Genomic DNA, 115,343 nt, shown 5'->3' with positions numbered 1-115,343 from the left:
TGTAGCTTCGGTAGGTCCATATTCGTTGTGTATAGAAACTCGCCCGCCCCATGCCCGATCGATTGCTGCTGCCGTGGCCACTTTGAAATCTTCCCCACCGACAATTAAAGATTTAATGGTACAGTTACGTAAGTCCATGTCTTTAAGCAAGGATAGGTGAGATGGCGTAAGCTTGAGAACCGTTACTTTATTTTCTCTTACAATTTGATATAACGGATGCTCGATTCCGTCGTCTGGATAAATCACGATGCTTCCACCACATATGAGTGGAGTGAAAATGGAAGTGACCGTCAGATCAAATGCGAGAGAGGAATAAAGAGCAAAAGCATCTTGCTTCCCGTCCGTGTACATTCTAGCTGCCCACCCAATATAGTTTACTAGTGAACGGTGCCCTACTAGCGTTCCTTTAGGTTGTCCTGTAGAACCTGAAGTGTAGATAATATAGGCCAGATCATCGGCTGTGGAGCTGCTTCGAACCGCTTCTTGATATACATTTTCATTACCTTCATACCATAAGGTCTGAGATTCAATCCACTCGCCTTCATACGGAAAACGCTCGGTCCGATCCGTTACAATGATGCTTACACTCGCATCCACAGCCATGAAGGAAAGCCGATCAAAAGGTGCCGATTGATCCATTGGGAGATAAGCAGCTCCGGATTTGAGTACCCCAAGAATAAATGCAACCGTTTCAATGGAGTGATTCATATAAATTCCAATGACATGTCCTCTACCCATTCCCTTAGATCGTAGGCGATCCCTTACTTTGTTCGCCAGATTGTCCAGCTCTGCATAGGTTAGACTGACTTTTCCAAAGCTCACTGCCGTTTTTTCAGGAGTAAGGCAAACCTGATTTTCTATAAGCTGCGTTATTATCGTTTCACGATTATAGTTGTGTGCGGTATCGTTATATTCGTACAGCTGCCAATTCACTTCCTGTGAAGAAAGTAAACTTAGCTGACAAACAGGAATATTGGGTTCGTTCATTCCCTGTCTCAGCAAACGACTAGCGATAATGTACATCTGCTCAATTTCCTCATCGGAATACACATCAACTTGGTAATCCATATCCAGAGTTAGTGCTGGATCAGACGACCAGTCACGGATAATCCATTGTAAGGCGTACCATTGTTCTCCACTGTAAAACTCAGTATTTTGAATAGATAAATCCATGACTTCAATCGTATGCCGAGTATTATAGTAATTAATAGACGTATCGAAAAGAGCAGCTTGTTCAAATCCCCTATTTCGTAAGTCCTGCAGCAATAGATCATAAGGGTAACGGTGGTGTTTATAGCATTGTTTCATCTCATCTTGAATATGTTGGATCAATTCTAAAAAAGTCCAGTTTCCTTGTATCTCCATGCGTAAAGGCATGGTGCTCGTAAACATACCAAATGTTTTTTTCTGAACAGCACCGTTTCGATTCAATAAAGGCATGGCTATCGTAATTTTTTGCTTACCTTCAACACGATGAAGGTAAGCAAAATATACGGCTACAAACAAAAGATTGACTGACAAGGATGTTTGTTTCGAGAAATCTCGGATTGCTTCAGATAACTCGTTGTCCATCACAAAGGATTTTCGTTTTCCACGTAATTCTGAAACGGACAAGGGAGCAATGTCCGACGTATCTTCGAATTTGTCCAGCCAGTACTCCCGATCTTGCTTAAATCTAGGAGAACGTTTATAACGATCTTCCTGTTCAATAGCATCCTGAAGTCGGGATCCTAACAGAACAGGAGGTTCTGACTCGGTCCCCTTGTTTATGGACTTCTCTATTCGCTCATATAACATCCATAGCTGGTCTGTAAGGAGTGCTGTCGACCAACCATCCGCAACCACGTGGTGCAATTTAATCAGGAGTGCACTGACCCCCTCTCGAATGATACACAGTGAAAAGGTATAAAGTGGAGCATTCAGGAGCTGGAACGGTGTGCTTGCCTGCTCTTCAACCCATTCCTTGAAGCGGTCTTCTGGGTTAGGCTGATTCGAGAAGTTTACTAATGCCGCAATGCACTGATCAGCAGAAGGTTCTTTAGCAACAAATTGCTGCAGCTCACCGTCTTGTTGTACAAGCTGCACTCTTATGCCTTCATGATGACGTATAAACAATCGAATGACTTCTTCCATTAATTCCGGTTTAAAGGCGCCCTGAATGCGGATTACTCCTCCGATGTTATGCATGGGGGAGCCGGGGAACAATGATTCCATGGAGCTAACGCGTTTCTGGGGATGCACCAATTGGAAAATTTCATCTGTTTTGGAAGCCTGCTTATTGTTCATGAAAGGTCTCCTTCTTTATAAAATCAAGTGCAAGGTATGCTTAATACAGATTTATACGATTTGACCGTGTTTTTCGCCAGATAATATCTGGGATACTCGATTGGACGAATCTACAAGTACAACATGAGGTACATGGCCAGCGGCCTCTTCTGCATTCATTAGCCCATAAGAAATAATAATGACGATGTCTCCCACTTGTACGAGCCGAGCTGCAGCCCCATTTAGGCAGATGACGCCAGATCCACGTTCACCTGCAATGATATATGTCTCCAGTCGGGCCCCGTTGTTATTGTTAACGACTTGAACTTTCTCGTTCTCTAGGAGGTTCGCTCTATCCATCAAATCACGATCGATCGTAATGCTGCCAACATAGTTGAGATTGGCTTCCGTCACGGTTGCTTTATGAATTTTGGATTTCATCATTGTTAGAAACAGTTAGATAACCCCCTTAAGATAGTGAACAACGGTTTCTATTACGTGTTCCTGGTCTTCATAAACGAAATAGTGCCCGCCAGGAAACATCTCATGCATACAAGATATATCCACTAATTCATGCCATTCTTTTTCTTCTGCCACGACAGACGAATCTTTCGCACCGTTCATAACAACGAGCTGGCTTCCGTATTTCTTTCGACCCTTTATATGGTGGTAGGTGTCACATAAACGCAGATCAGCTTTGAGTATAGGGAGATACATCTCTCGAATCTGCTGTCCATGCTCATGCTCATCCCAAGGCGTTTGACTTCCTTCTAGCAGGAAAGACCAGAGCTCATCATCAGACATGGCGGAATAGCGTGAAACGCCACGAAAATGATGAGGAGGATTTTGTCCTGCTAGAAAAAGCACATGTGGCGGGTGTCCATTCTCTTGAGCTCGCATAGCCAACTCGTATCCGAGTAGACTGCCCATGCTGTGTCCAAATATGGCATAAGGTTGACCAGACTGCATCTGAATGAGCTCATTATATAAATCAGCCGCAGCTTCTTCGAAGTCGTTATATAACGGTTGATTAAATTTACGACCTCTTCCAGCAAGCTCTAGCGGAACAAGCTCTACGCTTTTTGGCAGTCGATTCTTCCATTCCACGTACATGCTGGCAGAGCCAGCAGCGTGAGGAATGCAAAACAGCTGTACGTTATGGCTGCTCACCGTTGGTATCAAGTTTTGTTTCCCCCTCCATGAAATGTGCTAGTTCTTCAATGGTCTGATACTGATACAGGTGTCTTAAAGAAATTGTTAGTCCCCAATCGCGAGTGATTTCGGTAAGTATTCTGGTTGCAATTAAAGACTGTCCACCCATCTCAAAGAAATTATCGCGAATACCGATCCTTTCAGCATTCAAGTATTTTTTCCAAAGATCAGCAAGCCCTTGCTCCATTTCCGTTCTTGGCTGAATATAATTGGTTTCGTCCACTAATGAGATGTCGATACTTTCAAGTTGTTTTCTATCCAGCTTGCCATTTAAAGTCACAGGCAGATGCGATAGCTTTACAATTTTTGCTGGCAGCATATAGTGAGGTATGCGGTCGGATAAAAATCTTCTTAACACATTGGAATCAACAGGCTCGCTTTCTACGATAAAAGCACATAAATAAGGCTCCTGATCGGTCATGGTTTTTACAATGACAACAGCTTCATGGACGAATGAGTGCTGTAAAAGAGCAAGCTCAATTTCCCCGGTTTCGATTCGGTAACCTCGTATTTTGACTTGATGATCGGCTCGCCCCTTAAACTCAATGTTACCGTCCATAAGCCAGCGGCCCTTGTCGCCTGTTTTGTACATTTTTTGGCCAGGTGAGAAAGGATCGGCTATGAAGTGTTTCTTATTTACTTCCTCTAGTCCAACATAACCTGCCGCGATGCCCTCGCCACCGATGTATAATTCTCCTTCAACACCAATCGGCTGTAATTCGAGTGATTCATTAAGAATGTAAATCTTTCTCCCTGCGACCGGTTTGCCAATTGGAACCTGCATTCCGTTGAGACCTCCCGGCTCAGGCCTCCATGCCGTCGCAAGAATTGTTGCTTCCGTAGGTCCGTAAAGATTAGCATATTCAAATTTCTGCCAGCGTTCATATTCATGTTTAGAAATAGCTTCTCCTCCAGTGGCTGCGAGGCGTACGGAATGGAGATGAGCTGGATTTAAATAAGCCAGATGTGAAGGCGTCATAAACATGACGGAAATGCCGCTTTCGTTTAGTAATTCTGTCAATTTCTCTGGATTCGCTGCAACCTTTCTTGGTACAAGGTGTAACTGGGCACCGGTAGACAAAGCGGCAATTATTTCGAATGCAGCCATATCAAAAGCAATGCTCGCTATCTGCGATACCTTATCTGATGGTCTAATTTCAAGGTTGTCAGTACACAACTCAGATAAGCTGCACAGTCCTCGGTGAGGAATTTTCACTCCCTTCGGTTTTCCTGTTGAACCCGAAGTATAGATGACATAAGCGAGATGGCTTGGCTCAAGCAGAACGTTTGGATTGTTGATTCTCATTTCCCATAGATCCACATTCGCTGCAAAATCGTAAATCATGGCAGGTACGTTTCCTGTCATTTTGGCATGATCAGCATCAGTAATGACCATTTTCGCCTCGCTGTCCTCAAGAATAAAGTGCACTCTGTCTAGAGGATACTCTGGATCCACAGGGAGATAGGCCGCTCCCGCTTTTAAAATGGCGATAATGGATACAACAGTATTAATAGAAGAGTCCATATATACAGCAACGACTTGATTGTGCCCAATACCTTGCTCCATTAAGGTATAAGCTAATTGATTCGCATGCGAATTTAATTCGCCATAACTTAAATGCATTTCTCCCATAACAATAGCTGTAGCGGATGGCTGACAATCAGCCAGGCGTTCAAAGGTGACATGTATCCATTCATCGGAGTAGATTTCCTTACTGCTTTGATTGAAATTATCCAAAATCAACTCTCTTTCGTTCAGCGGCATGCTTCCCAATTTCCCAATCAGAGTATCTTCCGAATGAATAATAGAAAGCAATATTTCACGGTAATGCGCCATCATCCGATCGACGGTTTCTCGACTAAAGAGAGAAGTTGCATACTCAACTAAGCATCGAACGCCATGTTCTTGTTCGGAAACAGACACAGATATATCAAACTTAGAACTAGTGTGGCTGCTATCCCAACTAGTAATTTTCATACCCTCCAGGTTCATTGCTGGCATATGCATGTTTTGAAAGTCGAAAGTAACAGAGAACAATGGATTTCGAGTTGGATCTGCAGCGAATTCCAATTTTTCCATCATACGCTCTAGCGGGTAATCCTGATGTTCGAATGCATCTAACAAAATCTGCTTCACTTCATGCAAATAGGCTGTGAATGTTTTATTGTGTTCTGGGCGGGTGCGGACAGGTAATGTATTGACCAACATGCCAACAACGCGGGCCGCGTCCGCATGTGATCTACCGGCTACAGGAACGCCGACAATAATGTCCTCATCACCCGAATATTTGTGCATCAGAATATAAAAGGCGGAAAGCATGATCATGTAAAGAGTCGAGTTTGTTTTTTGGGTAAGCTTGCGTAATTCTAGTAATAAGTCCTGATCCAATTCTAGATATGTTAACTCACCTTCGAATTTTTGGTGGATAGGTCTTGGAAAGTCTGTAGGTAATTGGAGTACCGGCAGCTCTCCTGATAGATGATTCGTCCAAAACGTTTCTTTTGAAATCGTTTGTTCTGACTTTAGCTGATCTTCTTGCCAAACTGCAAAATCTTTAAACGTAACCTGTACTGATGGAAGCTGTTCTCCACGATAAAGTGCAAGAAACTCTTCAATCAAAATGCCGATGGATGTGCCATCTGACACAATATGATGCATATCCATAAGAAGAATATGTTTTTCCTTATCCAGCCGAATAACTCCGAGTCTCATTAACGGGGCCGTATGAAGATCAAATGGACAAATGAAGGAGTTCACTAATTCATTTAATACGCCCTCCTCTACTCCTTCTGCATCTCGGTACCACAGAACGATGTCCTCGACATCATTCACGATTTGAATTGTTTCTTCGTCTTCCATATGGAAAGAAGTACGTAAACTTTCATGCCGCTTAAGGAGGGCCTGATAGACGAATTGGACTCGTTCTAGATCAAGCTTACCTTCTACAAGCAGCGAAGAAGACAAGTGGTACGTCGTGCTAATTCCTTCATATTGATCGAGAATGTAGAGTCTTTTTTGAGCAGAAGTTAGCGGGTATCCATGGAGACGATCTGTCTTAACAATAGACGCGGCTGCTTCAGCTCCATCCAATCCACTGACGTAATTTGCAAGTAATTGCACTGTCGGATATAGGAAAATATCCTTCAGGGTTATCTCTACGCTCAATTGTTTACGAATGTCTGCTACTAATTTCATTGCTTTCAATGAATGACCACCCTCGGCAAAGAAATCCGAATGTCTTCCGAGATGATTTTTGCCAAGAGCATGTTTAAACAATTCGCTTATTTTCAGTTCAATCTCCATCGTTGGTGCTTCATATGACTCGCTTATCAAAGTAGGAGCAGAAGCGGCTGACAATGCCTTATAGTCCACTTTTCCGTTTCGGGTAAGCGGAATGGTTTCAAGCCGGATCAAATGAGCAGGCATCATGTACGAAGGTAAACGCTTAGCAAGAAACAACGATACATCCGAATGCTCAATCTCCTTTTCTGCCACGTAGAAAGCAAGCAGTTCCTTACCTCCATGTGGATCGGTTTTTACGATTGCTGCTGCTTGACGAATTCCTTCTTGCTGAAGCAAAGATGCAGTAATCTCTCCTGGCTCTATCCGATAGCCTCTAATTTTAACCTGATGATCTGTCCTGCCAATCAGTTGAATCTCTCCAGTAGGTAATAATTTGGCAAGATCTCCTGTTCGATACATTACCACCCCATCTTGATAAAGATCTTGTGTGAACTGCTGCACAGTCAGCTCTGGCTGATTGACGTACCCTTGTCCGACAGATGCTCCCGAAATGTATAATTCTCCTGCGACACCAATTGGAACGAATTGCTTCTGTTGATCTAAAATGTAACAACGTACATTGTTAATCGGCTTTCCAATGGTCGGTCGTTCTTGCAACCCCTCATCTTTGCCGAGGGCAATAGTTGTTACTACATGAGTTTCAGATGGGCCATAGTGATTGTGTAATATAACTTTGCTTTGCTGATAGGCTGATCTGAACGGGGCTGATAATACCAGCGCTTCACCAGCGACTACAATGTGCTGAAGTGTTCCCCCCAGTAGGTCGTTAACCATATCTGCTTCCCCAGCGAGGAAGTTGAAATATGCTGTCGGTAAAAATAATGTTTTGACTTCATGCTTCCGGATAAATTTTAACAACAGGTCAGGTGTTGTTTTGACCTGTTCCGGTGCGATCACAAGTTCCCCGCCGCTAAGAAGTGTTACAAACATTTCCTGATAACAGACATCAAATCCAATAGACGATGCGTGAAGCACTCTGCCATCCATTTGAATTGTGGATTGCTGCTGGTGATGCAAGACAAGGTTCATCAGATTACTGTGAGCCAACTGAACACCTTTTGGTGCACCTGTCGTTCCTGAAGTGTAGACAATGTATAACGGATCTTCAGGTTTGACGGTGGGTTCTAAACCGATGTTATACTCTTCGTCATCGTTTATCTCTAAAGAAAGTAAAGGAACTTCGGAAATATCCGAGAGTGCACCTGAACAATCTATTACAAGCTTTGCGTCTGAATCTTGGAGCATGTACAACATCCGATCTGGTGGCAGTGTTGAATCGATAGGAACAAAAGCAGCTCCGGCTTTTATGATTGCAAGTACACCCGTAATGTATGAAATAGAACGCTCCCCACAGATCGCTACAGCAGATCCATGACCAACTCCCTTCTTGCGAATAACGCTAGCAAGTCGATTGACACGCTGGCTAAGTTCTTGGTAGCTAAGAAATACCTCTTCCTCTACGATCGCAATTCGGTCCGGAGTGCGCAGTACCTGTTCTCTAAAGGCACTGTAGATCGTGTTCACTTGTCCGCCTTTTCTGTCTTCGCCAGAAAGCTGCCTATCTATTACTTGTATCTCCTGTGCAGTTAGAACACTGATATCTCTAATCTTCAATTCCGGATGGGTGACGACTTCCTCAAGAACACGCACGAGGCTCGAACCAAAACGCTCCACGGTGGCCTTGTGAAACAAGGAAGTCGCGTACTCGAATGTCAGCACAAGTCTTTCCGCATCTTCTTCAGCTTGAAGGAGCAAGTCGAACTTGGATGAGGTCCATTCGTAATCACAAGCTGTAATCTCCAGGCTATCCATGCGAAAAGTAACCTTTTCCATATTTTGAAAAGCGAGCATTGTATCAAACAATGGATTCCGGCTGGAATCACGCTGAACTTTAAGATCCTGAACCAATTGTTCCAATGGATAATCTTCATGTTCAAAGGCTCCCAGGCAGACACTTTTGACTTCGTTCAAAAATGAATCAAAAGTCAAATCAGAACGCGGGAAACTTCGTATAGCCAGGGTATTAACAAACATGCCAATGATCGGTTCCAAATCCACATGTCCTCTACCTGCTGCCGGCGTACCCACAATGATGTCTTCTTGTCCCGTGTATTTATGCAGCATGATTTGGTAGGCTGCCATCAGCATCATGTACATTGTTACGCCTCTCTGAAGGCAAGTTTCATGCAATTTTTGAGTAAGATTGCTGCTGAGGTGTATCGTTAGTTGATCTCCTCTAAAATCTTGGATTGCCGGTCGTTCTTGGTCGTATGGGAGCTGAAGTACAGGTAACTCCCCGGCAAGCTGGCTATGCCAATAGTTCTTTTGCTTTTCGCGTAAATCCTCTCCCTGTTCTTGCTGCCAGATAGCATAATCGGTGAACTGGATATGGAGAGGATTAAGCTGTTCTCCGCGGTATAAAGCCATAAACTCGTTAATCCACAAGTACAGCGAAGTACCATCTGAAATCAGATGATGCATATCCAGCATGAACATGTATTTATCATGGTTCAGACGGATGATTTCAAGCCGCATTAATGGTGGCTTGCTCAAATTAAAAGGACGTACGAATTCGTGAATGTGTTCTTGCAAAGACATTTTGCTTACATCCTCCAGTTCAATGTAACGGATGTCTGGAGTCAGTTCATTTAACTCGAACACAATTTGAGCAGGAGAATCTTCGATCATGGTAAAGGCGGTACGTAAGCTAACATGTCGTTGTAGTAACTGCAAGCAGCATGCCCGTACGCGATCTACATCAAGCTTCCCCGCTGCCTCAAGGATGAGCGGCATATTATAACTCGTACCGATGTCACTAAACTGCTCCAAAATGTACAACCTTTTTTGCGCTGAGGTCAGCGGGTAATGTTCTCTGGGTTCAGCCGGATGAATGCCTTCAAATGCACGAATGGAACGCAGCCCAGCCAAATGCACTGCAAGTTCATGAATGGAAGGGAAACGGAAAATATCCCTGAGATTCAATTCATAAGCTAACTCCTTGTATACGCGAGATACTAAACGTGTTGCCTTGAGCGAATGACCACCTAACTCAAAAAAACTGTCATATTTCCCTATTCGTGATACGCCAAGGATGTCCTCAAAAATGCTAGCCAGACTTTCCTCAAGATCACCCATTGGCTGCTGGAATGTTTGTTCCCGGTGCAGGTCTAAACGGGGATCAGGAAGTTTTCTTCGATCTACTTTTCCGTTTGGAGTAAGAGGTATGCTGTCCACTTGAACGACAAAAGTAGGAATCATAAATTTAGGCAGCTTCTTTGAGAGCCATTCTTTGATCTCTTTAGGGCCCACTACACCGGAAACGGTATAGTACACACAAAGTTCTTTACTATCGTCCTTTGATTCGATCACTTGGACAATCGCCTGATCGACATTTGCATGCTGTAAAAGAGCAGCGGTAATTTCTCCTGATTCCAACCGATATCCCCTAATTTTGACCTGTTCGTCGATTCTGCCCATATACTCGAGCGTGCCGTCTGTATTCCAGCGTGCCAAATCACCCGTTCGATACACTTTTTTACCAGGCTGCATCGGAATGGAAGTGAATCGCTGCTCCGTTAAGTCCTTCAAATTTAAATATTGTCGTGCAACACCACTTCCACCTACATACATTTCACCTGGCACCCCAGCTGGGACGACCCGCTGTGATGGATCAAGAACGTACACCTGATAGGATGGTAGCGCCCTGCCAATATCGGATACATTACGATGAATATCCTCAGAAGTAATTTCTTTATAAGTAACGTGAACGGTTGTTTCTGTAATGCCATACATGTTGATTAACTGAACTTGCGGATAATGTACATTCCATTCACGAAGCATGGTCGGTTGTAGTGCTTCTCCGCCGAACACAATCGTTTGAAGTGATGGTAATTGAATATTGTTCTGCACGGCTTCACGGGCAAATTGATAAAACGCTGATGGCGTCTGGCTCAGCATCGTAACCTGATTCTCTTTCACAAATGGTACAAAACGACGAGTGTCCGCTGACAGTTCCCGAGGTACAATGACAAGTTCGCCTCCATAGAGCAGTGCACCAAACATTTCCCAAACCGAAAAGTCGAATGATATGGAATGGAACATAGACCAAACATCACGATGGTTGTATGAAAACAGCGAGGCCGCTGTCTTTAGTAAACGAACCACATTATGATGTTCGACTACGACTCCTTTAGGTGTTCCTGTTGACCCTGAAGTATAAAGAATATATGCAGCGCTGCTTGCCGAAAAATCGACTTGAGGAGCGGAATCAGGCAGTTCTTTGATCCATTTCAGATCATGCTGATGCTTCCACTTGCTAGGTCTGCTGGATAATGAAGGCCCATTTTTTTCAAGGATCACATCATACCTAAACAAGGTGAGTTCGTTAGGAATCGTATACACCTTATCTGAGAAACGAACGCTGGTGATCTCCTCATATGTCGCATGAATATCCTCGAAAAATTCCCTAGACAAAAATAACTCATTATCAAATTCCATTTTGGTGTTCGCTTCCGGATGTGTTAGAGCAAATTGCCGTAAGTCCTCTAAAAAAGCTTCTTTGCTATCAAGGTCCATAACGTCGCCGATAAATATTTTGCCTTCTGCTGAGAGCATATTCAGAGCGGAACGAAGTACCTTCCGCAAATAATGGTGCCCTTTAAAAATTTGAACGACGCTGTTCAGAACAATAATGTCAAAAGGCGCTTCGTCAAGTGTTTCTATCTGATCAGCAGGGAGACTTCGTAATCGAATGTGTTCAAAGCCTTCTCGTTCGACTCTCTTCTGACAAAAATCAATCATGCTTTGGGATAGATCCGTTCCATAATAAAATCCAACATGAGGAGCGAGCGTAAACATACTGATCCCAGATGCACAACCAATCTCGAGGACACGAGTGTCTTTGTTTATGAAAGGTAACAGCTTTTGCTTGATGTTGTTCGCGTACTCATCCATTTCTGTCCGCGACAAATCCTGACGCGTATAACTGTTTACCCATGCACCGCCAGCAATATCATCACCAGCCTGGTCTGCTACAAAGTTCCATACAGCCTGATCCATAAACTCACTTTCTAACTCTTCAGCATGATCTAGTTGATCTGTATCGAGGCAAAGATATGCCTTAAACAATGACACTTCCCATTGCAGGCGATTGAGCTGTTTGAGATAAGTTTTAAGGGACAAGACCGTATCAATACAGGCATCGGTCATCATCGTTTTTAGTCGTACAAGGGGCAGTTCAGGATCCAATGGAACATAAGCTCCACCTGCTTTGAGAACGCCAAGGATGCTGAGGACTGAATAGACGGAATTATGCATCATAATTCCAACATGCCCTCCAGGCTGTAAACCGCGTTCCTGTATTAGATAAACAGCAACGCGATTAGCCATGTCATCTAATTCCTTGTAGGTGTACTTCCCGGTATCCGATCGAATGGCGACTTTGTCCGGATGCTGTTCCACTTGTTTTACGAATAATGTTGGAATTGTTGAAACTAGATTGAGATCCTCTTCCTGACTTATTGCGGGTACGAGTAAACTCAACTCGTTTTCATCAAGTATTTCGTACGATTCCAACAGTTGGTCTGGATGAAAGAGCAGTTGGTCTAATATCCGTTCAAAATGAATGAACAACTGGCTGATAAACCAATCGGCATAAGACGACCTCGCATAACTTAACTGTAAAACTATCTCGTCATTAGAACGCTCGAACTCGAAACGGCAATCATAATGAATATCTTCCACAATCGATGGATCATACGTTCCTTTCATGGTTGCGATGATGCTGCAGTGAGGGCCTTCTTTTTGATCAACACCAAGCATATCGAGCAAAAGGGAAAAAGGAAAATTGGAATGACGATCCGCATCTACTATGCATTGTTTCATCTGTGCAATGAGTTGTCGCCCATTTTCTCCAGACTGGTGCTTGGCCCGAATGAGCATCAACGTATTTAGCGAAGCTCGCTCCTCATCCGGGTTAGCTATGATGGGAACTCCGAAAGTAACATCGGTCTTCCCTGTATATCTATGCAAAAGGCAGCTGATCCCTGAGAGCAGCAATATAAACATGGCATGTTCAGAGCCTCTACTCACCGTCTGGAGACGTTGTGTAAGTTTTGAATTTAAGGAAAAACGCTTTACTACAACTTCTTTCTGTGGAACGGATGACTGAAAGGAGAGCCGTGTCATTTCTGTAAAATCAGAAAATTGTTCAAGCCAGAATCGCTTTTCCTTTTCCAGCCTTGCATCAGATAAAAGTACGTGTTTTTCGAGCGTATTCATTCACTTGCCCCTCTCCTGTTTCCTATGGGTTAGAAATCAAAAGAAATACTCTCCAGCCAGTCCTGCTGTTCTCGAACGGTATAGCCATGTTCTAGTTCGATTTCGTCAAGCCTTAACGATGGATCATGAACAAACCCTTTTAATATGTGCAAGTAGTTGCTGCTGAACCTGCGAATGGTTTCTTCCTTGAACAAACTGGTGCAATAGTCCATCGTGCACTGCAGCCCATCGGCACTTTCCGTTACTTCAAAACGGATATCAAACATCGTACTGTTCCTTTCAAAATCCCTTGGTTTGAACACTAGGTCTGAAATGATTGATGAAGGTTCCTTCATGTTCTGCATAACCAAGACCGTATCAAACAATGGGTTACGGCTTAAATCCCGGCGGTAATCTAATTGATCTACGAGTTCATCGAACGGGTAGTCTTGATTGGAATAGGCCTCCAAAGTTCGCGTCCGAACATTTTTAAGCAGTTCATTAAACGATACGTCTCCCTCCAACTGTATGCGCAGCGGAAGTGTGTTAACGAACATACCAAGCATGTCCTCAAGCTGCTCGTGCTGCCTTCCGGCAATAGGGCAGCCTATTACGATGTCTCGCTGGCCAGAATAACGGTACAGTAAAACGTAATATGCTGCGAGCAAGACCATATACATGGTGGATTCCGTATTAAACGCAAGCTCTTTTAATTGCTCTGTCAGCTTGGAATCGACAGCAAATGATAGAGAACGGCCTTCAAAACTTTGCAGTTTCGGACGCGCGTAATCGTAGGGAAGCTGGAGTACTGGCACTCCAATGTCAAACTGGTTGATCCAGTATTCTTTTTGCCGATCTAACTGACTTCCGCTAAGCATTTTGTGCTGCCATGTCGCGAAGTCCTTGTACTGTAGTTGAACAGCTGGAAGTGAATTCCCTCTGTACAACTCCATGAATTCCTCTATGAAGATAGCAATGGATACACCATCAGAAATAATGTGATGGATATCAAAAAGTAAAATGGCACGGTCTGTCTCGATATGAAATAGACACAGCTTAAGCTGGGATGGTTCATCCAGTCTAAAAGGCTGAATTTGTTTCTGAATCTCTGGATCGATCATTTCTTCGGATATCCATAACTCATTCCAATGGACTGGAGTTTGATTATGGATTACTTGGACAGGAACGCCATCAGCAAAATGGAACGATGTCCGTAATATGTCATGCCTCCGAACCATGATTTCGAAAGCTTCACGGCATCGGTTGGCATCCAGCGGTCCTGACACATCCATTACCAAAGGCATGTTGTAACTTATGCTGCTGCCTTCCGCAGCACTTAGCAGAAGCATTCGCTTTTGCGCAGAAGAAATAGGGTAATGATCCGATAGAGGTGCAGTTGAGATATTTTCTAGTTGAGCAGTATCTAGATTCGTTTCAAGAAAAGAAGACATTTCAGCAATTGTTTGGTATTGGAATACATGCTGTATGTTAAAATCAAGCCCAAATGCATGCCGAATTTTGACTGCAAGACTTGTAGCCCGAAGAGAATGACCACCTTTTTCAAAGAAGTTGTCATAGATACTAAGCTCAGAGCTTTCAAGCACTTCTTGCCACATCTGCATAATCTGAAGTTCCGTCTCTGTAGCTGTTCTCGCTGGCTCTTCTATTAAGGCTTCATTTTCTAAGAGCGCGAACTCTTGCTCAAGTTTTCGGCGATCCACTTTGCCATTTTGCGTCAGTGGAACATGATCCAGTTGAGTGAATTGATGTGGAATCATATATTCAGGCAATGCTTGTAATAATTGTTCGCGGATATTTGATCCAGGTACTATTTGATCTGTTACTAAGAAAGCTTGTAACCGCTGAAAATGGCGCTCATCACTTCTTACCAACACCACTGCTTCTCGTACACCTGAAATCTGAAGCAAAGCAGTTTCAATTTCCTGTAATTCCACGCGATATCCACGGATTTTCACTTGTTGATCCACGCGTCCAATAAAATGTAATGTGCCCATTTCATCCCACTTCGCCAAATCTCCTGTGCGATACATCCACCCGCCTTCGAATGGGTCTGGAATGAATTTTTCTGCCGTTAGTGTTTCTTTACCCGCATACCCTAGTGAAACTCCCGCACCGGCAATGAATAACTCTCCTGGAATTCCCGGGGGTTGGAGCTGGCCAAACGGGTTCAAAATATATATTCGGTAACCTGGAATAGGCTTACCGATAGGTATGACTTCGTCATCCATCTCTTTACAATGGTGGTATGCAGCACATACTGTTGTTTCTGTTGGACCGTATGAATTGTAGACTTCAGCTTTTTGCATCAACCTACTAATGTGCTGTTTCTTAAGTACGTCTCCTCCAGAGATGAATAATCGAACTTGATGTTCCTTCAAGTGCCGATCCAATTCACTGAGCATGACGGGAGAAGCGGAAATGACGGTAATAGCCCGCTCAGCAACAAATGAAATTAAGCTTTCTACATGGCGAGCGACCGCCTTACCCGCGATATGCACAGATGCTCCTGTGACTAACGCAGGATAAATCTCTTCCATAGACGTATCAAAAGATACGGAAGAGTGGTGTAATACCCGATCACCAGGAACGATGCTAAAGCTTTCGCAAAATCTTCTTATATAATGAACAACATGGCTTTGTTTAAGCAAAACCCCTTTGGGCTGACCAGTTGTCCCTGAAGTATACAGTCTATATACGATATCATCTGGCTTGCTGCAGTCCGGAGGAATAGATCCGGCAGCTTGTACTCTTTTTGCTAAATTTGCATACCTTGCCCGTGAGTGGTTACTTTTCTTGTCCACTTCTGGTGCATGATTAAGAATGAGTGTTTGTCCTTCCCATAACGCTGGAATGTCACATTCTTCATTAGTAATTAATAGAGCAGCTTCGGCGTCTTCCAGCATGTATGCGATCCGCTTCTCCGGATAATCAGGATCAAGCGGCATGCAGACTGCACCTATGCGCTGAATGGCAAGTAAAGAAATAATCATCGCAGCACTGTTAGACATGAGAATGCCTACCGTGTCACCTTTCGCCACACGTAAATCTTTGAGATAACTGGAGAGCAGCCCAGATCTTTCTATTAACTCGCCATAGGTGAGCAGCTCGTTTTCGCTCTGAACAGCAGCCGATTCTGGTGAGATTTTAGCCTGAGCCTCCACAAGATGAGATAAGGTGAAAGAAAGATTTTCAATTTCGTATACTTGCGGATTAAACTCTTTGAGAATGGTTTGCTTTTTTTCGTTTGTCAGCATGTCTGCATTAGCGAGTTCTGCAGAAGGATGAAGAATGATCCACTCCAGAAGACTGGTGAAATGTTCTCCTAACAGCTGGATGGTGCTTTCTTTAAAAAGACGAGTACTGTATTCAACAAATACATCCAGATCCTCCTCTTGTTCATACAACTGGAACGACAGATCAAATCCCGACTGACCGGAGTCAAAATCATACGGTTTGCAATCCAGACCTGGAATCCTAATTGTGTTGGAGCTAATGTTCTGCAGTGAGAACATCGTATCAAATATAGGATTTCGGCTCGTATCCCGGGTGACGTTAAGGGCGTTAACGAGTTCCTCAAATGGATACGCAGCGTGTTCGTATGCCTGCAATGCTGTCTTTTCTATTTCTTCCAAATATTCAGATACAGTCAGTTTCCCGTGTAGACGAGACCTTATTGCCAGTGTATTAACGAACATCCCAATAACTTCAAGCATCTCCTCATGTGTTCTTCCTGCAACAGGTGTACCTATAATAAGGTCGTCCTGACCTGAATATCTATGCAGCAGTAGTCCATATGCAGCCAGGGTTAACATATATAAGGTAATACCGTGTTCTTTGCTGAACGCTCGCATTTTGTCAGTCAGTACGGGTCCTAGGGCAAAACGAAGCTGACTTCCGGCATAATCGCGCAGGATTGGGCGAGAATAATCCGTAGGTAAATCAAGGACAGGCAGCGTGCCTCCGAGCTGCTCAAGCCAGTACTTCTTATGAGAATCAAACGCACCTGAATGCAGCTGCTGCTGCTGCCAGACTGCGTAGTCCGTATACTGCAGTCGAATCATTTGAGTTTCGGTCAGATTGGTCCCATCGTATAGCCGCATGAACTCTCTGGCCCAAATGTTCATGGATACTCCGTCTGAAATCAGATGATGCATATCTAGAAGAAGTAGATGCAAGTCTGGAAGCAGTTGAACGATCCCTGCACGTACTAATGGTGGAGATTCTAGTACGAATGGCCGAATAAATCTTCCGATTATTTCTCTCAGCTTTTTTTCATCCGAGAGTGCACAGGTACAGCGTTCAATTTCAGTGTTAATATTTTCTATTGGAACGATATTTTGTACAGGTCTTCCGTCTGCTGTCATATGAAAAGATGCTCGGAGCATGGGGTGCCGAGTAAACATCGCTTTATAAACGTTCTGTACACGATCCTCATCCAGTTTACCTTCCAGCTGAAAAACAAATGGCATGTTATAACTCGTTCCAATATCCTGAAACTGTTCGAGAATGAACAATCTTTGTTGAGCAGATGAAAGTGGAAAATCTGCTGTCTGTTTAGAAAGAGGAATAATCTTGTCGAGTTTAACTTCCCCCTGCTCCTTATCGCTCAGAACTTTATCTTCGAGGATAGATGCCAGTTCAGCCATAACTGGATGTCGAAACACATCTTTTAGTGTCAGTTCAATGCCCCACTCTGACCGAATACGGCTTACGAGCTGCATGGCTTTGAGAGAATGACCTCCTAAGTCAAAAAAATTACTGTTCCTTCCGGCAGCATCTATTTCTAACACTTCCTCAAAAATGGGGGCTAAACGCCTTTCCATATCGCTTGATGGGCCAAGGAGATATGAATCACTTTCCAGCACATCTGACCATGGATCTGGTAAAGCCCGTTTGTTTAGCTTGCCATTTGGTGTTAGCGGTAATGAATCGAGCTGAGTGATGAACGTAGGAACCATATAACGCGGAAGTCTAGCACCAATAAATTTACGCACTTCTTCACGCTCAAGCCCTTTGATCTCAGATGTAAAATATGCGCTGATCTCCTTGCCGCGCTCTCCTTCTTTCTCAACGGGAATTACTGCTGCACCTGTAATATAAGGATGCTCTAGCAAGCAAGCGTGTATCTCTTCAAGCTCCACACGATAACCCCTGACTTTCACCTGATCGTCGATTCGTCCGATGAACTGCAGTGTTCCATCTGGCTGCCATTTTGCGTAGTCTCCTGTGCGGTACATGAGCTGGCCTGGAGCATATGGATTCAGAACAAATTTGAGATCTGTCAAATCTGGTCTATTTAAATAGCCTCGACCCATGCCTTCTCCAGCCACACATAACTCACCTTCGACACCAAGAGGCTGAAGCTGATCGATCTGTTTTGGGTCCACAACGTAGGCTTGGGATCTGAAAAACGGAACACCTATAGGTACAGTGCCAGTATGACCGGGTTCCACTTGATAATAAGTGGAGAATGTTGTGTTTTCAGTTGGGCCGTATCCGTTGATCAGTATCGTATTTGGACATGCCTGATACAACAAATCCGCATGATATGCTGACGCTGCTTCACCGCCAATAACGACAGTCTGTAGTGGAGCAAAAGCAGAAGGCTGCTGCTGCACTAAGTAGTTAAATAATGAGGTTGTCAGGAACAAATCGGATATTTGATATTTCAACACCGCTTCACCGAACAAATGAACATCCTGAATCACACGTTCATGTAATACGATTAGTGCTCCTCCGTTTGCCAGTGTACCCCATAACTCCAAGGTGAACGCATCGAACATGATAGAGGCAGTTTGGAGCACCCGTTCTCCTCTGATAAATAGACGGTAGTTCTCCTTCATAGCCATTCTGACAATATTGCGATTTTCAATCATTACCGCTTTAGGAGTACCCGTCGTACCAGACGTGTACATGACATAGGCCAGTCGGTCTGGTGAAGATTCAAACTGAAGATTATCCGTGCGCTGAGAGAGTGTCTCTGCTTGCAGCATAAGTTGTTCTGTATCTATCTCTACAAGACGATCTTCATGCTCAGGGACAGTTATGACCAGAACTGCGCCGCTATCCTTGATCATGTATGCAATCCGTTCTTGCGGTAAATCCGGCTCAATGAGCAGATAGGCTGCTCCAGCCTTTACGGTGCCTAATACGGATGGCACAAGCCAGCGGTTAGAACGTCCTAATAGGATGACGACTATAGATTCCTTGTTTTCTGGCAGTTTTGAAATAAGGGTGTGCGCCAAACGATTTGCCTGCTTGTTCAATGAATCATAAGACACACACTCTTCTCCGTTAAGCAATGCAAGTCTTTCTGGATATTGCTCGGCGATTGCCTCAAATCGAGACTCGATTAATTCTTTATCCACTGATTCACATTGGAGTGGGTGCGTAAATTCCAGTAAAAGCCGTTCTTCTTGCGGCTTCATTAACCGCATATGTTGTAGTTTCTTTTCAGGTTCCGTCAAACACTGATCGATGAGATGCATAAAGTGATTGCTCATTTGTTCCATATAAGCGGCAGAGAATCGTTGAGCTCGATAGTGGAACAAACAAATAATCTCACCGTTCAATTCTTTGGCTTCTAACATCAGGTCATATTTTGAAGTTGTATTCGGTACGTCAAGACCTGTAAAAGTTAACGAATTGGCTTTGACATGCAAATCAATGTTTTGATACACAAACATCGTTTCAATAAGAGGTTGTTTTTCTAGATCGCGTGTTAAATCTAGCTTTTGAACAAGTAATTCAAAAGGATATTCTTGATGATCAAATGATTGTAATACGTTAGATTTGATATCATTCAAGAAATCAAAAAATCGTTTATCCCCAGTTGGATAATTCCGTAATGGCAGTGTATTGACGAACATACCGACAATATCATCCGCGTGCTCATATTGTCTTCCAGCAGATGCAGTACCAATGACGATGTCTTCTTGATTGCAGTACTTAGACAAGAAAACATAATAAATGGCTAACAGTGTCATAAACGGTGTGCCTCGATATTGAAGGGACATAGCATTAAGTTTTTGTACGATATCCCGATCCAACATAAACTGGAATTTGCCCCCTTCATCATTCCGTATCCAACCCTGCTCTGGTTGTAACGGAAGATTCAGTGTAGGCAGCTCTCCTTGGTACTGATTTAGCCAGTACTGCTCCTTTTGTTTCATCTCCTCAGACGAAATAGATCTTACATAGTGCACATAATCGTTGTATTGGTGAGTGGGAAGAGGCAATATTTTGCCATCATAGAGTTGAATGAACTCTCTGATTAAAATCCCCGTGGAGACGCCGTCAGAAATAATATGGTGCATGTCCATGAATAACAGATGGCGGTCTGCATCAAATCGGATCAAAGATGCACGAAATTGTGATGGTAATTGTAAATCAAAAGGTTGAATAAATTCATGTAAATTAGCAGTCGATAGCTCAAACTCAGCTTCTCTGTAATCAAGAATAATGGAAACTTCGTCCACATGATGCACTTTCTGAACAGGCTCTGTTCCCTCCATATGGAAGCTAGACCGAAGCATAGGATGCCGCTCTACCAATCTGCGCAGAGCTAACTCTACCTGTGTTTTGTTTAAAGTTCCTTCAACGATAACTGCTGAAGGAATGTTGTAATTGGTATCTTTATCGTGAAACTGGCTCATGAAGTACATCCGAGTCTGCGCAGGTGACAGAGGATAAGTTGTCTCTTGTTTCCCATGAATTAACTCACCTTGCTTTGGTACAATTATATGGGTGAGTACCCGATCGAGACCTCGAATGGTAGAATTCTCGAAAAGCTCGCTTAAAGGAAGACGTATACCATGCTCTTTTTGCATGGCGGTAATTAAGGTTGCGCCTTTCAAAGAATCGCCGCCAAGTTCAAAGAAATCGTCGTCAATCCCGATAGGTTCAATACCAAAGAAATCTTCCCAGAGTGAGACGAGTTGACGTTGAAATTTATTTTCCGGCTCACAGTAAGAATCCGACAATAGGGGACGAGGAAGCTTCCGTATGGACCGTTTTGATGAGGCTCCATTTTTTACTGGCTTCAGTGCAGTCACCCAGCGTTTTCTTCGTTGAATTAAGTCTGCAGTCGCGACTATGAGATGACCCGTCTCAGTGCTTTGCAATATGCGTTCCAGCACCTCAATTCCTTCATGAGGTTCCATAAGGTAAGCATCATTTGATTGGTCCACATTAACTTCTGAACTTATATTCCAGCCATCCCAGCCAATGCTGATCCACCGACTGTCACCGTGATGAGAGACTGAATTGACGTATGCATCAAGAAAGCGATTACCTGCAGCATATGCTCCATAGCTGATGCCACCTAGAACAGCGGATAACGATGAAAACATCACGCAAAAATCAGGATTATGTTTTTCCAATACTCGCTTAAGCTCGATAGTTCCGTACACTTTAGCATGGAACTGTTCTTCTAGTTGTGTCTCGTTCAAGCTGGAAGTCAATTCAAATGTTGTGCCACCAGTCAATCCCGCGGCATGAATTACACCATGAATATCCCCCCATCTTAACTGGACCTGATGAAAAGCAGCTGTAAGATCGGTTTCTTTAGCAGCATCTGCAGTTACGAGCATGATCTGTCCACCACGTTCTTCCAAGCCGCGTGCCCACCGTATCAGGGAGGTTGTTCGCACACTCAACTCATCCTCCTCTGTCCTATCCCATGTTGATGGATCTGGTATGGCGGTTCTGCCTATTAGGACAATCCTAACCCCATGTCGAATGGAGAAATGTTCTGCCATTGCTCTACCGATACCGCCAAAACCACCTGTGATGCACCATACTTTATCTTTCCATGCACCATATGTTTCTTTATTTTTAACGGGTAATGAGGCTGGTACATACTGTGCGATCCAGCGATAACGATAACGGAAAGCAATAAACGGTTCAAAATGATGTTTAGAACGCACTGCTTCTTGCAGTACGGAACAGGCATATAACGCTGTATCTTCACTAGGCACTGTTTCTTCAAAATCAATTACAGTACATGTTACATTTGGATGTTCCTGTTGAACAACTAAAGAAAGTCCGTGAATTGGCGATTGGCCAGGATTTATAGACTCTGCACCTGTTACAAGTTGAACACCATTCGTAACTGAAATAATATCTAATTCAAGGTCTCCAGCGTATTCGATGAGTTTGCGAATATATCCCAAGAATCGGTATGAACCTTGCTTCTGTAATGACTTGAACTGCTTCTGCGTAAGATCGGCTTCCTGCTGATGAACAGCTTGCAAATAAATGACTTTTAGCGGTTTGTTATTATTCTCAATGATTTTCAAGTCTAGATCATGATCTACATACAGCACTTCAGCTTTATGTTCCTCAAGTAAAGCTGTAAGATGTTTCGCAATACCATAAGAATCAGGCATGACGATCCACAGGTTTTCCTTCAGATTCTCTTCGGTTTCTTTATCCAATACATCAGCAAGTTTAAATGTTCTCGACCAGCTCGGTATATATATCCAAGTGGACAAGTCGGATGATTTTTGTATTTCTTGCTTCACTACGGATGGAACTAATCCATCTGAATGGCTGCCAGACTTATCCACTAAACCTGTTCCATTCCTTGTTAGTTCCTTGTAGACCTCAAGCTGCCGATTGAATTGTGTTCGCTGGAAAGGATATGTTGGAATATGTAATGTTTTTCCAGTGAAAAGATAACCATAATCTCTTTTAATACTGGCTCCTGAAAGCCAGTTGTCTCTTACCTCACCCCATATATGGTTAGCAGCCTGATCCGTCGAAGCCTTTAACTCTCCAGATGCTAGTTCATGAAGCAGTTCTAAAGCTTCCAGCCGGGATGAGCAAATGATACCAGCCCGATGCATCCACGCTTCTCTTGCATGAACCAGCGTATAAGCAATATCTTTCAGATCAATGTATGGATGCTCTTGCAAAAAACGAGCTAGCCTGTATGACGTTTGGTGCAGTGCTTCCGGTGTTTTGGCTGAAAGAGGAAAAAAGAAAGAACTCTGTTCATAACCACTTATGGACAGTTGTGAAGCGTCTGTTGTATTTAAATCATCTTGTTCGAGATCTTTGGGTGCCTCTTCTAATATAAGGTGCGCGTTCGTACCGCCAATGCCGAATGAACTTATTCCCGCTCGCAGCGGCGACCCATTACTAGATTTCCATGGCCTGGTTTTTGTATTGACGTAGAATGGACTTCCTTTCCAATCAAATTGTGGATTCGGATTGGTAACATGCAGTGTTGGTGGTAGTGTCTTATACTTGAGAGCAAGTACAGTTTTGATTAACCCTGCCACGCCAGCAGCACAATCCAAATGTCCAATATTGGATTTAACGGAACCGATACCGCAAGAAGCAGGCATTGCTCCTTCGAAAGCTAGCCGAAGACCTTCTAGTTCAACCGGATCCCCGATGTAAGTACCTGTTCCATGAGCTTCTACATAACTGATGCTGCAGGCGTCAACCTCACCTGCGAGCATAGCGGTGCGGATCACTCGACTCTGTTCCTCAATGCTAGGAGCACTAAAAGCAGATTTAGCAGAACCGTCGTTGTTAATGGCAGATCCTTTTATCACAGCATGAATCGGATCTCCATCTTCCAGGGCATCTTCTAGCCTTTTCAGCAGTACGACTCCTGCACCACTTCCCCCTACTGTTCCAGAAGCGTCTTGGTCAAAAGCTCGGCAATAACCATCCGGAGAGAGAATCATCCCTTCCTGATACAAATATCCACCCTCTTGGGGAAGTGAAATCGTTACCCCACCAGCTAGAGCCATGCGACATTCCCCGCTTAGCAGTGCCTGGCAAGCCATATGAATGGTCACTAATGATGTAGAGCAGGCTGTATACACAGTTAAGCTTGGTCCTTTCAAATTAAGCGCATATGATACCCGAGTAGATATAAAATCTTTATCCGTCAGCTGGCTGTCTGCAAATAATTTGGATTCCGGAGCACTTTCTGCAAGGGAAGCTGTTGCCTCCCACAGTAAGTTGGAAGAAGCTCCCGCGTATACGCCTATAGATCGATCCGCATCTGAATGTGCGTACCCTCCCTCTTCTAATGCCTCCCAGGCACACTCATGGAAAAGACGAATTTGAGGATCAAGTAATTCAGCATCTGTAGGGACGTAATTGAAAAACGATGCATCAAAATGATCATAATCGGTAAGCAGTCCTTTAGCGTTGACGTAACTCGGATGCCTCAGCAGATCATCAGGCACACCGTCCCTTTTCAGCTGCTCATCCGTAAAACGGGTGAGCGATTCAACACCATTTTTTAAATTGTGCCAAAACTGCTTCAGATCTGAAGCTCCCGGAAATCTACCAGACATACCTATAATTGCAACTTCTAATCCGTTATATTGACTACTTTCCATGTTTTCAATCTCTCCTTTGTATGCTACGTCTTACCTATTGCAAAACGTTGAAAGACACACAAATCTCCGTCATATAACTCTTCAACTTCAGTATGATGTATGCTGTATTTTTCGTAGACCTTTCTCCAAAAAGAGATCGCACGTTGATTTTCGGCTAACTGAAACACAAGATACTTTCCAGGAAATTGTTCAAAGACAAGACGTACGGCCGCCTGCCCGATTCCTTTGTTTCTGAAGGGATTCAATATAAATAGTTCATTCACACAATAATTTACATCCTCTGATGTGTAAGGAGGTTCATTAAGCAGGACGAATCCAGCGATTCTGGAATCATGCATGATTAAAAAAGCGTGTAGGCGTTCGTCTTCTTCGTATAAATGAAGCCCTTCATATTCAAATAATCCTTGATCATTCGGTTCTAGTTCACGCGTGTATGCGGACAAATCATGAAGATATAGAGCAGCAAGATTGCTTAGAATTTCTCTCTGTGCAGAATCCTGCACAGAGATTAAACGTGTACCTGTAGGCACCATTTTCTCGTCCTCCACTTCTTTGCCCGTTATCGGTTTCGTCTTCGATTCAGCATTTCTTTTTTTCGTTCATTTGCATCCTTAATACGTATGGACTCCTCCTTTTTCTGTTCCATCGCGTTTATCTCAGTTTGAACCGAAGACGGTCCCGTATTTAACTGAGCGATGAAGGTGCGAATCGTTGGATATCTAAACAATGTGGCCACATTAAAATCAAGCGATAATTTCTTTCGGATTTTAGTATTCATCTCCAGGATGGACATTGAATTTCCTCCTAGATCGAAAAAGTTGTCATCCACTCCTACTTCACTGCAATCAAGCACAGTCATCCAAATGGAGGCTAGCTTTTTTTCGAGGTCCGTAGATGGCAGATTTGGACGGTTCCCTAAATAAGATGCTGGTACTTGAGGCAGCGGTAACGCTTTAATGTCAATTTTCCCGTTATGGCTAATTGGTAAGGTCTCAAGCCGCATCCATCTAGTTGGAATCATGAAATCCGGTAAGGAAGCCGCCAAAAGGAGCTGTAGTTCACGATAATCCAATTCTGTTTCGGACGTAAAATAAGCGTATAAAAGCGCGTCCCTACTTTCTTCTTTACGAACGACGACGACGACTTCTTCGATCAAAGGATGTCGGCGCAGCACGCTTTCAACCTCTCCGGTTTCAATGCGCAGCCCTCGTATTTTAACCTGTTCATCTTCGCGGCCTAAAAATTCAATGTTTCCGTCTTTTAGCCATCTGGCCATATCCCCCGTACGGTAAACCTTCTCTCCGCTATTAAATGGGTCAGGCAGGAAGCGTTCTTTCGTTAACTTGGGCTGGCCACAATACCCTAACCCTACGCCGACACCTCCGATGTAAAGCTCTCCGGCTACACCGGTTGGGACAAGCTTTCCAAGACGGTCTAAGACATAGAAATAGACATTAGGTAAAGGTTTTCCAATAGGTACAGTCGTTTCTGGGAATTGTGTACCCGGTGTCCATTCATAGTAACTTGAGTCTACCGCTGCTTCAGTCACACCATAGCTGTTCACGATTCGGAAATTGTTACCGAACCTGTCATGAAGCTGCTTGAAATCTTGGACTTTACATACGTCGGAGCCGATAATAAGCAGCTTTAGATGCGGAATGGCCATCTCTAGTTCGTATATAAATTTCATAAAGGGTACGATTAACGCTGCAGTGGATTCAAACAACGTGACCTTATGGTCAACCAATAGGCGATGCAAGCGATGAAAATCGTATTTTTCTTCTTCTGTGCTAATGACAAGTTTGCCTCCGTGTAGTAAGGTTCTTCCCATATCGCCAGTAAACACATCAAAGGATATACTTGCAAGCTGAAGAAGGCTAAAACCCGATTCGTGGAGTTGGTATTCTTCCTTCCATATGCTGCACATGTTAACGAATTGACGGTGTCCAATCATTACTCCTTTGGGCCTGCCGGTAGAACCTGAAGTATAGATGATGTACATTAGGCTGTTTCCGTCGATTCGCGGCTTTTCAAATGGTGTTGGGACGGTGGACCAATCCATTCTCTCAATAGCAATGGTACGTATTGAAGTCGGTAGATCCTGCTCGGGATGTCCATGACAGATGATCCATTTCGCATTACTATTCTCGAGCATGTACCGAATCCGCTCTGCAGGATAACTAGGGTCAATAGGAATGTACGCAGCCCCAGTCTTCAGAGCAGCCAGAATAGAAATGATACCTTCCATTGAACGTTCCAATAAAATACCGACCCTACTACCAACACGTACTCCTTTCCCATGTAATTCAGACGCGAGAATGGATACCCTTCGTTCCAGCTCGGCGTAAGAAAGCTGCTGACCTCCATAGAACAAGGCTGGCCGTTCACTATTTCGATAAACCGTTTGTTCAAACAACGTATAGAAATCCAATTCATCTATAGGAAGAAGTTGATGATTTTTATATAGGAGCTTTGCCTTTTCTACCTTAGATAAGATTTCGATTTCTCCCAGTTTCTGATCCAGATCACCAGTACATGCTTCCAATATGCGGACATAATAACCTAGATAACGTTGAATGGTTTCTGCTTCAAAAAGCTCTTTACTATATTCAAGTTCCAAAATCATTTCTTCAGAAGTATCTAGTATATTCAGTGAGAGATCGAACTTGGAGATTGGAAAAGAATACTAATAAGGCTCCAATTCCAACTCCGTCGCCACGGGTAACTGCTGCTGCTTATTTTGGTAGCTGAACATCGTATCAAATAGTGGATTACGGCTCATATCTCTAGGCAGATTTAAGCGCTCAATCAAATTCTCAAACGGAATCATTTGTTGTTCCTGTGCGGCTAGTAGAAGTTCGCTTACTTCACCTGCATATTCCCGTATCGTTTTTTCAGCAGATGGATAGGACCTTAAGGCGACGGTGTTAACGAACATGCCGATCATTTCCTGAACATCTGCTTGCTGTCGATTGGCAAATGGTGAGCCTACGATGACGTCTTCCTGGTTTGTAAGTCTATGGAGCAGCGTATAGTATGCGGTAAGCAGCAATGTATTTAAGGTAACGCCCTTATTAGCTGCGACCTGAATTAATTTTTCTCGTAGGGACGGAAGTAAGCTTGTTCTGATCGTGTCCCCGTCATATCCCTTGACTGCTGGCCTTGTCCGGTCAATTGGCAAATTCAGCAATGGTAACTCCCCATCCAAAAGCTTTAACCAGAATGATTCCGCATCTTGATAAGCGCCAGCTTCAATCTGGTGAATCTGCCATACACTATAGTCCTTATAATCAACCCTAGGTGCAGGCACCAACTGCTTTTCTTCGTAAAGAGCAAGAAAATCGCGAATGATGATGTCCGTACTGATTCCATCAGCAACAATATGATGCATATCCATCATGAATTGGCTATCATTCTGCCCGATACGAACGAGGCAAACTCTGGCGAGCGGTGCTTGTTCCAAAGTAAAAGGTTGAATGAACTGTGCCGCGACCTCAGGGAGCTCTTTGTCGGATTGAATCTCCCGATAACATACAGGAATTTCAGCAGTGGGTTGAATTTTTTGCACAGGCTTGCCGTCGAGAATCTCAAAGTAGGTGCGAAGTGAAGAGTGACGCGCGACCAGCTTTTCTAGAGCAAGCTTCATCCGGACTGGATCAAGTGATCCTCTAACTCTAACCATTAACGGCATGTTGTAGGAGACACCCTGCCCTTCTCCTTCAAGTTGATATAAAAAATACATGCGCCGCTGTGCAGGAGAAAGAGGATAGTACTCTGTTCCTTCGGTCACAGGTATCGTTAGCACTTTTGCAAGTCCCTTAGTTTCAACTAAAGCACTTAGCGCTCTCACTGTCGGCTCTATGAAAAACTCACGTAAGCTGATGTTAGTTCCTAGCCGGTCATTCATAATTAACAAAATCGAACTGGCTTGCAGAGAGTTTCCACCAATTTCGAAAAAAGATTGGCTTATAGATGGCGGTGCTGAAAGCCCCAGTACTTTCTCCCATATCGAAGCAATCTGCTGCTCTAGTTCAGTTGACGGCTTAACAAGTTGGTGAGCCTCTTCTTCTCTATACTCAATGGCATGTGTAGTGGACAGTCGCTTGCGATCCAGTTTGCCATTTGGCGTTAATGGAAATGAAGAAACGTGTATTAAACGCCCAGGCACCATGTATGGAGGAAGAAATTTGGAAAGATGTTTCCGCACCTCTCTAGGCGCACAGAAATCCCTAGCCGTGTAGTAACCGACCAATATTTCACCGTGTTCTTGGCTAGGTTCAGTTAGAACAGCAGCTTCTGCCACTCCTTCATAGGACATTATCGCTTCTTGAACTTCCTCTGTATCAATGCGGTACCCTCGAATTTTCACCTGATGATCGAGTCTGCCCATATACATGAGGTTTCCATTTTCTAGCCAGCGAACTAAATCACCGGTTTTATACATTCTTCCATCACCTGTGAATATATTAGGCACAAAACGCTCTTCTGTCAGCGCAGCATTACGATGATAGCCTCTGGATACTCCTCTGCCCCCGATATACAATTCTCCGGGAACACCCGTAGGAACTGGCTTGCCCAATGAATCCAACACATACACTTGGGTATTTGCAACGGGTTTCCCGATATCATTACGAGTCGAGAGGGTTAGTTCTTGCACCGTAGACCAGATCGTTGTTTCGGTTGGACCATACATGTTAAAGATTTTTGCCTGAGTAACCGCTTGAAGCTCAGCAAGTAAGACTAGGGACAAATGTTCACCGCCAACTAGGATCTGCTTGCTCTGGCTAAGAAGCTGTACCCCTGCTTCATGTTTGAGCAGCATCCCGAGACGGGATGGGGTGAGCTGCAGCGTATGGACAGGTGTATTTTGCACAAATTTGCCGAGCCATTCAGGATCTTGCTGCATCGCTTCGTCCGCTAACAATACGTTCATACCGTTAAACAAAGGTAAAAGCATCTCTACAAAGAAGATGTCAAACGATACCGTCGTTAGAGCCAGTACACCAGCACCTGCAGGACAATCCAGTCTCTCCCCCATTGCATGAATAAAATTGAACAGATTATCATGCGTGATAACTACGCCTTTGGGAGAACCAGTGGAACCTGACGTGTACAAAATATAAGCCATATCATCCGGATCATTGACAGATTGTGGGTTAGCAAATGAAGCAGGTTGTTTCGCCCACTCGTCCTGCAGTCGCAAAATTTCACCGTCATATTGCCATGCTGAGGTGATATGATCCTCTTTACTCAAGTCGGTCAATACCAGTTTTGCCCCACTGTTTTTGAGCATATGCTGGATACGCTCACCCGGAAAACTTGGATCAATAGGCAGATAGGCACCACCCGCCTTAAGTACTGCCATGATCGCAATTAAGAGATTCGGATTACGCCTTATGACAATTCCGACAAGTGTATTTCGATTCACACCATAACTTCTTAGTAGATGAGCCATATGATTAGACTTTTTATTTAACTCATCATAGGTCAATCTTTCTTCAGAGGTAACAAGTGCTGTGTGTTCCCCTAAGATGTTGGACCATTTTTCAAACCATTGATGAATGCCACCACTCGCATGATAAGCGGATTTGGTGTTATTCCACTTTCGAAGCAATTTGGTACGCTCAGCATCACTCATCCATGAAATCTCTTGAAGTGGTACTGAGGGATCATCTGTAATCAACCGAAGGAGTTGGATAAAATGTTCGGACAGTCTCTGAATCGTTTCTTCACGAAACAGGTTTGCTCGATACTCCCATACCAAGTCGAGCGAACGTTCGTTATGCATAACAGCGTAGAGACTAAGGTCAAACTTGGCTAAGTTTGGGGAGATCGCTTTTGCCTGTATGTGCAGCGGACCGATTTTAGGGATATCTGGCGAAATCTGAAGTGAGAACCAGGTGTCAAATAAAGGATTATGATTGATACCTCGTTCGGTCTTTGTTTCAGAAACCAGCTTCTCAAATGGGTAAGACTGATGCTCCAAGGCAGATATGAGAGTTTGATGGACCTCTTTTAAAAATTGATCAAATGTCATCTGTCCTGAAGGTTTGTTTCGCAATGCCAAGGTATTCACGAAAACACCAGCCACCTTTTTTACATCCGGATGCTCACGTCCTTCTACTGGTGTGCCGACGACGATATCATTCTGTCCACTATATTTGTGAAGCAGCACATTAAATGCAGCTAATAAAACGGTAAACAGGGTAGTTTGCTTGTTTTGAGCAAATGCAGTTATAGCGGGTACAATGTCAGGATCACAAGTCGATTTAAGAACGCTGCCCTGCCAGTCGTCTGTGTTTTTCTTTGGTGAATCCAAAGGTAAGGAGAGAATCGGAATATCTCCACCAAACTGTTCAAGCCAGTACGCCTCGTGGGTCAGCATCTCTTTGTTACCAAGCCCTCGCTTCTGCCAAGCCGCATAATCTTTGTAACCAACTGAAATTGGATCGAGCGTCTTCTCTTCGTAGAGGGAGAGCAGATCGCTAAGTAATATTTCCAGTGTGGTTCCATCCCCGATAATATGGTGCATATCAAACAGAAGATAGTAATGAAGCTCAGCGATACAAAGTAATTCAACTCTATATAGCGGCACGTTGTTTAGCTTAAAAGGTCTGACAAAAGACTTTATGAACCCGCCGAGAGACATTTCGTCAAGTGAAGTTATAGCAAAGTTTGTGTTTAACGTGAATTCATGGTCTGGAACGATCCGCATCACAGGGTGTCCTTCTCGTACCTCAAGGCAGGTGCGCAAGACCGCATGTCTAGATACAAGTTTCTTGAAAGCCGATTGCAGTTTCTCTTCCTCTAACGGTCCTTTAATCTCCAGCATTGCAGGCATATTATATAATGTGGATTCTTCACCTGCTGCCTGACTGAGAAAGTATATCCGCTCTTGTGCTGAAGAGCATTCATAGTGTTGTTTATTACCAATTTCAGGTATGTTGGTGAACGTATGATCCATACGTTCCTTTATTTCCTCACAGAGCGATGCGATAGTGGGATGTTCAAAAATAGATCGGATTGACAAAGTACATCCATAATATTGGTTTACTTCGTTGATAATCAAGGATGCAATAAGTGAGTGTCCTCCAATATAAAACAGTGAATCATCTACACCGAAATCAGCTTTTTGAGGCACATGCTTTTTCCAAATATCAAATATGACTTGTTCCATTTCATTCCGAGGCGAGATCTTTGTTGTTCGTGCAGCCAGTTTTTTTCGTTCGGATTGGAGCTTACGGTAATCAAGCTTGCCGTTAATGGTAAGTGGCATGGAATTCGTTTCATATATATGTGCTGGAACCATGTAAATAGGCAAACGTGCCTCTAAAAAACTACGTATTTCTTCATTTGTAATGACATTTCTAGCAATGATATAAGCAGCAAGCTCGGTACGTCCCATGTCATCTATTTCCGTTGTGATTGCCGCATCTATAACGGAATCATGGAGGAGCAGCTTCTCCATGATTTCACCGATTTCAATCCGATACCCACGTATTTTGACTTGCTGATCCATTCTACCCAAGTATTCGAGATCTCCGTTCTCCATTCGACGTACCAGATCTCCTGTTCGATAGAATCGAGTTGTTTCCATTAAAGGATGAAACATAAAACGTTCTTGGGTCAATTTTTCTTTCCTGTGATATCCTTGCGCAACACCCTGTCCCGCGATCCATAACTCACCTGGTACACCGGATGGCACCGGGTGGCCATCTCGATCCACAATCATTCCTTGTAAGTGAGGTAAAAGAACACCGATGTTGCTTAAAGAAGATCTGAAATCTTTTTCTTCTAATCTTTTAAATGTTGCATGGATTGTGGTCTCTGTAATTCCGTACATGTTAACCAATTGAACCGAAACATGCTGCTGAGCCCAATCTTTGATTTTACTTGGCATTAAAGCTTCGCCGCCAAAAATAATATAGCGGGGATCCCATGCTGAAATAGACTCTTCTCGAATAAGTTGATAGAAAGCCGAAGGTGTTTGATTGAGAACCGTTACGGCTTCTTCTATCAGCAAACGGGCAAAGCTAGTTGTATCCTTAGCTGTATGCTCTGCTACGATCACAAGAGTACCTCCCGTAACAAGTGCACCGAACATTTCCCACACCGAGAAGTCGAAACTAAACGAATGGAATAAAGTCCACCGATCATCTGAATTAAATTCGAACATAGGGAGTGTATGCCGCAATAGACAAGTAATTTGCTTATGCTGAATAACGGTTCCTTTTGGATTTCCCGTCGTGCCCGAGGTATAAATAATATAAGCCGGATTATTAAGAGTTTGTTTGATCGGACGAATGTCCGGTTCTCCATCATCTGCATCAACTTGCGAGTTTTCAGTTATATTTTCTACAAAGATCACGGTTTTGACTAATGGATGATTTATGTTTTCAAGATTTTGAGAGGTTAGGAGTATACTGGCGCTGGAGTCTTCTAAAATGTAATGATAACGCGCTTCGGGAAGACTAGGTTCAATTGGTAAGTAGGTGCCTCCTATGCTAAGTATGGCTAGTATACCTGCTACCATGTCGAAGGAACGTTCCAGCCGAATGGCTGCAATCGTACCTATACCGGCACCAGTCATTAGAAGTTCACGTCCAATACAATCTGCCCGTTTCTTTAGCTCCCCGTATGATAACTTGCACTCTCCATAGATAAGTGCAGTATGGTCAGGAATATCAATCGCTTTTCGAGCGAACATTTCATGGAGAAGCACATCCCCTTCATCGATTAACTCTGTGGTTAACTCCTGTTGAAGTTGTACAATTTCCTCGTCTCTCATTATTGAAATAGAGCCAATAGGTTGTTCTGGATCGGATAAAGATTTACCTAGGATCAATAAGAAATGTGTCAGTAACCGTTCAGCAGACGATTGATTGTAGCGTTCAGCATCATAGTACAAAGTCAACTGTACTAGATCCACTTCTATATCAAGTGAGAAGGTAAAAGCAGTTCCAATATCATTCATCCACAGCACGTCATGCGAAGATGCAACCATTACTGCGATGTCGAAAAAAGGGTTGTCCGTTCCTTCCCATGCCAGACTTAGTTCGTCAGCCAGCACCTCAAGCGGATACTGCAAATAAGCTTGTGCTTCGTTTAGACGCTTACGAGTAACAAGTAAAAGTTCTTTAAAGCTAAGATTAGAGGATATCTGAACAGGTATCACGCTAGCAGGCACACCGAGCAGAAAATAGTCCGCACCTACGTATTTATAGGTAAGTACGGAAGCACAAGCCAAAGCAAGTGCTTGAAGGTTTGTATCGGATCCGTTACTTATGCGAATCAACTCGCGCGCAATAGCGGCAGGTACTTCTTTTTTGACAGTATGAAGAAGAGTTGATGAGTGTTCACGATCTGACATTCGTTCTGGAATTCTATCGTAAGGTACTACTGGTTTAGGCAATTCCTCTGACACAAGTCCAATGAGCGTTTCTTTTTGACCGTGAAGGCCGGAAGCAAGTAGTACTTTTTCACTGTATAGTTGCTTGGTCACACCCATACGCTCCTTCGCTGTTTAGAATTGGAAGTCCGTTTCTTCTTTTGGTTCGAATTTTGCAGCATAGGTTTCAATGATGTGGATATCTTGGATCATCCTATCCGGCTGACTCGTCACTTGATCCAGTACATGCATATATCGTTCCACCCATTTTTTTGCACTTTCCGATTCAAATAAAGAGTGTGCATAATCAATCTTTATTTGAACAGGCATTCGATCTTCTTCCAATATTGTAACGGTTAAGTCGAATTTGCTTTGTGTATGATGAAGCGGGTTCAGGCTCATACTCATCTCAGGAAGTTCCCACGTTTTGTCCATCGGAAGAAATGTAAAAACAGTTTGAAACAGCTCCGACGATTTCCCACCAATATTTCTTATATTCTGTACTAGACGACTCAAAGGAAAGTATTGATTTTGCAGTGCTAGTAAAATCGATTTTTTCACCTCTCCAACTAAATTAGAGAATGAAGCATTCGAAGTTAACGTATGTCGAATCGGCATTGTATTAACAAACATCCCACTTATTTTTTCTAAATCTGGATGCCATCTCCCCGACAAAGGCACACCTACGGTGATGTCCTCTTGGCCCGTGTACTTGATCATCATAATAAAATGCGCAGCCAACAAGACGCTGAATGTAGATGTTTTATGTTTGTCTGCAAGTGTGATTACACCTTGGGCAAGCTTCGTTGAGAAAGAGCATTCAAGCCTGCTAACGCTGAATTCGTTAGAAGATCTTTTACCATCGGAAGGGAGTGCCCTAGGAATAGGGGCTTCGTTAATCACGGTCATCCAGTGCTTCTCTGCTTGAGCGTATGCTTCTGTTTTTTCAAATTCTTTTTCCCAAACTGCATAATCCTTATATTGTAAAGTGAATTTAGGAACATCGATTTGCTGATACAGCTTGTTAAAGTCCGACATAAGTAATTGCATGGAGAAATGATCCGCAATGCAATGATGAAGATCGCCTAGCAGTACATAATTATTCTCATCAAGGCCGAGTAATCTTGCTCTAAATAATGGTGCCTGACTTAGATCGAAGGGACGAATAAATTCATTCTTGTACTGGTTTAGCTCTGTAATGTTTATACAATTAAATTCGAGACGGAATGATACTTCTTCATGAACAATCTGTCTGATTTCAGTTCCTTCAACACGTATACTTGTGCGTAATGCCTCGTGTTTTTGAATTAATTGTCTTAACGCAGATTCGATTTTTTGAACACATGTATTGCCTTTAATCCTGATTTCGAATGGTAAATTATATGCTGTATTGTTTTCTTCCCATTTGCTGCTCAAATAAATGCCCAATTGAGCTGAAGACAACGGATAGTCTTTAGATTGTGGTGCAGGCATAAGAGAAGGAAGCGTCTCCTTACCTTGCCCACCGGTCAAAAACGCTGCTAACTGACCAAGTGTCGGATAGCGAAAAACATCCTGAACTGTCGCTGAGATCCCCAGCTCTTTTTGAATGCCAATTACCAAATACATTGCTTGCAGCGAGTGGCCGCCGAGATCTATAAAATGAACATTGGAATGAGGGGTTCCTTGCAATGAAAAAGTATCATTCCATACGTGCATGAGAACATGCTCCAATTCGCTTTGGGGCACAAAGACATCATCTGATATTTTATTTAATTCATCATTCCATGCAGGTATAGGTAACGATTTGATATCCAGCTTTCCATTATGGTTCTGAGGAAGCTGCTCCACTTGTATAAAAAAGCTAGGAACCATATAATCTGGCAGCCTGGATAATAGAAATGCTTTGATTCGTTGAGGAGAAAGTGTAACTTCTCCGACTAAGTAAGCGCATAAATACGGGATTTTTTCCTCCTCTTGCCTAACGATGACCGCGGCTGCAGCAACATCTGGAGCTAACAGTAAGTGGGATTCAACCTCTGCTAATTCAATCCGATATCCTCTAATTTTTACTTGACGATCCATACGTCCGAGGAACTCTAGGTGTCCATGTGCATCCCAGCGCCCAAGATCTCCAGTTCTGTACATTGTTTTGCCTGTTCCATCCGGATCAGAGACAAACCGATCGGCAGTCAAATGAGAACTGTTCCAATAGCCACGACCAACTCCATCTCCACTAATCCACAATTCTCCTGGAACCCCACGAGGTTTCAGACGGCCGGTATCGTCCATAATTTGAATTTTGACATTGTTGATTTCCTTGCCGATGCTAACTCCAGTAGTCTCGTTATATCGATATACAGTAGACCAGACGGTAGTCTCTGTTGGTCCGTAGAGGTTATACATTTCAGCACCGAGGCTGTTTTTTACCAAGAGGGCCAGTTGTTCGGGTAAAGCCTCTCCACCAACTAAAACATCCGTTACGCTCTGCAGGCGTTTCGTATTTGCAGGGGAACTGAGCAAAGTTTTCAGCCTCGTTGGCGTCATTTGTATAATGCTGATTTCATGTCGTTCTATCAACTTACTTAAAAGAATGGGGTCTTTTTGCTGCAGGGCATCTGCCATAACCACTTTCATACCAATAACCAGAGGAAGCAAGGTCTCGACAATAAAAATATCAAAGGAGAACGTGGATAATGACAGCATTATTTTGTCTCGAGTCCAACCAAGCTTACGGTCAAATGAGCGAATAAAGTGTACAAGATTCCGATTTTCGATCATGACACCTTTTGGTTTACCGGATGTCCCTGAGGTATACAAAATATAAGCTAGAGAATGTCCGATTTGTCTAATATTCACGTCTTCGCATTCCCGCTGCACTTGATCTAATTCTGAAAGATGAATGAATTTGCATTCCCACTCCTGTTCATTAAGCATAGCTTGCGTGTGGTGATCCACAATAACAAGCGGTGAGCGAGTATCCTCCCAGATGTCATTAATTCTTGTTAAAGGCAAGTCAGGGTCCATTGGTACGAAGGCTGCACCTGATTTTAGAATGGCAAGTACTGTGATGATTAGGTCAACCGATCTGTACAGGAATACACCAATCGGAACTTCGGGCCCGGCCTTGTTTTCAATTAGCAGCTGTGATAAGCGATTGGCACGATGATTGATGTCTTTATACGTCCACTCTTCTTCTCTGAACACAACCGCCAACTGATCAGGATTTTTTCTTACCTGCTCTTCAAACCACTGAGCATAGGTCAACTCCTGTCCAGTATCGTTTTCTACGAAAAATTTCTCTTGGCACTGAAGTGACATCGTTAAACTTTCCCGCTGTTTTAGTTCATTCTGATGTAAATTAAGCAGTTCATTAACCGTCCTCTTCTGTTTATCACCCATGTGATTTAAAAAGAATACGAAATCTTGTAGCAGCCCTGTAATAAAATCTTCGTTGTAATCACTGGTGCGGTAAGAAATCGTGATCTTAATGTTTTCAAATGTCTGGACTCCAACAGATATCGGATAATGCGCATGTTCGTGGACGGTATGAGAATCAATAGTGAAATCACTAGATGATTTTTCCTGCCCATCCATTTGAATAAGCGGATAATTTTGCACGACTAATAAAGTATCCAATCCATGATCCGGGTTATTCTCACCGATATCTTGCATTATTTGTCCGAGTGGATAGAAACTATGATTTTCACATTCTAGTAAAGATTGTTGGACCTGCTGAAGCAGATGCTGAACTGATTTACTCTCGTCCAGCTGTACGCGAAAAGGAAGCGTTCGGATAAAAAGCCCTACCATTTCAGTTATCCCTTCTATAGGGACATTTCGACCTGAAAATGTAGTGCCAAAAAGGATATCTCTCCGGCAGCTGTAGATATGCAGCACAGTTGACCAAGCAGCATAGATTAATCCAGCAATTGTCATCTCATATTTCTTAGCAGCATTACGCAGGGTTTCCGTTTGTAGTGAGGACAACTCGTGGATATGCTGCTTTGCGTCTACTGTGTTTAGAGTTCCAGTTGCGATAAAAGATTTGATCTGTGCATGTTCAAGGTTATTGAGCTTAGAAAGCCAATACCTCCTCTCCTGGTCTAGATTTAAGTTATGTACGTATTTGATATAATCTATCATCCTTGTTTTTTTATGGATAACAGCGGGTTCATCCGACTTCAATCTTTCATATATTTCGGTGAATTCCTTGAGAATAATACCTGTGCTCCACCCGTCTAGTAATATGTGATGGTTACTGATCATCATCTCAAAATGATTTTGACTTACTTGAGTAAGATATACCCTAAATGGTACTTTCTCCTGTAAGTGGAACCCCTTTTGGCGATCAGCACTCCGTATTCCTTCCAATAGCTCTTCTGTTCTCAATTGATTCTCTGATTCTAGAAGGTTAATGTGCAGTTCAAGTGGGTTTTCCTTTAAAATGATCTGAACGGGCTTTCTTAATCCTGACCAGCGAAAAAGCGAGCGTAGTGCTTCATTGGCTTCAATGACTTTGTGCCACGCTTGTTTGAATAAGTCAATATTCACCGTGCCCATAAGAGAGATGCAGATTTGTTCAAAGTATGTCATAGAATTTTTTTCGTTCATACTATGGTATAAAATTCCTTCTTGAACAGGAGACAATGCGACAATGTTTTCTATATTTTCCTTTTTAATATCGATCCACTCCTCGAATTACATAGGATGATTGAAATTATTGGATTTAATGTTTATGTTATTCAATTATATAATATTATTCCTGTCGAAAGCTCGAAAAACATGTCGATTCTTTTTTAACTTATTTTGTTATATTTACAAATTATTCATTTTATGTGCTGTCTAATGATATATTGATTCGCAAGAAGAATATTTGTAAAAAATCAGTCGAAAAACAACTGTTACTGTTACTGTTATGAAAATGGATACTTCGGTTACCGTAGTGGATTTCGTTCAACGTATCAATGACCGTGCTGCGGACCAGATGACCATACTTATGTTCTTCAGATTGAGTTGATTTCTGCAGAGTACCCTTGGATTGAAGCAGGCCCGTTTTGATATCATGCGAGATGTTCAAAATCCATTCCGCTTTCATCTGATCCAGCTTTTTCCGTTCCAGTTCACTTGCCTGAAGCTCCTCAATCAGCATGTTAACATTGTGAAACACGTCCTTATAGATGCTCTACGTTTGGAAGTGTGCCCGGCAGTTCTTATGGGAGATCTGTTTTATTCCGTCAATAGGCGCCGTAAGCAGAAGGGCTAACCTTCTGCTTAACAAATAAGCGATGCAGAGCAATGGAACCGTCTCGGATAAAAGTTAGTTCAAGTCACCTTCAAGCTTTTGCTTTGCTGTTTCGGGGAGCTCGTCCGCCTGCACTTCATGGTAAGATTTGACCGAGCTCCCTTTCACATAGATTCTGCTGAATATCATTGAAGCGAAATAAGAAAATAATTCATGAGATTATGTCGAATGTTCTTCCTTGCGATTTTAAACAGCGTCATGATGATCACCCCCGAGCGTCGCCAAAACTTCAATAATGACCGAAATGACCGAAAAATGCTTGTCTTCCCAGTTCCGTCTTGTGAAGCTCCTTAAACAGTCTGCCGTCATTGATGAAAATGACCCGTTAGTTTCCTTTTACTTGAAAATATTTAGATAACAATCTAATCGGTAATGACACAATGTTCTTGTCCTTCGCTTGGGACAAGAACTTGGTTCCTAAAAACAAAAAAGCCGCTATAGCAGCGACTTTGAATGGTACAATGTTCTTGTCCCTCGACAACAATCCAATACCAACTCCAGGGATAGCCATATATAACGCTAACCACATGATTGATAAAGCTAATGCGTTCAAAGGATTGTTTACTACCGATAGTGACAATCCAAGCAGTTCCATTACATATCTTCCTTTCCTATAAGTACACCTGTTGTTCTCTTGTATTAGACCTTTCTTCTTTTCTAATCCAAAATCTTTCCTTCAACTTTCTCCTCATGACTTATTTGTTAAACTATCCTGCCCTTATGATACGGTTTGGCGTATTATCTTTAGAGCGAAATCGAAGGCACATAGTAGAGTGCCCTCGAGGTTCTTACTGTCTCTCTTTGGCAAGTTGGATAAACGAACTCAAATCTATCAACCAACCTTGTTGGGACACTCGTTCATTGTAAAGAACGTGCAAGTGCATCAACAGAGCTGCGGAAATCGGGTCTGCCGTCAGCCGTCCACAAAAGCGCTGTCACAAATGTATGGCGATTCGGATCGTACAGCGGATCTCCTACAATGTTCTTGTACGTTCTTGCGTGAAACACAAATAGCGTCTCTTCTTCGTCCTCTGAGACCGTAAAGGAATTATGGCCGGGACCATACATTGATATGCTCTCATCGGTCGAGAGAACCGCTGTTTGCGACTTGCGCCATGAGGTGGCATCGAGCAAATCAGCATCCGCGTCGGCTTCAAGCAGCCCCATGCAATAATTGTAATCGGTGGCGCTAGCCGAGTAAGAGAGGAATACCCGATTACCCTTGCGAAGAAATGCCGCGCCTTCGTTCACTTTATAACCAATGATCTCCCAGTCATATTCCGGCAGCGAAATCATCGTTTGCGGCCCAGTCAGCGTCCATGGATTGCTCATTTTAGATATATACAGATTAGAGTTACCTTCAATATTTGGATCCTTTTGTGCCCATACGTAATAACGGCTGCCGTTATGCTCAAAGGTAGTGGCATCGAGGGCGAAGCTTTCCCATTCGGTACGAACCTGCCCTCTTTCCATCCAACTGCCTTGGAGCGGATTGGCATTTTCATTCTCCAGCACGTACATCCGGTGGTCGAACAAGCCTTCATTTGTTTCTGTCGTATGTGCTGCAGCGAAATACACGTACCATTTGTTATCAATAAAATGCAGTTCGGGTGCCCAAATATTGGCACTAAGGATACCCGTCTCGCGCTTTCTCCAGATCACTACAGGAGTAGACGTAACAAGCTCTTCAAGGTTCTGAGCTCTACGGATTTCAATCCGATCATACTCCGGAACGGATGCTGCGAAGTAATAATAACCATCAGAATGTCGGTAAATAAAAGGATCAGCTCTCTGTTCAATTAATGGTTGAATGTCGTGTAACGCTCGTTGTTGGATTTCCATCTTATCACCCGTTTCGTCTTAATTTTTACTACCCTTTAACAGCACCTGCAGTCATACCGTCTATGAAATATTTCTGGAAGGCAATAAACAGTATGAAAATTGGAACGATGGAGAAGAAGGAGCCCACGATCAATAGGTCATAGTTATTGCCATAAGGAGTTAACAACGTTTTCAAACCGATTGGAAGTGTATATTTACTCTGATCTCCGAGTACCATGAATGGCCACAACAGATTATTCCAGCTATTCATCCCATTCAAAATAGCCATTGCCGCAAAGGATGGCTTCATAATCGGCATAATTAGTCTGAAATAAATCGCATATTCGTTTGCGCCATCAACCCGCCCAGATTGAATAATCTCTTTGGGTATGCTTCTTAGATATTGCCTGAAGAAAAATATTGTCGCGGCATTAGCTATACCCGGCAGAATGATTGCTGAATAGCTATTCACCATTCCCAAATCATTAATTAGGCTGTACAAAGGAACCAGCAGTATTTCAAAAGGCACCATCATAATGAGCAAAACACATATAAAGAGGAAGTTCTTACCTTTAAAATGATATGCTGCAAAACCATATGCAACAAATGCGCTTACAAAAAGTGTTAAAACCACTTGAACAATTGTTAGAATCATACTATTCCAAAACCACACAAAATAATCATGTTCTCCAGTAAACAGAAAGATAAAGTTATCAAAACTCATGATTTCAAAATCCAAACTTAGGTTAAGACCATATCTAACTAATGATTCACCTGGTTTAAAGGAAGATAGGGCCACTGCGTAGAATGGGATCATAATTATAACGAATAGTATAATGAATAAACCAATAATTACTATTCTAGAGATGAAATCACTCCTCGTCTGACTTCTGCCCACTTTAATCCTCCTCCTTTTTGAACATTCCACTAAATTTCAACTGTGTTAAATTGATAACCATAGCAATGACTAATAGAACGATACCTACTGCAGCTGCGTAACCCAGCTTATTCTGCTCAATCCCTTGTCTATATAGGTATCCAACAATGGTTAAACCAATATTTTGGGGTGATTTGTTACCGTTAAACATCATCAGGCTCTCGGTAAACATGGCTAAACCTGCATAAACACTAATTGTGGTAACATATACCGTGGTCGGCTTCAATAATGGCATTGTGATCATTCTAAACTTCTGCCAAGCAGATGCACCGTCAATTGAGGCAGCCTCATAATATTCATTGTCAATGTTTTTCAAACCGGATAGATAGTAAAGCATATTAACGCCTGTCCATCTCCAACATGCGAGGATTAACAGTGCTGCCATACTCCAATTTCCGTCTTTCAAAAATTTAATAGGTTCTACACCAAATAGACCCAGGAAACTGTTCATTAATGAACCTTCCATTTCACCGAATGTCAGGCGGAAAATGGTACCCGCAACTGCGACAGATGTCAAGGCAGGGAGAAAGAACGAAGATTTAAAGAACTCTCTTCCCATCATTAACTTACTGTTAATCATAACGGCGAATAACATGGGAAAGGGAATTAACAGCACTAAGGTTCCTAACATGTACACAACGCTATTTTTAATAGATATCAAAAACACTTTATCTGTAAGCAATTTCGAATAATTCGCTTCACCAATCCATTTAGGATCCTGCCCCAACATCCTATCTTGAAAACTCATTACGAATGAATTTACAAGGGGGGAAAACCAGAATATCAAAAATATGATTATAAATGGCAATACAAAAACATAAGGCGCAACTTTTTGAGAGTATACAAATTTCTTTATCATATTCTCAATCTCCCTTGACTATGGTTAAACCTGCCGACCACTAAACCTGCCAACAGGTTTAATCAAATCATTTGCTTATTATATTTATTTCAATTCTTGTTCAATGGCTGCTTGTGCTTCATCCAACGCTTCCTTCACGTCTTGGCCATCTTCAAAGATCGCATTCAAAGTAACCGTATTGAATATATTGCCGATGGTTGGTGAAGCTTTAACGGACTTAATCACTCTAATTTCGTCCTTGATTTCATTCAAAGTATCAAATGCATTTGTTTTAAAGTATTGGACGTATTCATTTTCAGGGTTTTTCGTAACTGCGTCATCTGTCCATACTTCCATGTTGATTGGGTCAAATCCAAGTGTATTCCAGATTTCAGTAGTAGCTTCTTTCGAAAGCTTAGCAAAGGCTACAAATTCTTTTGCCAACTGAACGTCTTTACCATTCTTAGTAACAACTGTGCCAGTACCGCCTAAGCCAACGGAACGAGGATTACCTTCTTCAAATACAGGCAATGGAGCTATTGCATACTTCCCTTTAAGGTCTTTCATTTCGTTTACAAAGCGGGACATGTACCACTCAGGCATTAATGCACTTGCGTAGTTGCCTTTGTTATATTCGCCTTTTGCTTCTTCTGTGTCGGGTTGTCCGCCAGGGATCGTATGAATAACATTGTTCTTCTGCAGATCGACTAACATTTCAAATGCTTTAATCATTTCAGGCGAATTCACTTTTGGATTACCATTTTCATCTGTAAAATCAGCATTTTGCTGAGCTAGCAGCAGCGATGCTTGGAACGAAGCTGAAGTATCAGCAGTACCTAAGTACTTGCCAGTCTTTTCGTAAACCTGGATACCTGCTTGTTTGTAATCTTCCCACGTTTTGATTGTCTTGTAGTCAACACCTGCTTGTTCGAGAATTTCAGTGTTGTAGAAAGCAAGCGCAGCACCTACGTGATAATCAAAGCCATAAACCTGATCGGCTTTGGAGTAAATCTCGACACGTGAAGGAACAACCGCGTCTTTGTATGGTGCATATACATCATTCAAAGATTCCAGGGGAACGTTGTCACCTTCCAAAAATTTAGGGAATTTACCAAGCTCGATATCCGCGATATCAGGAGCACCTTTTCCGCTTGTAACTGCCAATAAGAGCTTGTTGTGCATATCATCGTAAGGCATAACCGTTACATTCAACTTAATCTGTTTGTCTGGGTTCTGTTGGTTCCATAACCCCAGCATTTTATCCAAATGCTTGCCGTGCAAATCTACGAATGTCCAAAATGATAATTCTGTTGCATTCTCACCGGCATTAGCGCCTAATTGCTGTGTTTCCGTTTTTGAACCAGAAGGATTACCACAAGCAGTAAAGACAATTGACATAATAAGGAGTGTAACGATGGAGATTAAAGCACTGCGTTTTTTCATTTGTTCGTCATCCTCTCTTTTTTGTTATGCATTTGAAAAGTCGGCTGACTAGTTAGTTTTGTTAATTTAAGCGGTTACAATCCATCTTGACAACACCGTCCTTAACTTAATTCTAACTTTTCAAAGAAAAGACCCCTTCGCAACAACTTCTTAGATTCCATATTGTAAGCGCTTCACATGCCGTATTAATATATATATGAAATAAGCTTTATATAACCAACTGATTATAAAATCATAAAGTTTATGCGGAGATGCTGCTCTTTGAAAAAGCTAGCGTTCTGCAAACAAATTCGAGAATGGGTCGCACGATCGGCTTCGAGCAGGCGTACACAGATCAAGGCATTTCGATTGACAAGAGTTTGTGGTGTCACATCCTTCTCGAAATTCTACGCAGCGAGCAAGCATTAGACTATGTAATTGACTTCTTGCAGGACTACAGTGGAATTTCGGCAGCCTTTTCCCTGACTGAAGAAACTGTACGCCTTACATCAGCCGCTATCAGTCGTCTGAACGATCATTCAAATATCGATTTGCTATCTTTCGATATTCCACATCTTTCAGATGCAGCTTATGTGCAGCAGGATGAACGGGAAATGGCACAAACAGCCGTAAAGCTGTTACGTGAACAAATGGAAGTATTCATTCTCCTAAGAGCCGTCATTCCCGTGCAACTCATTAACTTTTATCTCGCCACAGGATTCCATCATAATGCTATTTAGATAATTACCTAATCTGGAATGATACAATGTTCTTGTCCTTTTCGGCAAAGGGAGCAAGTTTTTGTCCTCAGCTTGGGACAAAAACTTGCTTCCTTAAAGCAAAAAAGCCGCTATATTAGCGACTTTGAATGGAACAATGTTCTTGTCTCGGGACAATCTAAGGCTCTCATAATGCGTGAGTGTTTAATTACCAAGCGTACATATCGATTAACTAACTCTAACAATATTCGGCTGCAACAGTTCCCGTTCTACCCTTGCTTCCAAACACAATGAAAGGCGACCTTCTTGCCGGCATTATATGCTCCAACAACCTCATGAATGGCTTGTTTGAAAAGCTCGGCTTCATATTCTTTCGTATCGTCATCAAGCGGAACCTTTACCCACTTCACATAATCTGCTGGATACGCGCACTCTGTTGCTTCTTCCCGAAGATCGACCACGACTTCAAAGCCTTCGTTAAGAACCATTGCCTCTACGTCGGCAGCTCCGCCCATAAAAACTTGTTCAGCATTAAGTGCATGGTATTTCTTTTCTGCGTGATCCATTTTACTTACCTTCTTTCAAAAATTGCTCGATACGAGCTTTAATTGAATCACGAACCTCAGCGAATGTAGCTGTGATTTCTTCCTCTGTACCTGTCGCCTTGGCCGGATCATCGAAGCCCCAGTGCCATCTTTCAGCTTTGTCATTACGTACAACGGGACAATTATCGTTGGCATGACCACAAAGCGTGATGATGTAGTCTGCTTGTTTTAAAATCTCAGGATCAATCACATCCGATGTATGATTCGAAATATCGATTCCAGCTTCTTTCATCGTTTGAACAGCACGAGGATTTAAGCCATGCGCCTCTAATCCAGCACTTCTCACCTCATATTTGTCACTACCAAGTGCCTTTAAAAATCCATCGGCGATTTGGCTTCTGCAAGAGTTTCCTGTACACAAAAAGTAAACAAGGGGTTTTTTGTTCATGATTATTGATCTCCTTTATCTTTGGTGTGGCTTACTTGTATTTTTTTGGCTTCACTCATTTTTGAGTTAGTCAACGTTTTTATGACCATAGCAATAACAACCAATGCTGCTGTGATTACGGCAATCATTAACCAAACGTTTATATTTGTTGAATGAATCAGGTATAGCCACAGATACAGTCCTGTTAACGTGATAAAGAGCGTTGGGATGGTGAGCACAATTCCAATTTTGAAATAACTTCCCCATGTGATTTTTACATCCTTACGGGATAGTACATGCAGCCACAAAAGTGTGGCGAGCGATCCAATCGGTGTAATCTTTGGACCCAAGTCACTGCCGGTAATATTGGCATAAATCAGCGATTCCCGGATGACACCTTGCGTGTTTGTTCCATCAATAGCAAGCGCATCAATCATCACTGTCGGCATATTGTTCATAACCGAAGACAATAGTGCAGCTAGAAAGCCCATACCAAGTGTGGAGATGTAGAGCCCCTGGTCGGCAATCGCTTGAATGACCTTCCCAAGTTCATCCGTCAATCCCACATTTCGCAGTCCATAAACGACGACGTACATACCAATGGAGAAAATCACGACTGCCCATGGAGCTCCTTTAATGAGCTTCCAGGTTTGAATAGCGCGACTCTGCCTTGCAGCTAAAATAAACAAGATGGCTATAACACCGGCGATTACAGACACCGGAACTTGAATGAACTCGCTCATCAAGTACGCCACCAGCAGCACGGCTAAAATCAGCCAAGATATGTTGAAAAGTTTCTTATCCTTGATCGCTTCGGCTGGCTTTTTGAGCTGACTGACTTCGTAGTTGCCTGGAATACTCTTTCTAAAGAATAAGAACAGGACCAGAAGACTTGCCAATATTGAAAAGAAATTCGGAATAATCATACGACTCGCATACTCCACAAAGCCAATACCGAAGTAATCCGCAGAAACGATATTGACGAGGTTACTCACGACGAGCGGAAGTGAAGTTGTATCTGCAATGAAACCACTAGCGATGATAAAAGGTAAAATCATCTTTGGATCAAATTTGAGCGCTCGGACCATAGCAAGCACAATGGGCGTTAAGATCAGTGCAGCGCCGTCATTTGCAAAGAACGCTGCAACCCCTGCTCCAAGCAGCACAACATAAACGAACATCAACTTACCATTACCTCTTGCGAGCCTTGCCATGTGTAGTGCAGCCCATTCAAAAAATCCAATTTCATCTAAAATCAGTGAAATTAAAATAATAGCTACGAAAGCAAGCGTGGCGTTCCATACGATTCCTGTAACCGTACCTACATCGGATAGACTGACGACACCAAAAAGAAGTGCAAGGACAGCTCCAGCTGACGCTGGCCATCCAATATTAAGTCCCATAGGTTGCCAAATCACAAAAGTAAGTGTAAGCAAAAAGATTAATATCGCGATAATGGTCATGCTTCCTCCTGAGGACCGCAGCAGTTATTCAATCCTGCTATTTTATCTTTCATGGATGGCAGATACGGATACACACACTGAACATATGCTTCTGCATCCGGATTAAGAGAGTAGTACACCCACTGCCCTTTTTTCTTTTCATTAAGGAGACCGGCTGCCTTTAGTTTTCGAAGATGCTGACTGGCGTTTGGTTGTGACATGCCGATAATGTCAGTGATATCACATACACAAAGTTCCTGTTCCTGAAGTAGCGCAATAATGGTCAAACGTGTTTTATCAGCTAATAACTTATATGCCTCAGCCATCTCCTGAATTCTTTGTTCCATATGTACACCCCCTGTGATTAGTCTTGTCGGCTTTATTTAATGATATAAGCATATAATGAATCACTTATATAAGCAATGGCGAATATAATGAGATTTAGGGCACCAAAAAAGTCGGCAATAAAGATTACCGACTTTACTCTCCAACTAAAAATTCATATCCCCTGGACGGATAGCCCAGACTAAAATTATTTCTTATTTTTGTTCAGTCGCAGCATCGGTTTCAACGATCCAACTGTGATCTTCATGAAAACGTATTTATCTCTGAGTTAACTTATATTTAGTTCGTGGCTAATGGTAGTTTGATGTCACCCCGATTCCTTGGCGATAACTTGAACCCCTCCATTTTATTAAATCTGCTAGATAAATCAAAGGAATACACAGGATCAAATTCTCACGTTCCGTTCCTCCAATGAGCTGCCACAAACAGAATTTACCATGAAGGAGTTAAGTTCAAATCACTGCTAGACACGAGTATCATTCTTTATGACAAAATAGTTAGCTAAAGTTTGACCTTTTTAATTTTTAAACATTTCTTTCGAATCAGGCCCATTTATGGGACTGAGATAAAACACCAAGGTTTAGTTTTCCTTATCCAATCGTTCCCACCGATTAATCCGCATCGTACGATATACATGCCTTCACCAGCAGCATCAACTGATACTGCCTCCCACTGCGAAGCAACTTGTTTCTCCCTCCAAAGTCTCAGAACAGGTTTCTCGTAATTTATTGAACCATGTACTCCAGTTTGGGCAGGAATAAATATTACATTCCGGCTAGCCGCAAAACGTCTTCTATTTTCAGTTTCCCAATAACCTTATACCCCCTTTGATCTCCCAGAGGTTGTATAATAACAGTCTCCATACTTGAGAGTTCTCCCAGCCCTAACCCTGGAGGAAAAGAATGAGCTACAATTACCCTGTTGAAATGACTTGGAGGTATTTGTTCAACTTCTTTGTTGAAATCTTGTAGTGTACTGTTCATGGTTTCAGTGCTCGGATTTTGACTGAGTTTATATATATTCAGCCAGAAATCATTAACTTTTACATTTTGTATACCAAAAGCAGTTTGAGCGGTTTGGACGGTTCTACATAAGGGGCTGCTTTCCACGGGCATATAAACTGGAATATTTAGTTTTCGAATAGCACTGCCATACTTCTTAGCCTGTTCCTTTCCGAGAGCGTTTAAATTTCTTTGTGTAGTGCAATCAGTCAAACTAAGATCATGTTGATCTTCCCCTACAGTTGCATCTCCATGTCGGATATAAAGTATGTACCCACCATTTTGAAGATCATGTACTAGAGAACTATCAGAGAGCTCTGACGCCCCAGCAGTATTGGTACTTCCAAGCAGCAGAAAAATACAAAGTACTACTATGAACAAACGGTACATTGTTGCTCCACCTCAGTTTCTTTTTATTCTATATCAACAGGATGTTTTAATTGATCTTTATAATAATCGATATATAATCTTCCATCACTTCCTTTGACTGCATAGAAGACATCACTGACGTTCTTATTGTTTGATTCAAGCTGTATGAGTAACTCTTTATCTGAAATACCATTTAACTTCAAATTCATCACTAATACCACTCCATCCATAACTAGCTCCACAGGCATACGTTCCTGTTTCTGTTCAGATTTTTTATGTACATCCTGAACTGTGGCTGCTCTGTAACCGGCTTTTTTCATCACCGAAACTTGTCCATTTACTTCCAATAATGCATATTCCACTTCTTCGATATTAAATATATCTTTTTGTCTTAACATCTGGTTCAAGGAATCTAATGTAAGTTTATTCTTTGCGAGGTTAATCTCCATAATTTTTCCTCCTTCAATTAATACAGTTGGAGAACCTTCAGCCAATAAACGTAATTTTCTGCTTTTTAGATTCATTTTAGACAACAGATAGGAGGTACAAGTAAAAACAATCAACGATATGATTAGATGCATGACTTCCATCTTCTCATTAAAAGCTAAATTAGCTGCAATCGCTCCCATGATTACTGCAGTGACAAATTCATGAAAATTCATGTTTGACAAGGTTTGTTTCCCCAGTATACGTGCGATAACTAATAAAAGTAAAAAGGCAGAGATACTTCTGATTAGAATCATGAAATGATCTAGCAAGTTAAGCACTCCTTCAATCGTAAAAACGCTATTGTTACAATTATTCTCCGACACCATTTTTTGATACATTGTAATGATTTCCAACATTAAATTGTATTGTTGAGAGCCTTATTCCCTCGTGGGCTTATCTGGTAGTATAGCCTGAATTGTATATCTCCCTTAATTGGTCTACATCTCTGGCTTCACGAGTAAATCGATTCCGACTAAAATCTATCCACTTAATGCAAATTCCACATTCTCGGTTAAGAGAATTAATAGATCAGAATGGTTGTCACTACTATGGCTTTTAGCAGTCCCCATTTTAAATATTTTTTATGGAATCTTAAACCGGGCAGGAGATCGAGTGTTTAGTCTTCAGACGAACTTGGACGTTCTAATCCCCTTCATTCCAGGTTTTATCGTCCCTTATTTAATTTGTATCCTTTTATTACCGGGGTATTGGTCGCCATAGCATTTCGGAACAGAATGGTCTACTTTCAAACGTTAATTGCATTATGTAGTGGACTAATCATGTCTATATTTTCTTTGCTTTATTTCAAACATCCATTCAACGCCCGGACATGCAATACGAAACGGGATTTATCGCTCGATTAGTTCAATTCGTATATTCGACAGATCAACCTTATAACTGTTTTCCAAGCATTCACGTATTAACAAGCTACCTTATGTTAAGAGGTGGACGTGTCTTTAACCCTACTATACGTGTGTTCATTGCAAGCATTTCCTTGCTTATCATTATTTCAACGGTACTTGTCAAACAGCATGTGGCTGCAGATATATTAGGTGGTATTTTAGTTGGGGAGTTATGTTTCCGGCTGGCCAAATTGGCTGTCCTGCGAAAAAAAGTAATTCTTCTTAATCCAGAATAATGTTAAATCATGTTCAAAAATGTTTAAGCTGTTTACTCGAAAATATTTAGATAACAATCTTATGAGTATTGACACAATGTTCTTGTCCTTTTCGGCAAAGGAACCAAGTTCTTGTCCTGCGACAGTTGAGCAATATGTTGTTTTTTTGGGGATCAAAAGTACTTCAGCTCGTAAACACTTCAGAATGTGTGTATTCCCCGCTTGTAGTATCAATTTGTATATGTAAAACCCCCAGGGCATATAATGTGCCCCTGGAGGCAAAATGATTGTGAACGATATCTGCAGCCTTTACTGTATTGAATTTTTCAGCTGTTTTTTCTTTGATCGTGTTCCAATCCATAGCATGCCTAATGAAGCAACTACCAGTAACACAATAATGGCTGCAATAACAGCAAAAAAGGACTGATCAAACGCAAATCGCGCGGCCTGTTTCAATGTTTCCGAGGCAGTTCCAGACATCCCTTCTGCTGCGATTAAAGCTTCATCCAAACTATCTTTCACCTTTAATGAAACATTCAATCCTGTTGGAATTTTCATGGTTAACGTGTACACAAGACCTGATAGACTTCCGATCATGGCTATTCCTGCAGCTCCACCAACTTCATATCCCACACTTTCCATAGATGCAGCCATACCTGCCTTTTCATACGGAGCGCTGCTCATTATAGAATGCGAAGCTGCAGTCATCCCGCCACCTAAGCCTACTCCAAAAATGGCTAGTCCAAATACTTTCCCAGCAATGTCCGAATCCAATTGTGCAAGATAGATTCCCAATCCTGCTGCTGTAATGAATAGAACAGCACTCTTGATATAAATAACATTGAAGCGATTCAAGAGCATTCCGGTCACTGGAGCTGCAATGACAGATGCAAAAGGGATCGTTAACGTATATACTCCGGCTAGTAGTGGGCTGAAACCTTCTATTAATTGAAGGCGCTGCGTCACAATATATTGGATTCCCGTCATACCAAATAAACCTACCAATGCCGTAATAAATCCCGTGGCAAACAGAGGTATCTTAAATAATGAAAGGTCAATAAGTGGGTCAGAACTTCTGTTCTGACGACGTATAAAGATAACAAGTGCTGCAATGCCGACAGCAGCTCCAATCACTGCAAAAGTTACCGAACCTTCGCGGCGAGTAAACTCCTTGATCGCATAAATTAGAGTCACCAAGGCAATCATGATTTGGATTGAACTGGTTAAGTCAAACTTTTTACTTGTATTACCTTCATGTTTTGGAACCAGCAATATGGTTAGTACAAATGCTAGTATTGCGATGGGTAAATTTATTAAGAATACAGATCCCCACGAGAAATACTCGAGAAGAAGTCCACCTACAATGGGCCCAAGTCCTGCACCTCCTGAGGCAACAGCACCCCAAATACCTATAGCCAAGCCTAACTCACGCGGATCTGTGAACGTAACTCTGACGATTGCCATGGTAGCAGGCATCATAATCGATGCACCAACAGCAAGAAGTACCCTTCCCGCTATCAAAACATAGGGGGTGGGAGCAAAAGCCGCAGTAAGCGAAGCAATTGAAAATATAATCAAACCTATCAAGAAAACCCGTTTATAACCAAGGCGGTCTCCTAATGTCCCCATTGCGGGAAGCAGACCCGCCATAACAAGTGAGTAACCATTTAAAATCCATAATTTTTGTGATGCAGTCGCTCCCAATTCATGTGTTAATGTTGGCATCGCCGTGTAAAGAATCGTCATATCCATGACGATGAGTAAGAGTGCACTGGATACAATGATTAGAATCATCCAGCGTTTGAATGTTGACATAAGTAATCTTCCTCCGTACGAATTATTTTAAACCTGTAACATCTTGAACTATAATGTATAGGGTAACCCTATAGTCAATAAACAATCTCAGTACAACCAATAAATAGCTATAGAGGCATGGAGGATAGAAAAATGTCGAATATATCAAATGAATATTTCACAACCAGTGAACTAGCTAAAACTTGCGGAGTGACTAAACACACCCTTTTTCATTACGATGATATTGGACTGTTAAAACCTGAATTTGTCAATTCCAAAGGTTACCGTTATTATTCCGTTCAACAATGTCTTGTACTTGATTTGATTATTGTGCTCAAAAAAGCCGGGAGTTCACTAGAGGAAATCAAGGTGTTTCTCCAGAAGCAAAATACGCCTCTATTAATAAATATGTTAAAAGAAAAACAGGTGGATTTGGAAAGAGAACAACGTAGGATAGCTCAAATGCAAAATATTCTGACTAGTGCCATCAAGATGACAGAGGAAGCAGCAGTAGAGTTACGAAACGCACCAAAGATTTTGAAATGCCAAGCAGAGTATTTTATAACTACCCAACTGGATGCAGGTGACGGTGATAAAGAGTTTGCCAAAAAATTAACCGAACATCGGGACTATTGTGAAAAACGCTATATCGATCATGAATTTCCGATTTGGACGATTATAAGTAAAGACCGATTTGAATCTAGGGACTATTATCCTGAATACATAGCTAACCAAATAAAGGCCCCCATTTCTGAAGAAAAGCTGTTTATTAAACCTGCAGGTTTATATGCAGTTATAGATCACAAAGGCTCATACGATAGCATGTCACAAACATATTCCGTTATTAAAAAGTACATTGCACGTAAAGGAATGAAAGTAAGCGGAGATGTGTATGCATTGGACCAGCTCACCTATTGGGCAGAAAAGAATCCAGACGACTATAAAATACGGATATTTGTTCAGGTATCACATTGATTTCTCTTTCATTTGAAAGCCAGATTAAAAAACAAAATCCCCCTTCGTTTCTAACGGGAGGATTTCGAGTTTAGGTTCCTGCATAAGGCTGCTTATCGGGGAATTATTTTGTATTGCATATCTTTCTTGATTGTTCATGGATCAATCTCAGTCCTTCAGCCCCTCCCTGTTTTGTTGTATTTACAACAAAAAAATTATGATTTATAATCATTCTAAAAGTATGTTTAATTTGTTTTTAATGACAAAATGAATTTCTGAAAGGATTATAAGAAATGAAATCCAAAAAAATAGACTCCATTGAGGAGCTCAACATCGCTTTTCAAATAAGAGAAGAAGTGTAATGCTTTCTCTGTACATTCAACAAGCTCATTTCCAATGCCTGTTCTCTGATATTATGTTCTGCTCATTCGTTTAGCAAAAACAGCCGATCCATTGATCGACAAATATTTTGCATGAGATGGGAGATCATAAAAGTGGAAGACAGCCATAAAGGGAGCGTTATCAGCAATAAGTAAAGAAATCAAAAATGGGGGGTATTTTGTTGAACAAACAAAGAGCAATTGAAATTTCGGAATCGACCATTATGAAAAATGTAACTTATCAGGATGCACCGATCTTTATCCAGCATGTTAATGAGGATGAAACTGCCCGAATCTATCCGATCGGAAACTCGGAGCAGGAAATGACAGTACCTTTGTCCAGTTTAACTGAGCATCCTTAGTTTGTAAGCTCACTTCATTACAGTCCTGGTTCATGTGTTAATAAATCAAACGCCGTATCTCGACACGAGATACGGCGTTTGATTTATAGTGGGAAGATTACCAGAATTTTGTGGCTGAACCTGTGCAGGAGCTTAACCATTTTGCACCGGATTCGTTGTTTCCTATGCTGCTGTTATTTTCATTAAAGACCCTTAAATTCGCTTAATTTAGCATATTGAGGGATATTGGTTGATCACATAATTCAGCTGCAGGGAATATAATCTTGTCCATTACGGCAATCGGTACAGGTTCTTGTCCTTGACTCGGAAAACGAACTTGCATCGATAACATAAAAGAGCCGCTAAAATAGCGATTCAATGGGATCATGTACCCCGACACTATAACTCGTATCATTAATCAAGTTTTACTCCTGATTGTGTGTATTCCCAATAATCACCCGCTAATCCTTCGATGATTGAGCTGCTTGCCCAAGGCATCAGACAGAACCAGGTACTGGCGGGAGTGCCATCTGCATATTTTTCGGTGACAAGTCCTTCAGAATGGCAGAAACGTTCTGACATCCATCCTTTTTTTCCAAAGCCGAATTCCTGATCATAGCGATTATAAGTCTGACATCCCCAGTTTATCGTGTCCATCATACGCTGAAAAATATAATGATCCTCCCGCTGCTGTAGATAGTAGAACAGTTCGTCTACGAGGTTACTAGACATAGGGTGAATATGTGGATTAGCTACTGAAGTAACACTTCCACCGGAACTTGACCAATTCAATGTACTGAGCGGTGGAACCTTTATCGGCGAATTGTAACAAAATTTAAAACTGAACTCATAAGAGATTGCGTCTCTCATATGATCGAGGAAAAGTTCCTCACCAGTCAATGCATGTAAATAACGAACCGCTTTTATATAAGCCAAAATACCCTCCGAATCAACCGATTTATCCGCATCCAGAGGAGCGCCGTAGCATTCCATATGTTTGACGTACGTATCATAATAATGGGCTTCACTTAGTCTAAGTTCCTTTATAGACGATGAATCCTTGGTTAACCATTTATAGTAAGCCATAGCAGCGAGACACCAGACACCGCTGAACGCATCATATTCGAGGCCAGCACCTGTTCTCTCTGACAAGATGATCGGATACTCTTTATCTGTATTTTTAGTACGTTCCATACGATCAAGTACCTGCTTGACGTATATAAGCCAATCATCGTGCTTATGATTGCGAATTCGAAGCTCATAATCATAGCACTTCAGGATATAGAACATGGCCTGAGCTGCTAGGTATGCAGAATGTCCTGGGGTCCGCATTCCATCGAACCACCAACCCTTTATATGCCATGTACCATCCTGATACGCATCATATGGTAGACCAGATTCAGGATTCATTGCATTTTCGATAATATTTGTAATACAAGACAGCGCCTGCTGCCGCATGGGTTCGTCATTTAACCGTAGAGCAGCCATAAGCATTGGTGCAGCTATGGCCATACCATTCGTCCAACTGATTGAGATAATTTTATTGTACCGGTAGCCTCCAGTTTCAGCATCCTCATATACAAAGGTGGAGTAATGTTGATCCTCTGGCAGCCAAGCGTATTCGTAAATGGCTTTGGATAAATCGAATACGGTTGTACGAATATCACTACCTTTTCTCGGATGCTCATGATACCGATCATAAATCGCTTCGAGTACTGAATTAATGCCAAGCTCTGATGTTGACTCGTAACTATACAGGTCTAATGTGAACTCAACTGTCTCTCCGGCAGCCAGTTCGAAGCAATTTTCTGCAAGGTCAGCACGTTCATGTACAAGTCTTGATTTGATAAATAATAATGGCGCATTCTCATACCCCAATGTGTATCCAACGGTACCTTTTTCAATGGAACAAGTAAATCCCCCGTATTGATAAAACTCTCCCTTAAGGCCGGGTTGCCACTGTTTCTTGTCTTTACCACTGCTGATCCAGTAAGGACTTGCACAAATGCCATACACATGACCCTCATCATAGACCAGTGCTGCCGGATGTGACAGCCGATCACTTCGAACCATCCACCATGGCGACGAAGGGCGAGACGGATTGCCTTCCCTTAATCTCGGAAACTCATTCGGAACATTTTGCGGTGCTTCTCCACGGTTGCGACCGTACATAAATGCAGGCAGAAAAAAACGTGGATTTTGCTTCTTAAACGGTAATTCTACATGAATGACCCCGGACCATGCGATTTCTCCGTAGTTGTGAATCCTTATCCCAGCACACCAAGGATCCTTTGCGTTACCTAACCCTTCTTTTAGATCCACTTCGGCTTCCAGACGATTGTCTGTCAAAGATGTATAGTCCGTACTTATCTGTGTTCTGCTTCGTGCAGTAAAAATTAGTTCCATAATCTCCTCCAATCAAGTGTCCACACATATCTGATAGCGCTTGCATTTTTTGATCCATCATGCTAGGATAATAACATTTTATAGGTTTAGATTTGCAATTTCATTGCACAAATCGCTATATTTATTGCGTGAAATAAAAGGAGATGTTTGATTGGTATGAATGAATCTTCCGAATACCTTTTTGATCCCATTCAAACTGAGATGATGTATCTTCATCGCGTAACTACTTACAACATGGGCACGTTCCTTCATCGTCATAATGCATATGAGCTGTATTTGTTTCTCCGCGGAAATGTAAATTTTTACATCGAAAACCGTTGTTACCATCTACAATCTGGTGACTTAATCCTTCTTACCCCGGAGGAGATGCACCGTTCCTTTGCAATGGACAAAAACGAATATGAGCGTATAACCATTAATCTAAAAAAATCATATTTGAACCGTTTGTCTACCTCGACGACCAACTTGTCAGCATGCTTTGATTTTCGTCCTAAGGGCAAGGGAAATATAATACATCTTGATTCTGATCAACTGCAACAGGTATTACAATTAACTGGAGAGCTTGAGCAGATTCTGAAGTCAAATGAATACGGAGCAGATATTCAAGCCAATGTACGGATTACTCAATTGCTGCTGGTGGTAAATCTCGCGTTTCAGAATACAAGCTTTGTTCCTACAGATATAATGCCCAAACTAGTCCGAAATACGATGGATTATATTGAAGCCAACCTTGCGGGGGAGCTGACACTTAAACATTTATCGGAAGCTTTATGTACGAGCAGTACTTATATCAGTCGGCACTTTAAAGAACATACAGGACTTACTATTCGAGCATATGTTCACAGTCGCCGTATAGAGCTGTCTAAATATTATCTATCCGAGGGCATGAGTATTACAGAGGCATGTTATCAATCGGGCTTTAGAGATTATGCGAATTTCATTCGAAGTTTCACTAAGCTGGTTGGGATTTCTCCAGGGAGATTCACTAAGAATTTAATAAAAAAAAATAATGATATTTAATGAGGCTTTAAGCAGCATTGTATTCACTATTTTGATATACATCTAATCCGCACTGTGACTAATTTTTTGTCCTTGGCTCGGGACACGCGGTACAATAAAAAAGACGCTAATATAGCGACTTTTAATGGGAATATGTCCTTGTCCCTTGACAATAATCCGTAAACTCCTAAGTTCCTTGTATTTTAACTCACAATGGTTCAGCCTTCTCTGCTTAGTTGGATCAGCTGTTCTTGTGAACTGTTAAAGTCCTGGGTCAGTGAGTTGAACTTTTCTTGAATTTCAGTCAATTTGTCATAAAGAACATTTCGTTTTTGAATAGCAAGTTTAATTTCTTTAAGATCCGTTTTAGCACGCTCTCTCATGGATCCGTATACTTGCTCTTCAGCATCCAAACCTAGTCCGTAAGCTTCAATAAACATCTGAAGTGTTTGGTTTCTTGACTCATATTGTTCGAGAGCTTTGCCCGCGAGAGAAAGTGTTTCTTCTTTTTCAAACGAATGTTTTAACAGTGATTGTTGAAGTGATTTCGCTTGTTCATCTGCCTTCAGACTAGCTTTTTCTATTTGTTCAAGAATAGTTCTTCGCGCTTGAATATGAGCTGCTGCCTGATCGAGGAACCCAGTAACGTTACTGTTTTTCTCTTTCCCTTGACTCAGAATAACATTGTATAATTTCATATCTTCTTGTTCATGATTTGCAAGGGACTCCAGACCTTTGTCGGTGGCCTGACTATTTTGAGCTAGTTTGTTAATCTGATTGACCGCAGGCTCCTGAGGCTCTCCACATCCGTTAAGTAGGAGGAGTAATACGATAATGAGAACAGCATGTGTCCGTTTTTTACTTATATTGTTCACGGGTTTTCCCTCTTTTACTGTTAATTTATCTAAGTTGAACTACAAGCGAGGATCGTGGCTGAAATTAACGACCACATGCTCATTCGGATTGTAAACCTCAAACTCATAGCCTTTTGCTTTCAGCAGCTTTAAAATTTGTGGCAGAGCTTCTACAGTTAGTTTCCGTTCATGCATCAGAATCACTTCTATATCTCGGTGTACGCCTCTTTGTATCCGGGATATAATTTTATTGGGCTGGCCGGGAAGGTTCCAGTCAAGTGAGTCCGTAGTCCAATCCCACATTTTAAATCCTGCTGCCGCGATATCCCCTCTAAATGCCTCACCAATCTGCGGGCTGCTTCCATAAGGTGCGCGTATCAGATGTGGTGTATATCCAATCAATGCCTCGACCTTATACTGTACTTCTTTAAACTCATTCAAAAAGTTGTCAGTGCTTCCGCTCTTATATAACTTTTTATAACTATGTGTCATACTATGCAGCCCGGGATAATTGCCTTCTTTCACCAAACGCTTCACCGCTTCCGGGTAGTGATCCAGATTCTCTCCAACCATAAAAAAAGTAGCTTTAGCATCATACTGGTTCATAATGTCCAGCAACTGCCCCGTGTATTTGCTAGGGCCGTCATCAAAGGTAATATATGCCACTTTCCTCACTTGGCCGAAAAATCTCGTTGGTTGTTCTTTTACGTTTGGCAATTCCTGAATGAGCCCTAATTGAGCAGGCTGTTTAATAACAGAAATGGGTGGAGGTGCAACCATCGTTTTTATCCAATGTGCCATACCGCTGAATGAGTATGTAATCCCCATAACAAGGAGAATCAAACTCATAAGTACCAAACTGAACTTTCCATAACGAATTTTTTTTCTTCGTTTGCGAATTCCACTTCCGTAAACTTTTGTTGATTCATGATGTAATTTCAAAAACCGTTCACGTCCTATCATCTTGTTATTTATGCTAACGATCAATCTTTAAACTTGTTCTTACATAAGATTAATAAAACTTTGCCGGGAGGCGATCGTTCTGTCCACCATCTCATTTAATTCGTCGGGAATAGGAATGGAATCATACTCCTGCTTTATCCTATTCAGCTTGTTATGCATTATCGTTTCTCCTCTCTTGGTCTTCCTCGTTCATGTTCACACGAAGCTTCTGTGGTCCTTATAGAGCCTTGGTTTCACGGTACTGAGATTCTCGCGGCCGACTCTCATCTAATCAGACATTCCTTTGGGTCCGCGCGGGTAACCATCAATTGCAATAGCCTCACGTAAGCAAGACGGGGGAGTTGTTTGAAAAGTTTGATCTTGCATAAAGAATTTTTTTCAATGTGATCTTATCTGTGATTTGGCGGTCCATTCAGCCGCGCAACAGGAAAAAAGACCGCTGGCGCAAATGATTGCGGGCGGCCTTTTGCTGTAATCGAATATGAGGGCGTGCAAAAAGGAAGAAAGCGCGTTTTTTAATTTCCTGCGTTGGAGATCGTGATCTGACCTTGCTTGTCTTGGATGGCCTTCAAATTCAGAATTTCGGACAGGAACTCAAGCGGCACATACACGTATCCATTTTTCATTTCCGGTGCCGCACCGAGCTTGCGGGGAGCTTTTTTTCCAAGAAAATAGCTGTCCTTGTTCAAGCTGATGGAGCTCCAGAGGGCTCCTTTGGAAATGTCGGCGGTTTTACGTTTGCCATTCCATGTAACGTCGAAATTCAGCTGGCGCAGCACGCTGGCTAAAGGCACCATTAGCTTGCCGTCTTTGCCGATGTAATGCTGGCTGGAAAGAATGATCGATTGGACTGCTCCGTGTACGTCTTTCTGGTCCGGGATCTTCACGGCAAATTCCGGCGTGCCGGTCGATCCTGGAGCGATGCTGTATTTTTGGAACACGATGGATGCATAGCCGTCCTTCACGTAAAAGCTCTGCTCGGGATCTACACTCTGAAACCCGTTCTCTCCTTTGTAATAGAGCTCTTGGTCTGCAGCGATTGCGGAGTTAATATGCGCATCCAGAATGGATGCGTACTTATTGCCGAACAGGTCTTCAAGCTTTACGCGCTTTGCCTCCGTTTCATTCGTGAAATTGTATGTGTCGACATGTGCCTCCGGATTGTTCATGCCGGTCCCCTCCGTGGTGATTTTAAGGGAGACCAGGCCGTTGTCCGAGCCGTTCGAGGTCAGCTCATATTGGATCAACAGCTGGTAGGGATGCATGGTATAGCCATTCTTTTTGGCCAAGGTGGCTGCTTCGGCGGTGGCCTCTTCCCATTTTGCAAGATCCTTGGAGGCGTGGGTTTCAATGATATTATTCAGCTCATCTTGATATTCGGTATCTGCGAGCCCTTGGAATACGGGAATGGTGATATCTGCCTTCAGCCATTTCTGAGATGATTGGAGTTTCTTGCTTGTCACCATCTTCGTGGAAAGCACGGGAGCCATGTTCTGTCCGCTTCCGGAAGCGGCCTGGACCTGTGCATGGAATTGTGCGGAAGAAAGCCCGGAAGCGGACACCATCAGAATGCCTGCCAATCCGGCCGCGGCTATGGTTTTAGTCCATTTTGTTGTATACTGTGTCGTTTTCATTGTAATTACCTCCTGGTGATTATAAAAGATTTAGTCGTAAAGTTGTTGTTGCATTCGGACCATTACCGACCTGTTCTCGTCAGAGGCGATTTCCCGATCTTACGTGGGGCTCGTTTGTTTAATTCCCGAAATGTAACCCGCACAGTTCGCTAAGGAGCGATTGTGCGGAGCAAAACGGCTCTTATTGGACATACTCGTTGCTGACGAGCAAGTCTTGGATCGCGTCCGTCGGAATCGTAAACTGGGCAACGCCCATGTAGCCAGGCGCTACGTCATATTCATTGAAGCTGATGACCAGCTTGCCGTCCTGATTAATGTAGAAATTCTGGTCCTTCGCGATGCTGCGGAACAGATCATCCTCCGGCATATCCGCCTCGATCCCAGGTCGCTGAACCCAGTAAACCTTGCTTGGGTCGTCCTTCATCTGCTGACGCATTTGCTCTTTAATATTGTCGCTGATCCTTTGAATATAGCGATCATCGCTGAAAAGGCTCGGCAGCGTGATGACGATCTGGTTGACTTTATCGATCGTATCGTATTTGCGGGATTCGGCGGAGGATCCGGCTGATTCGACGACATAACGAGAGAGGGTCAGCAGCCGATCCGTATCGGTGACGACTTCATAGCCGCTTTCCAGCCCGAGATGCCCTTCCCCACCATTTTCCAGCTGGGCCACTTCATTCTTGAAGCCCTCGTACAGCTTTTTGTTTTCCTCCACATATTTGGTATTAAGGGACTGTTCCAGTTCAGGATTCCCGGTGCCGGTAATGCCGGGCGTTTTAAGACTTACATCGGTGTTTTCGTTCTGTTCAACATATTCTCGAATGGTGATCACCTTGACAATTTGCCCGAGCACCGGCACTTCAGACAGCGCCTTGGCGAAGGCCGGGCTGGCGTTTACGCCGACAGACAGCAGGATGCAGGCAGCCGCAGCGCTTACGAGCCAGGGTATAACCTTTCTTTTTGTTCGCCGGGAGGCGATCGTTCTGTTCACCATCTCATTTAATTCATCGGGAATAGGAATGGACTCATACTCCTGCCTCATCCTATTCAGCTTGTCATCCATTATGGTCTCTCCTCCTCTTGATCTTTCTCGCTCATGTCCACTCGAAGCTTCTGCAGTCCTTGATAGAGCCTTGTTTTCACGGTATTGATATTCTCGTTAAGCACTTCAGCTATTTCTTCGATCTTCATATCTTCAAAAAAGCGGAGGATAATCAAGATCCGATATTTGTCCGGCAGCTCATTCAGTGATCTTGCCAGATCCAGATCGGCATAATGGTCTTGGCTGCTTGGCAGCACAACCTCCAGTTTTTCTTCGTCCATGATTTGGACTTTTTTCTGTTTCCGTATAAAATCCAGAGACGTTGTTACTATGATCCGAAAAAACCAGCTTTTTAATGAACCCGTATTCTTCAGGTTTTCAATGGATATGAACGCTTTGTGGATGGCATCCTGTACGATGTCGAGAGCATCCTCTTTGTTGCGGACATAGCTGTAGGCCAGTCGATACGCTCTTTCTTGGTTTTCGGTAATGCATTGGATTAGAAGCTTTTCCAGCTTCCGGCCGACTTTCATCTAATCAGACACTCCTTTGGGCCCGCGCGGGTAACCATCAATTGCAATTGCCTTACGGAAGCAAGACGGGCGGGTTGTTCAAAAAGTTTGATTTGCAATAAAAAAATTCAAACAGAGTGATTTTATATGCCGATTTGGCAGGTCAATCAAGCCGTGTAACAAATTAAGGACCCCATCTTCATCGGAGTCCTTAGCTATTTTCTATTCACTTTCTTATATTTGGATATGTATTGCGGAAACATACCCACCGAAGCCTAACGAACTTTTCCAGCCAAAATACTAACCCTTTGGAACTTAAATTATCAGCTGGTTTTTAGAAATATACTTTATTTCATCTAATGCAGTTTCTTCAAGCCGGTACATCGTTCTTGTCCTCGACTCGGTACAAGAACCAGTACCGATAAAACAAGAAGGCCGTTAAATTAGCGATTTTAATGGGCTCATGTTCTTGTCCACCGACAAATATCGAGTTCTATTATTGTTATCCTGCCTGTCTATGTTCTAGCAAACGTTGTGATGTTCTCGATAATGATTTCATAATATATCTGTCTTACCAATACTTATTGGGATGCTTGGTTAAGAGCTTTAAAAATACTTCAGTTGGTTGTGCGCCGGATATCGCGTATTTTCTATCAATGACAAAGAAAGTTGCTCCTGTAATGCCTAATTGTTTTGCTGTGGCTTCATCTGAGCGCACTTCGCTCGCATATTTGGATGGATCATGGAGAACTGCCATTGACTCGTCCCTATTCATTCCAACTGATTCTGCAATACTTGCTAAAGTATCATGATCACTAATTAGCTTGGCGTCCGTGTAATAAGAATAGAACATCTTCTCTGCTAATTGCTGATCTTTACCCACAGATTTGGCATACTGGGTTAAACGATGCGCATCAAACGTATTGGTGGGCTTTATTTGGTCGATATTATACACGAGACCCATCATTGCTGCTTGTTGTTCAAGTTCAGCATGTGCCTTTTTCGCTTGTTCGAGACTCATACCATGTTTCTCAGAAAGTATTTGATGCATACTTTTGCCTGAGTACATGGATGTTTGCGGATTAAGTTCAAAGCTTTTATATTCAATAAACACTTCATTCGGAGCAGCGAATTGCTCCAGTGCAGACTCTAATCGTCGTTTCCCAATATAACAAAATGGACAAATATAATCCGACCATATCTCGATGTTCATTTTGAATCCTCCCTCACTAACCACCTTAATCGGTGAATGCTGCTTTCTTATTAAACTTATTTGTTATAAATAATTGGCATTTTTCTAATCAATTGGTTGTCACGAGCGGCAGAGTACATAAATTGGGCAGCATTTTCTCTGGAAACAGACCATTTAACCGATTTATCTCCGAATGAATAGTCGTAAGACTGCCCTGTATATTTTACATTGGGATTAATAATTCGAACGACTGTCCAATCCAGATTCGATTCCTTAATCATTCCTTCCATTTTCTTCATTTCTGCATAACCGTTTGGTAGGAAAACTTTCGCTAAGGCACCTGGAAGTATCGTGGACATGTTTTTCTTATCGTCATCGGATTGCAAAGCTGGCGTCGCAAGTGTAATGAGCCTTTTTTTGTTAAATTTGTTCATAGCCCTAATCATCAGTTCGTGCCCGTCAGCAATCGGCGTGCCTTTAAGCTTTCGTGACATATCCGATGCCGGCCCCAATGTGCTGATTACAACATCGGATTCGGCAACGGCCTTCTCGATGGTTGAACTATTCGAAAGTTCCCCTTGTACAAGGCTCAAGTTTGAATGTTTGAGGCTGATTTTTTTGGCGTTCCTAACGTATGCCGTAACGAAATCTCCGTGATCTAAAGCTAGTTGTGTTACAAGTTGTCCAATTGCACCACTTGCACCAAAAATGGTGATATTCATATTCTTTTCTTGTATCTCCTTTCAAATAAATTATTCAACTCACACTTTATCTTCAGTTATAAACTCTTCTACTCTGTCTTTTTTGGTGTACATGTCGTACCAAATATCAGCGATTTTATCTTGAACTCCTGAATTCGGCTGCATCCAGATTCCGATCGAAAGATGACCTGCATAAACTCCTTTGTCAGCAAGCTCGCTGTTCAAATTAAAGATATAATTGCGAAGTCCCGAGATTGCAATTCCGACATTACCCATCCTTGGAACCGGGTGGACTGAAGCACCTCCAGTTGTAAATAACAGAGCACCGCTTTGCTTATCCAACATATCCGGAAGCACTTGTTTGACACTCGATAAAGCACCTAAAACATTATATTGAAATTGGTATAACGCATTTTCTTCAGTTACATCTAATGTTGGCGCTACTGAGTCAAAGCTCGGCGTTGGACTGTACTCAAGAACATCAATAAACCCGTATTTCTCTTTAATAGCTGCAAACGCCATTTCTATTTGTTCTTTATTCAATATGTCCGCTTGAAAAGAAGCAGCTTCGATTCCCAATTGTTCTAATTCAATAACCAGTTGGTTCAACTTTTCTTCATTTCGCGCAATAAGCGCGACGCGGAAGCCATGTTGTCCGAATTTCTTTGCAATGGACATCCCTAAACCTGCTCCTGCTCCAACAATCGCTATCGTTTTCATCTAAAATCTCTCCTTTAGTTAAAGTTAATTATCAACCAGATAAATAATGGTCAACGTGTTGTATATTTATCTTTTGTTTATTATGATGAATAAAAGGTCAGCCTTCAATGTTTAATAATTTTGATTTTGAGAGATAAAATACAGTTTCAACTTAAATGTCGTATATCTAACAAAAAAAGTTAAGGGAATGAGTCATAATGAACAAAAAAACCGATTTGCGTATCCTTCGCTCCAAGCTCTCGATAAAAAAGGCGTTTATAGAACTTCTTAATGAAAAGGGCTACGAAGGAATTACGATCCAAGATATAGCCGATAAGGCGATGATTAACCGAAATACATTTTACCTTCATTATCAGAACAAACCCGATTTGTTAAATGTATCAATGGACGAATTATTAGATGAGTTAAAGAGTACACTCAAGCTTTGTTCGAGCAGCAAATCTCCTATAAGTGGCTCTATGCTTGAACAACTGATGCAAACCATACTGGAGAAAATTAAGGACAATATCCCCTTTTACAAAGCATTCTTACTGGATGAGAACAGAATTTATGGTTTTCAATCAAAAATGGAGGAGATTATAAAAAATACAGTGGAAGATGGCTTGGATCATACGCCCCTGAAGATTTCGAAGGAATTATTACTTCAATATATCGCATCTACTTTTATGGGTATTGTAATATGGTGGGTTAGAAATGATTTTTCTTATACTCCAAATGAACTTGCTTCTCAATTCGGAAAAATTCTAACTCATGGACATTTAACAGCTGCAGGTATTCCAATCAACGATTAAGTGATTCAATGGTTACGAAAGAAGCTGGTGAGATAGATGTGCTTTTATTCATTCACAATAGTTTCACTTAGGACTTCTTAGATAACTACTCAATTCGAAATAACACAATGTTCTTGTCCATTCAGGCCAAAGAACCAAGTTTTTGTCCTCCGCACGGGACAAGAACTTGGTTCCTTAATGGAAAAGGAATTATAGCAAAAGGAAATCAATTAAGAGGAAGACTGTTTTTTCTGTCATTAAATACATCTAATATATCAAGATCATCAAATGCCAACAGAATAACGTTGTTACAGATGGCAATCCTAAAATATCAGCTATTGTTCCACTTTTTTATTAATTACTCCTTTAATCCTTCTGACTCCAGCAGCAGAAGATTGTTCTTTTTTAATACTGAACTGTCCTAAGTTTGTTGTATCTTCTACATGAGGTCCCCCACACACTTCTCGACTCCAAACGTTCCCTTCGTTATCTTTGATTGTATACACCTTAACGATATCCGGATACTTATCCCAAAAATTCCCTTCAACATTACTTTCTTTCGCTTCGATTTTAGGCATCTCTGAAATATAGATAACTGCCTTTGATGAAATCGCATCATTCACATACTTTTCCACCGCAGCTAGTTGCTCTGGCGTAAGTTTTTCATCATGGTTGAAATCAAACCTTAATCGTTCTGAAGTAATATTACTTCCTTGTTGATGAACATGATCACCTAAAACTTCCCTTAAACCAGAAAGTAATAAATGAGATACCGTGTGCAGCGCTGTTGTTTCCGTTGAATGTTCAGCTAATCCACCTTTAAATTTACCCGCAGAAGCAGTTCTGCTCTTCTCCGTATGTTTCTTTGCCGCCTCTATATAAGACACCTTGTCTACCATGCTGTAACCATTTTCAGTTAGAAACTCTTCCGTTAACTCCAAGGGAAACCCATATGTTTCGTAAAAATAAAAGGCATCTGCACCTGTAACTTTACCCTTATTCTTAAGATGGTTTTGTATTTCAGATTCTCCTTGCTGTAAAGTTCTATGGAAAAGATTTTCTTCCTTATTTACTACTTCGATAACTTTCTTTTTATTACCGATCAAATCTTCATAAGCTGCTGCTTCATCTATATAAACCTCAGACAACTCGCCCACAAAACTTCTTTGTATACCTATTTTTTTACCTGCACGAATCGCCCTTCTTAATAACCTTCTTGTTATATACCCTGCATCACTATTAGCTGGCTCCGCGCCATCATTAATTAAAAAAACAGCCGCTCTCACATGATCAAGTATGATTCTAAAAGACTTTAAATCGTCAGTATATTGTTTACCACTTAACTCCATCAATTTTTTCTTGGGATTAAGGAAGAAAGCCGTATTATAAATATCCTTGTCACCATTAAGGGCTGCTGCAACCCTTTCTAATCCGCCTCCATAATCCGTATTGGGATTTTGCATTTTTACAAATCCTATGTCTTCTTTTTTGTAACACATAAATACGTTGTTCCCAATTTCTAAAAACCTTTCGCTTGCAGAAGCAGGATGATCCAGTGAATCTCCGCCTGGTTCAAAATCATAGAACATTTCACTATCAGGCCCACCCGGTTCACCAATAGGCATATTCAATGGACTTCCGGCTCTACTCCACCAATTTTCTTTTTCATCATATAAGAATATCCTTCCACCTCTAGATACCCCATATTGATAGGGATCATCTTCAATGATGGGTTCTATACCCACAGATTCAAATTTTTCTGACCAGATTCGAATGGCTTCCGTATCTTTCTGTATATTCAAATCATTACTTCCTATAAAAGCACTGATATACAGCCTGCCAGGATCCATTCCTAATTCGATAATATGCCAATTCCAAATGGCATCAATTTGCTTTTTCTTATAGTTATTTTCATTTGCTTTAAACTCCCATCGACCTATCATTTCAAAAAATGTCAGATGAGACGTATCTCCTACTTCGTCAATATCCACTGTCCTTAAACACTTCTGAATATTAGCAATATCATTACCGATCGGATGCTTTTCCCCCAATAAATAGGGAACCATAGGCTGCATTCCACTTCCTGTAAACAACGTCGAGGGATCATTTTCTGGTAACAAGCTGGATGAGGGCACATGACTAGCCCCTATTCCTTTCATAAAATCAACATATGATCTCCTTAACTCATCTGGTGTCATTCTCACCATGCTCAATCCCTCCATCAATATTATTTATTCTAAGCAATAAAACAAAAAAGCCCTAAGCTGACATGTTTCTTGTCAACTTAGGGCGAACTATTATGTCCGTGTTACCACCTAACTTCAGATTGCTCTGCACTCGATCAGTACGGGATTTCTCCGATACTGTTTCCTGAATAACGGTGGAACTCCGTTGAAGCCTACTAAGATTCTTCTGTTCGGTTCACAGCTCCGAGACTGCTTCACTATTAGATCAATGAAGATTCGCACCAACCATCTTCTCTCTGTGAGATCCCTAATAGCTACTATTTCTCATCATAGCCTTTTTGTTTTAAATTAAGCCAATGCTATCATACTTAATTAACTCCGTCAATTAACATTTATGTTAAATTTTCGAAAGGACGGGAATTAGTCAATCTGTCCTTATAGAAAATCTAGTATGACATTTTTGTTAGTTAGGTTAAGCCAAAATGTTCTGTTAAAATCTCCACTAAACATTGCTTATAAACATTTAAATCATATGAAGAATTGTTTGCCTTTACCTTAGCTATGTTTATGTTATTAAAAATTTCCTCTTCCAATTCTCTTCTTGCCTTAAGAACCTGAAGAGTTCCCTCTAACCCAATGTAACCAAAATTTTTCCCATATCCTTGATTTGTATAATATTCAATAAAACCCTCTGACCATTCTTTAGGTCTTTCCTTAACCGCTTTTCTGAAGGAATGCTCGAGATCATTCTGTTCAACGTAAATCAATAAGGGATTAAGTCTCTCTACAATTTTTTCTAGTTCTTTAATGTAGCTGGCGACATCTTCATGCGCTGCACCATATTTGATCATTCCTATTGTTATAGGATTTTGCATAAAACAGCAATCAAAAATGTAAGTGTCTGAACCATTCAAGGCACGTTTAGTAAACTGCTTCCATCTTTCTGTAATTAGTTCCTTGTTGTGATCTAATGTTAATTCATAAACATCGTTTCTGAAAATTGCAGTTAGCAATTCATTTGGAATCTGGGTCGCATCTTCATTTATCATTTTTCGATATTCAAGGAAATAATGGTTGCCTTCATTAATAATACGATTATTTAATAAATCTCTAAATTTTTCATGGTTATTTAACAATTCATCGTATTCTTCTTTCTTAAAACAAGCTACTCCATCATAGTCAGCAGGATGATCCAAGTTCCCTTCCAAATAAAGCTGAGTTTTAATGTTCGTATCCGTTAGAATTTCATGGACCAATCGAGCAGTTGTTGTTTTCCCGAAGCCTGGTATTCCCTCAATTAAAATCAATTTAGGTTTCATAAAATTTCCTCCATTCAAAAATTTGGAGGATAAGCAGGTACGAAGTAATTCGAGATGCGTTTTCCCAATCAAATAAAAAAGCGAATACCAATAGGTATCCGCGGAATAGGTTTATGAAATACCTTGACCTGCATACCCTGTAAGAATAAATGAAAAAATGCCAAATAAAAGATCGTTACTTTTAAAGGCATATTTTAATTTGTTTATCTTTACAGGTTAATCCACATGATAAGATTATGCTCCTTTGTATGCATCTCATGACTGATTTTACCAATAAAAATGTAGAAATACAATGAAACGTAAGGATCTCCTTTAACGTAACTGTTTTATTCTTTTTTAACTAAGGTTTCCATTAGCTAACGAAAGCCGCAGAGTTGACTTGAGATGATCAATATGATTTGGACACTGCAGCTCTTTCTCAAATTCCGTATCCCTATCTCTTGTATCAGCAATTTTTAGAAGAAATGTTCAATCTTTAATTCTAGAAAGTACAGCAAGGATGCAGCTGATAATCCTGACCTTTGAAAACTTACCGTCTTACATTCGTCAGTGTACTACCCCATTCAGCGACTGGTTCAAGCCAGCTTACGATTCTATCATCAATTAAATTGGTGAGCAAACCTTCATACTCAGCACGATAAGGTTTGTTTAGTTCGTGTTGAATCCAACTTTCTTTTGTACCCTGCCAGATCTCATAGATGACAAGATCATCCGGATGATCAAGATCATCGGAGACGATCGCATTGACAAAGGTAGCTTCACTCTTGAAGTTGCTAATCATTGCAAATAGACTTTCACGGAAAGCTTCTTTCTTACCAGGCTTAATTTTAAAACGTATATTGAGAATTATTTGATTGTTGTTTGTTGACATCACTAAACACTCCTTTTATTAATTTTCATCCTCATCACAAGTTTTATTATGTACTATGAAGTACGATTAAAATAGTACGTACTTTTAAGTTATATAGTAACTAAAAAGTAATAATTGTGATGAAGTACAGAATAAATAAAATTATTCTATTCTACATTTAATCTCCGATATTTATCCTTGATCCATGTTTTCTCTGCATAATCCTGCCCCCAATTACAAAGAGCTCGCAAAGTGGGTTCAAGTGACATGCCCATTTCTGTAATTGCATATTCCACTTTTGGTGGTACCTGGTTATACATTTTTCTTTTAATCAAATTATTACTCTCTAACTCCCTCAATGACTGTACTAACATTTTCTGTGAAATTGAAGGTATGAGCCTTTTCAACTCACCGGTTCGTTTAGGTCCTTTTATTAAGTAATACAGAATTAGAGGTCTCCACTTTCCGCCAATGACATCTAACGTAATTTCCAGATCACAATAAACAGTTTTCAATTGAGAAACACCATCTCTCATTTAATTTCCATTATTATAGTACACTTCTGGTGGAACAACGCAACTGATCCTCCTATCAAAAAAGCAGCTCCGTCAGGAGCTGCCTCATGTTATGCTTTATCTTGTAATCTAATCTGTTTCCGCTAACCGCCAGCTTACTCGGCATCCGGATAAGGATTGATCTTCTGGATCGTTCCGTCTTCGTTGTATTTCAGCTCGGAATATTTAACGCAGCGCTTGTGGTTGACGCCTTCCGACAGGGAGCTGTCGTGATAGAACAGATACCACTTGTCTTCAACCTGCACAATGGAGTGGTGGGTTGTCCAGCCGATAACCGGAGAGAGAATCTCACCTTTGAACGTGAATGGTCCCATCGGGTTCTTGCCGATCGCATATACGAGCTTATGCGTCGTTCCCGTAGAGTAGGACAGGTAGTAATAGCCGTTATATTTATGCACCCATGGGCCTTCAAAATATCTCCGGTCCTCATCCCCGGCCAGAATCGGATTTCCGTCTTCATCGACAATCGATATCTCGGCAGGTTTGTCCTGGAAGGAGAGCATGTCGTCGCTAAGCAGTGCAGCTTGGGGTCCAAGCGCCGGCTGGTCAGGAGCCGGTCCTTCTGCATCCGGAACGAAGCTCCCGGTCTGCCATTTCTCCAGCTGGCCGCCCCAGAGTCCGCCGAAATAGATGTATGACTGATTGTCATCATCCACCAGTACGGCCGGATCGATACTGAAGCTGCCTTCCATATAATTCGGCTGCGGCTTGAACGGGCCTGCCGGAGAGTCTGATACCGCCACACCCAGACGGAAGATGCCGTCATGATCCCGTGCCGGGAAGAACAGGTAGTAGGTATTGTTCTTATAAGCGGCATCCGGGGCCCAGAGCTGCTTAGAGGCCCATGGAATATCTCTCAGATGCAGCGCTTCGCCGTGATCGACCACCGGGGAATTGATGTTGTCCATCGAGAGGACATGATAGTCTTCCATTTTATACTGGTCGCCATTATCGTTGCTCGGCTCGTCATGATCGAGGTCATGGGAAGGATAGATGTAGATTTTGCCCTCGTAGACATGGGCGGATGGGTCCGCAGTGAAGATGTGGGTTACGAGCGGCTGGTGGGGCTTAGGTAGTTGTTGTTGTTGTTGTTGATTCATAAGGCATCTCCTTTGGTATTGGAATGATAGATTCCTTCATAGTAAGCAGGGCTGGCGTTCTCTGTACCGATGACGGAGGCGTGCAGCCCCAGGCAGACCCCGGTGAAGCTGAGGTGTTCAGCCGCGCCGTGAGTCCTGCATGTTCTCCTTCAGTTTCGGGCGTGAAGTTCAGGCTTAAGCCCTTCTCCATCCGGTGATGCTGCCGGCTGAGGTGCGTGAACATGTGAGGCACTTCATCGTCCAGCATGTAGGTATTCCCGCACTCGGTCCAGGAATAGTGCTCAAATATCGGGCGATTACGGGATTACGGTAAAACTTTGAATGCATCGTACCCTTCCTCTGAACTCAAAGCAAGCGTTTACAATCTTTAATGTTATTGTACAAGCCCCGATTGTTCTTTCCTATACTCATACTAAAGATCTTCCCCCATAAAAATGTACAATTCCCGCCTATCCCATTATACTGGAAATATACACCTATTGCTCGCGTTTTGCTTACTCGGGTGGACATTATTTAATTGTGATTGTACATTCCAATTCTCAGGAGGTTTTCTGCCTTCTGAAAACCAGTTATAACCATTGTTTATCCAAACTTCTCTCCACATTCGAAATGATTCCTCATTAGTGCAAAACTTCAGAACATCCTTATTAATGGATGAGTCAGCGGATATAGGTTCGTTGACTCATCCTGTAATTTTGCAATAATAAACTCGTCCGCAATAACGCCATGCCATTTAATTCATTACGCATCTCTGTATCAGCATTAACATCATCAAGAATGATTCTTTTGTTTCTTATTATAGTACGTCTCCATCACTTGATAAATAGATTCGCTTTTGATGGGTTTACTAATGTAATCATCCATTCCTGCCTTCAAGCATCGTTCCCTATCCCCTCTTAGAGCATTTGCAGTCACTGCAACAATATATGGACCGTCTTCAGAAGATCGATTCTCTTTGAGGGCTTGAGTCACTTCAAACCCATTCAATTTAGGCATATGCACATCCATAAACACAATATCGTATGCATTTCTCTCAGCAGCCTCTAAAGCTTCTTTTCCGTCCACGACATGATCTACGAAGTGTCCCTTTTTTTCAATCATTTTACTAAGGACAAGCCGATTCATTTCATTATCCTCAGCAATCAAAATATGGAGAGGGGTGTCTTTGTTAATAGTCTGAGAGAACTCTATGCGTTGGCCAACTTCTTCATTGTTCATTTTAAAGCATGCCGTGAATATAAACGTTGTGCCAGGTTCATCTGAATCCTCAATCCATATATCTCCATGCATGAGTTCTATCAATTTTTTGCTGATTGCCAGTCCCAATCCCGTTCCTTGCGTTTTGCGGGTCATAAAGTTGTCCAATTGGTAGAATGGCTCAAATAATTGCGGCCTTTTCTCTGCTGGAATCCCCACACCTGTATCTTTGACTTTAAACTTGAGAACCACGTTTTCATCACACTGCTCTTTAACAAGTACTTGAATTTCTATGCTGCCTTCGAGAGTAAACTTCACAGCGTTACCGATGATATTAGTAAGTACTTGTTTTAAACGAGAGGCATCACCATAAAGCGGAATGGGAAGCGCCTCATCCAAACAAATCCGAATATCTAACTTCTTTTCACGGATCAAAGGTTTTACGATTTGCACCGTTTCTGTCACGATTTCCTCAAGATCAAAAGGATCAACTGCTAAATCGGTTTTTCCAGACTCGATCTTAGAAAAATCAAGGATATCATTGATAATCGTAAGCAGGGAGTCACCACTCTTTTGGATAATCTGAATATATTCCTTTTGCTCCCCGCTCAGTCCCGGAGTATCTAGAAGAAGATCTGTCATTCCGATTACACCATTCATAGGTGTTCGTATTTCATGGCTCATCATCGCCAAAAAATCACTTTTCGCCTGATTCATCCTTTCAGCTGTTTCTTTGGCAATGAGAAGCTTTTTCTGTTCTGTAATGTCCTTGGCGATTAAATAGTAACCGACATTGACATTGTTAATAATAATTGGAGCAAGTGTTGCCAGTACTTCGGTCTCACGGCCATCTTTGTGCAAAACAGCATTCATTTTCTTCTCAGCCAAACCATAGTGACTCCGTAGAATGAGGCCTAGATTACCGGCTCCAATAAATCTTCCTATACTTTTCCCAACCATCTCGTTTACTGCATAACCAGTCATTTTTACTGCTGCAGGATTAGCGTTTATAATGTTTCCACTCATGTCGAATGAAATAATCGCATCATGATTATACTTTTTGAGCGAGGTGTAACGTTCAATGGTTTCTTGAAGCCTGAATTCGATCTGTTTCTGTTCGGTAATATCCTGAAGTACACCGTTTAACTCTATGGGCTCTTGATGCTCGTCATCAATGATCAGCCCACGTAATTGAATATATTTTTCTCTACCATTGGACCGAGCGCATTTAAATTCAAAAACAAAAGGGTCCCTTTGTTCTCTATCTCCTATTTTTTCTCGCAAAGATGCTGCATCCGCAGTACTCATTACTTTATAGATATCTTTTGCGCAATAATATTTGTTCGTGCGGTCAAGTTCAAAGATTTCCAATACCTGTTCAGAAATAGTGATCTGATCATGAACGACATCCCATTTCCAAGTTCCAATCTTCGCCAATCGTTCGGCATTTCTGCTAATGCCTTCACGGTGCGAAAGTTTCCGTTCAGATCGGATACGATCAGTGATATCTACCATAAAGCAAATGAAGTAATGGGGTTCAGAAGCTGTTTCATCACTGACTGGAGTTACATGAAATGAACACCAGAATTCTTCGCCATTTTTTTTAATGCAGCGTCTTTCATAGATGTTATCTTTTACTTTGTTATCGAAAATTCCAGCTTCTTCAACATGATACTTCGATGCATCCTCCGGATGTGTTAAATCCTGGAAGTTTATTTTCATCAGTTCTTCACAAGTGAAACCGGTCATACGGCAAAAAGCAGGATTCACTTTCAGCCAATTTCCTGCCGGAGATATCAGAGCAACTCCAATCGGTGTTTGATTGTATATTTGCTCGAAGCATTCATGATGATTAACCTGCTGAACCTGCATTGAGAGCTCTCTCCCCTACACTTCATTTTATGATATAGAGTCGCTTTTCATAAAAACATCATTCTTTGTAAATCGAATGAACACGTGATAACCCATTTTTGAGATATTCGACTATATTCTACTCTTCAAATTTACCACAAAAAGTATAGGTCCATATATAATTATGCTATAAATATATCAAATAAAGGCAGTGGATTATGACGATCCTCCACTGCCTCTTTTGGTTTTCTTCTTTATTTTTTATACTATCGTTCCCTTCTGAAAAAAAAATTCTATTTACCAAAGGTAGATGCAGGTAATTATAATTTTCAAACGTAATAAACTATTCGGATTTGGATCATGGCTCAATGCCCCTCTGTGGAACGCAACACAGCAAACGCATATGGATAACGAAATCTTAATATTCAACAGATTTGAGATTCATCCGAGCGTACTTGTGTGTTCCGAACAGGTTCTAAAAGTGGACTAATGCTGTTTTAAGAGAAATATGAAAGGGTGCCCTAATGAAAGAGCACCCCCGAATATCAAAATGAATTAGAGTGTCAGACCGCCATCAACTACGACGACTAAACCTGTCACACAGCTTAGTCGACCTCAACCTATTTCGGCCGGCCTTAACCTTCGACGTGTATCATTTTAAAAGTTCACTGGAATACGCTTTAATTCATGATCTTAAGTCATCAATACTTCGTCTTTCAACATATCCGTGACGAATTCAAAAATAAGTCTAAGCGGAATTCCTAAGGCATTTTGAGGAGGAGAATCCCGGAATGTCAAAGGGATGCTCGTTAGGTCCCACGCATCGGGTAAAAAAGTGAAATACCCCGTATCTTCCTAAGAATTCGAGCGTTCTTCCAGTTCTTTTACTATTTGAGGATACTTCTCATCCAAATCGTACTTGCGCAAGCAGATATACGTAAGAACGAATATCACCAAAGGAAGATATACCGTCAGAACCAGGATGCTGGTAATCGCTGAACTCGCCTGCGTTGCTAACGTTCCGTCGTAGCTGCCCATGGCAAGAATCCAGCCGATCATCGCGGCAGCCAGGCCCATACCAATTTTAACGCCAAAACTGTTTGCGCTGTTGACCATTCCAACTAACCGTTTACCTGTTTTCCATTCACCGTATTCCACGGTGTTGTTCACCAACACCCCGCCCACAGCCATCATAGGAATGGTTGCCAGTGTGGCGATCCCGCCTAGTACTAAAGCAGCTATAAAGTTATATGGCATGAAGCAGCGAATAAGTGATGAAACGATACCAAGAATCATACCTATCCGTGCAGTTCTGGTAAGTCCGAACTTCTTGATCATGGGTCCTACCATAACAAAACCTAAAAATACCGGTACCAATCCAACTGCTCCCATGACTCCTATCAGATCCTCATTTCCAAGAATATACTTGGTGTAATAGATTCCTGTTGAACCGTTAAGCGTATACAACATGTTGATCAATAACTGAGCAAACAGCATGATGACCCAGTATTTGTTCTGGAATAAAAGCTTGATGCTTTCCCAAAAGGGGATGTTATCGCTTTCAATAATACTTACGCCAGCATTGTTTTCTTTGGAAGCTAAGAAGGTCAGAATCAAGGAAACGAAGGACACCATACCCAATACAACCGCAACGATGATCCATGCTTTTTGATTCCCACCAAGCATATTGGTTATTGGAATTAATGCGATCGAGATAATCATCCCGATAATATATCCAAAGATGGTTCGGGTAAGTCCCATTTTACCGCGTTCTTCTACACTTTTGGTACGAATCGAAATCATACTTCCGAAAGGGATCGCAATTCCCGTATACACAATGGCTGAAGCAAAGGCAACGGTAGCTAAAGCATAGACGGTTTTTACGGTTGATGATGCCTCAGCGGGCACTGTAAACAGTAAGATGATCGATACCATTGCGGGTAAAGCCATCCAAAGAAACCAAGGTCTAGCCTTTCCATATTTGGATTTTGTCGCATCAACGATTCTACCCATCAGCAAGTCTGCTATTGCATTAATAAATTTGGTGATGAGCATAATCGTACCCACTGTGGCAGCTGCAATACCTACCTTGTCTGTATAAAAGTAAGTTAACATCCCGATTAGTCCGCTGATGGAGTTTAAAGCAACTTGCGCTACTCCGTCGCCTAAGTAATGGTGAGGACGCATTGTTTTCTGTATTCCTTGGGCATCAAGACCTAATGCCTTGGACTTTTTACTTCCCTTTTCAACTGGTGGATTAAGGATTTCTCGCTCTGTTTTCATGGCTGTTCCCCCTTATTTCATTCGCCCCATGGTATCGCTTTCAAACATAATTTTAGTCCTCTTCGAATTATAAATATGGTAACATAATTATTTTTTTAGTAATTTTATATTGAGCTCAGTATTTTTTAATGTGCTTTTTATAACGTTCTTCAAAACAGAATTTTGTAATACAAAAAGGCGCTGCTCGTTCTGTGCAGCACCTTCTAAATTCAACCCTTTCCTCTTCACGCCTTGGAGGCATTGAGTATTTGAATGACGCTTCTAAATAACTGTTCAGTCTCCGGCGGAGTATTGGCCAGCATTTCGCTTACAGAAAAATCATAAGCATATTGGATCATTGGGTGATCCAGCATACCGGGAGCGTGCTCGTTTAACATTTGAACTGCTGCGGGCTCTTCCACAATCTCTTTGAGTGTGGAGTCCATTGTAAACCGTTCTCTTTCGAGACTCGTTTCCGTCGCATATTCGAAACGGTATGATCCGGAACCAACCTCCAGAGGCACTGGTTTCTCAGGCAGTTCGATAATGGCTGTTGTATTTGCTGGTATCGTTACATTTACAATTATTTTACCCGCCCTACATGACCAAGAGCTTTTTATCTCTCCGTAGACCGATTCAAAAGCAGCATCTACCGAACTGATTCCTCGGATGAATTGAGGTTTTATTAGAATCTTCTTATAACCTGCTTCAATTGGATTGACTCCTGCGAGTTTTCTATACATCCATTCACCAATGGAACCGTAGGCGTAATGATTCAAGGAATTCATACCTGATGTATCGAAATCACCATTAGGAAGAATGGAATTCCACCGTTCCCATATGGTAGTAGCCCCTTTTTTTACGGCGTACAGCCAGGAAGGGAAATCCTCTTTTAAAAACAAGGTACCCGCAAGGTCATGCAGGTCATTGTCCGATAAAGCATGACAAAGATATGGGGTACCAACGAATCCTGTCGTGAGATGGTTTTTATGTTTCGCTATATTGATTTCAAGCGTTTTGCGGATTCGATCCTTGTATTTTTCCTCGGCAAGATCGAAGTGCAGCGCTAACACGCAGGCCGTTTGAGTTTCGCTAACCAGTCTGCCGGTAGAAGAGATATATTCTGCATTGAAGGCTTGTTTGATCTGGCTGTGCAATGCTTCGTAACGGACCGCATCTTCGGTTTTGTCCAGAAGCTTGGCTGTTTTTGCAACCAGTTCGGTCGAATACGCATAATAAGCGTTTGCTACCAGATATATATCTGTAGCTCCTGTTCTTTCGTTACTTATCTCCTCTCTGTCTAAACCGAGCCAGTCCCCATATTGTTGACCCGTCTGCCATAATCCGTTGGCTCCACAACGTGCAGTAATATAATCAATCCAGCCCTTCATGCTGTCGTATTGTTCTCGCAGCAATCGAAGATCTCCGTAGGTTTGATACATGACCCAAGGAACAATAACAGCAGCATCACTCCAGGCGGCAGCCCCTTCCTGATTCCCAAGAATGTTAGGGACGACATGTGGAACCCCATATTCCTCCGTCTGTTCAGAGGCAAGGTCGCGCAGCCATTTCTTGAAGAAGGAGGCAACATTCATATTGAACGCAGCTGTGCCAGCAAATACTTGTGCATCTCCTGTCCACCCTAGACGCTCATCTCTTTGAGGGCAGTCCGTCGGTATGTCAAGAAAGTTGCCTCTTTGGCTCCACTGGATGTTGCTTTGCAACTGGTTTACCAACGCATTAGAGGTTACGAAAGTACCTGTTTCCTCCAAATTCGAATGCAGCACGCAAGCGGTGAATTGATCAAGCTGAATCTCATCCATCCCTTCAATGGCGATATAGCGGAATCCATGGAAAGTGAAGTGAGGGCTGAAGATTTGATCTTGACCGCTGCAGATCAATCGATCAATAGATACCGCCTGCCTTAACGTATCCGGATAGAAATTTCCTTCCTTATCAAGGACTTCAGCATGCCGTATGGTTATCGTTTGACCTTTCTGTCCTTTGGTTCTAAGCTCTACAAACCCCGTAAGGATTTGCCCGAAATCAATGACGCGTTCACCTTTAGGAGTAGTAATCAATTGAAGTGCAGGAAGTCTTTTTGTGATTTTTACCGGCTCACTTTCCTGAGCAACAAGGCGATTTTTATCGAAAGAGGCCGTCTCCACATAGAAGGACTGACTTTCATCAAAACCAGAGTCATAAGTCTCACCCATGTAAATTTCGCTTGAACGGATGGGTCCGGTAGTCACCTGCCAACTTTTGTCGGTAATAACGATGTCTTTTGACCCATCTTTATAGACAATGTGAATTTCCGCAAGTGCAGCGACTCGATCCCCGTAATGGTTTGGCGTGCAAGTGAAACCAAATATGCCTTTATACCAGCCATTCCCCACCGTAATCTCTATTTTATTCTGACTCTCCAGCAACCCGTCCAAACGGTACGTTTGATACTGCAATCGCTCGTTGTAATTCGTCCACCCAGGTGCAAAGTAGTCTGCTCCTACTCTTGTCCCATTGATCGCAATTTCATAAACTCCGAGGGCACTCGTATAGATTCGCGCTTGTTGAATTTCCTTTTCGACGGAAAATTCTTTGTAAAACACGGGTGGAGCACTTTCTTCGCTCGGGAATGGATGTGTGATCCACTCTGCCTGAAAGTTGCTGCCCTTCAGCAATCCGGTCTCAAAATGTCCTTCCGTTACTGCGTGATTACCTTTGTTATCCCAAACTTCGACTTGAACTTGATACAAAGTCGAGCCTTCTAAACGAGGGCCAGCATATTCCACTAAAACGGAGTTATCTTCATCCCTCTTTCCAGAATCCCAGATGTTTTGCAAACCTTGTTTAACTATTATTTGGTAAGCTGATTGCATAACGTCCTGTTCAGTAGATACCAATTTCCATGAAAATCTTGGGTTTATTGTGTCCAGCCCCACCGGATTTTGCATGTATTCAATCCGAAAATCTTTTAATTCCATGAGATAACCGCCTTTCATCATAGATCGTACACCAATATGTTAACGCTTACTAAAATAGTATAATGAATTTCGCTCGTGCAATATGGTAGTATCGTTGTAATTTTATAATTATGGTATGATATGATGATTAATAAAGGAGGCAAATACAAAATGGATTTAAAACGTCAATGTAAACTCATTGCGGACCTTTTTGATATGTCCATCTTCTTCGTAAGCACCACCGGAGAAGTTAAATTCGAATTGTTGGGTAATCGGATGCTTAATCCGCTGTATAAAAATGATAAACAAATCTTTTTTTCAGTGTTGGGGTTTGATCCATCCGTGTCTAAAGAAGCTCCATGTGTTGTAAGAACGAAGTTTTTTGAGAACTACATTTTAATTCGTATGGGTAACGATCAGAACGATGAAGGGACCATCATCTTAGGACCTTCCCTTCCATTTAGCTTGATTGAGCACAAAATCAATGGGCTTATCAACGACACACATCTCTTTGCGAACCGGGAACAAGTAAATTATTATTATCAGACTGTTCCTGTGATAGCCCTTGAGAGGCTAATCAACATCGCGATCTTGGCTAATCAAATGTTTAATCATGAATGGATCGAAGCTGAGAATGTAGTACAGGACTATTTGCACGGTATGTCTATCGAGGAAAAACCAATACAAGGTTCCGTAAATTCTTCCAAAGGCTATGATGAGATGCTTCATCACAACCCGTTGAATGAAAAGCAATTGTTAACGTTCGTCAAGGAAGGTAAATTGGATATGCTCAAACACTTTACACAACTTGGTCATGAAAATACAGGAGTGCTGTCCAAATCAAGTCATATCCGTTCTAAAAAGAATCTTGGCATTATCGGTATAGCTCTCGCAGCCAGAGCAGCCATTGACGGGGGGCTCTATTCGGAGCTTGCGTTTTCAATAAGTGATCTTTATATACAGCGCCTTGAGGAGCTACGAACCGATAAAGAAATCGATCAATGCTGCTTGGAAGCATTTTTTTCGTTAACCGATAAAGTCTCTCAGATTAAAGAATCGCAGCATTCTAAAACCGTAACCCTTTGCAAAAATTATATATATAACCACCGTTATTCCAAAATTACACACGAAGAAATTGCTGAACACGCCGGTATTAGCCCAAACTACCTGTCTGTATTATTTAAAAAAGAAGTTGGGGTTCCCGTTAATGAATATATTCAACAGATCAAAATTGAGGAAGCTAAGCATATGATTCAATTTACGAGCACTCCACTTTCTGAAATCGGGTCTCTATTGAGTTTTACGGATCAGAGTTATTTCACCAAAATTTTTAAAAAACATTCAGGTAGAACCCCTAAGCAGTATCAACAAACGTATCATATGATAGAGGAATAAGCCCGGGCTACGCCGGGCTTGTTTTAAAGATGCATTCTTTTACTGGTTAACTGCGGACAAGATGCTCTGTAGTGTTTCTTCTGTGAACTGACCGCTGCTCATAAGTGATGCATTGTGCAATGTAGTTCCCATAATTAATTCCTGCATTCCCTCACCCAGGCCTGCATCATTTCCGTCATATTGCCCCATTGCTGCCATAATTTCAGCACCAACGGGATGCTGCAGTAATTCACCGAATGTGGAATACCTGGTAATTGGTTTGGTAACAATTACGCTCGATTCTACCTCGATCGTTTCAGAGAGTTCAATCTCTCTTGAAGATTTTCCGACCATTATGTCGAATTTACCCGTCTCCACATGCCAGTCTTTCAGCTTAACATCGTAGTAAGCAAAGGCTCTTTTGCCCAGTTCAAAATGTACGGTGGTCTCTTCACCAGGCTGAAGCGAAACTTTTGTGTACCCTTTCAATTCCTGAAGGGGACGCGGCACAGTTGATTCTACATCACGTACATATAGCTGAACGGCCTCTTTGCCTGCTCTTTCACCCGTATTTTTAACTTTTGCAGTAACCGTTACACTGCCGGTATCTTTAATCTGTTTATGACTGACCTGAAGATCACTATATTCAAATTGGGTGTAGCTCAAACCGAAGCCAAATGGAAACAAAGGCTCGACATCTCTTGTATCGTAATGACGGTAGCCCGTAAAAATTCCTTCTCGATATTCGGCAGTCTCGCCGTCTCCAGGGAAATTCAGGTACGACGGATTGTGGATCAGTTTTTTAGGAAATGTCTCGGCCAGTTTCCCGCTTGGATTTACACGTCCAAAAAGAATATCAGCGATTGCACCGCCCAAAGCCTGTCCTCCAAGGTATGCCTTCAATACAGCTTTAACTTTACCCAGCCAAGGCATTTCAATGGGACCTCCGCTGCTCAATACAACAACGATATTCTCTTGAACCTCAGCGACTGCTTCAATTAAAGTTCTGTGACTTTCCGGCAATTGAAGGTGTTTCCGGTCGAATCCTTCGGACTCATAACGTTCAGGCAGCCCGGCAAAAATCACTGCAACTTGTGCATTTTTTGCGGCAGCAACTGCTTCTTGAATCAGTTCTTCGTTTACAACATCTTCGTCTACTGCATAACCGGCCGCATACGAGATGCTTGCGCTGTTAGTGGCTGTTTTAAGGATTTCTTCATAGATGTTATCCAGCTTCGTCGGCATAATGTGTGAACTACCGCCGCCCTGGTAGCGTGGCTGCTGCGCGAATGCTCCGATAACCGCAATGGTATCTTCGGTGTTTAGAGGTAGAATGCTCTCCTCATTCTTAAGCAGTACCATGCTTTCACTTGCAATTTTTCTGGCTAACTGGTGCTGTGCTTCTACATCAACCGATGCTGACTTCCGCTGGCTATCTACAGCTTTGAATACAAGTGACAACAATCTCTCAACAGACTGATCCAACACCTCTTCGTTCAATTTTCCTGATTGAACAGCTTCAATAATTTTCTTGCATCCCAAACCGCTGCTGGAAGGCATCTCCAGATCCATACCAGCAGCTAGTCCTTCATCTCGTTCATTGACCGCTCCCCAATCTGACACCACTACCCCTGAAAAGCCCCATTCGTCCCGAAGAATTTCAGTCAGTAACCGGCTGTTCTCGGAACAATAATCACCATTTACTTTGTTATATGCTGCCATGACGGTCCATGGCTCTCCCTCTTTCACTGCGTATTCAAAGCTCGCAAGATATATTTCCCGTAGAGTCCGTTCATCCACCACCGCATCTACAGACATTCGCTTATATTCCTGGTTGTTTACAGCAAAATGTTTAATGGAAGTACCCACGCCTTGGCTTTGTACGCCTGCAATATAGCTAGCTCCTAAAGTTCCCGATAAATAAGGGTCTTCAGAAAAATATTCAAAATTTCGTCCGCACAGCGGGGAACGCTTGATATTCACACCAGGTCCCAAAACAATCGAAATATCCGCAGCTTGTGCTTCTTGTCCGATGGCTTCCCCCATGGTATGGGCAAGTTCACGATTCCACGATGAGGCCAGCCCACTTCCGGAGGGAAAGCAGGTAGCCGGTATACTTTTGTTTATACCTAAGTGGTCCGCGCTCCCCTCTTGTTTTCTAAGCCCGTGAGGGCCATCTGTCATCATAATGGAAGGAATCCCGAGACGGTCAATGGATTCGGTATTCCAGAAATCTTTACCCGAGCAGAGTGCTGCTTTTTCTTCCAATGTCATTTGCTTGATCATTTCTTTTAAATCTCGTTCCATTTGTATTCCTCCAACCCTAATGATATCGCTTTCTTATATAAGAATAAATGAATCCGTTTATCGAATATGGTAATATCATTGTTTTTTTAGAATTAATCAACGGAATCGTATCGAATCTTTAAGATTTAAGGTATTCGGCTCAATCCGAATCTCCTTTCACCTAGGCATAGTACCTTGTACACCAAGCAAGGCATGAGTAAATTCATTCTGATACAGTCATAAGCGCTCCTTCATTTCAGATTCCGATGATGGATTCTGCCAATTCATTACGATGCTGAATTCGCCGTTCTCTTCTCCTCTTACTATTTGACCATTCGGCAAAACAATCGTGCATGAGATTTGCTCTGGCCAAGCGGCATGCATGCGAAATGTAGAATCGACAAGCTGCCATTGTACGGAAACCATGCCTTTAGAGGTCATTGCACACCCTTCAGCGTGGGAAAGGCGGCCGATTTGCGGACTTATTTTTATCTTCTCGCAGCCTGGGGCAGAGGGCTGAATCCCTAACGTTTCTGTTGTATATTCATAAATAGGCACGGAGCCCCAAGCGTGAGCATCGCTGCGCTTGCTTACAGTATCTTCCATCCACGTTGTTAGCCCTTCACACGCCATTTGCCGCCATGGAGCCAGTAAATCATATACTTTATCGTACAGACCAACTAAAGAAAGCGCACGGAACTGGTAGATGGACATCGCGAATGAACAGGGTACGAAGTCCGGGCATTCGATCGAGTGAAGGATTGCATGCCTGGCCTCTCTTCCTGTCAACGTTCCACTTAACACAGCCCAAATTTGGACATGTTGGCTGAAAAGCTCCAGTCCGGGGCCGTCGGTAAGACTGCCAGGGCGGCTGATCGACATGCAGTTTTCCTTAACAGCTAGCTGCATGCGTTCGGCTCGATCAAGATACTCCTTCGCAACGCTCCTTCTATCAGTAAAAGCAGCAAGCTCAGCAGCTCTTTGCAGTGCGTAAGTATACATTAGACAATAAACCGTCAGCGGGCCTTGGCGGGCTGCGTCAGGGACGCCATATTCTTCCTTCCATTTATCAGCCCAGTCTACAAAGGACCAATACCGAGGGTTCATCTTACCGATCAGACCGCTTGTCTCAATCTGCCGATAGAAATAACCGAGTATGGCATCTACACCAGGCAGGTATTGCTCAACAAGTTTCCGGTCTCCCACAAACATCATGTGGTCATGCAGCATGTAAATCCAATATAATGAAAAGCCTGGTATGACTTGGGTTGATACACTAGGATATCGGGACTGTGTTAATCCCTCCGGAAGCAAGGAACTGTAAAAATCAAATAAAGTTTTGCGGGCAAGCCCGTCATCGCCAGATAGAATATAGGTGAACTGGATTTGGGAGCGGGTATCCATCACATATTGAAGCTGCTCATAATACGGACAATCTTCGTATGTTTCATGCATGCATCGTTTAAGCGTTCTGACGCTAATATCCCATAAAGCAGTTTCTTGAGGATCTGAAGAACGATATTGGGCGATGACATCAAGCGGGTAACCTGTTTCTCTATAAGAAAATTTACGAAGCGTTAATGGTGCTTCTCCTGTCCTGATTTCAACTCTGACATAGCGGAATGTCCGGAACCAGAATGGTTCATATTTCTCTATAAATTCTCCGCTTTCCTGTTCCATGCCACTAGGTCTATAAATATCCAAATCACCATATAAATCTCCATTTGTACTGTCCGTCCGATCCCCTTTGTCGCGTATCCAAGGGACTGATATGGGCGGATTCTCATAACATTCGGCACACAACAGCTTAATTTCACTCCCTTGACCTCCGGACAAATCCATCTCAAGGTAACCTGTAGTCAGCTCTCCGGCGTCAAAATCTATCGTTATAACTGAATGAGGTGCGATCGTTAACGAGCGGTCATACGTCACCAGTTTTAACCAATCAGGCTTGCTTCCTTTTTCCGAGAGTCGGGAAATACCAACAAACCGGCGTTCAGTTTCATAGAGAGGAGGAATGGGACGTTTTCTTAACTCCCACGGTTTTAGTTCCCCATGAACGATATCGAATACATATCGGGAGGCCTTCTCCCACTTTTCTGGAACATAGCCTGCTTCTGTCCATCCAAAAGGACGCTTGAATCCGTCAACGGCTTCCGAAATTCCGAGAAATTGCGTATATACGCCTTGAGATAAAGTAATCGCCTCATCCTTCATACATTCCCAGGATTCATCGGTATGTGCAGCTGCAGCCTGAGTATTCTGCTCATCTCTGATGACAGCATGCACATACAGCCCGGCAAGCCGCGTACGCCATACAGACTGATTTCCACCGCCTGTATAAGGATAACGCAGCACCTGAGCAGCAAAAACGTTTATGCCTTCTTTCAGATATTCTCCAATCTCAACTTCCTCATAATGCCATGTGAACCGGTCCCCTTTGCAAGGTCCCCGGCTTACTGGTATACCATTGACATAAAGCAGATAACGGCTGTCAGCTGAAATACGAAGCGCACAGATATGCCTGCCTTTTCGAAGTTCAAATGTTTTTCTAAAATAGACAAATCCTCCTCCCTTAGCTTCATTTTCTTCCTTCCAATGAGGGTGCCATATCCAGCTTGCCTCTTCTTCCCAATCAGGACGCATAAGTGACCTCCTTTTTGCAGATCGATTACTCTTTTACACTTCCTGAAGCGACTCCTGAAATAATTCGTTCCGAAAAGATGAAAAATAATATGAGAACCGGAATGGTTGCAATGACGGAAGTTGCCAATGCTTTATCCATATTGAGCAGAATATTGGATGTATACTTCATAACTGCCAGCGGTATTGTCTTGACTGCGTCGTCTTGAAGCATAATTAACGGCAGGAAAAATTGGTTCCAGATATTAACGGACAATATAATGCACAGACTGACGATTACTGGTGAAGCAAGCGGAAACATAATTCGGTAAAAAATTCTCCATTCTCCGGCGCCGTCTATTCGTGCGGATTCGGCCAGAGCGTCCGGCAAGCCGGCAAAGAAATTCGTGAGCATCAGTACAGCCATTGATAATCCCGCTGATAACACCAGAATTACACTCCACGGAGAATTAATCAGTCCAAGATTCTTGATAATCAGAAATACGGGAACCACACCGAGCTGGACAGGGAACATGAGACCGATCAAAAAATACAGCATTACACCTTGCTTAAACTTAAAAGAGTAACGACCTAAACCATAAGCAACCATGGAGGCTAAGGCTACAATGATGATGATTGTCATCATGAGGATAAATACGCTGTTCCAGATATTGACGCCGAAATGCTCGTTGCGAAAAACTTTGACATAGGATTCCAATGTAAAGGACTTGGGCCAGCCCAGTGTATTTGACAGTACATCCTGCTTGGTGCGAAATGAGTTCCATGTAAGATACCCAAGGATGAGTAAGGTGAAGGAAGAGTACACCCAGAGGATCAGCTTCGTTACATACAGCTTTTTGACATCAGCCATGATCATTTCTCCTCCTTATAAGTGAATCTTAGCTGAATCAAAGCAACCACAAAGATGATGGCAAACATTACGACGGCAATGGTAGTCCCCATACCTACGGAGTTTGTGCTTACCGTTCCTCCCATTGCGCCGGTCGTTCCGAAAGTAATTCTGTAGAAAAACAGTGTCATCACATCCATCGAATTGTTAATACCGCCGCTCACCCCTCCCAGCAAATAGCTGAAATCAAATAAGGTCATGGCAGCGATATAACTGATCATAGCAATATTTACAATGCTGGAACGGATCTGCGGCATAATGACCGAGAAGAACCGTCTCCAGTAGCCGGCTCCGTCCAAATAAGAAGCTTCCATCACTTCGTCGGACAGCATCTTCATGGCTGCCACGAAGTAGATCATACTGAAGCCTACACCGGCCCAAGCATTCATAATGAACAAGGTAAGGACCTCGTAGCCCGGAACCCCTAACCAATTTCGAGCATGTTCCCCTAACCCGATTAGCTGGAGAAATTCATTGAAAATACCGATATTCTGGTCAAAAACAAGTGTAGCCAGAAATACGATAACGCTAGTGGTAATAAACTGTGGAGCAAAGATCATTGTTTGAAAAAAACGGTAGCCTTTTACACGTGTATAAATGACATAGGCAAAATAAAGCTGTATAGGAATCAGTAGTCCGACGTTAAGCACGACCAATATCACATTGTTCTTAAGAGCATTTAAGAACTGCCGTTTTAATTCCGAATTAGTGAACAATTCAATATAATTATCAAAGCCTACAAACACCTTCTCACTAAAACCGTTTGACTGAAACAGACTAAGCTGGGCAGCTGAGAAAATGGGATAGATCACGAAAATAGAATACAGAATAAAACCGGGCAATATGAACCACAAATAAGGTTTCTTTCTAAGCCACTGCAACACCTAGATCGCCTCCAAATGATTTGGACGGTTAAGCAGCTCGGCTTAACCGTCCAAAAATCGTTCTGATTATTTTGTACGGAGCAGCGCTTCTTCCAGCATGTCTGCAGCTTGCTGACCATCAGTATGAGAGGTCAACAGTTGCGGCATTACTTGCTGAAGGAAGATATCATTCAACTTGATCTCTTCTGTTGATATGTTCGTTAATACGGAATAAATATTATGACCGAGGGAATCAAACGCACTCAATTCTTTGACTCCCTCATCTCTAGGCGTGATATCCTGCAGGGCCGGCACCATACCTGTTTCATCCTCAAACAGCTGTTGAGCTTTTTGGCTGGACAGAAACTTTACATATTCGACCGCTTCTTCCGGATGCTTGGTTCCAGCAGATACGGCAAAAGTGGTCGCATTACTGAAGCTTTGCGGAGCAATGCGTTCACCAGATCCTGTCGGGATATAAAATCTGCCGAGGTTTATTCCAGCGCCTACGAAGGTTGGATCATTCCAGGTACCATCTGCCATCATTGCTGTCCTGCCGTTAGTAAATGCCAACTGGGCTCCGGCATTGTCTACAGAGGCCAAATCCTTGGTGAAATAACCTTTGTCGGCGAACTCTCTGATCGTTTGGAATACCTTAATTATGCTTGGGTCTTTGAAAGAACCAGTCCCCTCATTAATCTTGCTTAATGCTTCCTCAGCGGCAGCAGGCATTAGCGCAAAGGCAAGCCAGGCCCGTTCGAATTCAGCTTTACCGGGAACGCTGAAAGGTGTGATTCCCTTATCCTTTAATGCCGCGACCAACGTCACGAACTCATCTAACGTTGCCGGAGCCTGCAAACCTTCCTTTTCAAAAATGTCCTTATTATAATAAATCAACTGAGAGTCCATAAAGGCCGGAGGCGAGGAATATAGTTTTCCGTCCACCTTTGCGTATTCCATGAGGTCTTCCCCGAAACGGCTGGTATCGAGTCCGTAATCATCCAGATCAAGCAATGCACCGCTCTGCACATACAGCTTCATTTTAGGCGTCTTGTTTCCTTGAACATAGAACACATCCGGCAGCGAGTTGCTCTTAACAGCCGTATCGATCGCTGTCTCTGACCCTGAGAATTGAAAGTTTAATTTGATATTCGGATGTTCTTCTTCAAATGCTTGATTGATTGCGGTAAATCCCGACTCAAACGATGATTGGTTAGACTGGTCTCCCCACACGGTTAATTCCACTTGTTTTTCAGTTCCGGCTTTGCTGCCTTGATCGGGTGAAGAGCTGTTTGTGTTGTCGCCACATGCTGCCAACAGCAAGACGGAGACACCTGTCACTGCAAGAAGTACTTTTCTGAATAACCCCTTTTTCATTTTTTATTTCTCCCTTCGTGTCTAACGGTTTGTAAGCATGTAATAATCATAGTTCACAAAATAAAGCGTTTCCATGAACAAGTTTTTGTTTATGATTCCACATTATTCGATAGTTGCATTTGATTTAGGGCAAAAAACCGGAACAGTGATGTCCCGGTTGATCGTCATTCCATATTATTAGATGAACATTCCATTTATTTAGTTGAGAAGCCAGTCGAGTTTCTGAATTCAGAAACGGTCATTCCGGTAACTTTTTTAAACACCTTCACGAAATAATTCGAGTTTGGATATCCCACACGGGAAGCTACCTCTTCAGCAGAAAGCGAGTATCGCTTCATGAGATCTACAGATTTACGGATACGAACCTGGGTCAGGTATTCAAGAAACGTCATCCCCATTTCCCGGCTAAATCGATGACTGAAATAATGAATGTTTAAATTCACTAAGCCTGCGGCATCCTCAAGCCGAATGCTTTGGGCGAAATGTGCTTCTACATAACGAAAAACCGGCTCCAGCCATGTTTGCGATTTTATCCTAGCGGTGGCGGATAAGTCATTGAACCGTTTAATCATCTGTAAAAAGCAGGACTTTAATTCGTCCCATGTTCGGATGGAATCCACTGAATAAAAGGGGAGGGTCATAAAATCGGACTTCTCTGTATCAATCAGCATATTCATGTTCGATGGATCATTTTGATAAATTTTAAGCATACACTGGACCAAACGGAACGCAGTATCGGGAGAATAACGTGTCTCTAGTTCGCTGCCTACGGCGTCCAGCCACTTCGCCATTTCTTCCTCTGAAGCTGATTTCAATATGCTTATAAATTGCTGCTGCCATTGTTGAAACTTTATGTCTAGCTGCTCCTGAACAACATTTAGACTCGCATCAAAGCGGTACAAGCCTGGCCCATTGAAAAAGGATCGGTCAATCATTTGCTCTGCTTGGTTTCTTATCACTTTACACTTCTGAAAGATCAGATGATCAGACATACCGGCTGATACTGTAATGGCAAGATTCTGCTTCACTGTGTCCATCCATTCTTTTACCAGACCGGCCATCATCGTTGTTTCTTCCGAATTTGTTTCTCGACTAAAGAGTAAGCCGTGAAAAAAGCCTTGATCAAACCCTAGAGGAATTGCATGAGTCGTTTTATTCATAAGATCTTGCAGGAGAAAGCCCAAGGCAGTCTGGTCATCATCGTTGCCTGAGTTATCCGTTGACCAAATACGAATAGCAACCCAACAAACGAAAGCAGCTTCTTTCAAAAGGTCTGTAAGCACAGGGTACTCTTTGTGAGAGAAATCCGCCGCAAAAGCAACAATACCTGGAAGTACTCTGGATTGTGCCATCAGTCGCTGCCTTTCTTCATCCATGGCATTGGCCCGGATCTGTCTAGCGCGAACCTTTGAGGAGAGTCTCTCTGATAATCGGGTCAGTGTTGAAATCAATTCATCTGGGTCGAACAGATGCTTTGGAATATAGTCCTGCACACCCAATTGGATTGATCTTCTTGTATATTCAAACTCTTCATAGCTGCTCAGGACTAAAATGATCATCTCTTTATCCGTCTCTCTAATTCGTCTTATCAATTCTAGACCATCCATTTCAGGCATTCGTATATCGGTCAGCAGCACTTCGGGGTAACCATCTGTAGAAAAGGCCTCCCATGCCTCCTTGCCGTTCCGATAAACCCCTTGTATTTCATAGCCATTTTCATGCCAGTCAATAATAGTTTGAAATCCAACCCGAACCAGGGATTCATCATCTACAATCGCGATTTTAATCATTTTCGTTTGGCCATCCTTCTTTCAAGATAGGAAGCTTTAATTCCACAGTAGTGCCTGCTCCCCGTTCACTCGTAATGTTCATTCCGTAGGCAGGACCATAGAACATTTCAATCCTCTCTTTCACACTCAATAATCCGATGTGGCTTCCAGTTCCGCTGCTCATAACCTGCTGGATTTCAGATAAGCGCTCTTGATCTATTCCGCTGCCATTGTCCCATACCCGAATACTAAGCATCCCTTTCTCTGCTTTTGCCTCCAGACGAATCTGTCCTGAATGATCAATAGACGACAAACCATGAACTATAGCATTTTCTAAGAGCGGCTGAATCAAAAATTTAAGCAGCCGATACGGTTTCACCTCATCCTCCAGTTCGACCTGAAATATAAAGTTTTGATGACGTACTTGTTGAATCTTGACAAATTCACGCATGACGTTAATTTCGTTTTCAAGCGAAACAAGTTCATTGGTGTCTCTGATCGAGTATCTCAACAGATTGCTCAATGCATCAACTATCTCTTTTATATGATCCTGTTTTCGTATCATGGCCATCCACCGGATAGTATTTAACGTATTGTAGATGAAGTGAGGAGAAAGTTGATTTTGGAGCACTTTTAACTGCACCTGCCGTTTGCGTTCTTCACTGGCCTTTACTTCACCTAATAGATTGTAGATTTCATACATAACAGAAATAAAGGTTTCATTCAGCTGCGTAATTTCTCTGGCCCCTCTGAATTTGGTAAGGGAGTTAGGCTTCTCCCCGCGCAATCCTCTCCGCATATTGGCAAGAAGCCTCGCGATCGGCAAAGCAATGTCGGTACGAATCAGGTAGGAGGCAGCCAAACCAAGGACCAGACTTCCCCCGGCCAGCCAAGCTGCAAAAACACTCATTCGGTAGACGGTGGCATACACGGTATTTAGAGCATACTCCGCTGTAAGCGTCCATTCATTGTAATCAATACTTTGTTCAAGACGTAAAACTTCAGAAAAGGTATCTTCCTGTATTACTTGTTCTTGAAGCAGCACTCTATCCGGACCGTTAAGGAAAAAAGCAGTATTGGAACCTGCCATAGCAGAGCTAAGAACGTCCCTGAGTACATTAGAAGAAACAATAAGATAAAAATATCCTATAGGTCGGAAGTTATCATCTTTAATGACACGCCCTAACCTGAAAGCACTTACATCATTATCTGTAGTATAACCTGACCTTACAGAATCCCAATAAGGTGCTCCGTTGGCTGTAACCGTATTTGACTTTCCTTTCTCACTTAAAGGCTCTTGTTCATCTTGGCCGATGATAAAGGTCGTGTTGTCAGTCATAAATACACATCCTTTGATACGGTTGCTGTCTAGTCCTCCAATGATCGGCAGCACACTTCGCTCCAGCTGCTGCTGCAGTTCGATTTTTTCAAATTCGTTATGTATCGGTTCAGACAGAATTGCTCCTATTTCATCTGAGGTTAGAATGTGCAGACTCACATTGTTATAGGTCTCTATGGTTGCTTCCAGTTTGTCTACAGTCAGGCTCGTAATCGAATCGGAATATGACTCGGCGTTGGTACGGATCGCAGCATTATAGTTCTGGGCTAAGAGACTTAGTCCAACGATAGAGGGGAGAACAAATAAGGGCAAGTAAAACAGGACCAGCTTCTTGGTCAAACTCCAACTATTCCATCGACGATTTAACCATTTGTATCCAGGTAGATAGGAAAGGGATTTTCTCATGCCAGATTCTTCTATACCTCCTATGCTGCTCTTAAAGAGAGTAACAGCCCTTACCTGATTCATTTAAACAACCAAGCAGTTCTTTAAAAGTAGCATAGCCGAAAAGGTGCAGCCCGGCAACATGGTATCTATGTCAGGATGTAGTTAGCTAAGCAACTGGAAAAAACAAAAAGCCGCTATAAGCGACTTTTCTATAAAGACCTGATAAAATTAATCTTTATTTCAATTTGTTTTCTTCGGATATAGCATCCATTAATATTTTCTTGGCTTTAGCGCCATGATCCGAGTAATCAAACATGGACATACTTCCCCACCCACTGTAATCTGGAGCCCAATACCGGATACCTATAAGCCCATGTGTTTTACCCCACTGAACCACATCATGATAGATTGCCGCTTGTCCTTCTTCATTATGCGGATATCCCTTGATCGTTTTTGACCATCCCGCATATGCGCCCTGCACTTCACCTGAAGGATAAGAAAACTCTGCGATAAATACAGGTATACCCACCTCTTTGTTAATGGCAGTAACTATTTTTTTATACATAACCATTTTGTCGATGTACACTCCTGGCGCGCTGGGATAAAAACTAATTCCAGCAGTATCAATAGGGAATCCATTTTCCTTTAACGTCTTGAAATATGTGACTGCTGTTTTCACTGTTGTTACTACCGTGGCGATGTGAGTAGAAAACTTAACATTGCTTGAATCAAGTCCTAAACTCGTGTACGCCTCTTTAATCCCTTTAGCTACCGCAGTCATCTGCACTGCATTGTATTTCCATATATTATTTTTCAACCAATTGGTTCCCATCACAGAATAGACATGTCTCATAAAGCCCGGAACTTTTTCCAACTTTTCGTTTACTGCGGTTTTCAACCCAATGCTTACCCCTGCAAAACCATAGTTTGCTTCGTTACCAATGTTCCAGTTCTCTACTTTGACGCCTGTTTTCAAAAGTTCGGTTGCCACAAATTTTCCGTATGCTTCCAAGACAACGTTCATTTCACCCAAAGTTAATTCTTCCCAAGGCTTTCCATTTTGCAAAGCATATATCTCGGGATATTCTTCGAAATTAGGTGCTTGCTGCCGATCCATATCCATGTATGTGTAAGCCAGCATAATTTCAGGGTTCAACGGTATGTTTAATTTGGCTGCCATGTGAGCCAGCTCTAATCCCTGCTCCAAGGTATGGAAATTTGCATTTGAGTCTTCCTCACCATTCACGATATTATCTTCAGTAGGAGATCGTTTAGTCGCAATTCTTGCGTACATTTCCGTAGCCCCTGATGAAATATAGATCTTTTCTAATTCCTCTCGACTTTTCGCAGTAACGTCTCCTGCTGTATACGTAGTATTCCCCGTCTTAAATTCATTTCCCGAAAACGGGCTTACCGAAAGCGCTGCACGGAACTTCTCTGTAGTGGCAGCAGGTACATAATCTTTATCTTCCACATATACTGATAAATTTCTTACGATAATCCCTGCTATGATTAAAATAATGATAAGTAAAGAAATCATGATCTTTGTTCTTGTTTTCATGTGATTGAATACATACTTTATTTTCTTCATGATGAAAGAAGTCTCCCTTTATAGCTAAGCTAGGTAGTATTTTAATTAAAGTATAATCTGAAATAAATCGTTTAATATGTGCTTCGTTAACAAAAATTACAGAGACGAGAGATCATCCCTATTCGCCATATTCTAATCCTTCCCCTTTCACTTTTCTGAATTCCTTGAGCTGTAAACCGAGCAACCTGTACCCCCATGATAACGAAAAAGAAAGAAAAAAAAATCGTACGAAAGGGCAAGCCCTTTATGTACGATGGGGCAACGGAATCAGCCCGAACTATTTGTGAGCATTTTTCGGTTGGCTTATAACTAAAAAGGATATTATTTGAATTTCTATGTATTTTTGTGATAGAGTTTCTTTGAGGTTGATAGTTTTGATATCAAATCGAAGTTTATCATATTAAAATCAGAGGTGGTGTTGGAAAGATGAACTCAGAACAGAGCAGCATCGTCATTCATGAGATATCAAAGTTACAAACTCCTGAACAATTATGGAATCCCTATGAGTGGTACAACGATATGCTTGTCAATAATCCGATATATTATGATGAGAAACAAAACGTCTGGAACGTATTTCGCTATGATGACGTGAATATGGTGCTTAGTGACTTCAAGCTGTTCTCAAGTATACGGAAAAGAAGTGTGTCACCTATTCCAAAAACAGTCAATACACGTGTAGATATCAATTCTACCGATCCTCCTATTCAACGTGATATACGTAAGCTGGTATCCAGTGCATTTACCCCAAGAAGTCTAAAAGAGTGGGAACCAAGAATCAGGATCATTGCAAAAGAATTAATAGATAATATGAAGCAGATGAAAAAGCCCGACATGATCCGTGATCTTGCCGTTCCTCTTCCTGTCACGGTCATTTCTGATTTGTTAGGCACACCAAGACAAGATCTTCATTATATAAAGAACTGGTCCGATATTTTGTTTTTCCCTAATTCAGATGACAACGTAACGGATCAAGTCGAAAGAAAATACCATGCGAAGTCGGAGTTCAATGATTATTTGCTTCCCATTGTTAAAGCAAAACGTCAGAATCCTGAGAAGGATATTATTTCTGATCTAACTCTTGCAGCGTATGAAGGGACACAACTTACAGATGAGGAAGTCGTAACCTTCAGCCTGGGTCTGCTTGCTGCCGGCAATGAAACAACAACCAATTTACTTGGGAACATGTTCTACACTTTCGCATATGAACAACCAGGAATATTTCAGGAGATTCTCTCCAATCACAGCCTTATCTCCAATGCCATTGAAGAAACATTGCGTTATCGCTTCCCCATCACACTAGATCGGGTATTGACCATGGATAGCGATGTGTTGGGTGTCCCTATGAAAAAAGGTAATATCATTGTTGTATGGCTTGGAGCCGCGAATAATGATGCAGAGCAATTCCCTGAACCAAACAAGTTTGATATACACCGAGAGAATAGTAACAAGCATCTTAGCTTTGGTAAAGGCCCTCATTTTTGTCTAGGAGCCCCTCTTGCGCGTCTTGAAGCTCAAATAGCATTAGAGTGCTTCGTTGAAACCTTTGCTGATATTGTTCCAACTGAAGCCTTTAATCCGGGACTGCATTTACACAAAGGGACACAAAATCTGCTTACTTTACCCGTAGAATTGAAAATTTTGGATAAGAGCATTATTTGATTTTTCTTCCATAAATAAAATAAGCGACCGGCCCTCTTTTGAACACTGAGGGAACGGTCGTTTTTGTATGAGGATTTTATTGAAATTAATCAGGACGTGTTTTGAATTTTATGTTAGTTAGTTCTCAATTCACTTGTTAATTTAATTACCGTTTGTCAAATGGCTTCTCTTATGCGTTAATAATTGAGCCCCCATCGACAAAAAAGGTTTGACCCGTTATATGTCTGGCATCTTCACTTGCCAGAAAAGCAACGACCGGAGCGATATCTTCATAAGGGTCTCCATACCGACCGATTGCCGTGGGCTTGAACCCCAGCAGCTGCGGGTCACGCTGATCTTCAGGCAGTGCATCCAGATGTGCGCGAATCCCATCCGTGAGGGCTCCAGGATTTACGACATTCACATTGATGTTTTCCTTGCCCCATTCTCGGGCAACAACACGCGACAACGCTCGTATTCCTTCTTTAATGGCAGCATATGCGGCATAACCCTCAAGCCCGTCATACCCTGCTCCTGAGCCAAAATTAATGATCTTTCCTCCACCTTGTTTTAAATACGGGTAACTTTCCTTCATCATGAGCCAAGTGGATATAAGTCCTGTTCGGTAGCTCTCATCAAGTGTATCCAATTCATGTTCCAAGAAGGAATGCGGTGTCCGAATAGCAATTGCTAAATTGACTAGAATGTCGATGGTATTGAATTTCTTAATCGTATCTTCAACCAGTAATTTGACCTGCTTAGGCTCAGACAAATCAGCAGTCTTGGCAAGAACCGAAAACCCTGCACGTTCACAACGTGCAGCGGTTTCCTCTAATGACGAGCCATTGATATCAGTAAGTATTAATGATGCGCCCTCTTCTGCCAGGCGTAGGGAGATGTAACTGCCCAGACCTCCTCCTGCACCTGTTACAATGGCAACCTTTCCCTTCAGTTTTCCCATGCTTCAATCCCTCCGCCTTTTTTGGATGCTTGCTGGATCTTATAAGCTGCTGTTTCAACTGGCATCTTCTAGAAGTTGGCTGATAATCAAGCGCACGTTCAGAATTTAGTATGCGACCGGGAACGCTTTGAGTCCCCGAATGATCATACCTGGCCTCCACTCCAGCAGTTCCAGTTCTGTATTTAACCGAATCTCCGGCAGCCGTTGAAGTAATGCATTGATCGCAATCTCGCCTTCAAGTCTCGCAAGTGGAGCGCCAAGACAATAATGAATTCCTTTACCAAAAGCAATGTGGTCATTGACTTTGCGAGTAATGTCAAACGTATCGGGTTCTTCATAATGACTGGAATCCCGATTCGCTGAGGATAACGCGACAAGCATCATATCTCCTTGGCGGATTTGTATTCCCTGAAACTCCACATCTTCTGCAGCCCACCGTACATTGCTTATTTCAGCTGGTCCATTAAATCGCAGCACTTCCTCAACCGCTGCTTGAATCAGATCAGGATCATCCATAAGGAGCTGCTTTTGCTGTGGATGTTCCAGCAATGCCAGCATACCGTTCCCAATCAGATTCACTGTTGTTTCATGCCCTGCAATGATGAGTACGAAAACAAGTGCATATAACTCCTGTTCCGTTAGTTTGTCACCTTCTTCCTCTATACTGATGAGATCGCTGATGAGGTCCTGTTGAAGATGTTTGCGCCGCTCCGTGATCAGTTCTTGTAAGTAATCGACAAAAGCCTTCATTACTTCATCGCTTTCCTGGCTCATCTGCGGGTTGCTGACACTCTCCATAATGGTGTTGGACCAGGCTCTGAATTTATCTTGATCCTCTAGTGGAACGCCTAGCATTTCACAAATAACGATAATGGGCAGAGGGAAGGCATAGTCCTCGATCAAATCAAACTCTCGAGTGCCTCCTGCCTGAATCTGTTCTAACAATTGATCACTTATTTCCACAATTCGTCCTCGAAGTCTCTCAATCATACGGGGAGTAAATGCCTTCTGGATCAACCGCCGAAGCCGACGATGATCTTCAGGACCAACACTGATCAGATTTCGTGAAATAATCGCCTGATGCGGAGGAAGTGTCTCCTCGTTTTCATTGTTATAGTTATCGAGAACTCCGGTTACAAAGCGGCCATCCTGCAAAATGTTGACGGCATCCTCATAACGGGTAACCATCCAGGCAGCATGCCCACTCGGCAGTAAAAGTCGATGCACAGGCTCTTCGGCACGCAATTTTTCGTAGACCGGGAAAGGCTGCTGAATGAATGAATGATCCATGAAATCAACTTTGGACTTGGAACGATCTTGATTTGTATTGGTAAACATCGTAACGCCTCCTAAAATGATAGTTAAAATATCAATACAATATAAATACTATCATATTTAGGGATTTACTTTCAAATTACTTCGTTTAATTCCAGTAATACGAAATTCAACATTTTCTTGTCTCTAAACCTGCACTCCACTGTATAACTTGTGTACGATATTAGTTAAAAGAGAAAGTACACAAAGTCTGTAAAGAGAGTTTCACGAATTAAAAAAGACAAACGAAGGTCAATCAATGATCTTGGTTTGTCTTTTTAGGTTATTCACAAAAGACATCGATATTTATTAAATCAGGAATTATTGCTTCTGCTTTTTGTAGAAATCAATTAACATATTAAAAATGATTAAGTCATCACGGTAATCCTCTGGAGTTGTTTTTATGACCTGATCGTGAACAATTGCATCATAAAGTGCTTCCAGCTCAATCGTATAAGGGTCTTTATACGTATGGCGAATAACCGTTTCTTTGTACAGGTCCTCTTCTGTCTCTGATACGATTAATTTAACAGGTAGTCCTTGAATATAAGGTGTGTCAAATTCTACTCTAACCGTTTTATCCTTTCCGTACACTTCCAGATGAGCATCAAACTTACCTACGTTATTCATGCCTGTTTCATAAACAACATTGAAAGAAGGATAATTGAAAATGGCATTCATAAAGCCTCCACTATTAATAGCAAAACCGGATACGGATTCCGGCATTCCCAAAGCCTCACGCATGGCAGAAAGATCATGCGACCCTAACGCTGTAAGGAAATAGTACACCATAACTGTAGTCTCATCAGCGCCCTCACCAAGAACTTCGCTAATCCACTTTTTGGATTTTTCAGCCAGTTCTTTATTTAATTCTTCAGGAAAATCATTAAACTTTTTCGGGTGCGCTCCAGATTGCCTTATGAAATAATCATTTGGTCCAATAATATCTCGTACTCTTGCGTACAAAATCTGGTCTAACCCTCCTATTTCTTTAACTGCAGCTTCAAATGCGGGAGCATATCTTCGCATATAACCGACCATAACATGAACATTATTTCTGTTTTTCGCCTTGATCACAGCTTCTGCTTCGGATAATGACAGGACCATAGGCTTTTCGATGAAGACATGTTTACCTGCGTTGGCACCTGCTATAGCAGCATCTGCATGATATTCGTTACTGTTACAGACGAAAACAACATCAATATCTTCGTTATTAACAAGATCCTCTACATTTGTATAGAGATTTGAAATACCAAATTTTTCGCCGTTATATTTGAGGGAATTATACGAAACATCACATAGAGCGGTTACTTTGAATTGTTCTGATAATTCTTTAAGGATAGGCAGGTGTACGACTTGTGCAAGTTCTCCCGTACCAATAATTCCTACATTAAGAACTTTACTCATTAGAACTCATCCTCTCCGTATGGAAATGGCAAATTTCAATTTAAAATTTAATCGTGTCATTTAATTCCGCTGAACGATAAATCGCTTCAAGTATCTGAGTGACGACTAGTGCTTGTCTTGGTTCAACCACAGGATTTTTGTCTTCAAGAATTGCGTCGATCCATTGAGCCATTTCTCGATCAGCATCTGTTTCTTCTACGGGTGATATATACGATATACCGGCTGCATTCTGTAACTGGGTGTTAACGAGATTTCCATACATTTCTGTATTAAATATCAGTTCATTTGTACCTAAGGCTGTATTTCGGCGCATTTCGGCGCCTCCTTTTGTTCCAGATAACGTAGTCATTGCTTCTCTTTCATCTACTGAGTTCAGAGCCCAGGAACATTCTAGATAAATGGATGCGCCATTCTTCATTTTGATAAAAGAGAACGCTGACTCTTCTACGTTAAAATGATCCGGATCCCACGGGCCAAAAGGATTGGCTTTATTCTCATATCTTAATTTGTTGTGTACTACGCCGGTTACACTGTCAACTTCATAGTTATTCATCAACCATAGAGTCAGATCAAGTGCATGGGTGCCAATATCAATAAGAGCACCGCCTCCTTGCATTTCTTTATTTAGGAATACTCCCCACGTTGGGACACCTCTACGTCGAATTGCGTGCGCTTTAGCTACATAAATTTCTCCCAGATCGCCATTAGTACACGATTGTTTCAAAAGTAATGAATCTTTTCTGAAACGATTCTGATATGCGATTGTCAATTTTTTACCTGTACGCTCAGCAGCTTTTACCATTTCCTCAGCTTCTTGACTATTCATGGCCATTGGCTTTTCACACATGACATGCTTCCCTGCCTCTAAGGCCTCGACAGTCATTGAACTGTGTAATGCATTCGGTGTACAGATATGAACGACATCAATTTCAGGATCTTGCAGCATATCTTTATAATTGGTATAAACTTTTTTATCATTTCCTACCGAATCAGCAGCTTTTTTTGCTTTTTCTTCATTTCTATTAGCAAAACCTTTGACCTCTACCTTATCAGACAGTTTGAGTAATGCTGGTAGATGCTTTTCCATAGCAATTGCCCCGCAGCCAATAATACCTACATTTAATTTATTCATACTCAACACCCAATAAATCGGATAAGGCGCTAAAGCTTATCTCAACACTTTTCATTTCATCTATCGATATAACATCTTGCTCAACAATGATATATTTAGTGGCTGTGTGCTCTTTTACTAATTTGATAATTTCCTTAATATCCAGCTTCCCTTGTCCTATTTCTACAAAATTATCAGAATTAAACAATGGAATGAAATCATGTAAAGTTATCGCTTTTTCCTCGTTTAATGTTTCGAGTATATTTATTGAGCTAATTGGATGAGGCAAATCTTTTATATGAATGAATTCACATCGAGTTCCAAGTTGTTTTAGCAACTGCTCGACATTTGCCCCTCCTCTAATAGCCCAATAGATATCTAATTCAAATTTCAAATAATCAGGACTCGTATTTTCTAATAGGATCTCAAATACCGTTTTCCCATCAAACTTTTGAAATTCTTGAAAATGATTATGATAATACAGCTGGATCCCGTGTGTCCAAAGTCTCTTTCCATACTCATTTAATCGCTTACTGAAAGCGATTGCGTCATTAGCTCCTTGAAACAGCCTCATAGGAATAATGGCTCTATTACACCCCAACTCTTTGTGATAAGAAATTATTACATCGAGTTCTTGCTCATTTAATTCGGCTGGAATATGTGTTCCAATTACTTGTATGCCTGCCGTTTCAGTCATTCGTTTTAAATCACTGGCAGACAGAGAGTTGATATTAAAAGCGCTATCGCTTTGAAAATCAACTGGGATTTCAATGTGCTTGTACCCAATTGTTGATAAATCCTGCAACGTTTTGATCCGATCTTCATTGAATTTATTTCGAACAGAAAACATTTGTAATCCAATTTGAATAGACAAGAAAGTGACCTCCTCTTTTAATCTTTTCCCAATACTTTAGCTTAATCATGGGGCCAAACTCCCCAAGAGCCTGGACCCCAACGATCTAATTACGATGTCTTTATAACGCTTGAAGGACGGCTCCATATCCTTCGATGTTGAAGACCGTCAAAATCCAGCTTCAGATTGCCATACTCGTCTTTTCGGGCCGGATGAAGATCCACGTACTCGATTGCAAGGCGAGGAATATGACCATCCCCTCCCCCAAAGCTTGAAAGGTTCGGCAAAACGTCCTATTTGTTCGGGAACGCCTTCGAAATGCGATTGCGTTTCTCCTGTTGTCAAGATAATACAATTCCAACGGGACCAATCAAGCCGCAATCTAGCGGCAGCCGGTTAGGATCGAAAATGCTTAGCGCATTGTTCAGCGTAGTAGCCACTTCGACCTCTAGCTCGTTGTCTTCTCCGTAGCGTAAGTATTCTCCGATCGGAATATGACGCCCGATCTGATCCACACCGTGGATCTCTTGGCCATTAACGAAGACCCTGAACGTATCGGACACCTCACCCATCTCTAAAATAACGGCAGCGGAAGTATCATTCCGCTCTTCAATGCGGAGACTTGTCCGATATCGTCCAATTCCGGATACTTGCCGAAGCACCGGAATGTGAGTCCAGGAGCGCAGCTCGTCAAGTTCAAGCTCGATCCTTTCAAGCTTCGTCTCCGTCGGATGCGCGCCTGCAGTCCAACGGTCCACGACGAGAGACCAGTGATCTGGTATGATCCGCGTACCTTTCGCAATCATATCGCGATATTCCTCGCGCTGAAGCGCTTCTGTCCATTCATCTGCAACCGCGATCAAAGCAGTTCCGTTCGGAGCGAGTCGCAGCTTCGCCGTCGTTTGACCGGAGCCTGTATGAACAGCGGCCATCGGGCATATTGTTCCATCCCAAGCGTTCAGCTTGAAAGGATTCCCTGTCCCTGTGAACTGCACTTCTCCCTCGAATGCCTGCACTTGACTTGGATTGTAGATGAAGTAAAAGGAAATACCGTTTTCGTACCGACGGGCATTCAACAGAGGCGACTCGCACTGGACTTGAACAGCAGGAATGACGGAAAGCTCGCCCAGTGCCGCGACCGCATCTTCTTGAGTCTTAACCGCTCTTACCGTCGGCAGGTTTAACAGATGCTCGATTTGATCGCACAGCTCGACGTCTTTGGCTCTCATCTTGTCCTTGCTGCCAAAGAACGAACCAGCATGATTCGGAGCTTCTCCAACGACCACGACAGGTAGTCCGCTCTCCGCGAAGGCGATCAGTTGATTGGCTGTTTCAATCGGGAGATCGGACGCTATCCAGTCTCCGGTCAACGACTTCTTGCGCATATCTACGACGATAGCGCGATATGCCGGACCGTCTGCTGCCAGTACGGATTGCCCCTCGAATGTACCAATCTGGGCACGCGGTGAATCCAACAAACAAGGACTTACAAAGTCATACGTGAAACCGGCTTGTTCATAAGAAGTCAATTCCGTTCCCATCGCGCCATGAATTCCATCAATATGATAACGATAAATCGCCAGATCTACCTTCGGCTTACCAAGTTGAAGCAGATATTGAGTGCGCGCGATATAGTCTGTGAGGGCTCTTGCATGAAGGGAATTTGGTTGGCGTCCTCCCCATTCGTTCGAGAACCTCGACCCCATGAGCGATAAACCCGGCCATTTGAACATCGCTTCGAAATGTTCCGAAGCAGATGAAGTATCGTAGGACATACCGTGAAGAACCGCCTGGTTGACGCCAGCCGCAAAGCCTCGATGCAATTGCCAGAGAAGGCCGAAGTCCTGTCCGGTCCACGTCTGCTTGTAGCCATAACCCATAACAGCGCCTACCTCAATCGAATAGATCTCGCGATCATATAGATGAACTGCCCCCGATTGGATTCGGTAACCATCGGTCGAATCATGGAAACCGAGCGATTCCGTCTCCGGGATGTCAACTTCGTAAAGGCCCGTGGAGAGCTCGGTAGGCATGCCGTATGTTTGATAACGAAGCTTCATATGATGTCCGTTTGCCCACCTTCTTATTGTCCGTAGGTGATTGTCCCGGAACATATCTGTCAAGGTTTGAAAGAAGTCGTTCCTGATGCGCAGGTTTGCCGAGCGGTCAGCAAAATCGTAATCCGAGTCTCCGTCCGTCCGATTGCCCGCACCTAGCTGATACAAACCTTTGACGAATATCGAAGGCAGATAAGCAGTCAAATCATAGCCTCGACGCATACGGAACTCCTCTAATACGGCGGGAGACCAGATCGCGACGGGCATCGGCGCTGCACCGTACATCCCGCCCAGCATGGTTGCGTTCAATTCAATGGAATCACAGAACAAGCTTCCGGCGTTCTTCTCGTATAAGGCAAGAATCTCAGGGTCCGCAAACAGGCGTTTGTCCCAGAAACCCGTAACTGCATCGGCTGCAGCTTTCGAGAAGTGATCGATCGCGGGAGCCCCGATCGAGTCATTCATCTGTCCGTTCGTTTGGCTCCAAAAGCCGAACAAGCACCATTCTCCGTCAAGAGGAGCTGTCCATTCTATCTTTCCGTCGTCAACGCTGAAGGTAAGATCGGTCGCCGTTTCCAGTTCTAGCGTTACGACTTCGCCTATGGACTCGCCTCTGTATCTCCGAGCAGCCGTCACAGCAACAAGTTTATAAGGACGTGACGAATCGATCGTCTCTGGGATAGGAATTGCTTCGTTGTAAGTCCCTACAACTACCGTCGTCCCGATATGCAATCCATGTGTGCAGCGATCGTCATTCTTGTCCATGACAGCGGGCGTTGCGATCGGCCATAGCGGTCCTACAGTGAAATCCAACTGAAAGTTAAGCGGAATGGCGGCTTCGAGCGCATCTTTCATCCGATTGTTCCATTCATCACTTCCGAAAACGAAGCGGCCATAATCCGCTGGATTTACATCTGCCGAAGGGATCGGGAAGAAATGGATGATTTCCGCACCGCCGTAGCCTGCCTCCGCCATCCACTCGATCTCCCGTTTAATCTCGTCTTTGTCCATGAATGCGCCGGGAAGCCACCACCTCATTTTCGAGCGATAGCGCTTGGAGGTAGTTTGGAATTCTGCTGGATTCCATGTATTCATTTCAAACACTCCTTAATTGAGAAGATTGGGAAACTTTATTTTTTCAAAACTGTTATACATTCATTATAAGAACTTTGATTTAGAGAAACTGTAACGGAAACCAAACATCATATAACGCGATCTTAATCTGTGTTATCAATTAGAATAGAGAGAAACAAGTCAAAAATTCGCTTTGACTTCATGAAAAGAGTACAATTAACTTCAAGTTAACTTTAACTATTAAAGGAGCATCTTGATATGTACAGTATTAGTGAAATTGAGAAGATCACAGGTTTACGTCCCTCCACCCTACGTTATTATGAACAAGAAGGCATCTTACCACATGTGGAACGGAATGCTTCAGGTAGAAGAGAATATTCAGAAGAGGTTTTAGAGTGGCTTGAACTGGTTATCGCTTTAAAAGATACGGGAATGTCTATTGAAGACATTAAGACTTATACAGAGCTGATTCGCCAAGGCGATCCTTCCCTGGATGCCAGAAAACAATTTTTGCTTATGCATAAAACCAAAGTGGAACGTACTCTGGCTCAGACTCAGTTCCATCTGGAAAAGATTATTCGGAAGATAGCGATTTACGATATTTTAATGCATAAGAAGATGACATAGTCTATGAATATTCTTATTTCAAAAATGAGTATTGACTTCAAGTTAACTTTAAGAGGTAGAGTAAAGTTATTACCTTGAAGGAGTGATTACATTGTCAGAATCAAAAGTTTGGCTTATCACTGGATGTTCAACAGGATTTGGGCGGCACATCGCGCAAAAAGCGATTGTAGCAGGTTATAAAGTTGTCGTGACCGCACGTAATGTGCAGCAGGTAACAGATCTTGTTGCCGGGCATGAGGATCAGGTAATTGCTCTCTCACTGGACGTGACTAATCCAGATCAGATCCGCAATGTGGTTGACCGTACGATTGAGAAGTTTAACCGTATAGATGTGCTTGTGAACAATGCAGGTATCGGATATTTCAGCTCCGTTGAGGAAAGCGTAGAGGAAGAAACCCGTAAGATGTTTGAGGTTAACTTCTGGGGTCTCATGCATGTAACCAATGCTGTTCTTCCACATATGAGATCACAAAAAAGTGGTCACATTATAAACTTCTCATCCATTGGCGGTCTGGCTTCATTCCCGACCCTCGGCTATTATCACGCTACAAAATACGCTGTTGAGGGCATATCCGAGAGTCTCTCCCAAGAATTAAAACCTTTTAATATTCATGTGACTTTAATAGAGCCAAGCGGTTTTCGCACAGATTGGGCTGGCCGTTCTTCTGTCAAAACAGAGACAAGCATCCCTGAGCTTAAAGAATCCATCGTCGGACAAATGCTGCAAGGGATCGAACTCGGTGTTGGTCAAGAAAATGGAGATCCTGCAAAGGCTGCCGATGCAGTTATTAAAGTGGTGGAAACAACGGAACCGCCTCTTCGTTTGCTGCTGGGACAACAAGCCTACGATACAGCGACCTATAAATTCAACAGCCTGCTTGCCAGTATAGAACAATGGAAAGAAACAACGATAAACGCAGATTACAAATAATTAAATCTTGAATTACAAAATTTCACAGGGCATCACTTTTTGATGTGATAGCCTTGTGAAATTTTGCTGTTTGTCAGAAAGTGCATGCTGTTTACGATTTTAATTTCAATGCATAGTCTGGTTTGGATTTAGTCTTGAGAGATAAAGCAGCTGAAGGTTTTTGCTCCACGCAATGCATGCTCCGTACCATCTGGAAGCTTAACTATAGCCGAAGTTGCTATAGGCAATTTAGCTTGAAGTAAAAATTGATGCTCCTTTATACGCCATTCGATCTCAACCAATCCTTGCTTTGTTGCAACACTGCCCTTCGCCCACTCTAACTTCCCCACGTGCGGCTCGATTTTAATGCTAGTTGATCCCGGATCGGCGGGTGATACACCAAGTATAGTAGCTGGGAATTCAGCGAGCGGAACTGCACTCCAAGCATGACAATCGCTTCTTGGATTCACTTCCATCTCTGGAAGTGTCGTCAAACCTTGTGAAGTGAATACACGCCAGCGATCCCACAGTCCAAATATTTTATGCTGTAGGCCCACTTTCTTTAAAGCTTGAATCATTAAATACGAGAACGGCAGCGTTACCTGGTGAATTGGCTCATCCAGTGTGCGTTCCATCAGTCGTCGGGCTTCTTCTCCTTCGATTGCTCCTGCAAGGATCGATATAATCTGAGTGTGCTGACTATATATCTCCAGCCCAGGCATATCGCGAAATAACTGACGTTCTTCAGACCAGGCAAGCTTTCTCAAGGCATTACACACTTGTTCTGCTCTCGATTCCATCGTTGATGCAGTTTGACTCCAGCCTGCAGCATGTAATAATGCTGCGGATTTCCTTAACGCTGCTGCATACATGAAACTCAGCAAAAACATGGGACGATCCACGCTCTCAGGCGGGGCACCCAGCGGCCATGCATCAACCCAATCGAAATAGGTCCAGAATCGGTTTGAAGTTACACCAACGATTCCGTCATCCGTTAATCTTGTATAAAACCAATCCATTAATTCAATGATGGCAGGTCGATATTGTTCCACTAATTGCAGGTCTCCATTAAACTCAAAATGCTCTGAGATCATATCCACCCAGTAAAGTGAAAAGGATGGAATGACTTGAGGCTCTACCGATGGAAAACGTGCTTGAAGTAATCCGGAAGGTTGTCTGGATCGATAAAAATCGTCTATGGTTCTCCTTGCCATTCTGTCATCGCCGCTAACATTATACGTAAACAACATCATGAGTCGACTATCCATCGCATACTGGAGCTGTTCGTAATAAGGACAATCTTCATAAGTTTCGTGCATACAAAGTTGTAAGGTTCGAATGCTCAGATCCCATATCTTGTTAAGTTCTTGATCTGAAGATTCAAATTGAGCTTTTACTTCTAATGGATATCCGGTTTCTCGGTACGACAACTGCAGCAATTCAAGTGGTGTATCTTCTGTTTCAATTTCCAAACGAACGTAACGGAATGTTCTGAACCAGAAGGGCTCGTATACCTCATCCATTACATTTTCATTTACTTGTCCTGCAGCAATATAGGTATCGAATTCACCCATTAACTGTCCGGTGTTATCTTCTCGATCTCCTTTTTTTCGCTGCATTTCAGTGCTCTCGTGAGGTTCATAACACTCGGCGCCCATCAATCTCACTTTAGCACCTCGGCCATTGCGCATCCGTATGTTGAGATAAGCGGTTGTCAATTCTCCAGCATCTAAATCCACCTGGATTTTATGTCCGCTTGGGATTAGCAGCGATGATGTGTTATCAAGCGTATTTTGTAGAAACTGTTCAGCCTCTTCGACTCCCACACCCGTTGCTTTTGTTACTTCAACAAATTGTTTTTCTTCTTCGTACATAAATGGTATGGGTCGAGGTAACAAGTTCCATGGACTAAGGATCCCGGCGAATCCACGTGTCTCGGCAAATGGGACAGCATGTTCCCAGCTAGAATCATCATAATAAGGGAACTCCCAGCCTTGCGGTGCGCCATTCCCTTCTACTTCTTCTACGCCTCCCATCCAACGAATTAGCTCTTTGGATACATGTCTGTATCCTTGATGACGGTAGGTACGCCAGTTTGCATCAGAGTGGAGTGGCATTATCTCAGTGCCGTTTTCGTCTCGTAAAGAGGCCTCTATTAGCAGGCCAGCAGACTGTGAGCGCCAAACGGAAATGGGGCCTCCCTCTCCAATTTTGAATGGTTCCATCGCAGGATAACGGAGCACCTTTACTGCGAGTACGTTGTTACCTGGAAAAAGATATTCACTTACATCTACGGATTCGTAATATGTAGTATGCATATCGCCTTTACAAGGGCCGATCGAAACGGATGTACCGTTAACATAGAGTCTGTATCTGCTATCTGCAGAAATATTAATCACTAATTTGGGTGATATCGATTCACCGATGTGGAAGCTTTTTCTGAAATACACAAGGCGATGCTCAGTATTTGCCTGCTCCTCCGGCTGCCTTACATCCCATATCCATTTCCCTCTCCAGTACCGGTTCTCCTGAACAGAAGTTTCACCATATTTCTGAAGCTTCTCGTTTAAGGAAGCCCCCCGCCCTTTTTCACCTGAGAACTGAACTGTTCCCATGTATGGTAAAGATATTGATCCAGTACAAGTTTGATGTTGAAAAGTAAGTTCGATGTCATAAGACTGACCTGATGGATCTATTCCTTTTGCCGAAAGTACGTTTTCATTCAAACGAACCTGTTCAAAAGAAAGGTTTAGATTCATCGGTTCCGTTTCTACTACAAGCTGAACAGCCCCGCTGCTGTCTTTAGTGATTGTAAATACGGCATAAAACTGAAGGTAGGGCGTCTTAATGGTTCCATTCCATAATTCATGCATTTATTTAACTCCTTTCTTTTTTTATTCTTCTGCATATTAAAGCTTCAATTCAGCGTGAATTGACTGTAATATTTCTTGGGATACAGGGGAATGAGGAAATGAAGAAAGCATTTTAAGAGTAAAGCCTTTGGTATAATCAAGGTGCGGAGACTGTACCAGTTCGGGCAGGTATTTATTCAATATTGCTCTAGCCTTCTCATTACTCAACATATCGCCCAAAGTCGAAAATGATCCCCATTGGGCATTGGTTGCAATAAACCTTCTTTTCTTCAACCATTCCTCGCACAAAACGGGCCAATGCTGCGCCTCAAGATGATCTTCTGCCAAGCCAATTCCATGCATGCCACTTTCGAACAGATGTAGTGCAAACGGAATATTATGCTTACGGAGACCATTTGCGAACAGGAGACTGTTTTCCAAAGGTACACCGTTATCTTCAACCGTATGCCATAAAAACACCGGCGGCGTATCTGCAGTAATTTGCTTTTCGTTGGATAACAGATTCAGTAGATCGGGATCTGTTTGCCGCTCTCCCAAAAGCGCTTCTCGACTGCCTTTACTGGTAAATTCATCGTTCATTGTGATGACTGGATAGCCAAGGACCATGAGGTCAGGACGACTGCTTTGCTGATGGATTGGATCATTCGAATGAGGATTTCCGAGATCAAAATGGGTCCCTACTGTCGATGCAAGGTGACCTCCTGCGGAGAATCCCATGATGCCAACCCTTTTTGGATCCACATTCCATTCAGATGCGTTTGCTCTAACAAGACGGATGGCTGTCTGAGCATCCTCTAGCGGAGCAGGGTGTTGGTGTGGAGATACTCTGTAGTTCAATACAAAAGCCGAGATACCTATACGATTAAGCCACAATGCGACTGGCTCCCCTTCATGATATGCTCTTGTGGAGTAAGCACCACCTGGACAGATAATCATGGCAGGGAAAGAGTTATTTCCTTCTACTATATATGGTGTTAGCAAATCCATAGTAATCGCTCCTAGTATGTGATGGAGGTGCAACAATATAAATTTTAGTGGACAGATCTAGTTCGGAATATAACTATTTCTTAAGGTCGAATAATTCAATCTGAACTAGCTGTTATATTTCAAACTTATTGCTCAGATTATTGTTTATTGACTGAACGTTATCATAAACAAAAAAGGCACCTCCCTGGAGAAGTGCCTTTAATCTATATTAACCGAGAGACATATCATTGGCTGAGTAACGCATAAAGATGTTAGAATGCTCCGTTATTGAACACTATAAATAAAGCTTGCTTCTTTGTTTTCAAGCATGTACCTTGCATCTATTATCCGAATGTTGCTCGCATGATCGGTTAGAACTTGAAACTCTGGCCAGGCAGTAACAATGACACAAATATCACTACCTGCTGCGATTTCATCCAGGGAGTTTGCCATCTTTAATGGATAACCGTAGTGCTCTTCAAAATTCCTCATAGCCATCGGATCATAAGCAGAGAGGTTCGTACATCCCTCATCCAGAAGTGCTTCGATAATCCCTACAGCAGGGGAGTGTCTAACATCATCACTGCCAGGTTTGAAAGCTAAACCGAGTATGCCGATTTGTTCATCCCGATGTTTTAGACTTCTGATTACTTTTCTGACCGTGTGTTCAGATATATCAAGATTTACTTCCATAACAGCGTTCAATACCTTTGCTTCAACACCATGTTGATTTGCCGCATTTTTCAGAGCAAGAGTGTCCTTAGGAAGACAATATCCTCCGAATCCGCAGCCGGGATAAACATAATTTATCATTCCAGCCGGAGACCCTGACCAACGTTTATCCATGTGCAAGAGGCGGAATAACTCAGGTATATTCACCTGTCCTATATGTTCTGCAATTAGTGCCTGTTCATTTGCGAAGCTGATCATCGTTGCGAGCAATGCATTGGAAGAAAATTTGAGCATTTCTGCTGTTTCTGCGCTCACTTGGGCATATGGCACAGTAAAACTTTCATAGAGCTTTACAAGTGAATCTGACGTTACCCGATCTAATTCACCTATGATGATTCGATCAGGATGCATAAAGTCATCCCAAGCGTTACCTTCTCTCAAAAATTCCGGATTGTATGCCAAGCCGATATCTTGTCCAACTCGAAGTCCGTAATCCTCTATAACTGGCTTGATCTTGGTGCGCATCGTGCCTGGGGGTATAGTTGATTTGACTATGATGCTTGGATATGAATCTTTAGATGAAAATCGACATATGTCTTTAACCACATTAAGCAGCATAGACAGATCAAGGCCTGCTCCTTCAAGGTAAGGAGTACCGACACTTATAAAAATCAGTTTAGCATCGGAAAGGGATTCCTCCAGACTGTCACACAGTACTACATTTTCATTCAAATGTTTGTTCAGCATAGTGGATAAACCTGGCTCATGAAATGGAAGTTCACCCTTGCTCAATTCTATTGTTTTATAGATATCCGAGTCATATGCCTTTACCGAATAGCCCTTTTCCGCAAACCCCAGCGCCGCGGTTAGTCCAACAAAACCTAATCCAACAACAGTAATATCTATGGAATCTTTCACATTCATCTCCCCACCCCGCAACTGATCAAGTAACGCCGGATTCCTTGTTCTAATCCGATTTCAGGATTGAAACGAAGTAGTTTTCTCGCTTTTTCAATGCTGGGGCATCTTCGTTGTGGGTTATGAGTCAAATAATGGGGATCAGCTGATTTTTGATATGTAACTGCAGGAAAATACCCTGTTAGTACCCTTGAACATTCAGCAAATAGTTGTGCCAGACGGGATACGCTGATTTCTTGGGAATCGGCTCCAATATTAAATACATCAAATTCAGAATGAGTGATGACTTTAAAATACCCCACGATGGCATCCGCAATGTAACAATACGTTCGGGTTGGTGTACCATCTGATAGAATATCAATTGCTTGCTTTTCTTTGATCGCTTTGGCAAAGTCTGCAGCAGCTCTCTGATCACTCAGCTCAAGCCCGGGACCATAATTGTTGAAGGGGCGAACAATACGCACCGGGAGCTGATGCTCTTGATAATACAACGAGCAGATCGTTTCTCCCATCCGCTTGGACTCATCATAACAAGCCCTCGGCCCAATGGTAGCTACATTACCGTTGTATTGTTCTGAGGTGGGTATATACTCTGGATCGGGATTACCATAAATCTCGCTGCTTGAAAAATATAATATGCCTTTCGGTTGGTGAGACAGACAAGCATGTAACAGACGCTGCAAGCCAAATACATTAGCCTCCAGCGTACGCAGTGGATACTTCCGGTAAAATGATGGTGATGCGATGGATGCCATGTGAAAGATATAATCAGTCCCCGAAATATAATCAGAAAATGAATCCGTAGTCACGTCAAAGACAGCTGCAGTTAAGGGCTCCCCTACGGCCTGAAGTCGTTCAAGCCATGAAGGGATTCCTTTAGGAAAACGATCCAAAACAGTAATATGTTTAATCGGCATGCCTGACCTGTTTATATGTAAAAGGGCAAGCACGAGGTAGTAACCAATAAAACCTCCACCTCCGGTAATTAAAAACCGACATCCTGAGAATAAATGTCTCTGCTCCAATTTTTGAGTTATATAGTTCAAGTCTTCTTCAATGATTTCGTTTCCGAAGAAACCAGGCTCCCAGTGAAGGTTGAATGTACGAGATTGGTCATGTTCTATTGAATCTAACCCCATATTTTCCATGGTGCATTCCCTTCCTCCCATAATTGTTCCAATTCCTGTTTGTCCCGAATCGTATCCATACATGCCCAATAACCTTCATGATAATAGGCCATTAATTGTCCCTGATGAGCAAGTTCTGGTAACACATGGCGCTCTAATTCTGTCTGATCTCCATGGATATAATCCAATACCTTTGGTTCCATAACAAAAAAACCCGCGTTTATCCATTCATCAGATAACTGCCCCTTCTCTTGAAAGGAAGTTACTGTACGATCCTGACATTTCATTATGCCAAAGCGGGCTTTGGGTCTAACTGCTGTTACGGTTACAAGCTTGCCATGACTTTTATGGAAGCTTATCAGCTTATGAAGATCGATATCTCCGATACCGTCGCCATAAGTTAACATAAAGGGTTCACCGTGTAGACGCTGTTTCAATCGCGCTATTCTTCCCCCGGTCATTGTGGCTTGTCCCGTATCGATTAGATTGATTTTCCAGTTCAGTTTTGTTGCTGTTAGTAAATCGGTTTGATTTTGATCCAGACTCACCGAGAAATCATTATATAAAAACGGGTAATCCAGAAAATACTTTTTGATATAATTAGATTTATATCCCAGAGCGAGCTCGAACTCATGAAACCCCTGCGAACTATAGATATGCATAATGTGGCACAAAATTGGCATGTCACCGATCTCAACCATAGGTTTAGGGCGTACTCTCGTTTCCTCTGCAAGTCTTGTACCTAAACCTCCACATAGAATCACTGTTTTCATTAGAAGTGACTCCCTTCGTTTCCAGTTTCGCGATTCATTGTTGCATGTTGCTGTGCGTATTCCATAATCGTTTGATGCCATATCATTCGTTCCACACTTAAATGTCCTTCAGCTTGCCGAACATCAGGGTGAAGACAGCGATTGGCGAAGGCCTGTAGTTGATTCACATAATAATTCATGGGTTCAAATTGTTTTAAATAAGTCTGCGGATTAGAATCGTTCAGACGGATTTTCAAGCTGTAGAAGCCTGTTAATGGTTTGAAAAAGTTCGGAACAACCACTGTTGCCCGCTCAAAGTAAAGCGTATGCATGGCTTTATAAGGGAGTTCGAATGAAGTCAAAACATTCGCTTCAAACCCATTACCATATCGAAGTTTGGCATTAAACGTCCAGTCACAGCCATCGGGGCCATCAAAATTAGAAAAAGCTGAAACTCGACTTCCTTCCAGGCCTACCAAATGCTGTATCCATTGAAGCCAGTAACAACCAAGGTCATTAAAGCAGCCTCCGCCTTTAAGTCTCACACTACGATAATTATCACGATGACTTTTGGGTGCTGGAATGCTAATACGGGTTTCTGTCCGATTTAACAAGCCGTATTGACCAGAGTTTACAATGGCTTTGAGAGCAGCTTGCCAGGGATGATGTGCAGTTATTATCCCTTCCATGAAGACGAGTGAAGGAGATTGCTTCAGAGCACTCGCAAGCTGCTGGGCATCCTCCTTCCCTAATCCTGCAGGTTTTTCTACAAGCACATGTTTGCCAGCCTCAAGTGCACATAAAACCCATTCCATATGGAGGTCATTGCTAAGTGCAATATAAACGGCATCAACATGCGGATGCTCCAGTACCTCCTCAAGAGAGTGCAGGACATGAGGGATGGAGTATCGTTGGGCCAGGTGAAGTGCCTTCGAGCGGGTACGATTAGCTATGGCTACTACCTCCACCTGTGGTATATGCGAAATGACATCCAAAACAGCACGGCTAACGATAGCTGCACTGCCAAGTATGCCAAGCCGGCAAGTGTTTTTGTTGAGCTCGTTCATATATGAGTCAGCGACGATGAGCCATGCAGGTATAATACATTGCATTTTGAACAGGCGGGGGACAACTGTTTTCCTAATGTGGTTCGTATTTGATCATAAGCTTTCGAATGCCAAATATCGGATAATGATTGATCATGCAAGTTGCCTACAGAAAATTCGGAGAAAAACTTACAGGCACTTACATTGCCTGTTGGTGTAATATCTGCTCTTGTGCTCAGTGCCAAACAATTCGAAGCACAGCGTGAAGTCATTGAACGACCACTCACGAAATCTTCGATTTCATCAAAGTCCAGTCCAGGCTGATATCGAATCCGTGTTTTCCATGTATGTTCATTAATTGCACTGAGTTCCATCATTAATGCT

General features: G+C 42.3%; 70 protein-coding genes, 1 pseudogene and 1 other annotated feature (2 of these 72 running past the window's edge). Of the genes and pseudogenes, 11 read left to right on the top strand and 60 right to left on the bottom strand.

The annotated features are described in order from the left end of the window. From MKY97_RS15635 to MKY97_RS15570, 14 genes and pseudogenes are all read right to left on the bottom strand, one after another. Positions 1–2,286, bottom strand: partial view of an amino acid adenylation domain-containing protein gene (locus MKY97_RS15635; protein WP_342551281.1) — the 5' end (the start) only. 2,298 nt of this gene lie to the left of the window's left edge; only the first 2,286 of its 4,584 coding nucleotides appear in the window; it begins with the start codon at positions 2,284–2,286; its stop codon lies off the left edge, out of view. A gap of 51 nt (positions 2,287–2,337) precedes the next feature. Then, positions 2,338–2,721 carry an aspartate 1-decarboxylase gene (panD, locus tag MKY97_RS15630; protein ID WP_342556348.1) on the bottom strand — a complete coding sequence of 128 codons (384 nt, stop codon included), beginning with the start codon at positions 2,719–2,721 and terminating at the stop codon, positions 2,338–2,340. Continuing rightward, the gene (locus tag MKY97_RS15625; protein WP_342551280.1) at positions 2,722–3,447 is read right to left on the bottom strand and encodes an alpha/beta fold hydrolase; all 726 of its coding nucleotides are present in this window, start codon (positions 3,445–3,447) and stop codon (positions 2,722–2,724) included. Beyond that, positions 3,422–13,060 carry an amino acid adenylation domain-containing protein gene (locus MKY97_RS15620; protein ID WP_342551279.1) on the bottom strand — a complete coding sequence of 3,213 codons (9,639 nt, stop codon included), beginning with the start codon at positions 13,058–13,060 and terminating at the stop codon, positions 3,422–3,424. The genes MKY97_RS15625 and MKY97_RS15620 overlap by 26 nt, the downstream gene beginning before the upstream one ends. 29 nt (positions 13,061–13,089) lie before the next feature. Then, positions 13,090–24,426 carry an amino acid adenylation domain-containing protein gene (locus MKY97_RS15615; RefSeq protein ID WP_342551278.1) on the bottom strand — a complete coding sequence of 3,779 codons (11,337 nt, stop codon included), beginning with the start codon at positions 24,424–24,426 and terminating at the stop codon, positions 13,090–13,092. A 23-nt stretch (positions 24,427–24,449) separates the two neighbouring features. Then, positions 24,450–24,959: a GNAT family N-acetyltransferase gene (locus tag MKY97_RS15610; RefSeq protein ID WP_342551277.1), complete on the bottom strand. Its 510-nt coding sequence runs from the start codon at positions 24,957–24,959 to the stop codon at positions 24,450–24,452. A 26-nt stretch (positions 24,960–24,985) separates the two neighbouring features. Continuing rightward, positions 24,986–33,133, bottom strand: a pseudogene (locus MKY97_RS15605) (amino acid adenylation domain-containing protein). 816 nt (positions 33,134–33,949) lie between these two features. Beyond that, the gene (locus tag MKY97_RS15600; RefSeq protein ID WP_342556347.1) at positions 33,950–38,452 is read right to left on the bottom strand and encodes an amino acid adenylation domain-containing protein; all 4,503 of its coding nucleotides are present in this window, start codon (positions 38,450–38,452) and stop codon (positions 33,950–33,952) included. 175 nt (positions 38,453–38,627) lie between these two features. Beyond that, positions 38,628–38,963, bottom strand: a complete 336-nt coding sequence (locus tag MKY97_RS15595; RefSeq protein ID WP_342551276.1) for a hypothetical protein — start codon at positions 38,961–38,963, stop codon at positions 38,628–38,630. 460 nt (positions 38,964–39,423) lie between these two features. Further along, positions 39,424–39,693: a hypothetical protein gene (locus MKY97_RS15590; protein ID WP_342551275.1), complete on the bottom strand. Its 270-nt coding sequence runs from the start codon at positions 39,691–39,693 to the stop codon at positions 39,424–39,426. A gap of 263 nt (positions 39,694–39,956) precedes the next feature. Continuing rightward, the gene (locus MKY97_RS15585; protein WP_342551274.1) at positions 39,957–40,940 is read right to left on the bottom strand and encodes a family 43 glycosylhydrolase; all 984 of its coding nucleotides are present in this window, start codon (positions 40,938–40,940) and stop codon (positions 39,957–39,959) included. A 28-nt stretch (positions 40,941–40,968) separates the two neighbouring features. After that, positions 40,969–41,817 carry a carbohydrate ABC transporter permease gene (locus tag MKY97_RS15580; protein ID WP_278294900.1) on the bottom strand — a complete coding sequence of 283 codons (849 nt, stop codon included), beginning with the start codon at positions 41,815–41,817 and terminating at the stop codon, positions 40,969–40,971. 1 nt (position 41,818) lies between these two features. Further along, positions 41,819–42,715 carry a sugar ABC transporter permease gene (locus MKY97_RS15575; protein ID WP_342551273.1) on the bottom strand — a complete coding sequence of 299 codons (897 nt, stop codon included), beginning with the start codon at positions 42,713–42,715 and terminating at the stop codon, positions 41,819–41,821. An 84-nt stretch (positions 42,716–42,799) separates the two neighbouring features. Next, positions 42,800–44,137: an extracellular solute-binding protein gene (locus MKY97_RS15570; protein WP_342551272.1), complete on the bottom strand. Its 1,338-nt coding sequence runs from the start codon at positions 44,135–44,137 to the stop codon at positions 42,800–42,802. 251 nt (positions 44,138–44,388) lie between these two features. On the opposite strand from MKY97_RS15570, the gene MKY97_RS15565 reads away from it, so the two are divergent. Then, on the top strand, positions 44,389–44,856 hold the full coding sequence (locus MKY97_RS15565) for a hypothetical protein (RefSeq protein ID WP_342551271.1): 468 nt from the start codon (positions 44,389–44,391) through the stop codon (positions 44,854–44,856). 248 nt (positions 44,857–45,104) lie between these two features. On the opposite strand, the gene MKY97_RS15560 is transcribed toward MKY97_RS15565, so the two are convergent. The 6 genes from MKY97_RS15560 to MKY97_RS15535 form a co-directional block, all read right to left on the bottom strand. Further along, positions 45,105–45,401 (bottom strand): hypothetical protein, encoded by a 297-nt coding sequence (locus MKY97_RS15560; RefSeq protein ID WP_342551270.1) that lies wholly within the window; start codon positions 45,399–45,401, stop codon positions 45,105–45,107. Position 45,402: 1 nt separating this feature from the next. After that, positions 45,403–45,828: an arsenate reductase (thioredoxin) gene (arsC, locus tag MKY97_RS15555; protein WP_342551269.1), complete on the bottom strand. Its 426-nt coding sequence runs from the start codon at positions 45,826–45,828 to the stop codon at positions 45,403–45,405. A gap of 2 nt (positions 45,829–45,830) precedes the next feature. Then, on the bottom strand, positions 45,831–47,270 hold the full coding sequence (locus MKY97_RS15550) for an arsenic transporter (protein ID WP_342551268.1): 1,440 nt from the start codon (positions 47,268–47,270) through the stop codon (positions 45,831–45,833). Next, positions 47,267–47,596 (bottom strand): metalloregulator ArsR/SmtB family transcription factor, encoded by a 330-nt coding sequence (locus MKY97_RS15545; protein ID WP_221789557.1) that lies wholly within the window; start codon positions 47,594–47,596, stop codon positions 47,267–47,269. The genes MKY97_RS15550 and MKY97_RS15545 overlap by 4 nt, the downstream gene beginning before the upstream one ends. A gap of 762 nt (positions 47,597–48,358) precedes the next feature. Then, a complete protein-coding gene (locus tag MKY97_RS15540; RefSeq protein WP_342551267.1) occupies positions 48,359–48,985 on the bottom strand; it encodes a histidine phosphatase family protein in 627 nt (208 codons plus the stop codon). 23 nt (positions 48,986–49,008) lie between these two features. Beyond that, positions 49,009–49,791 carry a DUF421 domain-containing protein gene (locus MKY97_RS15535; RefSeq protein WP_342551266.1) on the bottom strand — a complete coding sequence of 261 codons (783 nt, stop codon included), beginning with the start codon at positions 49,789–49,791 and terminating at the stop codon, positions 49,009–49,011. Positions 49,792–50,282: 491 nt separating this feature from the next. On the opposite strand from MKY97_RS15535, the gene MKY97_RS15530 reads away from it, so the two are divergent. Beyond that, on the top strand, positions 50,283–50,591 hold the full coding sequence (locus MKY97_RS15530) for a phosphatase PAP2 family protein (RefSeq protein WP_342551265.1): 309 nt from the start codon (positions 50,283–50,285) through the stop codon (positions 50,589–50,591). Between the two features lie 288 nt (positions 50,592–50,879). Here MKY97_RS15530 and MKY97_RS15525 read toward each other — a convergent pair whose 3' ends face one another. After that, positions 50,880–52,385 (bottom strand): MFS transporter, encoded by a 1,506-nt coding sequence (locus MKY97_RS15525; RefSeq protein ID WP_342551264.1) that lies wholly within the window; start codon positions 52,383–52,385, stop codon positions 50,880–50,882. A gap of 132 nt (positions 52,386–52,517) precedes the next feature. Between MKY97_RS15525 and MKY97_RS15520 the strand changes: the two genes are divergently transcribed. Both MKY97_RS15520 and MKY97_RS15515 read left to right on the top strand, forming a co-directional pair. Then, complete coding sequence (locus tag MKY97_RS15520) at positions 52,518–53,339, top strand: MerR family transcriptional regulator (RefSeq protein WP_342551263.1); 822 nt, start codon at positions 52,518–52,520, stop codon at positions 53,337–53,339. A gap of 541 nt (positions 53,340–53,880) precedes the next feature. Beyond that, a complete protein-coding gene (locus tag MKY97_RS15515; RefSeq protein ID WP_272038093.1) occupies positions 53,881–54,060 on the top strand; it encodes an H-type small acid-soluble spore protein in 180 nt (59 codons plus the stop codon). A 393-nt stretch (positions 54,061–54,453) separates the two neighbouring features. Here the strand turns inward: MKY97_RS15515 and MKY97_RS15510 are convergent, their stop codons facing one another. Further along, positions 54,454–56,445: a hypothetical protein gene (locus MKY97_RS15510; RefSeq protein WP_342551262.1), complete on the bottom strand. Its 1,992-nt coding sequence runs from the start codon at positions 56,443–56,445 to the stop codon at positions 54,454–54,456. A gap of 156 nt (positions 56,446–56,601) precedes the next feature. Here MKY97_RS15510 and MKY97_RS15505 point away from each other — a divergent pair, with 156 nt between their 5' ends. Further along, the gene (locus MKY97_RS15505) at positions 56,602–57,465 is read left to right on the top strand and encodes an AraC family transcriptional regulator (protein WP_342551261.1); all 864 of its coding nucleotides are present in this window, start codon (positions 56,602–56,604) and stop codon (positions 57,463–57,465) included. Between the two features lie 197 nt (positions 57,466–57,662). Here MKY97_RS15505 and MKY97_RS15500 read toward each other — a convergent pair whose 3' ends face one another. From MKY97_RS15500 to MKY97_RS15465, 8 genes are all read right to left on the bottom strand, one after another. Beyond that, positions 57,663–58,319 carry a YkyA family protein gene (locus MKY97_RS15500; protein ID WP_342551260.1) on the bottom strand — a complete coding sequence of 219 codons (657 nt, stop codon included), beginning with the start codon at positions 58,317–58,319 and terminating at the stop codon, positions 57,663–57,665. A 39-nt stretch (positions 58,320–58,358) separates the two neighbouring features. After that, the gene (locus tag MKY97_RS15495) at positions 58,359–59,240 is read right to left on the bottom strand and encodes a polysaccharide deacetylase family protein (protein WP_342551259.1); all 882 of its coding nucleotides are present in this window, start codon (positions 59,238–59,240) and stop codon (positions 58,359–58,361) included. A gap of 536 nt (positions 59,241–59,776) precedes the next feature. Further along, positions 59,777–60,895: a stalk domain-containing protein gene (locus MKY97_RS15490; protein ID WP_342551258.1), complete on the bottom strand. Its 1,119-nt coding sequence runs from the start codon at positions 60,893–60,895 to the stop codon at positions 59,777–59,779. A gap of 181 nt (positions 60,896–61,076) precedes the next feature. Next, positions 61,077–61,961 (bottom strand): DUF3298 domain-containing protein, encoded by an 885-nt coding sequence (locus MKY97_RS15485; protein ID WP_342551257.1) that lies wholly within the window; start codon positions 61,959–61,961, stop codon positions 61,077–61,079. Next, positions 61,961–62,473, bottom strand: coding sequence for an RNA polymerase sigma factor (locus MKY97_RS15480; RefSeq protein WP_342551256.1), 513 nt, complete (start codon positions 62,471–62,473; stop codon positions 61,961–61,963). The genes MKY97_RS15485 and MKY97_RS15480 overlap by 1 nt, the downstream gene beginning before the upstream one ends. A gap of 550 nt (positions 62,474–63,023) precedes the next feature. After that, entirely contained in the window at positions 63,024–63,665 is a 642-nt protein-coding gene (locus MKY97_RS15475; RefSeq protein ID WP_342551255.1) for a DsbA family oxidoreductase, read from the bottom strand. Between the two features lie 56 nt (positions 63,666–63,721). After that, positions 63,722–64,366 (bottom strand): NAD(P)H-binding protein, encoded by a 645-nt coding sequence (locus tag MKY97_RS15470; protein ID WP_342551254.1) that lies wholly within the window; start codon positions 64,364–64,366, stop codon positions 63,722–63,724. A 39-nt stretch (positions 64,367–64,405) separates the two neighbouring features. Then, positions 64,406–65,065 carry an SDR family oxidoreductase gene (locus MKY97_RS15465; RefSeq protein WP_342551253.1) on the bottom strand — a complete coding sequence of 220 codons (660 nt, stop codon included), beginning with the start codon at positions 65,063–65,065 and terminating at the stop codon, positions 64,406–64,408. Between the two features lie 197 nt (positions 65,066–65,262). On the opposite strand from MKY97_RS15465, the gene MKY97_RS15460 reads away from it, so the two are divergent. Next, positions 65,263–65,856, top strand: a complete 594-nt coding sequence (locus MKY97_RS15460; protein ID WP_342551252.1) for a TetR/AcrR family transcriptional regulator — start codon at positions 65,263–65,265, stop codon at positions 65,854–65,856. A 314-nt stretch (positions 65,857–66,170) separates the two neighbouring features. On the opposite strand, the gene MKY97_RS15455 is transcribed toward MKY97_RS15460, so the two are convergent. From MKY97_RS15455 to MKY97_RS15435, 5 genes are all read right to left on the bottom strand, one after another. Next, entirely contained in the window at positions 66,171–68,042 is a 1,872-nt protein-coding gene (locus MKY97_RS15455; protein WP_342551251.1) for an alanine--tRNA ligase, read from the bottom strand. Positions 68,043–68,117: 75 nt separating this feature from the next. Then, positions 68,118–68,361, bottom strand: a binding site (T-box leader). A 127-nt stretch (positions 68,362–68,488) separates the two neighbouring features. Further along, positions 68,489–69,340: a hypothetical protein gene (locus tag MKY97_RS15450; RefSeq protein WP_342551250.1), complete on the bottom strand. Its 852-nt coding sequence runs from the start codon at positions 69,338–69,340 to the stop codon at positions 68,489–68,491. Between the two features lie 529 nt (positions 69,341–69,869). Beyond that, entirely contained in the window at positions 69,870–70,211 is a 342-nt protein-coding gene (locus MKY97_RS15445; protein WP_342551249.1) for an antibiotic biosynthesis monooxygenase family protein, read from the bottom strand. A 146-nt stretch (positions 70,212–70,357) separates the two neighbouring features. Next, positions 70,358–70,726 carry a helix-turn-helix domain-containing protein gene (locus tag MKY97_RS15440; RefSeq protein ID WP_342551248.1) on the bottom strand — a complete coding sequence of 123 codons (369 nt, stop codon included), beginning with the start codon at positions 70,724–70,726 and terminating at the stop codon, positions 70,358–70,360. Positions 70,727–70,860: 134 nt separating this feature from the next. Further along, positions 70,861–71,697, bottom strand: coding sequence for a glycoside hydrolase family 43 protein (locus MKY97_RS15435; protein ID WP_342551247.1), 837 nt, complete (start codon positions 71,695–71,697; stop codon positions 70,861–70,863). Here MKY97_RS15435 and MKY97_RS15430 point away from each other — a divergent pair. Next, the gene (locus MKY97_RS15430; protein WP_342551246.1) at positions 71,683–71,841 is read left to right on the top strand and encodes a hypothetical protein; all 159 of its coding nucleotides are present in this window, start codon (positions 71,683–71,685) and stop codon (positions 71,839–71,841) included. The genes MKY97_RS15435 and MKY97_RS15430 overlap by 15 nt on opposite strands. Here MKY97_RS15430 and MKY97_RS15425 read toward each other — a convergent pair. The 4 genes from MKY97_RS15425 to MKY97_RS15410 form a co-directional block, all read right to left on the bottom strand. Beyond that, on the bottom strand, positions 71,834–72,112 hold the full coding sequence (locus MKY97_RS15425) for a hypothetical protein (RefSeq protein ID WP_342551245.1): 279 nt from the start codon (positions 72,110–72,112) through the stop codon (positions 71,834–71,836). The genes MKY97_RS15430 and MKY97_RS15425 overlap by 8 nt on opposite strands. 524 nt (positions 72,113–72,636) lie before the next feature. Further along, positions 72,637–74,934 (bottom strand): PAS domain S-box protein, encoded by a 2,298-nt coding sequence (locus MKY97_RS15420; RefSeq protein WP_342551244.1) that lies wholly within the window; start codon positions 74,932–74,934, stop codon positions 72,637–72,639. 834 nt (positions 74,935–75,768) lie between these two features. Continuing rightward, the gene (locus tag MKY97_RS15415) at positions 75,769–77,196 is read right to left on the bottom strand and encodes a glycoside-pentoside-hexuronide (GPH):cation symporter (protein ID WP_342551243.1); all 1,428 of its coding nucleotides are present in this window, start codon (positions 77,194–77,196) and stop codon (positions 75,769–75,771) included. Between the two features lie 224 nt (positions 77,197–77,420). Then, positions 77,421–79,928: a glycoside hydrolase family 78 protein gene (locus tag MKY97_RS15410; RefSeq protein WP_342551242.1), complete on the bottom strand. Its 2,508-nt coding sequence runs from the start codon at positions 79,926–79,928 to the stop codon at positions 77,421–77,423. A 378-nt stretch (positions 79,929–80,306) separates the two neighbouring features. Between MKY97_RS15410 and MKY97_RS15405 the strand changes: the two genes are divergently transcribed. Beyond that, a complete protein-coding gene (locus MKY97_RS15405) occupies positions 80,307–81,530 on the top strand; it encodes a helix-turn-helix domain-containing protein (protein WP_342551241.1) in 1,224 nt (407 codons plus the stop codon). Positions 81,531–81,569: 39 nt separating this feature from the next. Here the strand turns inward: MKY97_RS15405 and MKY97_RS15400 are convergent, their stop codons facing one another. The 8 genes from MKY97_RS15400 to MKY97_RS15365 all read right to left on the bottom strand — a co-directional run bounded on the left by MKY97_RS15400 (position 81,570) and on the right by MKY97_RS15365 (position 94,653). Further along, positions 81,570–83,816 carry a glycoside hydrolase family 3 C-terminal domain-containing protein gene (locus MKY97_RS15400; RefSeq protein WP_342551240.1) on the bottom strand — a complete coding sequence of 749 codons (2,247 nt, stop codon included), beginning with the start codon at positions 83,814–83,816 and terminating at the stop codon, positions 81,570–81,572. A gap of 216 nt (positions 83,817–84,032) precedes the next feature. Beyond that, the gene (locus MKY97_RS15395; RefSeq protein WP_342551239.1) at positions 84,033–86,441 is read right to left on the bottom strand and encodes an alpha-L-rhamnosidase C-terminal domain-containing protein; all 2,409 of its coding nucleotides are present in this window, start codon (positions 86,439–86,441) and stop codon (positions 84,033–84,035) included. A 25-nt stretch (positions 86,442–86,466) separates the two neighbouring features. After that, positions 86,467–87,288, bottom strand: a complete 822-nt coding sequence (locus tag MKY97_RS15390) for a carbohydrate ABC transporter permease (RefSeq protein WP_342551238.1) — start codon at positions 87,286–87,288, stop codon at positions 86,467–86,469. A 2-nt stretch (positions 87,289–87,290) separates the two neighbouring features. Beyond that, a complete protein-coding gene (locus tag MKY97_RS15385) occupies positions 87,291–88,211 on the bottom strand; it encodes a sugar ABC transporter permease (protein WP_342551237.1) in 921 nt (306 codons plus the stop codon). 66 nt (positions 88,212–88,277) lie between these two features. Further along, positions 88,278–89,567: an extracellular solute-binding protein gene (locus MKY97_RS15380; RefSeq protein WP_342551236.1), complete on the bottom strand. Its 1,290-nt coding sequence runs from the start codon at positions 89,565–89,567 to the stop codon at positions 88,278–88,280. 194 nt (positions 89,568–89,761) lie between these two features. Continuing rightward, the gene (locus MKY97_RS15375; protein WP_342551235.1) at positions 89,762–91,357 is read right to left on the bottom strand and encodes a response regulator; all 1,596 of its coding nucleotides are present in this window, start codon (positions 91,355–91,357) and stop codon (positions 89,762–89,764) included. After that, complete coding sequence (locus tag MKY97_RS15370; protein ID WP_342551234.1) at positions 91,350–93,080, bottom strand: sensor histidine kinase; 1,731 nt, start codon at positions 93,078–93,080, stop codon at positions 91,350–91,352. The genes MKY97_RS15375 and MKY97_RS15370 overlap by 8 nt, the downstream gene beginning before the upstream one ends. Positions 93,081–93,297: 217 nt before the next feature. Then, on the bottom strand, positions 93,298–94,653 hold the full coding sequence (locus MKY97_RS15365; protein ID WP_342551233.1) for a glycosyl hydrolase 53 family protein: 1,356 nt from the start codon (positions 94,651–94,653) through the stop codon (positions 93,298–93,300). 426 nt (positions 94,654–95,079) lie between these two features. Between MKY97_RS15365 and MKY97_RS15360 the strand changes: the two genes are divergently transcribed. Continuing rightward, the gene (locus tag MKY97_RS15360; protein ID WP_342551232.1) at positions 95,080–96,312 is read left to right on the top strand and encodes a cytochrome P450; all 1,233 of its coding nucleotides are present in this window, start codon (positions 95,080–95,082) and stop codon (positions 96,310–96,312) included. 169 nt (positions 96,313–96,481) lie between these two features. On the opposite strand, the gene MKY97_RS15355 is transcribed toward MKY97_RS15360, so the two are convergent. From MKY97_RS15355 to MKY97_RS15330, 6 genes are all read right to left on the bottom strand, one after another. After that, the gene (locus MKY97_RS15355; protein WP_342551231.1) at positions 96,482–97,252 is read right to left on the bottom strand and encodes an SDR family oxidoreductase; all 771 of its coding nucleotides are present in this window, start codon (positions 97,250–97,252) and stop codon (positions 96,482–96,484) included. Positions 97,253–97,357: 105 nt separating this feature from the next. Beyond that, positions 97,358–98,590, bottom strand: a complete 1,233-nt coding sequence (locus MKY97_RS15350) for a cytochrome P450 (RefSeq protein WP_342551230.1) — start codon at positions 98,588–98,590, stop codon at positions 97,358–97,360. A gap of 297 nt (positions 98,591–98,887) precedes the next feature. After that, complete coding sequence (locus MKY97_RS15345) at positions 98,888–99,973, bottom strand: Gfo/Idh/MocA family oxidoreductase (protein ID WP_342551229.1); 1,086 nt, start codon at positions 99,971–99,973, stop codon at positions 98,888–98,890. Positions 99,974–100,013: 40 nt separating this feature from the next. After that, positions 100,014–101,105: a Gfo/Idh/MocA family oxidoreductase gene (locus MKY97_RS15340; RefSeq protein WP_342551228.1), complete on the bottom strand. Its 1,092-nt coding sequence runs from the start codon at positions 101,103–101,105 to the stop codon at positions 100,014–100,016. Then, positions 101,098–101,958, bottom strand: a complete 861-nt coding sequence (locus tag MKY97_RS15335; protein WP_342551227.1) for a sugar phosphate isomerase/epimerase — start codon at positions 101,956–101,958, stop codon at positions 101,098–101,100. The genes MKY97_RS15340 and MKY97_RS15335 overlap by 8 nt, the downstream gene beginning before the upstream one ends. A 320-nt stretch (positions 101,959–102,278) precedes the next feature. Next, positions 102,279–105,089, bottom strand: coding sequence for a glycosyl hydrolase (locus tag MKY97_RS15330; protein ID WP_342551226.1), 2,811 nt, complete (start codon positions 105,087–105,089; stop codon positions 102,279–102,281). Positions 105,090–105,326: 237 nt separating this feature from the next. Here MKY97_RS15330 and MKY97_RS15325 point away from each other — a divergent pair, with 237 nt between their 5' ends. Together MKY97_RS15325 and MKY97_RS15320 are read left to right on the top strand one after the other, a co-directional pair. Beyond that, on the top strand, positions 105,327–105,695 hold the full coding sequence (locus MKY97_RS15325; RefSeq protein ID WP_342551225.1) for a MerR family transcriptional regulator: 369 nt from the start codon (positions 105,327–105,329) through the stop codon (positions 105,693–105,695). 82 nt (positions 105,696–105,777) lie between these two features. Beyond that, on the top strand, positions 105,778–106,626 hold the full coding sequence (locus MKY97_RS15320; RefSeq protein ID WP_342551224.1) for an oxidoreductase: 849 nt from the start codon (positions 105,778–105,780) through the stop codon (positions 106,624–106,626). A gap of 128 nt (positions 106,627–106,754) precedes the next feature. Here the strand turns inward: MKY97_RS15320 and MKY97_RS15315 are convergent, their stop codons facing one another. The 7 genes from MKY97_RS15315 to MKY97_RS15285 form a co-directional block, all read right to left on the bottom strand. Next, the gene (locus MKY97_RS15315) at positions 106,755–109,478 is read right to left on the bottom strand and encodes a family 78 glycoside hydrolase catalytic domain (RefSeq protein ID WP_342551223.1); all 2,724 of its coding nucleotides are present in this window, start codon (positions 109,476–109,478) and stop codon (positions 106,755–106,757) included. A 36-nt stretch (positions 109,479–109,514) separates the two neighbouring features. After that, positions 109,515–110,465 carry an alpha/beta hydrolase gene (locus tag MKY97_RS15310; protein WP_342551222.1) on the bottom strand — a complete coding sequence of 317 codons (951 nt, stop codon included), beginning with the start codon at positions 110,463–110,465 and terminating at the stop codon, positions 109,515–109,517. 264 nt (positions 110,466–110,729) lie between these two features. Next, positions 110,730–112,040, bottom strand: a complete 1,311-nt coding sequence (locus MKY97_RS15305) for a nucleotide sugar dehydrogenase (protein ID WP_342551221.1) — start codon at positions 112,038–112,040, stop codon at positions 110,730–110,732. Further along, the gene (locus MKY97_RS15300; protein WP_342551220.1) at positions 112,037–113,182 is read right to left on the bottom strand and encodes an NAD-dependent epimerase/dehydratase family protein; all 1,146 of its coding nucleotides are present in this window, start codon (positions 113,180–113,182) and stop codon (positions 112,037–112,039) included. The genes MKY97_RS15305 and MKY97_RS15300 overlap by 4 nt, the downstream gene beginning before the upstream one ends. Beyond that, positions 113,164–113,934 carry a glucose-1-phosphate cytidylyltransferase gene (gene rfbF / locus MKY97_RS15295; RefSeq protein ID WP_342551219.1) on the bottom strand — a complete coding sequence of 257 codons (771 nt, stop codon included), beginning with the start codon at positions 113,932–113,934 and terminating at the stop codon, positions 113,164–113,166. The genes MKY97_RS15300 and rfbF overlap by 19 nt, the downstream gene beginning before the upstream one ends. Beyond that, positions 113,934–114,980, bottom strand: a complete 1,047-nt coding sequence (locus MKY97_RS15290) for a Gfo/Idh/MocA family oxidoreductase (RefSeq protein ID WP_342551218.1) — start codon at positions 114,978–114,980, stop codon at positions 113,934–113,936. Before MKY97_RS15290 ends, rfbF begins: the two co-directional genes overlap by 1 nt. Next, positions 114,977–115,343, bottom strand: partial view of a radical SAM protein gene (locus MKY97_RS15285; RefSeq protein ID WP_342556346.1) — the 3' portion only. It continues 824 nt past the right edge of the window; 367 of the gene's 1,191 nt are visible here — the last part of the coding sequence; its start codon lies off the right edge, out of view — the gene reads right to left on this strand; it ends in the stop codon at positions 114,977–114,979. Before MKY97_RS15285 ends, MKY97_RS15290 begins: the two co-directional genes overlap by 4 nt.

Origin of the sequence: Paenibacillus sp. FSL R7-0652 (assembly GCF_038595045.1) — a bacterium.
Classification (GTDB): Bacteria; Bacillota; Bacilli; order Paenibacillales; family Paenibacillaceae; genus Paenibacillus.
The sequence above is the reverse complement of the archived record's forward strand: the minus strand, read 5'-3'. Positions and strand labels throughout refer to the sequence as shown.

Excerpts from the sequence above, each read along its gene's own strand:
- MKY97_RS15420 (WP_342551244.1), bottom strand. The coding sequence starts at position 74,934 with ATGCAGGTTCAGCAGGTTAATCATCATGAATGCTTCGAGCAAATATAC.
- MKY97_RS15315 (WP_342551223.1), bottom strand. The coding sequence starts at position 109,478 with ATGCATGAATTATGGAATGGAACCATTAAGACGCCCTACCTTCAGTTT.
- MKY97_RS15465 (WP_342551253.1), bottom strand. The coding sequence starts at position 65,065 with ATGAAAACGATAGCGATTGTTGGAGCAGGAGCAGGTTTAGGGATGTCC.
- MKY97_RS15470 (WP_342551254.1), bottom strand. The coding sequence starts at position 64,366 with ATGAATATCACCATTTTTGGTGCAAGTGGTGCAATTGGACAACTTGTA.
- MKY97_RS15450 (WP_342551250.1), bottom strand. The coding sequence starts at position 69,340 with ATGAAACCTAAATTGATTTTAATTGAGGGAATACCAGGCTTCGGGAAA.
- MKY97_RS15575 (WP_342551273.1), bottom strand. The coding sequence starts at position 42,715 with ATGATAAAGAAATTTGTATACTCTCAAAAAGTTGCGCCTTATGTTTTT.
- MKY97_RS15430 (WP_342551246.1), top strand. The coding sequence starts at position 71,683 with ATGATAGTCTTCCATTTTATACTGGTCGCCATTATCGTTGCTCGGCTC.
- MKY97_RS15540 (WP_342551267.1), bottom strand. The coding sequence starts at position 48,985 with ATGTACCGTTTGTTCATAGTAGTACTTTGTATTTTTCTGCTGCTTGGA.
- MKY97_RS15415 (WP_342551243.1), bottom strand. The coding sequence starts at position 77,196 with ATGAAAACAGAGCGAGAAATCCTTAATCCACCAGTTGAAAAGGGAAGT.
- MKY97_RS15305 (WP_342551221.1), bottom strand. The coding sequence starts at position 112,040 with ATGAATGTGAAAGATTCCATAGATATTACTGTTGTTGGATTAGGTTTT.
- MKY97_RS15300 (WP_342551220.1), bottom strand. The coding sequence starts at position 113,182 with ATGGAAAATATGGGGTTAGATTCAATAGAACATGACCAATCTCGTACA.
- MKY97_RS15535 (WP_342551266.1), bottom strand. The coding sequence starts at position 49,791 with ATGTATCAAAAAATGGTGTCGGAGAATAATTGTAACAATAGCGTTTTT.
- MKY97_RS15510 (WP_342551262.1), bottom strand. The coding sequence starts at position 56,445 with ATGGAACTAATTTTTACTGCACGAAGCAGAACACAGATAAGTACGGAC.
- MKY97_RS15390 (WP_342551238.1), bottom strand. The coding sequence starts at position 87,288 with ATGGCTGATGTCAAAAAGCTGTATGTAACGAAGCTGATCCTCTGGGTG.
- MKY97_RS15505 (WP_342551261.1), top strand. The coding sequence starts at position 56,602 with ATGAATGAATCTTCCGAATACCTTTTTGATCCCATTCAAACTGAGATG.
- MKY97_RS15485 (WP_342551257.1), bottom strand. The coding sequence starts at position 61,961 with ATGGATGACAAGCTGAATAGGATGAGGCAGGAGTATGAGTCCATTCCT.
- MKY97_RS15460 (WP_342551252.1), top strand. The coding sequence starts at position 65,263 with ATGAACAAAAAAACCGATTTGCGTATCCTTCGCTCCAAGCTCTCGATA.
- MKY97_RS15550 (WP_342551268.1), bottom strand. The coding sequence starts at position 47,270 with ATGACCATTATCGCGATATTAATCTTTTTGCTTACACTTACTTTTGTG.
- MKY97_RS15570 (WP_342551272.1), bottom strand. The coding sequence starts at position 44,137 with ATGAAAAAACGCAGTGCTTTAATCTCCATCGTTACACTCCTTATTATG.
- MKY97_RS15380 (WP_342551236.1), bottom strand. The coding sequence starts at position 89,567 with ATGAAAAAGGGGTTATTCAGAAAAGTACTTCTTGCAGTGACAGGTGTC.
- MKY97_RS15325 (WP_342551225.1), top strand. The coding sequence starts at position 105,327 with ATGTACAGTATTAGTGAAATTGAGAAGATCACAGGTTTACGTCCCTCC.
- MKY97_RS15585 (WP_342551274.1), bottom strand. The coding sequence starts at position 40,940 with ATGGAAATCCAACAACGAGCGTTACACGACATTCAACCATTAATTGAA.
- MKY97_RS15395 (WP_342551239.1), bottom strand. The coding sequence starts at position 86,441 with ATGCGTCCTGATTGGGAAGAAGAGGCAAGCTGGATATGGCACCCTCAT.
- MKY97_RS15565 (WP_342551271.1), top strand. The coding sequence starts at position 44,389 with ATGCTGCTCTTTGAAAAAGCTAGCGTTCTGCAAACAAATTCGAGAATG.
- MKY97_RS15615 (WP_342551278.1), bottom strand. The coding sequence starts at position 24,426 with ATGGAAAGTAGTCAATATAACGGATTAGAAGTTGCAATTATAGGTATG.
- MKY97_RS15340 (WP_342551228.1), bottom strand. The coding sequence starts at position 101,105 with ATGAATAAATTAAATGTAGGTATTATTGGCTGCGGGGCAATTGCTATG.
- MKY97_RS15365 (WP_342551233.1), bottom strand. The coding sequence starts at position 94,653 with ATGAAGAAAATAAAGTATGTATTCAATCACATGAAAACAAGAACAAAG.
- MKY97_RS15310 (WP_342551222.1), bottom strand. The coding sequence starts at position 110,465 with ATGGATTTGCTAACACCATATATAGTAGAAGGAAATAACTCTTTCCCT.
- MKY97_RS15560 (WP_342551270.1), bottom strand. The coding sequence starts at position 45,401 with ATGGATCACGCAGAAAAGAAATACCATGCACTTAATGCTGAACAAGTT.
- MKY97_RS15445 (WP_342551249.1), bottom strand. The coding sequence starts at position 70,211 with ATGTCAACAAACAACAATCAAATAATTCTCAATATACGTTTTAAAATT.
- MKY97_RS15290 (WP_342551218.1), bottom strand. The coding sequence starts at position 114,980 with ATGAACGAGCTCAACAAAAACACTTGCCGGCTTGGCATACTTGGCAGT.
- MKY97_RS15375 (WP_342551235.1), bottom strand. The coding sequence starts at position 91,357 with ATGATTAAAATCGCGATTGTAGATGATGAATCCCTGGTTCGGGTTGGA.
- MKY97_RS15545 (WP_221789557.1), bottom strand. The coding sequence starts at position 47,596 with ATGGAACAAAGAATTCAGGAGATGGCTGAGGCATATAAGTTATTAGCT.
- MKY97_RS15520 (WP_342551263.1), top strand. The coding sequence starts at position 52,518 with ATGTCGAATATATCAAATGAATATTTCACAACCAGTGAACTAGCTAAA.
- MKY97_RS15620 (WP_342551279.1), bottom strand. The coding sequence starts at position 13,060 with ATGAATACGCTCGAAAAACACGTACTTTTATCTGATGCAAGGCTGGAA.
- rfbF (WP_342551219.1), bottom strand. The coding sequence starts at position 113,934 with ATGAAAACAGTGATTCTATGTGGAGGTTTAGGTACAAGACTTGCAGAG.
- MKY97_RS15490 (WP_342551258.1), bottom strand. The coding sequence starts at position 60,895 with ATGAAAACGACACAGTATACAACAAAATGGACTAAAACCATAGCCGCG.
- MKY97_RS15425 (WP_342551245.1), bottom strand. The coding sequence starts at position 72,112 with ATGCTGGACGATGAAGTGCCTCACATGTTCACGCACCTCAGCCGGCAG.
- MKY97_RS15345 (WP_342551229.1), bottom strand. The coding sequence starts at position 99,973 with ATGAGTAAAGTTCTTAATGTAGGAATTATTGGTACGGGAGAACTTGCA.
- MKY97_RS15590 (WP_342551275.1), bottom strand. The coding sequence starts at position 39,693 with ATGGAACTGCTTGGATTGTCACTATCGGTAGTAAACAATCCTTTGAAC.
- MKY97_RS15360 (WP_342551232.1), top strand. The coding sequence starts at position 95,080 with ATGAACTCAGAACAGAGCAGCATCGTCATTCATGAGATATCAAAGTTA.
- MKY97_RS15610 (WP_342551277.1), bottom strand. The coding sequence starts at position 24,959 with ATGGTGCCTACAGGTACACGTTTAATCTCTGTGCAGGATTCTGCACAG.
- MKY97_RS15475 (WP_342551255.1), bottom strand. The coding sequence starts at position 63,665 with ATGAACATCGAGATATGGTCGGATTATATTTGTCCATTTTGTTATATT.
- MKY97_RS15350 (WP_342551230.1), bottom strand. The coding sequence starts at position 98,590 with ATGTTTACCAATACAAATCAAGATCGTTCCAAGTCCAAAGTTGATTTC.
- MKY97_RS15525 (WP_342551264.1), bottom strand. The coding sequence starts at position 52,385 with ATGTCAACATTCAAACGCTGGATGATTCTAATCATTGTATCCAGTGCA.
- MKY97_RS15355 (WP_342551231.1), bottom strand. The coding sequence starts at position 97,252 with ATGGGAAAACTGAAGGGAAAGGTTGCCATTGTAACAGGTGCAGGAGGA.
- MKY97_RS15330 (WP_342551226.1), bottom strand. The coding sequence starts at position 105,089 with ATGAATACATGGAATCCAGCAGAATTCCAAACTACCTCCAAGCGCTAT.
- MKY97_RS15400 (WP_342551240.1), bottom strand. The coding sequence starts at position 83,816 with ATGGAACGAGATTTAAAAGAAATGATCAAGCAAATGACATTGGAAGAA.
- MKY97_RS15440 (WP_342551248.1), bottom strand. The coding sequence starts at position 70,726 with ATGAGAGATGGTGTTTCTCAATTGAAAACTGTTTATTGTGATCTGGAA.
- arsC (WP_342551269.1), bottom strand. The coding sequence starts at position 45,828 with ATGAACAAAAAACCCCTTGTTTACTTTTTGTGTACAGGAAACTCTTGC.
- MKY97_RS15405 (WP_342551241.1), top strand. The coding sequence starts at position 80,307 with ATGGATTTAAAACGTCAATGTAAACTCATTGCGGACCTTTTTGATATG.
- MKY97_RS15530 (WP_342551265.1), top strand. The coding sequence starts at position 50,283 with ATGCAATACGAAACGGGATTTATCGCTCGATTAGTTCAATTCGTATAT.
- MKY97_RS15370 (WP_342551234.1), bottom strand. The coding sequence starts at position 93,080 with ATGAGAAAATCCCTTTCCTATCTACCTGGATACAAATGGTTAAATCGT.
- MKY97_RS15455 (WP_342551251.1), bottom strand. The coding sequence starts at position 68,042 with ATGGTGAGAATGACACCAGATGAGTTAAGGAGATCATATGTTGATTTT.
- MKY97_RS15435 (WP_342551247.1), bottom strand. The coding sequence starts at position 71,697 with ATGGAAGACTATCATGTCCTCTCGATGGACAACATCAATTCCCCGGTG.
- MKY97_RS15480 (WP_342551256.1), bottom strand. The coding sequence starts at position 62,473 with ATGAAAGTCGGCCGGAAGCTGGAAAAGCTTCTAATCCAATGCATTACC.